This window comes from Nocardia sp. NPDC051030 (assembly GCF_040683015.1).
GTDB lineage: Bacteria > Actinomycetota > Actinomycetes > Mycobacteriales > Mycobacteriaceae > Nocardia.
In genome coordinates this window covers 443524-535484 of the sequence record NZ_JBFBCD010000007.1, presented here as the reverse complement: position 1 = coordinate 535484, position 91961 = coordinate 443524, and the positions used below count along the sequence as shown (strand labels likewise).

Below are 91961 nucleotides of genomic sequence, written 5' to 3'. Positions count from 1 at the left end.
GCCGAGATCAAAGACGCGCAGGGCAGCACACCAGGACCCGTCGAGATCCCCGATGAGTACCGTGGGCTCGTCGAAACGGCGACTCTCGAGTGCCCATCCGGAGCGATCACCACCTCGCCATAAGGACATGGCCGCTGTCCGAGACTGCCCGGAGTCAGTGCAGCAGTACCAGCACCTGGAGTGCGCCGACGATGAAACCGAGCACGGCCCCGACCATCACGATCTTCCGTTCGTCTTGCTTGAAGGCCGGGCGGCGCCGCAGTGTGTACTCCGCCGGCAGATTGTGCCGCCTCGCGGCCGAGCTCGCCGTACCCCCGAAGGCACTCGACTCAGGTGCAGCATCGATAGACGAATAGGGTGGCGGGCAGGTCGGGCGCGGGCACCTGATCACTCACGAAACACTCCGATCGGAAGCTGTGGACAGCCCGTAGCAGAGACTTCGAGGGACTGACTAGTGCGACTCGATGACTCCGTTGCAGACCGTCGTTGCGCTGCTGCCCAAGGAAGGCATTCCGGTGATCTGGAACGGTGTGCCGCCTTCGGGAAGCTCGCCGAGGAATACTTCGGTCACGGCGAAGTTGTCGGGGGTGTTGATCGGACGGTCGATGTGGAGAGAGGGTGCGCTGAAAGTCATCGACGAGTAGGGCGTGTTCGCGTATTGCGAAATATTGAGGGTGGTCGGAACCCCATGCTCGGCTTGTAGATTCGCGGTGTCGCAATATCCCTGGTGAGTAATTTCCAGGCGCAGTACCTGAATATCCTCGGCATTGGCGACAAACGCGTTCACCCCGGCACTCGACAGACCCGCCATGACAAGTGCACATCCGAACCGGCGAAGCAAGGCAGAACTCATATTCACCCTCCTTGGACTCGACCATTACCGGGGCAAGCGACCACACACCGTAAGCTACACATCAACCGAGATCAATCGATCAGCGACACACCCCGGCGAGCTCGAACCAAAACCCTAGTGCCATATCCAAGAAGGGTGATGCGGTATTTGTTACTCGCCGCCCCGGTATAGGAACCGATAGCGGCATGGCTGGCAGCTCGAGGGGCTCTGGCGCTGCCTGTCACTCCGTAACCGAAACGAGTTTCGATGATGCTCCGGCCCCGGCCGGAACTGAAATGGTCTGAAGCCCAGGAAAGGATGAACTGGTATGACGAGTTCGGCGTATTCGGCGGTCACGGCGGGACTGACTGTGGCGGTGGCGGTGGCCGCGATTGCCGGTGGTACCGCGACGGCCGCCGCGGTGCCACCGCCGCCCCCTGGAACCTCGCTGGGATTGGGTGCGGAGGTGGAATCGGCCCTACCGAACGGCCCGGATCAGGATCCCCCGAACCAGGATTGCCCGAATCAGGATCCCCCGAACCAGAATTGCGCGTCTGCACCGCCCCCGCCGCCACCCGATAACATCGGTGTCGCGCTCGCGGTGGGTGCGGCTGCCGTCGGCCTCGCCCTGGTCGGAACGGCCGCGGCGGTCACCTTGACGGGATCGGGTCTCGTCGCGGTCGGGGGCTCGGCGATCGGGAGCGGGGTGATCACCGGTGATCCCGCGAGCGCCACGGCAGGTATCGCCAGCGCGGGCGCGGGCGCGGCGAGTGTCGAAGCGGCGGACGCCGCAACGGGTCCCTGGTGGTGGTGGTACTGAACCACAGCGGGCACGGGCCGACGTCACCGCCGAAGCCGGACCGACTCCGACGGTGACGATTCCGGCCCGGACGCTGCGAATAAGCGCTCTCAGTCGGTCAATTCGAGTCCCTTGGCCAGGACCGACCACGACTTGTGCAGGGCGTCCTGCCAGTATCCCCACGAGTGCGTTCCGGCCCCGGGGAAGTTGAAAGTGGCCGGGATGTCGAGAGTTTCGAGCCGGTCCTGCATATTGTGCGTGCACCAGTCCGTCGCCGATTCGATGATCCCGCCCACGGCGACCTGATTGGCCAGCGCGCCCAGGTTCGACAAGACGAACGGGCTGTCCACCGTGTCGTGTTTGCCGGGCAGGCCGGTTCCGCTGGAGATGAACAATTCCAGTCCGCGCAATTTGTTCGCGTTGACGTAGGGGTCGTTCTCGACCCACATGGGGTCGCCTTTGGGGCCGTACATATTGACGGTGTCGCCGCCGCCCCATTCGTGCACGGCGAGGTTGACGAAGTTGTATCCGGCTGGATCGCTGATCTGCGCGCAGCCGCTGTAGGCCGCGACCGCGCGATACAGGCCGGGTTTAGCGATGGGCAGCGCCAGCACCGAGGTGCCCGAGGTCGACAGGCCGGCGATCGCGTTGATTCCATTGGCGCCCAGTGCGGTATCGATCAGCGGCGGCAGTTCTTCGGTGAAGAAGGTCTTCCACTTGTTGACGCCGAGGACCGGATCCGGTGCGCGCCAATCGGTGTAGTAGCTCCAGGCCCCGCCGATCACCTGAATCACGTTGACATTCTTGGTCGCCAGGAATTCCAGTGCGTCGGTGTTTTTCTTCCAGGTCGCGGTGTCCTCACCGCCGCCGGCGCCGTTGAGCAGATACAGCACCGGCCGCGGCGCCGACGGGTCGGCGGGCCGTTTCGCGATGACGGTGATGTCCTTGTCCATCGCCGCCGAGTGCACGGCCATCACGATAGTCCGGTTGTCGTCGAGCAGGTCCGCTGAGACGATGGTGGACCCGTCCGGCGCCGTGGCATGGCCCAGCAGATTCCCCGCCGCGACAATGGGATCCGTTTCCGCGTGTGCCGGTGCTATTTCCGGTCCGATGAATATAGCCGCGATCCCGAGAGAAAACACAGTGGCAAGCGCTCGTCGGACTTGTGTGATCATGTGAAATAATTCCTCCGCTCGGCTCCGTCTTTACGAAAAACCGGATCACGATATCCCCGCCGAGTACGGGAAGCAGGGTGACTCGCCCTACGGAACGGCAACGCAGTCACCGATTTTCGCGAGAATCTGGAGACGATTCCGAGATCGGTGCGGGGGTCTCCGCCGGAGTCCCCGCCGAGCTGACCATCACCCAACCGCGAGAGATCGCGCTAAACGCTAGGTCGGTAATTCGGAACGAGCGTCCAACCTCGCCGTACTCTTTAACCCATGTCAGCTACTTGCTGGCGAATGAGCTGAGGTGTTGCCCCCGAGGAGGACTTAATGGTCGGCAGTTCCAGGTTGCGGTGGGATCGGGTACTCGTGGCGTTGGCGGGATCGGCGGTGCTGGTGATGACGTTCGCAGCGTGTTCCTCGGATTCCTCGTCGGGCACCTCCACTTCGTCGGGCGAGACGAACCAGGATGCGGCAGTGAACGCCTACGTGTACACCTATCCGCTGGTCGCGGTAGAAGTGACCCGGCGGCAAGCGACGAACTACCCCGCCCCGGACCCATCCATCGGCGCCGCCCCGATGAACCAGCTGGCCTCGTTGAACTTCCTGCCCGACGCCCAGTTCACCGCGGTCGTGCGCCCCAACGTCGACACCCTGTACACCTCGATGTTCTTCGACGTGTCCACCGAACCGCTGGTGGTCAGCGTGCCGGACATGGGCGGGCGCTACCACCTGTTCCCGATCTTGGACATGTGGACCAACGTCGATGCTTCCCCCGGGTCTCGCACGCTCGGTGACGTGCACGGCTACGAGTTCGCGATCGTCGGCCCGAATTGGCAGGGCACCGTACCCGAAGGCGTGCTCGAGTACCGGCTGCCGACCGATGCGGGGTGGATGCTCGGCCGTATCCAGGTCAACGGCCCCGACGATGTCCCGAACGTGGTTGCCATCCAGGACAAGGTGCGCGCGGTCCCGCTCAGCGCCCGCGGCACCGACTATGTCGCCCCGACCAACACCGATCTGCATCCGGACTGGCCCAAGGGTCAGGCAGTCGCGGCCTACATCCACAACCTCACCCCGCAGCAGTACTGGGACCTGTACTACTCGAGCCTCTCTCACAATCAGACCCGCCCCGGCGACAAGTCCTTCCTCGCTGCCGAGTTGGCTGCGGCCGGTTGGACTCCGGACAAGAAACTCGACCTGAGCGCGTTGCCCGAATCCGAGCGTGCGACCTGGGAGCAAGCGTGGCCGAAGGCGCTGTCCACGATCGAAGCCAACTCGGGCAACAAGAAGATCAACGGGTGGAAAGTCACCCGCAGCGATGTCGGTGACTACGGAACCAACTACGCCGCGCGTGCGAGCGTGGCCCACGGCGGTCTGGGCGCGAACCTGCCCCAGGACGCGATCTACCCGTCCACCCGCGTCGATGCGAGCAACAGCGCCTTGGCGCCGGACCACAACTATGTACTCCACTTCGACGCCGACAAGATTCCGCCGGTCAAGGGATTCTGGTCGCTGACCGTCTACAACGAGCAAGGCTTCTTCGTCGACAACCCGATCAACCGCTACGCGGTCCGCGGTGAACGCCTCGCCAAGAACCCCGACGGGTCGGTCGACATCTACATCCAGCGCGAAACCCCCGGCCCGGAAAAGGAATCCAACTGGCTGCCGACTCCGGCCTCGGGTGATTTCAACCTGATGTTGCGCACGTATTGGCCCGACAACACGATCATCGACGGCACCTGGAACCCACCCGCGGTGCAGAAGACCAACTGACGTTCCCGGGGCGTCTCCGGCGCGGGTTCCGCATTCCGAAGGCCACGTTCGGCTACTGTCCAGCTATTCGAAAGGGTTCTCGTAGAACACCTTTGTGGAACTCAGCGGACCGCCGACCCAGGTGCGCAGGGCGGCAACACAATCCGAAGCAGGGCTGATCATTCGGGCAGGCACGATCAGCGAAAGGAGCAGCTCTCGATGCCGGTAACAAGAAGGTCGGTGTTGACCGGTGCGGCGGCCGCAGCGGCAGGGATCGTCGCGGGGTGTTCGAGCCGATCGGGACCGGCTGGTGAGGCGGGCAAACCGAATATCCTGGTGCTGATCGTGGACGAAATGCGTGTGCCGATGTGGTTTCCGGCGCAGCAGGACTTGGACCGAATGCTGCCCAATATCGCCAAGATTCGCCGGGGCGCGGTCTCGTTCGAGCAGCACTACACGGCCGCCGTCGATTGCACGGCTGCTCGCGGAACGATGCTCACCGGGTTGTATGCGCATCAGACCGGCTGCATGCTGGTGTCGCAATCGACGTTGTCGCCATTGTTTCCCACCTGGGGTTCGATCCTGCGGGAACAGGGCTACGACGCTTGGTACTGGGGCAAATGGCATCTCGGCAGAAAGCCGGATACCACTCCGGGCGCGCTCGAGCAGTACGGGTTCGGAGGCGGTACCTATCCGTCACCCAACGGCGGGCAGGGCGAAGGATTGGTGGCTGACTCCGAAACCGCCGACCAGTTCATCAACTGGCTGCACGGATACAGCGGTCGGGGCCCGTGGTGCACCACCGTGTCGTTGCTGAACCCGCATGACATCGAAATGTGGCCGAAATGGCCTGCGGCGATTCCCCCGATACCCCGGACTCTCACCGACCTTCCGCCGAATTACGAAACCCTCGAACAGATTTCGAAGAAGCCCGGACTCCAGGCGGCGCACATCGAAGAATCGGCGTTGGCGTTCGGCAAGGCCGAGTACGGGACGGACAAGGCGCGCAATGCGTGGATCGAGATGCGAAATCTGTACCTGTATCTACAGCAACAGGTCGATATCCAGATCGGCCGCGTGCTCGACGCACTCGACGCCCACCCGGAGGTCGCGGCGAACACGGTCATCGTTTTCACTTCCGATCACGGGGATTACGCCGGATCCCACGGCCTGCACGGCAAGGGCGGCGCGGCCTACGACGAAACGATCCGGGTGCCGCTGTATGTGCACGACCCGCGGGGTCTGCTCAGCCCGAAGGACACGACGGCCACCCGACAGCAGCTCACCTCCAGCGTGGATCTCACGCCGTTGCTCATGACCATCGCCGCCGGTGGCGACAGCTGGCGTCGCGACGCTCGATACGAGCATTTGGCCGGGCGGCTCGACCTGGTCGCCCTCTGCCGTGACGCCTCCGCGCCGGGCAGGCCGTGGATCGCCCACACCACCGACGAATCCGGCGTCGAGGAGGTCGCGAAACTGTTCAATGCCGACGCGCCGTCGCATGTCGCTGCGGTGCGGACCGCCGGCGCGAAATACGTGTCGTACTCCCACTTCCTCGACGGAAAAATACAGATCGACCCGTCGCAACCGCAGGAATACGAACTGTACGACTACGGCACCCGCGACGGAAGCCTGGAACTCGACAACATCGCGGCGAACGACAGTCCACTGCGCACCTCGATGGCCGCGGCGCATGCCCAAGCTCTCGCCGAGATCAACCAACCCCTACCCGCTCGGCTGAAGGCCGCCCAGGAGCAGGGCTGGGCGGACTATTTCAGCCTCGCCGACAATTTGGAGTCGCTGCAGCAATCCCGCGCCGCTCTCGGTGACCCCCTCCCCTCGACGCCGCCCACGAACCCCTACCCCGAACTCGGCGCAGGGTAGCCGCCGGCCGGAGAACGTGACGAGTCCCGGCCGCCGCGAAGGCATCGAGGTGCGGGTCAGTGCGGGAGGGGGCCGACGGTGCGGAAGCCGCAGTTGCCTGCCGAGGAGTCGGGCGTGTTCGCGGAGCGGGCCGCGACTCGGTATCGATAGCAGTACGAACGGTGGCACAGGTAGGAGCCGCCGCGCATCACCCGGCGGTCGCCGGAGTCCGGGCCGGGCGGGTCGAGTCGGGGTGAATCACGGTAGTACGACGGCGAAAACCAGTCGTGGCACCATTCCCATACGTTGCCGACTGTCTGGTAGAGGCCGAATGGGTTGGGCTGGTAGGTGCGGACCTGCGTCGTCGCCGGCCGCCCCGCAGTGTGCTGCATCGGGAATTGTCCATCCCAGATGTTGCACCGGCGCTGCCCGTTCGGCGAGAGGTCGTCGCCCCATGGGAACCGGCGGTCCGCCAGTCCGCCTCGGGCGGCGTATTCCCATTCTGCTTCGGTGGGGAGCCGGCGGCCTGCCCAGTCGGCGTAGGCGGCGGCATCGCGCCACGAGACGTGGGTCACCGGGTGGTCGGCGAGTTCGGTTGTGTCGCTGAGGGGGCCGTGTGGGTGACGCCAGTCCGCCCGGCGGATCTCGTACCACCAGGGTGCGGCGGGGGATTGGCCGAGAACGTCGGCGCGTCGGGCGGCGACCAGCAGATGGAACACCGCCGAGGAGCCGTAGCGCTCGGCATCGGTGACCCAGCCGGTCGCATCGACGAACGCGGCGAATTGAGCGACGGTGACAGCGGCGACATCGATCCGGAACGGCGATATCTCAACGGTGTGCACGGGAGTTTCCCCGTCTGCCGGATATCCATCACCGTGGGTGTCGCCCATCGCGAATTCGCCTCCGGGGAGCGGGACCTCGTTGTGGACGACGGGTTCCGCATTGCCGGACACAGCCGTTCGCGTGCTCACGGCCGAATCAACCTCACGGGTAGGTGCGCAGCAGTTCGGTCGCGCGGTGCCCGATGCCGTCATGCTGTCGGGGTGAGTTCGTCGGCGATGGCTTTCAATTGGGTTCGGGTGAGCCCCAGGAATGGGGTGGCGGCCATGTCGATGAGTGACATCGAGCCCATGACTTCGGTGATCTGCGGGCTGACCACCTGGGGGGCGTGCGTACGCAATACCTCGACCACTGCGGGATTGTCGAGCAGGTCGTTGACCGGAGTGCTCAATTGGGTTGCGGCGTGGGGGAAATCGGCTGCGGTCAACGCGGGCTCGGATCCGCTTTCGACTTGCGGCCATTGTGTGCGCACGACCAAGTGCTCGGAGGTGACCGGCCCGTCGGCGGGCAGCCCGAGCCGTTCGTATTGCTCGGCAGGGGCGTCGGTTTCTTTCATGAGCTCGACCATGCGCGTGGCCAGCCGCAGCTCGACGGAGTCATCGATGATCGGATTCTGCTGTAGCGGATCGCTTTCCAGGTCGTACAGCAGTGACCCGAACCGCCACGGGTTCATGAACGACAGGCCGGGGATGCGCAGGGTGGGTGTGTTCTTGGTGAAACCGATCGGCGGGGCGAGGGTGGCCTGGGACAGGGACCAGACGGAGAAGAAGGACTGCATGGCGCAGGGCATCTGGGTGTATTCGAACAGCGGCTGGTTGGTGTCGTCGATGCAGGACCGCATGTAGACATAGCGGCCGTCGGTGATGCAGACGTGGCCGCCGAAGATGCCGAACAACCCGGCGTCGCGGATCGCCGCGTCGGTGGCGACGGCCTCGCGCAGGGGCCTGCCCTGCATGTCCTCGGTGCGGTCGACGCCGAAGAATTCGAGCAACGTGGGGCCGAAATCGATGGTCTGCACCAGGCTCTGACGATGCTCGTTGCGCGCGCCACTACGCGGATCCCATACGAACAGTGGAGTGTTGATGGTTTCGTTCCAGAACGGCTGGACCATTTTGCCCAGCCAGTTGTGCTCGCCCAGCAGGAAACCGTGGTCGGTGCACACGATCAGCATGGTGTCGTCCCACATGCCGTACTCGTCCATCATGTCGAGCACGCGGCCCAGGGAGGCGTCGCACATGGTCAGCAGGGCTGCGTATTCGTAGCGCAGGTGCTGTAGCTCGTCGGGTGTCTCGGTGACTTGTTTGTAGTCGGGCCAGTCGAAGTGTGGGCCGCTGTAGTCATGGGGATAGAACTTCTTGAAGTCGTCATAGGTGAAGTACGGCTCATGCGGGTCGAAGGTCTCGATCTGCAGGAACCAGCGGTCCTGTGCGCGGTTGGTGCGAATGAACTCGAGTCCTGCGTCGAAGACCCTGGTTTGTGGATGATCGGCGACGTCGGTGAGGTAGCTGCGGTTGACCCAGTCCTGGCGCCATACCTCGCCGCGCGCGTGGCGCAGATCGTCGGGGGTCTCCGGGTCGGCCACCTGCCCTTTCCACTCGTCGCCCTCTTGGCCGCGGAAGAATTCATGGGTGGAATACCGGGGGTGGTAGGTGGCACCCCCATCCTGCCAATAGTGATGGTGATCGGTTGCCAGGTGTGTGTACACACCATGGCTTTTGAGGATTTGCGGCACGGAGTCGTCGAATGGCTCCAGCGGCCCCCAGCCGCGATGCAGGAAGTTGTAGCGGCCCGTATGCATCTCACGTCGTGCCGGGATACAGGGCATACTGCCGCCATAGCAGTTGTCGAAGGCGACTGTGCGTTCGGCGAGGCGCTCGAAGTTCGGTGCGTGCACCCAGTCGTTTCCGTAGGGCGGCAACATCCGCCGACACAGGGTGTCGTACATGACCATGATGGTCCGCATGAGAAATCAACATAGCAGTTAGCTATCACATGGCAAACATGTGAAGGGTACGGCGTGCGGGCACGACATCATTGCGCTTGACCAGCCCTGGTTCGAGGGCTACCGTCTGCCGCATGAACCCCTACAGTCAGCCTGTGGGTGGAGAAAATGGGGCGAAGTCCCTGATGGCGCACCACAAGGAAGCCCTTGACCAGACAATACCGGTCAAGGGCTTCTTTCGTTCCATCTGGTGGAGCGGTCGAATCAGCTGGGGATCAGGCCGAGTTGGCGGAGCAGGCCGACATCGTCGAGGCGGCCCCAGCGTTCGACGATCTTGTCGCCGCTGATTCGGAACACCTGAATGCCGGTGAGCACGACGGGGTTTCCGGTGGGTGCGACGCCCATAAGCTCGCCGCGGTGGGTACCGCGGGCGGTGAATCGTTCGACGACCAGGTCGTCCTCGGCGATGAGTTGGTCGATGTCGCTGTGCCAGTCCGGGAGCGCGCCGCGGAACATCGCGGCCGCGAGCCGCAGTCCCTCCGCTCCGGCCGGCGCTCCCGGAAACGGATCGTCGTGATTGACGAAATCCGGGCCGAGGTAGCGGTCGACGGCGTCGAGATTGCCCTTGGTGAACAGTTCCTGGATGAATGTCTCGACGAGTTGCTTGTTCTGTGTGGTGCTGTTGATTGTCATGATCCGATCGTCGAACCGACCCGGGCGTCGCACCATCCCAGTTAGTTGGGGGTTCCGAACTCGAAGCGGCTGAGGATACTGGGTATGTGTCGAGAAATACCGACACGGCACGCGCCGTGCACGATCTGATCCGCCATTGCCATGACGGGCTGGATGTGCCCGCGCTGCACGCTCAGTTGCTGCGATCGGTGCGACGGCTCATGCCGGTGGACGCGGCGTTCTTCGCCACCGCCGACCCCGAGACCCTGTTGTTCACCGGAGCGTATGCCGACGAACCGCTGAACGCGGCGACGCCGCTGTTCATGGCCAACGAATTCGGTGGCACGGACGTGAACAGGTTTGCGGCCCTTGCCATCTCGGATGACCATGTCGCTTCGCTGGACACCGCCACCCATTCCGACCGCTGGTCCAGCGGGCGGTATCGCGAGATCATGCGACCACTGGGCCTCGGCGACGAACTGCGTGCGGCGCTGGTCGTGGGCTCACAATGCTGGGGCTACCTGTGCCTGCATCGCGAGGACGATCCGCTCGGCTTCACGGACTCCGAGGCCGCACTGATCTCGAGCGTCGGCCCGCACCTGGCCCATGCGCTCCGCCAAGCCGTACTTCTGCACGGTTCCCGGCCGAACGGCGCCACCGGGGAACCGGGCGTCGTGCTGCTCGCCGAGGACCTCAGCGTCGTGGCAATCACGCCGGAAGCCGCGCACCTGCTGTCTCTGGTCGAGGAGAGCCGGTCGATCGAACTCCCCCTTCCGCTCGCCATCTACACCGTTGCCATGGCACTCCGTGCGATCGAGCAGGGCACGGCGTCGTCGAAAACACTCCCCACCAGCCGAGTTCGCACCGTCGACGGACCGTGGCTCACCGTGTACGCCTCCCGTCTACGGGGACAGCCCAGCGAGCAACGCATCAGCGTCGTGATCAAAACCGCCGAGACCACCGCCACCATTCCACTGCTGCTGTCGGCCCATGGACTCAGTCCGCGCGAAGCGGAGGTTGCCCGGCTGGTGTTGCGCGGCAACTCCACCCGACTCATCTCCGACACCCTGCACATCTCCCCGCACACGGTCCAGGACCACCTCAAAGCCGTCTTCGACAAAGTCGGCGTGCGCAGCCGCCGCGACCTCATCGGCCGACTACTTCAGCCGCCCGGAAGCGGTGCGGGGTGACCTGTCGGGGGACGGTTGTGGTGTTCGGACCGGTCCAGCGCGAGGGCAGTGTCGATTGGCCTGCCGAGGTTCGATGCGTGTTCAGCGGTGGGCTCGCGGCTCCACGACCGTTGTGCCGCGGTGTCATCGGGGTGGGGTGGGTAGCCGTTCGTGCAGGGTCAGCAGGATGTGATCGAACGCGGCCACGGTTTCCGGTGACGCCGGGGGGACTGACGGTAGCTCGGAGATCAGCTGCTCGGCCAGGTCCCGCAATTTGACGTTGGTCTCCTGCGACCGCCACACCAGCACCTTGAACGCCTGCTCCGCGTTGATCCGGTACATGCGCATGAGCACGCCCTTGGCCTGCTCGATCACCGCGCGCGCGTCCACCACCTGGGAAAGTTGCTGGGAAAGAGCTTCACGCTCGACGTCGGCGAGGGTGGCCGACAGGTCGATGTAGAACCCTGTCGTACCGACCGGGACCCCATCGTGGCCGTCGATTCGATCGGCCACCACCATCACCTGATGCTCGGCGTCATGGATATCGATGAACCGGTGCCGGCTCGAGAACGGCACGCCCTGGGTGATCGAGCGGGCAATGGCCGCGGCCACGTGTTCGCGGTCCTCTGGATGCTTGTGCGCCAGCAGCAGTTCCGTCGTCGGCTCGACCTGTCCGGGTTCGTAGCCGTGCATCCGGTATACCTCGGGCGACCAGTCCCAGCGCTGGGTGGCGAACCAGAACCGGAAGCTGCCTGTCGCGGGCCCGGCGTGCGGGGCCTCGGCCAATGCAGCCAAATCCTCTGGCTGGTCGGTTGGTGTATTCACCGACTGATTATCCCCACCGATGGCCGATCCGCGTCGCACAACCCGGCGCTCCGACGCGAGCTATCAGCCGACCGGCGGCCGTAGCTGATCTCATCCAGCGGCGATTTTAAGTAGACGAGGTAAGGATCCGTTCCTATGGTGGACCGATGACGTCGGTAAGGAAGGTCCAAGTCACCTTCGACTGCGCGGAACCTGAGCGTGTTGCTCGTTTCTGGGCTGAGGTTTTGGGCTACGACTATCAGGGGTCGTCATGTGTCGATCCCTCAGGTGTGGGGCCACGCTTGTACTTCCAGCGCGTGCCCGAGGGCAAGGTCGTCAAGAACCGGCTCCATCTGGACGTGCGGGTCGGCACCGGGCTGGTCGGTGACGAGCGCGTCGCGGCACTCGAGGCCGAATGCGCACGACTTATCCCACTCGGCGCGGCCCGCGTGGAACTACTGCGCGCCGATGGCGTCAACGAGTCGTGCCTCGTAATGCAGGACATCGAGGGCAACGAGTTCTGTCTCGACTGAGCGGCCGTCAACGTTCACCGGTTGGCGGCCAGCACGGCCGCGAGGCCTTCTTGCAGGTCCCTGACGAAATAGTCGGGAACCTCCAAAGAGGGGAAATGGCCGCCGGTTTCGGGTGAGTTCCATCGGACGATTTGTCGGTACCGCTGTTGTGCCCAGGGGCGCGGGCACTTCTCGATGTCGTGGGGATACACGGTGAGTGCGGACGGGACGTCGACCCGGAGTTCGGGGTCGAACGAGTTGACACCGCCGTGGCTTTCGTAATAGATGCGGGCCGATGAGGCGCCGGTCCGCGTCAACCAGTACAGGGTGACGTTGTCGAGAATGCGGTCTCTGGAAATCGTCTCGAACGGGCTGTCCTCGGTGTCCGTCCACTCGGCGAACTTGTCGAGGACCCAGGCGAGCAGCCCGACCGGTGAGTCGACGAGCGAGTATCCGATGGTTTGCGGACGCGCGGCCTGCTGCTTCGCGAACGCCACACGGGGGCCGCCCCAGAAATCGCGGGTTTCCTCGGCCCAGGTGCGCTCGGCCGCCGTCAGGCCGTCGGTTGTCAACCCGGGCGGTGGCTGCGGGGTCAGCGTGTGGATGCCGAGAACGTGCTCCGGGAACCTGCCGCCGAGGACCGTGGTGATCACACCTCCCCAGTCGCCGCCGTGGGCCACGAACTTGCTGTAGCCGAGCCTTTCCATCAGTTCCACCCAGGCGGCCGCGATCTTTCCGATTCCCCACCCGGTGGCGGCCGGTTTGTCGCTGTAGCCGAAGCCCGGTAGTGACGGAGCCACGACGTGGAACGCCGGTGCGTCCGCATCTTTCGGATCCGCCAGTTCGTCCACTACATCGATGAATTCGGCAATGCTGCCCGGCCAGCCGTGCGTCACGATCAGGGGAGTGGCATCCGCGCGCGCGGATCGGCGGTGCAGGAAATGGATTCCCAGACCATCAATGGTGGTGCGGAACTGGCCGATCCGATCGAGGCGCTCTTCGAACGACCGCCAGTCGTACCCGGTGCGCCAGTAGTTCACGACCTCGACGAGGTCGGCGAGAGGAACGCCTTGTTCCCATCGGCGAGGGTCGGGCGCGGCGCGATAGACCGTCTCGGCCTCCGGCAGCCGCGCCGCGGCCAATCGCGCGCGCAGATCGTCGAGGTCGCCGTCGGTTGCGCGGGCTTCGAACGCATGCACGTCGAGGTGGCCGGGTGCGGGCATAAGACCTCCTGATTCGTCACGGAACCGGCTGCGCCTCTTCGTGAACCGGCTGAGACCCATTGCCTCGACGCTAAACATTCACCCGACGTGAACGCAAAGAGGTGAGGTCAACCGGAATTCCTTGCGCCGAGTTGGGCGAAGACGGCCAGGTTCATGGCGTTGGGGAGGTCTACGCGGCGGGCTATGTCGAGTTTGCGGTAGGTGCGGGTCAGGTGTTGTTCCACGGTGCTGACCGTGATGAAGAGTTCCTTGGCGATCTCGCGGTTGGTGTAACCCGTGGCGGCCAGGCTGGCCACACGCTGTTCGGCGTCGCTGAGTACGTTGTGGGTTACCGGCGACGAATCGGTTGTGGCCGTGGCGTCGCCGCGGCCGACCAGCGTGCTGATCAATCCCTGGGCGTGGCATTCCTCGGCCACCGATAAGGCCATGCGGGCGATCAGGGCGGCTCGGCGGCGGTCCCCGAGCATGTGGCAGGTGGCGGTGAGATCGACGAGGGAACGGGCGAACTCGTACCGGTCGCCGCTGTCGCGCAGGATTTCGGTGGCACGGCGCAGCAGCGGAGGGCGCTGGCGGGTCTCGCTGGCCAGGGCGCGGGCGCGCAACGCGATTCCCCGCTCACGCGACACACCCGGTGCGCACAGGGCCAGGTGCTCCTCGATCAGCTCGAGGGCCCGTTGTGGCCGTCCCAGCTCCACGCAGGCCTCGGCGGCATCGATACGCCACGGCAGGAAGCCCGGGTTGTCCAGCTTCCAATCGATGAGGTATTCGCCGCATGAGGTGAAATCCCGGTAGGCCGCACCGGGGTTGGCGTTCGCCAGGCTGAATCTGCCACGGGCATAGAGATATTGAGGGCCGTAGCGGGTGTCGAACATCGAAGGGGGAACCGGTAGGTTCAGCAATTCCTTTGCGTCGCTGAGCTTTCCCATCGCCACCAGCGCCCGCACCAGGGTGGCCAGCGGCGCGCCGATCGCATGACCCCAGCTCGAGGTCGGCAATGCCGCCAGCGCTTGCCGGCCGAAACGCTCGGCGGCGGCAAGATCTCCCTGCCGCAACGCGACCTCGGCTCGGACCGCCGCCATGCGCGTGGCCCGGCCGGGTACCGAGCGCACACTCGCGGCCGCACACAGCAGCTCGCAGTGCCGCGCGGCCGCGGCGGGGCGGCCGCCGTAGGTCAGCGCCAGCAGCGCCGTCTCCATCGTTTCTATCGTCGTATCGTCCGGGCGAATCAACCGCAAACCGCTGTCGAGCTCGTCCAATGCTCGGTCGGGCAGCGCATCCGACAGCAGACCGGACAGGGCCCAATGGGATTCGAGACGGAAACCGGCATTGATCGAGATCCCGGTCCGGGTGTTCTCCAGCTCCGGCCAGGCCGGTTGCGGTAGCTGCGCGGCGAAGCGCGGATACGTGCAGGTGATCCAGGGCAGCGTGATCGCCAATTCGACGAACAGCTCGCCCTCGGCCGCGAAATCCGGTTCACACAGCCGGGTCAGCACCCCGTGCGCGCGCTCGAACTGGCCGCCCCACAACAGGATTCGCACCACGGTCAGGGCATCGGCACCCGAGACCAGGCATTGGTCGATCAACTCGATGAGCTCGTCGACGTAGCGCACCGCCGATTCCGGGTTGAGCTGAAACTGGGCTCGCGCCACCATGCTCAGGATCGCGGCCGCGCGCCGCGAGTCGTGGCAGTGTGCCCTGGCCGGTAGCAGAAAGTGCAATGCCTCGGCCACCCGGCCCGCGCCCATCGAGATTCCGGCGGCCTCCTGTAGCACCGGCGCCATCCACGGTTCGGTGAACTGCTCGGCCAGCACCAGATGCTCGGCGACGACGGTCGCCGGGGCACCGGATTCATGCTCGAGCGCGGCCGCGCGGCCGCGCAGCTCGCCCGCCCCGACCGCACTCAGGTCGGCGAGAATCGCGGACGCCGCTGCGGGACTGCGGAATTCCGAGCCGGACAGCACACCGGTCGCGGTCAACACCCGCAACGACCGCTGTACCGCCGACTCGGACAATGCGAGCATCGTGGCGAGCCCGTTCGCCCGGCCCAGCACCGCCAGACCGCGGGCGATATGCAATTCCTGCGGATGCCCGCGATGCAGGCAATCCACTACCGCGCGGCCGTAATGCTCGCCGCCGCATACCGTTTCAGGTGCTTCTGCCGCGTGCGTAGAGGTCAGATAGTCGGTGAGCGCGGCGCGCAGCAGGATCGGATTTCCGCCGCTCAGCGCGAACCATTCGCTGCCGAGCCGATCGGCGGTCGGCGCATCCACCCGCTCGGCCACCATCGCGCCGACCGCGGATGTGCTCAACGGCTCCACCCACAGGGTGGCGCAATGTGGCTGGCGGTCCACTTCGGTGGAGAAATGGGATTGGAAGAACCCTTCGTCCGGAGCACCGACCTGCGACCAGGTCAGCGCCACCAGAACCTTCGAAAACCGCAGTCGCCGACAGAAATACGCCAGGAATTTCAGGGTCATCCAGTCGGAATAGTGCACGTCGTCGATGGCGATCACCAGCGGCCGGTCCGCCGCCAGGTCCAGCAGGGCACCGGACAGGAAATTCGCTTCGCGGGCCTCGTCCCTGTCGAGGATCTCCGTCCCGTCCGGCGGCGTGTACGGTTGCCGGTCGACGAAACCCAGTGCGCGAGAGCGCACCTCATCGGCCAGCGGGGCCGAGCGGATGAGCTGGTCGACAATGCCCAGCGGCACATCGCGTTCCATCCACGAACCGGTGGCCGTCAACACCAGCGCGTTCTGCGGCACCACGGATTCGACGAACGAGGCCAGCAGATCGGATTTGCCGATGGCCGGAGCGCCACCGATCAGAACTACACGCCCCCGGTTGTCCAGGGCATTGGCGAACAAGTTTTCCAGAACTTGTGTGACGTCGGGTCGTTCCAAGTACTCCATAACCACGATTCCTACAAAGCGCAATGCAGCCGTCAGCAGGACATCGCTGTCCGCGTCGTCTGCAACCCCCGATCGATTTCCGTTGTGGACCGGATTCGCGACAGCTGCCGCGCAACCTCCTCCGGAGTCGTAGTGATCTCGGTCCACGCTGGAATCAGTGTCCGACATTCCGGATACCGGGAAATCCCCCACGTTGACGGACTACACGCGGACGGCGGTACCTCCGGCGCGGGTGAAGCCGGTCGGAGTGAGCACATCGATCGGCGAGAGGTCATGGATCGAGCTGTGGCCCAGCCCCAGCAGCGTGGAATCGATGCCGTCCCGCAGAATGTCGAGCACATTCTCGACACCGGGCTGTCCGGACGCGGCCAGGCCCCACAGGTAGGCGCGGCCGATCATGACCGCACGGGCCCCGAACGCGAGTGCCTTCACCACATCGGCGCCGCGGCGAATACCACCGTCCAGCAACACTTCCAGTTGGTCGCCCACGGCATCGGCGACCGCGGGCAGCATCCGGATCGTGGCCGGGGTGCCGTCGATATTGTTGCCGCCGTGATTGGACACCGAAATGGCGGTGGCTCCGATATCGACCGCGCGGCGGGCGTCATCGACCCGGCAGATGCCCTTCACGAGCACCGGGCCGTCCCACTGCTCCCGGAGCCAGCGCAGATCCTCCCACGAGGGCGGGGGTGTACCCATCCATTGGCCGTAGGCGCCGAAGAATGTCAGTGGCGCCTCGCCCGGGTCGGTCATATTGGGTACGCCCAGATCGGGCAGCCGGCCGGTCCGCAGATAGCGGGCCGTCCAGCGCGGGCGGCGCATGCCTTCCGGGGCGAAACGCGCGAGCTCCTTCAGCGTCAACCGATCCGGGATATGAGGAGAGCCCCAGTCGCGGCGGTGCACGAAGGACCAATCGAGGGTGACGATCAGGCCGGTCGCGCCCGCCGAGCGCGCGCGGGCGAGGCGGCCCAGAATATCGTCGCGGGTGCCGATCCAATAGATCTGGAACAGCGTCTTCGGATTGGCCGCCACCACCTCTTCGATGGGCTTGCTGGCGAAGGAGCTCAGCCCCATCACGGTGCCGCGCGCGGCGGCCGCACGAGCCACCGCCACCTCGCCCTCCGGGTGTACCGCTTGCACGCCCGTGGGGGAGATGATGACCGGCAGTGAAATCTCGTGTCCGAGAACGGTGGTGGCCTGATCGCGTTTGGCCGACAGACCGGCCGGATGCGGGGCGAAGCCGAGCTCGTCGAAGGCGGCGACATTATCGGCCAGGGTGATGCCCTTCTCCGTACCGGCACGCAAGGCCGAATGGACCGACGGCGGCAGGCGTTTGCGGGCCCGCCGCTCGGCTTCGGCGACGGTTTCGAACCAGGATGCAGCCATGATGACCTCTCAAATGACAACGGGGCGAACAGGAACAGTGGTCCGGGCACGCACACTGCCGCTCCACACGCCCAATCCGTAGGCGAGGTCGTCAGCCAGGCGGGCCAGGGTGAATGTCAGTGGATCGACGCCGGGGTCGCGCAGCAGATCGCGCAGGATCGGGCCCAGCACCAGTGCGGCGGCCGCGAGCCGTGCCGTCCGGCGGGAGGCGCCGAGTGCGACCGGTACGGGGGTGAGGAACAGGATCGGCACGGCGGGGCCCGCGAACCGGGTGACGTACCGGCCCAAGCCATACCAGCTGTTCAGCAGGGCGGCCGCGGCCATGCGCCGGGCGATGGGGGGTGCGATCCCGGCGCGGCGGGCATGCCGGAAGGCGGTGATCAGCTGGGCCGTCGCCGCGATGGCGGTGAGGCCGGGGAACCCGGACAGCAACGCGGCCGCGCCCACCAGGGTCCAGCGCGGGAGCACCGCCGGTGGCACCGCCCCCGGATGTCGTTGGGCCAGTGGACCGGCCGAGGTGCCGTAGCGGTAGCGCCGGGCCAGCAGCCGCCAGCCGCTCGGCTCCTGGTGTGCGACGGAAACCTCTGGGGCATAACGGATCCGCCATCCCGCCCGGTGCAGCCGCCAGATCAGATCGACATCCTCGCCCACCCGCATGGCGGGATCGAAGACCGTGCCGTCGGCGGCGGCCAACTCCCGCAGGGCCGTTCGGCGCACCAAGAGGGCGGCAGTCGGCACATACGCCACCGATCGGCCGGGGGCGACCGAGGCCGGATGCGGGCCCAGATCCAGTGCGCTGTGTGCGCGGGTATAGCGCCCGGCGGGGGTATCCGGCGCGCTCGGGGTGATCCGTGGGGCGACCGCCGCGACCAGCGGGTCGGCGAAATGTGGTGCCAGCCGGTCGATCCAGTCCGCGGGCGGCTGGCAATCGCTGTCCAGGAACGCGATCAACTCGGTGTCGGCCGAGGCCAGACCGGTCTCCCGGGCGGCCCCCGGCCCGCCGTTCACCGGTCGATGCACGATGTGCGCGCCGTACGCGGCGGCAATCTCGGCCACCGCGCGCCGATCGTGGGAAGCGTCGTCCACCACCAGCGTCGGATAGCGGTTGCCGACCGCGGCCAGACAGGCCGCCAGCAGTGCCGTTCGGTCCCGGACCGGGATGACGATCGTCACCTCGGGGCGATCCACGGCGGGGGAGGGGGGAACGGGGTGGGCGATACCGGCATCGGTCAGTGCCCGCGCCAGTGCACCGGTGGCACGGGAGTCCACGGGGCCGCCCCGCCAGCGCTGCCAGAGTGCCCGGCCCTGCGCACTCGCCCGCAGTACCCGCTTCGGTGTGCCGCCGAGCCAGACGGAATCGCCCAAGGAGATTGTGGCGGAATCGAATTCGATGCCGAAGCCGATCGGCAAGGGCGTGTTCATACCGACAGTCCTCCGTCCACCGGCACCGCCGCGCCGGTGACGGCGGCCCCGCCCGGCCCGGCGAGGAACGCGAGGACGGCGGCGATCTCCGGCGGGTCCAGCAGGCGGCCCACGGGCTGCTGCGCGGCGAAGTCATGGTGGTCGGGCAGCCCGTAGAGGCGGGCACTCTCGCGAAGAATCAGTGTGTCGGTCGAACCGGGAGACACGGCGGCGGCGGTGATACCGGTACCGGCCAGTTCTCGGGCCAGGGCCCGGATCAGGCCCTCCACACCGGCTTTGGCGGCGCAGTAGGCGGCCAGCAGGGGCAGGCCACGCACCGCCGCGGTGGAGGAGACGGCCAGAAAACGGCCCCGGCGCGGGTGTGGGCGGCGCAGCAGCGCCGGGACGGCGGCGCGGGCCAGATTGATCACCCCACCCAGATCGATATCGAGTACCGCACGTTCCTGTGCTCGGGGCACCTCCCACAGCGGTGCGCCGCCCGCGATGACACCGGCGGCCGCGATCGCGATATCCACACCGCCCCACAAGTGTTCGGCGTTGTGTACCGCCTCGGCCAGCGCGTCGGCATCGCGGACATCGGCGTGGAAGGCGCGCACTCGACCGGGTGCGGCCGCCTCGACCAACGCGTGCAGGTCCGGTGCGGTGCCCAGGGCGTAGGGCAGGTCCGGATCGTCGGCGGCCAGGTCGACCGCCAGCACCGACCAGCCCTGCGCCGCCAGCGCGAGGACGGTGGCCGCGCCGATACCGCGCGCGGCCCCGGTGACGACGGCCACGCGGTGCGGTGGTTCGGGGGTGCGGGACCCCGCCGGTGTCAGCGGCCCGGACACCACTGATCCACCTCGCCGATCAGCGCCGCGGTCAAATCATCCAGCAGCGCTGCGCCTTCCGCGGCGGTAGCGCCGGTCGGATCGCCGAGGACACCCGATTCGCTGACCGCGCGCACTCCGCCGGAACGCAATGCGGGCATCAGGTCGGACAGCGGGCGCACGGTCCCCGCGACCGCACGCTCCAGCCGTACGGTCTGCGGGTGCAGGGCCAGCTGCATGGCGGTTTCGGGTCGACCGGCATGCGGGTCACCGGACCAGTGGGGAGTGAACACGTGCACGTCGCGGTCTTCGGAGCGCAGGGTGCGGACCGCGCGATGCACCGGGCCCGCATTGCCGCCGTGCGCGGAAACGAACAAGATGTGCTCGAAAGTGCCGGTGGCCGAACGAGCCAGCTCTACCAGCAGTAATTCGGTCGCGTGCTGGCCGATGGACAGGGTGCCGGGGAAGCCCTCGTGCTCGCCACTGGAACCGTAGGCGATCGCGGGCGCCACCAGCACCTGGGCGCGGGCCGCGGCCAGCCGCTCGCACAGCGCGACGGCCAGGTCGGTGTCGGTCGACAAGGGGAGATGCGGCCCGTGCTGTTCGGTGGCACCGACCGGCACGGCCAGGACGGTGCGCCGGTCGGTCACCGTGCGCACCTGCGTCCAGGTCAAGGCCGCGAGCTCGGTCATCGCGGGGTGAAACCGGCGAGTGGGTTTTCGTCGCAGGCCCGGTCGGGGCGGCGAGTGGTGAGGGTGAGCGCGACCGGACCGCGCCGGGAATGATCGCCCGAGGGGGTGGGGATCGTCATCGAATCCCGTACGGACAGAGCGGTTTCGCCGTGCCCGCGCACACAGTCCGGATCCGGTCCGTCCAACGGCAGACCGGTGAAGAATTTCGCGGCCATACAGCCGCCTCGGCAGCTGTCGAAGGCCGAGCAGCTCTCGCACGCGCCACCCGACTGCGGGCCGCGCAAGCGCGCGAACAGTTCCGAGTCGCGCCACACCTCGGTGAAACCGCCCGCGCCGCGGATATTTCCGGCGAGGAATTCGTCGTGGATGGCGAACGGGCAGGCGTAGACATCACCGACCGGATCGATCAGGCACACCACACGGCCCGCGCCGCACATGTTCAATCCGGGCAGCGCCTGGCCGTACCCGGCGAGATGGAAGAACGAATCCCCGGTCAGCACGTTCTCGCCGTGGTCGAGCAGCCAGTCGTAGAGGGTGCGCTGCTGAGTCGCCGTCGGCCGCAGGTCCTGCCATACCGCCGCGCCACGACCGGACGGGCGCAATCGGGTCAGGCGCAGTTGCGCGTCGAATCGTGCCGCGAGCGCGGCGAATTCGTCGAGCTGGCCGATATTGTGCCGGGTGGTCACGACCGAGATCTTGAATCCGGAGAATCCGGCCGCGGCCAGATTCTCCATGGCGCGCACCGCGGTCCGATACGAACCCGCGCCGCGGACCGCGTCATTGACCGCCTCGGTAGCGCCGTCGAGCGAAATCTGGACGTCCACATAATCATTGGCGGCCAGCCGCTTCCCGATATCCGGGGTGATTCGAATTCCATTGGTGGAGAACTTGACTCCGACATGGTGTGCGGTGGCGTAGTCGAGTAGCTCCCAGAAATCCGGCCGGATCGTGGGTTCGCCGCCGCCTATATTGACGTAGAACACCTGCAGGCGTTCCAGCTCGTCGATCACCGCCTGGCATTCCGCGGTACTCAGTTCCCGCGGATCGCGCCGCCCCGAACTGGACAGGCAGTGCACACACGCCAGATTGCAGGCATAGGTGAGCTCCCAGGTCAGGCAGATCGGTGCGGCCAGACCGGACTGGAACTGCTCGACCAGTGACGCCGTCATGATGATGTCCATTCGTAGATGGCCTCCGACGCGGCGAGCGTCGCCAAAGCCCTGCAGTAGCTGTCGAATTCACCCTTGTCGACGCCGGCCCGCGCGCACGCCACCCGCGCCGATGGCGCTTCGGTCAGCTCGCGCAGTACCGCGAACAGCTTGGGGCTCTTCACGAACGACAGCCGGCGGTTGCCGAAGTGATACAGCAGCGCGCCGAAGCGTTCCGGCCGCACCGACACCTGCGGGTGCAGCCGCCAGCTCAGGTCCGGGTCGAAACCCCTTGGGGTGCCGACATTGTCAGTAGACGCCACACATTCCATCGATCGAGACCTCCTCCACCAGGACCGCGGAGACAATTTCCTGATCTTCTTCATCCACGTGTCCAACCATCGCAATCACACGGTGCCGCGGACACCCCTAACCGCCCCCGCATCGACCACTACTCGCGTCCGATCCCGGGGCCGGTAGGGGCCGCTACGGGTTCCCGGAGCCGGTCGGCTTCGGAAACCCTTGTCGTGAATCCCGCTTCGTCCCGGAAGGTTCACGACATGGAGTCCCACGACACGGAGTCCACCGCCGACGCGCGGACCGGCACCGCGGTCCTGTTTCCCGGCATGGGGCCGGGTGATTTCGCCACGGTGGCCAAATTCATGCTGATCAACCCGATCGCCCGGCAGCTGACCAAGGAGGCGAGCGAGGTACTCGGGTACGACCTGGTCGTGCGGTATCGCGACGCCGAGGGTGATTACGCCGAGGCCGCGCAGGTCGCGTTCTTCGTCAACTGCATCGCGCTGGCGCGGTGGGCGCAGGCGGAACTGGGCATGACGCCGAGCGTGTGCGCCGGTGTGAGTTTCGGCGGTAAGGGCGCCGCCGTATTCTCCGGCGCACTGGATTTCGCCGACGGCGTGCGGCTGACCGCGGACCTGGTGCGGTACGAATCCGAATACTTCGCCCGCGAGCACACCGATGTGGTGACCCAATCGATCGCCCGGCTACCGCAGGAGAAGCTGGAACTGCTGCTCGCCGAGCTCGCCGAGCGCGGCGAATGGCATGAGGTGAGCTGCCACGTCGACCAGGACTTCCATATGGTGTCGGTGCGGCGCGGCGCGCTGGACTGGCTGCAGGCCCGGCTGCGCGCGCAGCGGTCGGTACCGATGTATGTGATGGATCCCCCGCTGCACTGCGGGATATTCGCCGGACTGCGCGCCACCGTCGAATCGGAGTTGTTCTCCCGCTTGCGATTCACCGATCCGGCCATTCCCGTCGTCGCCGATCAGGACGGCACCGTGCGTACCACCGCCGAGGGGGTGCGCACGACCCTGCTGGACGGGATCGTCGCGACCGTGCGCTGGCCGCTGGTGGTGGACACCCTGCGGCAGCGGGGGATCGGCACACTGTATGTGGCCGGGCCGGATCGGCTGTTCGGCCGGGTGCGTTGCACCACAAGCAATTTCGAGACCATCGCGCTCGATCCGCGGCGTGCGATGCAGCCGCGCAAGCGCGCACCGCGGGTCGCGTGAGGAGATCACCGTGGCGAATCAAGAATCCGATCACGCGCTGTACCAGCGTTTCCTGCGCAGTGTGCGGAGCGTGCCGGAGCGGCATGCGGTCCGCGACGGCGACCGCGCCTGCACCTACGCCGAGCTGCACGAGCGGGCACTGAACCGGGCGGGCGCGGTGCTGGCCGCCGCGGACCGGCCGAAGGTGGTTGGGGTGCTGGCGGATCGGTCCATCGAGACCTACGCGGGCCTGCTGGCCGCGCTGTACGCCGGTGCGACGGTGGTGCCGCTGCATCCGGATTTCCCGGCGCAGCGGACCGAGCGGATGCTGACCGATGCCTCCGTGGAGCTTGTCCTGGCCGATGAGCGTGGGCGGAAGGTGTTGTCCGACATCGGATCACCGGATGTGAAGGTGATCGAGCTGGAGGACGCCGGTGGACCCGGGCTGAGCGAACCGCGGCCGGTGCGGGCCTCCGACGTGGCGTACATGCTATTCACCTCCGGCTCGACCGGCCGACCCAAGGGCGTGCCGATCACCCATGCCAACGCCCGGCACTATTTCGAATTGATGGACGCGCGTTACGATTTCACGCCCGAGGACGTGTTCTCGCAGACGTTCGACCTGAACTTCGACTGCGCCATGTTCGACCTGTTCTGTGCTTGGGGTGCGGGCGCGACGGTGCAGACGGTGCCGCCCGCGGCCTATCGGGATCTGCCCCGATTCGTGGCCGAGCGGGGGATGACCGTCTGGTTCGCCACGCCCAGCAGTATCGTGCTGGCCCGCAAGCGGGGTGGGTTGACCCCGGGGGCGCTGCCCACGCTGCGCTGGAGCCTGTTCGCCGGGGAAGCGCTGCGGGCCGCCGATGTCACCGACTGGCAGGCCGCGGCACCCGGATCGACCATCGAGAACATCTATGGCCCCACCGAATTGACCATTACGATCACCGGTCATCGGTGGCGATCGGACGCCTCGCCCGGACTGTGTGTGAACGGTTTGGTTCCGATCGGCGCGGTGCATGCCGGGCACGACTGGATTCTGCGCACCGAATCCGGCGACACCGTCGGTGACGAAGGCGAGCTGTGCATCAGCGGACCGCAGATGACCGCGGGCTACCTCGACCCCACCGACGATATCGGCCGCTTCCTCGACCACGACGGGCGGCGTTGGTACCGCACCGGTGACCGGGTCCGGGTGCTCGGCAATGGGGAGCTGATCTACCTCGGTCGGCTGGATTCCCAAGTGCAGGTGCAGGGTTGGCGCGTGGAACTCGCCGAAGTGGAGCATGCGCTGCGCTCCTGCCCGACCGTGGACGACGCCGTCGTGGTGACTCGGTCGGTGGCCGGGGTCACGGAACTGGTTGTGTTCCACACGGGTTCACCCACGGAGGCGTCCACGCTGTACGGGAGTCTGCGCCGAGTGCTGCCCGCCGGGATGCTGCCGCGTGAGTTCCGGTATCTGGAGGAGTTCCCGCTCAACGGAAATCGCAAGATCGACCGCGGGCGGCTGGCCCGCGAGGCGGCGCAGGAGTGAAGGACGACAGTTGGCCGGGATCTCACGAGGAAGTGAGATCCCGGCCAAAGGCATGCCGGGATGACGAAGGGATCAGACCGGTAAACCGGCCAGTGCTCGTCGATCGACCTTGCCGTTCGGGTTCAACGGCAGCTCGGCGACCGCGACGATGCGCTGCGGGGCCATGTATTCCGGCAGCGACGCCCGGCAGAACGCGGTCAATTCGGCGGCATCCAGTGTGGAGCCGGGGGCGAGCACGGCGAAGACCGTCAGGGCGGGCTCCTGTCCGGCGACCGGCAATACCACCGCCGCGGCATTGGCGATACTCGGAAAATCTCGGATGCGCCGCTCCACTTCGCCGAGTTCCACTCGATTTCCGCGGATCTTGACCTGGCTGTCGGCCCGGCCGTGGAAATACATTTCGCCGGATTCGCCGAGGCTGCCGAGATCGCCGGTTCGATATACCTTCAGTCCGGAACGGGGATTGAGCGGATCGGGTACCAGCGCCCGTGCCGTGGCCTCCGGATCATCCCAATAACAGGTGAACAGCGCGGCACTGCGCAAATAGATTTCCCCGATATTTTCCGGGGTATTCACCGGTGTCCCGTCGTCGCCGATCAACAGCATATCCGCGCCTTCGTGGGCGAAGCCGATGGACAGTTTGCCGATCTCGGCGGGCAGCGGATTGGGGACGTCGGAGAACGAGCTGGCGATTGATTCGGTGCTGCCGAAACAATTCACGATCCGGATATCGGGAACCAGGTCCTGCAGTTGCCGTAGCTCGGGTAGCGGGAAATTCTCGCCGGAATACAGGACCCCGCGCAGCCGGTCCAGAGCGGCGATCGACTTCGCTTCGTGCCGGAGGGCGGGCCGCCAGACCGACGGGACTCCGTTCAGCTGGGTGATTTCCGCGTCCCGCAGGAAACGGACGAAACGGCGTGGCCAGCGCAGTAGCCCGCGCGGTACCGGTACCAGCGTGGCACCGCTGCCGAGCGCGAGAGCGATATCGAGCAGCGAGAAATCGAACTGGAAGGGCGCGGTCGAGCCGACCCGGTCGCCGGGGCCGACAATGCCGCGGGCGAGCAGGCCACGGAAGAAGGTGAGCGCGCCACGATGGCTCATGACAACGCCTTTGGGGCGGCCGGTGCTGCCGGAGGTGAACACGATGTAGGCCGGGTCGGTGGGAATGGGGGTGCGCCACCGCGCTCGCCGGGTCCGGGGCGGGCCGGAGATCGTGAGGGTGTCACGGTCGAATCGCCCGGCGTTCACTCCGGCGGGCAATTCGATCTCGGGCCGGTTCGCGGCGTGCAGATACAGCGCCGGCTCAGCGGATTCCATAATCCCGTACTGCCGGTCGAGCGGTGTTTCGCTGCTCACCGGAATATAGGTCAGGCCCAGGGCCGAGCAGGCCAGCAGCATGGCGATACCGTCGGCGGAGGTGTCCGATTCCAGAATCACCCGATCACCTACGTCCAGGCCGGCCTCGTCCAGTGCCGCGGCATATTCGGTGACCTGTCGGCGCAACCGCCGATAGCTGATCGATTCGAATCCGCCGCTGCCGTCGTAGTGGAGCACCGCGGTACTGTCCGGAGTTATTTCCGCCCAGTGCAGCAGAAATGTATGGAGCAGTTCGCCTGCCGGTGCGTTGATTGACGTGTTTTCTTCCACCGGAATCACCTTGAATTACTTAACACGCGCGCTGTCGGCTCGGCAACCGGGCATCGCCGCAGCAGTCGCTTGTGGGCCCGGTTTAGGGGTATTTAGGGGTTAGTCAACGTGTGTAGTGCTCCATAGCCTGATGGTTAATCAACATGAGTAGTGCGGCCCGCCGAATTGATAGTCAACTCGGCTACGGCGACTACCAACGTGGTGAGGGATCGCAGATGATGTGCCGGGGTGCGCATCACGAACGTGGAGCGTGTGTCGAATGACCGAGTCGGGAATAGTCGAAGCGAACTGGGCCGGACTGCCGGACGGAGGCGCCGCCCTCGCGGAACGGCTGCAGGGCAAACCGGTCCCCGAACAACAACGCCTGCTGAGCGAATTGGTGTGCGCCCTGACCACGGCGGTGCTGCGGGCGGCGCGCCCGGACGATACGACCGTGGTGCGGGCGCGCTTGCCGTTCCGGGAACTCGGAGTCGATTCGCTGGGCCTGGTCGAGGTGCAGACCCGGCTCAACGCCGTCACCGGTCTCGCCCTGCCGGTGACGGTCGCCTTCGATCACCCCACCCCGGCCCAGCTGGCCGAGCGTTTGCACACCGAGCTGATCGGCGGGGGCACGGCCGAGGACGACGACGTCCCGGCCCGCCTCGACACCGACGAACCGATCGCCGTGGTCGGCATCGGATGCCGCCTGCCCGGCGGAGTGCGGTCACCGCAACAGCTGTGGCAGCTGCTCGCCGACGGCGCGCACGTGATCGGCGACTTCCCCGACGACCGCGGCTGGGACCTGGACCGCCTGTTCGACCCGGATCCGAATCAGCCCGGCACCACCTATCTGCGCCACGGCGGATTCCTCTCCGACGCAACCCTTTTCGATGCCGACTTCTTCGGCATCAGCCCCCGTGAGGCGACCGCGATGGAGCCGCAGCAGCGGCTCGTGCTCGAAACCGTCTGGGAGGCACTCGAACGCGGCGGCATCGACCCGACCGCGCTGGCGGGCAGCCGGGCCGGGGTGTACGTCGGCGTCGAACCGCAGGAATACGGCCCGCGACTGCACGAAGCGCCCGACGGCTTGGACGGCTACCTGCTGACCGGCAATGCGACCAGCGTCGTCGCCGGGCGCGTCGCCTACACGCTGGGCCTGCTCGGTCCGGCGCTGGCCGTCGACACCGCCTGCTCGGGATCCCTCGTCGCGATCCACCTGGCGGCCCAGGCGCTGCGGCGCGGCGAATGCGGACTGGCGCTGGCCGGTGGCGTCGCGGTGCTGAGCAGCCCCGGCACCTTCACCGCGTTCAGCCGCCAGCGCGGGCTGGCCCCGGACGGGGTGTGCAAGGCCTTCGCCGACGCCGCCGACGGCACCGGGTTCGCCGAGGGCGCGGCCATGCTTGTGCTGGAACGACTTTCGGACGCGCAGCGCAATGGACGCCAGGTGCTGGCGGTGATCCGCGGGTCGGCGGTGAACCAGGACGGCGCGTCGAACGGGCTGACCGCGCCCAGCGGGCGCGCGCAGCAGGCGGTCATCCGGCAGGCCCTGGCCGATGCCGGACTGCGCGCCGCCGACGTGGACGCGGTCGAGGCGCACGGCACCGGCACCCGGCTCGGCGACCCCATCGAAGCGCAGGCCATCCTGGCCACCTACGGTCAGGGCCGCGACGCGGACCGGCCGCTGCGGCTCGGTTCGGTGAAATCGAATATCGGCCACACCCAGGCCGCGGCCGGCGCGGTCGGTCTGATCAAGATGGCGCTGGCACTGCGGCACGGCGTGCTGCCGCGCACCCTGCACGTGGACCGGCCCTCCTCGGCGATCGACTGGACCGCCGGGCGGGTCGAACTGCTCACCGACGATATGGCCTGGCCCGCAGGCGAACAGCCGCGCCGGGCCGGTATCTCCGCCTTCGGCGTGAGCGGCACCAACGCGCACGTGATCATCGAGGAAGCGCCACTCGAGATCGCCTCCGATACCCCCCGCACGCCCCCCGCGGTGACGCCGATCCTGGTGTCCGCCAAGGGTGATGCCGCGCTGCGGGCCCAAGCGTCCCAGATCCTGCGGCTGCTCGACAACGGCGTCGAGCAGGACAACGTCGTCTCGCCCGTGGATCTGGGTCACTCTCTGCTCACCACCCGTGCCGCACTTCCCGAGCGAGCGGTCGTCGTCGCCGAGAGCGGCGACGACTGCGCTCGTGGACTGCGTGCGCTCGCCGACGGTGCGACCAGCCCACTGGTGGTGCGCGGCAACGTCACCGAGGGCGGGCTGGCGCTGCTGTTCACCGGACAGGGCAGCCAGCGTCCCGGCATGGGACGCGGTCTATACCGGGCGTTCCCGGTGTTCGCGGCGGCCCTGGAGGACGCCATCGGCTACCTGGATCTGCAGCTGGAGCGGTCGCTGTGGGATGTGCTGTTCGCCGAGCCGGGCAGCGCCGACGGTGAACTGCTGCACCAGACCGGATATGCCCAGACCGCGCTGTTCGCGCTGCAGGTCGCGCAGTATCGGCTGCTCGAATCCTGGGGTGTGCGACCGGATTTCGTGGCCGGGCATTCGATCGGTGAACTGGCCGCCGCGCATGTGGCCGGGGTGATGTCGCTCGAGGACGCGGCCACCCTGGTCGGCGCGCGTGGCCGGTTGATGCAGGAGCTGCCCACCGGCGGAGCCATGCTCGCGGTGCGAGCCACCGCCGACGCCGTGCGGCCGCTGCTCACCGCCGGAATCGATATCGCCGCGATCAACGGTCCCGAATCGGTGGTCGTCTCCGGCGCCGAGGCCGAGATCGAGGCCCTGCGGGCCCGGTGTGCCGACGCCGACTGGCGCACCAAGCGGCTGCGGGTCAGCCATGCCTTCCACTCGCCGCTGATGGAGCCCATGCTCGACGAATTCGGCCGGGTGGCAAGCATTCTCAGCTACCATCCGCCGACGCTGCCGATCGTGTCGAACGTGACCGGCCAGCTGGCCACCGACGAGCTGTACACCGCCGAATACTGGGTGCGGCATGTGCGCGAGGCGGTGCGGTTCGGCGACGGGCTGGCCCGGTTCGACGAGCGCGGTGTCGACACCTATCTGGAACTCGGGCCGGACGGCGTGCTGAGCGGCATGGGGCGCGACTGCCTGGCCGGATCGGCGCACGACCCCGTATTCGCGCCGCTGCTGCGCGGTGATCGGGACGAGGCGACCACGCTGGTCGGCGCCGTCGCCACCGCGGTCACCCGGGGCGCGTCCATCGACGACTACTTCACCGGCAGCGGTGCGCGTCGAATCGAGCTGCCCACCTACGCTTTTCAGAGCCGTCACTTCTGGCTGTCCGCACCCGAGGCCGTCGACGCCGCGGTGCTGGGCCAGGAACCGGTGGATCATCCGCTGCTCGGCGCCGGGCTGCCCGCCGCGGGCGAGGATCGGCTCACCCTCACCGGCCGCCTGTCTCGTCGCACCCAGCCGTGGCTGGCCGACCATGTCATCTCCGGCACCGCGCTGCTGCCCGGCACCGCCTTCGTCGAACTGGCATTGCAGGCCGGTCGCCGCGTCGACTGCGCGCAGGTGGAGGAGCTGACGCTGCGCACGCCGCTGGCGGTTGCCGCCCAGGGCGGGGTCGCGGTGCAGCTCACCGTGGGCGAACCCGACGACAATGGCCGTCGGGCCCTGGACATCTACTCCCGCGCCGATGGCGACCTCGACGGTGTCTGGGTGCATCACGCGTCCGGTACGGTCGCGCCGTCGACCGATACGCCGACGTTCGACCTGGGCGAATGGCCGCCGCGCGAGGCGGAACCGATCGATGTGTCCGGACTCTACGGTGAGCTCGCGCAGCAAGGCTACGGCTACGGGCCCGCCTTCCAAGGCGTGCGCGCGGTCTGGCGGGGCGACGGCGTGGCCTACGCGGAAGTCGCACTACCGGAAGGGATTCGCGCCGACGACTACGGTATGCACCCGGCGCTGTTGGATGCCGTGCTGCAGGTGAGTGACTTCGCCGTCGACGACACCACCGGGGTGCGGCTGCCGTTCGCCTTCGGCGACGTGAGCCTGCACGCCGTCGACGCTCGCGCGGTGCGGGTGCGGGTGCGTGCCCTCGGCGCGGACTCGGTGGCGGTCGATATCGCCGACACCACCGGTGCGCCGGTGCTGTCGATCGGTTCCTTCGTGTGGCGGGCGGTGTCGGCGGACTCCGAGCTGGCCGCCCGCAAGCCGCTGTACCAAGTGCGCTGGACCGGTGTGCAAGCCGGTGCCACCACCGCCGAATTCACTCGCCTGGATGTCACCGGGATCGCCGAAGGCGGTGTCCCGCAGGCTGTTCGAACGGTCACCGGCGGCGTGCTGGAGCAGCTACAGCAGTGGGTTCGGGAGCGGACCGACGGTGTGCTGGCCGTGGTGACCCGGGGTGGCGTCACGGTCGCGGGGGAGGACCTCGACCTGGCCGTCGCACCGACCTGGGGTCTGGTGCGCTCCGCGACCGCCGAATGGCCGGGCCGGTTCGTGCTGGTGGACACCGACGGATCGGCGGCCTCCGAACAGGCCCTGGCGGCGGCGGTGGCACTGGGTGAACCGGAGGCCGCCCTCCGGGACGGCCGGATCTTCCTGCCTAGGCTGGCCCGCCTCGACGCCGAGGAGCGCGAGGGCGGATTCGGTTCCGGCACAGTGCTGGTGACCGGCGGCACCGGCGGCGTAGGGGCCGTGGTGGCCCGGCATCTGATCGCGGCGCACGGGGTTCGGGATCTGCTGCTGGTGAGCCGACGTGGCGCGTCGGCGGACGGCGCCGAGGAGTTGCGGCGGGAGCTGACCGCGGCGGGCGCGCGGGTGCGCATCGCGGCCTGTGATGTGTCCGATCGGGATGCGCTGGCGCAGCTGGTGTCCGGTGTCGATATCTCCGGAATCGTGCATGCGGCCGGTGTTCTCGACGACGGCGTGGTGGAATCGCTGACGCCGCGACGGTTCGACCGGGTGTTCGCACCCAAGGTCGACGCGGCCTGGCATTTGCACGAACTGACCCGCGACCGCGAGCTCGCCGCGTTCATCCTGTTCTCCTCGACCGCCACGCTGCTCGACGCGCCCGGCCAGGGCAACTACGCGGCGGCCAATATGTTCCTGGATGCCCTCGCGGCGCACCGGCATTCGCTGGGGCTGCCCGCCACCTCGCTGGCGTGGGGGCTGTGGACCGCGGGCATGGGCGCCGGGCTGGACGAGGCCGCGCTGGCCCGGATCGCCCGCTCCGGACTGACCCCGCTGACCATCGCCGACAATCTCGCCCTGCTCGACAGCGCGGTGCGGACCACGGCGGCCACCGCCGTCCCGGTCCGCATCGACCGGGCCGCCGTGCAGGCCCGCCCGGACGGCATCCCGCCGCTGCTGCGCGGTCTGGTGCACCCGCGCGCCCGTCGCGCCGCCACATCCGGCCCGGCGGCCGCCGCCGGGCGGTGGGCCGGACTGTCCGGCACGGCCCTGCTGGACGTGCTGCTGGACCTGGTGCGCACCGAGGTCGCGCTGGTGCTCGGCCATGAGCGGGCCGCCGACATCAACCCCGCGCGGGCCTTCGACGAACTCGGCTTCGACTCCCTCGCGGCGATCGAACTGCGCAACCGGCTCGGCACCGCCGCCGGGATGAAACTGAGCGCCACCCTCGTATTCGACTATCCGACTCCGGCCGCGCTGGCCGCGCACCTCGCCGAAAAACTCGGTGCGACAACAGCATCCACACCCGAACCGGTGGCCGCGCCGATCGCCGCCGACGAGCCGATCGCCATCGTCGGCATGGCCTGCCGCTACCCGGGCGGAGTGCGCTCCCCGGAGGAACTGTGGGAGCTGGTCGACACCGGCCGCGACGCGGTGTCGCTGTTCCCGACCGACCGCGGCTGGCCCGCCGACCTGTACGATCCGGCCTCGCTGCGGCCCGCCACCAGCTACACCCGGGAGGGCGGATTCCTCTACGACGCCGCCGATTTCGACGCCGACTTCTTCGGCATCAGCCCGCGCGAGGCGCAGGCCATGGATCCACAGCAGCGGCTGCTGCTCGAACTGTCGTGGGAGGCGCTGGAACGCTCCGGAATCGACCCGAAATCGGTGCGCGGCAGCCGAACCGGCGTGTACGCGGGCGTCATGTACCACGACTGGGGGCTGCGGCTGGGCCCGCTGCCGGAAGAGCTCGCCGCCTATCACGGCAACGGCAGCCTGGCCAGCGTGGCCAGCGGCCGCGTCGCCTATACCCTGGGCCTGGAGGGCCCGGCGATGACGGTGGACACCGCGTGTTCCTCGTCGCTGGTCGCCATCCATCTGGCCGCCGCCGCACTGCGCACCGGGGAGTGCGAGCTCGCGCTGGCCGGTGGCGTCACCGTCATGTCGACCCCCGACACCTTCGTGGATATGAGTCGCCAGCGCGGCCTGGCCGCCGACGGCCGCTGCAAATCGTTCGGGGCCGGCGCCGACGGCGTGGGCTGGAGTGAAGGCATCGGAATCCTGGTGCTCGAGCGACTCTCGCAGGCACAGGCCCGCGGGCATCGGGTGCTGGCGGTGGTGCGCGGATCGGCGGTCAACCAGGACGGTGCCAGCAACGGGCTGACCGCCCCCAACGGGCCCGCCCAGCAGCGGGTGATCCGGCAGGCGCTGGCCACGGCCGGGCTGGCCGCCACGGAAGTGGATGTGGTGGAAGCGCACGGCACCGGCACCACCCTCGGCGACCCGATCGAAGCGCAGGCCATCCTGGCCACCTACGGCCGCGACCGCGCCGCCGACCGGCCGGTGCGGCTGGGCTCGATCAAATCGAATATCGGCCATACCCAGGCCGCGGCCGGTGTGGCCGGGGTGATCAAGATGGTCGAGGCCATGCGGAACGGGCGCATTCCGCGGTCGCTGCATGCGGAAACACCCTCGCCGCAGGTTGATTGGACGGACGGCGAGGTGCGGTTGCTGACCGCGGCCGAGGACTGGCCGGATCGAGCACAGCCGCGCCGGGCCGGGGTAAGCTCGTTCGGAATCAGCGGCACCAATGCCCACGTGATCATCGAGCAGGCGCCCGCCCAGCAGCCGATCCCGACGCCGCCCACGCCGGCGATCGTGCCGCTGGTGGTGTCCGGCCGGACCGCGCCCGCGCTGCGCGAGCAGGCGCGAAACCTGATGCGCTACCTCGAATCCCGTCCGGACCTGGGCGCGGTCGGGCACGCGCTGGCCACCACCCGCGCCGCCCTGGAGCAACGGGCCGTGGTGCAGGGTGCCGACCACGCCGAACTCATCGCGGGATTGCTCGCGCTCGCCGACAGCGATCGTGCCGGTGCCGGGATCGTCGACGGCAAGACCGCCCTGTTGTTCACCGGGCAGGGCAGCCAGCGCATCGGCATGGGAGCACAGCTGCACCGGGCGTTCCCGGCATTCGCCGCCGCCTTCGACGCGGCTGTCGCGGAACTGGATTCGCATCTGGAACGGCCGCTGCGCGAGGTGATCTGGGGTGCCGATCAGGATCTGTTGAACCGGACGGACTTCGCCCAGCCCGCGCTGTTCGCCTTCGAGGTCGCGCTGTACCGGTTGCTCGAATCCTGGGGTGTGCGTGCCGATTACCTGGCGGGACATTCCATCGGAGAGCTGGCGGCCGCCCATGTGGCCGGGGTGCTGACCCTGTCGGACGCGGCCCGATTGGTCACCGCGCGTGGACGTTTGATGTACGCACTGCCGAGCGGTGGTGCGATGGTGGCGATCGCGGCCACCGAGGACGAGGTCGCGCCGCTGCTCACCGAATCGGTGTCGATCGCGGCGGTGAACGCGCCGGGTTCGGTGGTGATCTCCGGTGCCGCGGACGCGGTGCTCGCGGTCGCGGAATCGTTTGCGGCGCAGGGTCGTAAGACGAATCGTCTGCGGGTGTCGCACGCCTTCCACTCGCCGTTGATGGAACCGATGCTGGCCGAGTTCGAAGCCGTGGCCGCGCAGCTGTCATTCGCCCCACCGGCGATTCCGATCATCTCCACCCTCACGGGTGCGGAAGTGAGCGCGGCGGAGCTGTGCTCGCCGCAGTACTGGGTGCGACATGTGCGCGAGGCGGTGCGCTTCGCTGCGGCGGTCGAGCAGCTCGCCGATCGCCAGGTCACGACCTTCCTCGAGGTCGGGCCCGACGCCGTGCTCGCGTCGATGGGCCGCGAATGCCTCGCAGGCTCGGACACCGCGGAATTCCTGCCCACCACACGACGCGATCGCGACGAGGTACGGGAGCTGGTCACCGCGCTGGGCAGGCTGCACACCCGCGGTGTGACGATCGACTGGCGGGCCTGGTTCGGCGGTGCCGCACCGCATGTGGACCTGCCCACCTATGCCTTCCAGCGGCAGCGGTTCTGGCTGGACGGGCGCGAATACGGTGCCGGTGACGTCGGTGCGGCCGGATTGGATCGAGTGACCCATCCGCTGCTGTCGGCGGCCGTCGAATCACCCGAGTCGGGTGCGCTGGTGCTGAGCGGGCGGATTGCCCCGCAGAGCCACCCGTGGCTGGCCGAGCACCGCATCTCCGGCACCGTCCTGATGCCCGGCACCGGACTGCTCGAACTGGCCCTGTACGCCGGAGATCAGGTCGGCTGCCGCCGCGTCGAGGAACTGACCCTGGAGGCGCCGCTGCCATTGCCCGACGACCGGGCGGTGGTGCTGCGGGTGGTCGCCGGGGCGCCGGGCAGCGACGGAATGCGCGCGGTGCAGGTGTATTCGCGCGTCGACGGATCGGCGGAACTGTCCTGGACCCGGCATGCCTCCGGTGTGCTGGCCCCGGCAGCCGGACCGGCGGCACCGGCGGCCCCGTGGCCGCCGCAGGGCGCCCAGCCGGTGGATGTGTCGGGACTGTATGCCGAACTGGCACAACAGGGTTACCAGTACGGTCCCTCGTTCCAAGGGGTGCGGGCCGCCTGGCGGCGCGGTGCCGAAGTGTTCGCCGAAGTGGCGCTGCCCGATACGGTGCGCGCGGGCGACTACGGCATGCATCCCGCGCTCCTGGACGCGGTCTTGCAGTCCACCGATGCCGGTGCGGCCCAGCCGAGCGACGCGGACGGGGTGCGATTGCCGTTCGTGTTCGGCGCGGTGACCTTGCACGCCACCGCGGCCACCGCGGTCCGGGTGCACGTGCGACCGGCCGGACCGGAATCGGTGTCGATCGATATCGCCGATGGTGCCGGTGCGCCGGTGCTGACCCTCGGCGCCTACCGGTGGCGCACCGGCACGGTCGACGCGGCCGCCGGGGATCGGCTGTACCGAATCGACTGGAACCGCATCGAGACCACCGGTGCCGCAATGGAATTCGACACGGTGGTGATCACGCCACCGGCCGGTGACATACCGGCCGCGACCCGGGCCGCGACCACACAGGCGCTCGACGCGGTGCAGCAGTGGGCGCGGACCGACGCCGGTGTGCTGGCGGTGGTGACCCGCGGTGGCGTATCGGTGGCGGGCGAGGATGTCGACCCGGCGATGGCCGCGGTGTGGGGTCTGGTGCGGGCGGCGACGGCCGAATGGCCGGGCCGGTTCGTGCTGGTGGACTCCGACGGCGAGGCCGCCTCCGAGACGGTGCTGACCGCCGCGATGGCGCTCGGCGAACCGGAACTGGCGATCCGCGCCGGTCGGGTGCACGTGCCCCGCGTGGGCCGCACCGAACCGGCCGCGCACGACAGCGGATTCGGTTCCGGCACCGTCCTGGTGACCGGCGGTACCGGCGGCCTCGGCGCGGTGCTGGCGCGGCATCTGGTTGCCGCGCACGGGGTTCGGTCGCTGCTGCTGGTCGGACGTCGCGGCCCGGAAGCCCCGGGTGCGGCCGAACTCGAGCGGGAACTGGTCGAGGCCGGTGCCGTGGTGCGGGTGGCCGCCTGTGACGTGAGTGATCGGGAAGCCTTGGCCGCCTTGCTGTCCGAGGTCGAGCTCTCGGCCGTGGTGCATGCCGCGGGCGTACTCGACGACGGCCTCGTCGAGGCACTGACGCCCGAGCGGATCGATACGGTATTGCGGGCCAAGGCGGATGCCGCCTGGCACCTGCACGAACTGACCCGCGACCGGGAGCTGGCCGCCTTCGTGCTGTTCTCCTCTACCGCAGGCGTGCTGGCCGCATCCGGTCAGGGCAACTATGCCGCCGCGAACGCCTTCCTGGACGGCCTCGCCGTGCACCGGCATTCGCTGGGGCTCCCGGCGCTGTCGCTGCCCTGGCATCTGTGGCTGGGCGCCGGTATGGCCGAGGGGCTGGACGAGCGCGATATCGCTCGTATTGTGCGCCAGGGGATCACGCCCTTGACCACTGAGCGCGGGCTGGCACTGTTCGATGCGGCGCTGCGCGGCACCGAAGCCGTACAACTGCCGATCGAATTGGACCGCAACGCATTACGTGCGAGAACCGACGAACTGCCCGCTCCGCTACGCGGTTACGCCGGTCGGCGCACCGCCGCGGCGGCCACCGTCGACGGCACCCTCGCCGCCGATCTGGCCGGGCGCACCCCGGCCGAGCGGGACCGCATCCTGCTCGAGCTGGTCCGTCGCGAGGTGGCCACGGTACTCGGCCACACCGGACCGGACTCCATCGAACCCGACCGCGCCTTCACCGACCTCGGCTTCGATTCGCTGGCCGCGGTGGAACTGCGGGGCCTGATCACCGCCGCGAGCGGGGTGCGGGTGTCGTCCACCCTGGTCTTCGACCACCCGACCGCCCGGGCGGTGGCCGCGCACCTGGCCGAACGGCTCACCGGAACCGCCGCGCCCGCCGCGGTGACCGCGCCCGCCGCCGCCGCCGACGAACCCCTTGCGATCGTGGCCATGGCCTGCCGCTTCCCCGGCGGCGTGCGGACCCCGGAACAGCTGTGGCAACTGGTCGCCGACGGCATCGACACCGTCGGTGAATTCCCCACCGACCGCGGCTGGTCCGAGTCGGTCTACGACCCGCGGCCCGGCACGCCCGGAAAGACCTATGTCCGGCACGGCGGATTCCTCTACGACGCCGCCGAATTCGATCCCGAATTCTTCGGCATCATGCCCCGCGAAGCGTTCGCCATGGACCCGCAGCAGCGCCTGCTCTTGCAGACCGCGTGGGAGGCGTTCGAACGGGCCGGAATCGACCCGAAGACCATGCGCGGCAGCCGAACCGGCGTCTACGCCGGTGTCATGTACCACGAGTACGGCAGCCGATTGCGTACGGTGCCCGAGGAACTGGCCGGATATCTGGGCAATGGCAGCGCCGCCAGCGTCGTCTCCGGCCGCGTCGCCTACACCCTCGGGCTGGAAGGCCCGGCGGTGACGGTGGACACCGCGTGCTCGTCCTCGCTGGTCGCCCTGCATATGGCCGGGCAGGCGCTGCGTAGCGGCGAGATCGAGATGGCTCTCGCCGGTGGTGTCACCGTGATGCCGACACCGGAGGTGTTCGTCGACTTCTGCCGCCAGCGTGGGCTAGCCCCCGACGGCCGGATCAAATCCTTCGCGGCCGCCGCCGACGGCACCGGCTGGGGCGAGGGCGCGGGACTGCTGCTGGTGGAACGGTTGTCACGAGCCAAGGAGCTCGGACATCCGGTGCTGGCGGTGCTCCGCGGCTCGGCCATCAACCAGGACGGCGCCAGCAACGGACTGACCGCGCCGAGCGGACCGGCACAGCAGCGGGTGATCGGGCAGGCGCTGGCCGCGGCCGGACTGACGGCCGCCGATGTGGACGTCGTCGAAGGACACGGCACCGGCACCACGCTCGGCGACCCGCTCGAAGTGCAGGCGCTACAGGCGGCCTACGGTGCGGGTCGGTCGGCGGATCGGCCACTGTGGCTGGGTTCGCTGAAGTCGAATATCGGCCACACCCAGGCCGCGGCCGGTGTGGCGGGCGTGATCAAGATGGTGATGGCGCTGCGCGCCGAAGCGATTCCACCGACCCTGCACGTGGATGAGCCCACACCGCAGGCGGAGTGGGATGAGGGTGGCGTCCGGCTGGTCACCGAGACGGTGACCTGGCCACGCCGCGAACAGCCGCGCCGCGCCGGGGTGAGCTCGTTCGGGATCAGCGGCACCAATGCCCATGTGATCATCGAGGAGCCCCCGCTGACCGCACCCGCGACGGTGCCTACGGCGCGCGAGCTGCCGGTGGTGCCGCTGGTGGTATCCGGAATCGGGGACACGGCACTGCGGGCGCAGGCTGCCCGCCTGCTGACCCGGATCGCCGGGGAAACCTTGTCGCGCAACGGCGTTACGGCACAGGCCGAGGGCGGCACATCGCTGCTCGACCTCGGCTACAGCCTGGCGACCGGGCGCACCGCGCACCCGCACCGCGCCGTGGTGCTGGCGGCCGATCACGCGGCAGCGGTGCGCGGGCTGACCGCGCTCGCCAACGGCACCAGCGCGGCCGAACTGGTCACCGCGACCGCGGCGACCACCGGCCGGATGGCCGTGCTGTTCGCCGGTCAAGGCGCGCAACGGCTCGGTATGGGCGCCCAGCTGCACGCCGAATTCCCGGTGTTCGCAGCCGCTTTCGACGCCGTCACCACCGAGCTGAACCGGTATCTGGCGCAACCGCTGACCAAGGTGCTGTGGGGCGCCGACCCCGACGCGGTGAACCAGACCCTGCACGCGCAGACCGGGCTGTTCGCCTTCGAGGTGGCGCTGTTCCGATTGTTCGAATCCTGGGGTATGCGACCGGATTTCGTGGCCGGACATTCCATCGGCGAGCTGGCCGCCGCGCATGTCGCCGGAGTGCTCACCCTCCCCGATGCCGCCGCGCTGGTGGCCGCGCGGGCCACGCTCATGCAGGCCCTGCCCACCGGTGGCGCGATGCTGGCCATCGCCGCCACCGAGGAGGAGATCACGCCGCTGCTCACCGACCGGGTCGGCATCGCCGCCCTGAACAGCCCCGGCACCACGGTGATCTCCGGCGACGAGGACGAAACTGCTTCGATCGCGGCGCATTTCGAGGCGGCCGGGCGCAAGGTGCGGCGGCTGCGGGTGTCGCACGCGTTCCACTCCCCGCTGATGGAGCCGATGCTGGAACAGTTCCGGGCGGTGGCGGGAGCGCTCACCTACGCCGAACCGCGGATCCCGATCGTCTCGACCGTGACCGGCGCGGTGGCCGGGCCCGAGCTGGCGACCGCCGACTACTGGGTCGACCAGATCCGTCGCCCGGTGCGTTTCGCCGATGCCGTGAATACGCTTGTCGAACAGAATGTTTCACGACTGCTGGAGCTCGGTCCGGACGGAGTACTGACCGGTCTGGCCCAGCAGAGCGACCGGATCGGCGGCGTGACCTGCCTGGCGGCCGGACGCAAGGACCGGCCCGAGGCCGAGACCGTGTTCGCGGCACTGGGCGCACTGCACATCGACGGCGTCGAAGTGGACTGGGCCGGTGTGTACGGCGGCCGTGGCGCGCGCCGGATCGACCTGCCCACCTACGCCTTCGAAGGGCGGCACTTCTGGCTCGACGAGCCGGTTACGCCCACCACCGTCACCGACGTCACCGACTTCGGGCTCGACGCGACCGGGCATCCACTGCTGGCGGCGAGCATCGTCACCCCCGACGACCGGGTTATGGCGACCGGACGGCTGTCGCTGCGCACCCAGCCGTGGCTGGCCGATCATCGGGTGCACGGGCGAATCCTGCTGCCCGGCACCGGCCTCGTGGAGCTCGCGACTCGTGCCGGACGCGCGGTCGGCTGCGACACCCTGGCCGATCTGGTGCTGGAGGCCCCGCTGCTGGTGCCGGATCGGGGTGGGCTGGCCCTACAGGTGAGTGTGGGCACACCCGACGCCGCCGGGAACCGCACCGTCGAGATCCACACCCGCGCCGACGACGTCCCACAGTGGACCCGGCACGCCTCGGGCACCCTGGCCATCGCGATGGAACCTGATTTCCACACCCCGCCATGGGATTTCGACGCCACCGTGTGGCCACCGGCCGAGGCGGTCGAGATCGCGCTCGGTACCGGCTACGACCAGCTGGCCGACCGCGGCTACCACTACGGTCCGGCCTTCCGCGGGCTGCGCAAGGCGTGGCGGCGCGGCGACGAGGTCTATGCCGAAGTAACGCTGCCCGAATCGGAATCCGTGCTCGGATTCGGGCTGCACCCGGCGCTTTTCGATGCCGCCATGCATGCCGACCTGCTCGACGAGTCGGACCCGGGCGGTGGTGTCACCGTTATCCCGTTCGCCTGGAAGGGATTCGCTATGCACAATGGGAACGCTCCGGTGCGGAAACTGCGAGTGCGGATCGTGCGATTGCGCGGCGACGAGCTGTCCACCATGGCGCTCGCCGACCACAATGGCCGCCCCGTAGCCACCGTCGCCGAACTCGCGACGCGCCAGGTGAGCGCGGACACGCTGGGCGGCGGCGATCCGGACCGGGATTCGCTGTTCCGCGTGCAATGGCAGGATCTGCCCCTGGCGGGCACCGGTTTCGGTGCCGTACCCGTGTCGATCGGCAGCGATCCGGCCGGTCTGCGGACGCTGCTCGACGCCGCGGCCACCGTACCGGAAACCGTTGTCTACCACTGTGCCCCGGAATCCGACGCCGATGTGCCCGGCCGGGTGCATGCGGTGACCGGTGAGGTGCTGAGCCTGCTACGGCAGTGGCTGGCCGACGAGCGTTGCACCGCATCGCGATTGGTGCTGCTGACCCGTACGGGTGGTGTGAGCGAGCTGGTGCACGCACCGGTGTGGGGCCTGATCCGGGCCGCGCAGCAGGAGCATCCCGGCAGGTTCGTGCTGGTCACCACGGACGGCACCCCGGCCTCGGCCGCGGCGCTGGCCCCGGCGCTGCGCACCGGTGAACCGGAACTGGCGCTGCGCCACGGCATCGCCCGCATACCGCGGCTGACGCCGACCACCGCCGCGGCCGGGGACCAGCCCTGGGATCCGGACGGCACGGTGCTGATCACCGGTGGCACCAGCGGATTGGGTGCGCACCTGGCCCGGCATCTGGTCACCGCCCGCGGCATTCGGCATCTGCTGCTGACCAGCCGACGCGGCGGCGACAGCGCGGGGGCCCGGGAACTGGTGCACGAGCTCACCGAGCTCGGTGCGACGGTGACCGTGGCGGCCTGCGACGTCGCGGACCGCGCCGCCCTGGCCGGACTGCTGGCGGACATACCCGCCGACCGTCCCCTGCGCGGCGTGGTGCATGCCGCCGGTGTCATGGACAACGCGCTGATCGAAGCCGTGACCCCGGAACAGCTCGCGGCCGTGCTGCGGCCCAAGGTGGACGGCGCGTGGAACCTGCACGAACTCACCGCCGATCTCACGGTGTTCCTGCTGTTCTCGTCCTTCGCCGGTCTGCTGATCGGCGCGGGGCAGGGCAACTACGCCGCGGCCAACCGGTTCCTCGACGCCCTCGCCGAACACCGCACCGCGGCCGGACTGCCCGCCCAATCGCTGGCATTCCCGTTGTGGGCCACCGAAACCGGCCTGGGCGGCGGCGCGGTCGACGGCGACGGCGAGGAACGACGGATGGCGGCGCTGGGCATGCCCGCGCTGGCCACCGAGGACGGCCTCGCGCTCATCGACGCCGCCCTCGCCCGGCCCGAACCGATGCTGGTTCCGCTGCGGCTCGACCGCTCCGCACTGACCACCGCCCCGTCCGTGGCACCGCTGCTGACCGGATTCCTGCCCGCCACAACGAAACTCGACAGCACGCCGCAAGAGCCGACCGAGACGCTGGAACAACGACTGGCCGCGGCACCGGCCGCCGAGCGGAGACAGCTGCTGCTCGATGCCGTCCGCGCCGAAGTGGCCGCCGTGCGGCACGCCGACCCGGACGACATCGAGGTCGATCGCGGGTTCACCGAACTGGGCCTGGACTCACTGGCCGCCGTCGAACTCCGCAACCGGCTCGGCGCGGCAACGGGGCTGCGCCTGCCCGCGACCCTGATGTTCGACTACCCCAATGCCGCCGAACTGGCCGGATACCTGGCAGAGGAACTGCTCACCGACGAGCCCGAAACACCGACGGTAGTCACCCGAACGGCAAGCACACGAATGGAAATCACCCAGTCGACGGCGGACCCGGCCCTCGCGGACACCACGGTGTCGATCGCCGATATGGCAATCGACGACCTGGTTCGCGCTGCCCTGGTCGACCTGGAATGACGCGGAGGGAGCAGAGAAATGGATGTTTCAGTCGAGAAGATCGTGGACGCCCTGCGGAAGGCCATGCAGGACAACGAGAAACTGCGCGAGCACAATGCGGAACTGACCGCGGCGGCCGCGGATCCGATCGCCATCGTGGGTATGGCCTGCCGCTACCCCGGCGGTGTGACCACCCCGGAGGGGCTGTTCGACCTGGCCGCCTCCGGTAGCGACGGAGTGTCGCCGTTCCCCGCCGACCGGGGCTGGAATCTGGCGGACCTGTACGACCCGGAACCCGGCAAACCCGGGCACAGCATCGCCCAGGAAGGCGGATTCCTCTACGACGCGGCCGATTTCGATGCCGAGTTCTTCGGGATCTCACCCCGCGAGGCGGTGACCTTGGACCCGCAGCAGCGGCTGCTGCTGGAGGTGTCCTGGGAGGCCCTGGAACGGGCCGGTATCGCGCCGACCTCGCTGAAGGGGTCCGCCACCGGCGTCTACGCCGGAGTCATGTACCACGACTACGGATTCGGCACCAGCGGCGGCAGCGATGTCACCGGGCGGGTGAACTTCACCCTCGGCCTGCAGGGCCCGGCGGTGACGGTGGACACCGCGTGTTCCTCGTCGCTGGTCGCGATGCATCTCGCGGCGCAGGCGCTGCGCACGGGGGAGTGCACGCTCGCCCTGGCCGGCGGAGTGACCGTGATGGCGAACCCGGAGATGTTCATGTTCTTCAATGCCGCGCGGGGTCTGGCCCGCGACGGCCGGTGCAAATCGTTCTCCGCGGCGGCCGACGGCACCGGCTGCTCGGAGGGCGTGGGCGTGCTGGTGCTGGAGAAGCTGTCGCAGGCGCGCCGCCATGGGCATCCGGTGCTGGCGGTGGTGTCCGGGTCGGCGATCAACTCCGACGGCGCGTCCAGCGGGATGACCACGCCGAACGGCCCGGCCCAGCAGCGCGTGATCCGGCAGGCCCTGGCCGCGGCCGGGCTGAGCGCCGCCGAGGTGGACGTGGTGGAGGCGCACGGCACCGGCACCACGCTGGGGGATCCCATCGAGGCGCAGGCGCTGCTGGCCGTCTACGGCCGCGAGCGCGCCGCCGACAATCCGCTGCTGCTGAGCTCGATCAAGTCGAATATCGGCCACACCCAGGCCGCCGCCGGGGTCGCCGGGGTGATCAAGATGGTGCAGGCGCTGCGGTCCGGCGTGGTGCCGGGGATCCTGCATCTGGACGAGCTCACCCCGCATGTGGACTGGTCGGCGGGTGCGGTCCGGCCGTTGCGTGAAACCTGCTCCTGGCCAACGGGTTCCGTGGCCCGCTATGCGGGGGTGTCGTCGTTCGGAATGAGCGGCACCAACGCACACGTGATCATCGGGGCCGCGCCGGTCGAGGCGGAACCACCGCGCACCCCGCTGTCGGCATCGCCGGTGCTGGTGTCCGGCCGCAGCCGCTCCGGGCTGCGCGGGCAGGCCGAGTCCTGGCGTGAGAGTCTCTCCGCCGCAACCGATGTCGAGCCGTTCGAGGTGGCCGCCGCGGCGAGCACCCGGGCCGCGCACGAGCATCGCGCGGTGGTCGTCGCGCAGGACCGTGAGGAACTGCTCGCCGGGCTGGGCGCGCTGTCCGCCGGTGCGAACCGCGCGAACGTGTGGAGCGGGACGCCGCGGCCGGGCCGCACCGCGTTCCTGTTCACCGGTCAGGGCGCGCAGCGGTTGGGCATGGGACGGGAACTGGCCCAAGAGTTCCCGGTGTTCGACGCGGCCCTGCACGAGGTGGCGGCGGCCTTCGAGAACCGGCTGCCGCGTCCGCTGCTCGAGGTGATGTGGGGCGAGGACGCGGACACGCTGGAGCGCACCGAATTCACCCAACCGGCATTGTTCGCGCTGGAGGTGGCGCTGTTCCGGCTGCTGGAATCGGTCGGCGTCACCCCCGATGTGCTGGCCGGTCATTCGATCGGCGAGCTGGCCGCCGCACACGTGTCCGGCATGATCGGCCTCGACGACGCGGCCGAACTGGTGGCGGCGCGCGGTGCGCTCATGCAGGCATTACCGGCGGGCGGATCGATGATCGCGATCGCGGCGGACGAGGCGGAGGTGACGCCGCTGCTGACCGACCGGGTCGGGATCGCCGCGGTGAACGGGCCGCGGGCGGTGGTGATCTCCGGCGCGTCCGAGGACGCCGACCGCATCGCCGACCGTTTCACCGAGGCGGGAGTGCGGGTGCGCCGGTTACGGGTTTCGCACGCCTTCCACTCGCCGCTGATGACACCGATGCTCGACGGGTATCGGGCGGTGGCCGAACGGATTTCGATGTCCGAGCCGCGGATTCCGATCGTCTCCACGGTGACCGGGAAACCGCTCACGCAGGCCCCGGACGCCGACTACTGGGTCCGGCACGCCCGCCACGCGGTGCGCTTCGGAGAGGCGATCGACCATCTCACGCAGTCGCGGGTGCGGTGTTTCGTCGAGATCGGTCCCGATGCGGTGCTGAGCCCGCTGGCCGGGGCCCGATTCGAGCCCGGCGAGGCGGAGACGGTGGCACTGCTGGGGCGCGACCAGTCCGAGGTCCGGGCGTTCGTGTCCGCGCTGGGCCGGATGCACAATGCCGGGCTGCCGGTGCGGTGGCCCGCGGTGTACGAGGGGCGGGGCGCGCGGCCCGTGAATCTGCCTGTGACAGTGTTCGATCGCCGCAGGTTCTGGTCCACCGAACAGGTGGGCGGCCTGGCCGCCGCCACCGGTCCGCGCACCCTCACGCATGCGCTGCTGACCGGTGCGACCACCGTGCCCGGCAGCGGCGAGCTGCTGCTGAGCGCCCGGTTGAGTCCGGATACCCAGTCCTGGCTACCCGATCACGCCATCTTCGGTTCGATCCTGTTCCCCGGTGCGGGATTGGTCGAATGTGCCTTGGCCGCAGGCGATCTGGTGGATTGCCCGGTGCTGGAGGAGCTGACGCTGCAGGAGCCGCTGGTGCTCTCGGCCGACGTGCCGCTCGAACTGCGGGTGGTGCTCGGCGCGGCCGACGACACCGGCCGCCGCCCGGTGGGTGTGTACACCCGCCTGGAAGGTGCTGCACTGCAAGCGATGTGGACCCGGCACGCGTCCGGGGTGCTGTCCGCCGCGGCGGAGGTCACCGCGGACGAGCTGACCGAATGGCCGCCCGCGAACGCGAGCGAACTGGATCCGGACCAGGCCTACCACCGTCTGGCCGACCGCGGCTACGACTATGGCCCCGCTTTCCAGGGCCTGCGCCGGGCCTGGCGTGACGGCGACGACTGGTACGCCGAGGTGGAACTGCCCGATCAGGTCGAGTCCACCGGTTACGGGATCCACCCCGCGCTGCTGGACGCCAGCATGCACGTGGACCTGCTGGACGAGAACTCCAGCGGCGCGACCCTGCTGCCGTTCGCCTGGACGGGGGTGCGCCTGCACGCGACCGGCGCGACGGCGGTGCGGGTCCGCATCCGCCGCCTGGCCGGTGAGGAAACCACCAGCATGCTGGTCACCGACCGGACCGGTCGGCCGGTGCTGACGGTGGACGCGCTGGTGTCCCGCCCGATAGCGCCGGAGGCGTTGCGCGGCACCGCCGATATTCGCGACAGCCTGCTGCGGGTCACCTGGTCGGAGGCGGCGGTCGCCGCGAACGAGCAGCTGTCCGTCCGCATCATCGACCTCGCCGGGGCGGACGATCCGCTCGCCATTGCCGAGGCGGACGTGATCGTCCTGCGCTGCTACGACACCGCCGCCGACGGCGACACCGACCCGGCGGCACTGCGCCCGATCCTCTTCCGAGCGCTTGCCGCCGTCCAATCCTGGCTCGAGGACGAACGATTCGCCGAGTCCCGCCTGATCCTGCTGACCCGCCGCGCGATGACCGTGCACGGGGAGGTCGTGGACCTGACCCAGGCTCCGATCTGGGGACTCGGGCGGGCGGCCGCCGCGGAGAATCAGGGCCGCATCGGACTGCTCGACGTGGACTCCGGCACCGGCGATGCGCGGGTACTCGACGTGGCGGCCGCCGGACTGGCGGAGGCGGCGATCCGGGAGAGCAAGGTGCTGGTGCCGCATCTGGCGGCGGTGCCCGGCGACCCGATCGCCGGACCCGACCTGAGCACCGGCACCGTGCTGATCACCGGCGGCACCGGTGGCTTGGGCGCGGTCCTGGCCCGGCATCTGGTCACCGACTACGGCGTGCGGGCGCTGCTGCTGGCCGGGCGGCGCGGACCGCGGGCGCCCGGCGCCCTGGAATTGGTCGCCGAACTGCGCGAACTCGGCGCCGAAGTGGACCTCGCGGCCTGCGATGTGAGCGACCGGGCCGCGCTGGCGGAGCTGCTGGACCGGATACCCGCCGACCGCCCGCTGATCGGTGTGGTTCACGCGGCCGGGATCGCGGAAAACGGTGTGGTGCGGTCGCTGACCGCTACCGATCTGGAGGCGTCGCTGCGCGGCAAGGCCGACGGGGCCTGGCACCTGCACGAGTTGACCGCCGCGCGGGAGCTGCGGCTGTTCGCGCTGCTGTCCTCGGCGGGCGGGCAGGTGCTGGCGGCCGGGCAGGCCGGTTACGCGGCGGCGAACCTGTTCCTGGACGCGCTGGCCGAATACCGCCGCGCCCACGGGCAGGCCGCGGTGTCGCTGGCCTACGGCCTCTGGGATGTCGAGACCGGGTTGAGCTCGGGCCTCGGCGACGCCGACCGGCTGCGCATGCGCCGACGTGGGCTGCCGCCGCTCTCGGCGGCCGACGGCCTGGCCCTGTTCGACGCCGCGCTGCGGACTCCGGCCGCGACGGTGGTGCCGCTGCGGGTGGACCCGTCCATGCTCGACGACGAGTGTGCGCCGCTGCTGCGCGGGCTGCGCCCGGTGCGGGCGCGAAAGGCCAAGGCGCAGGCCGAGGATCCGGCCGCGGCGCTGACCGCGCGGCTGGCCGGATGCTCGGCCGCCGACGGGCATCGGATCCTGCTGGATCTGGTGCGCGGCGAGGCGGCCGCGGTGCTGGGCCACGAACGGCACACCGCGATCGTGGCCGACAGCGGCTTCCTCGAGCAGGGCTTCGATTCGCTGACCGCACTGGAACTTCGGGATCGGCTGACCGTTGCCGCCGGGCTGCGGCTGCCCCCGACGCTGATCTTCGACTACCCATCCCCGGTGGCGCTGGCAGACCATCTGGCCGAGCGGCGCGGGCTCACGGTCGAACCGGAGGCGGCGGAGATCGATCTGGGGTCGGCGTCCGCGGATGAACTGTTCGCCATTCTCGACGCCGCGGCAGCGGCATCGAACTAGAAGCGACGTTCCGATGGGAAACCGAGAAGATCTGCTGGCCGGGGCGCGCGCGGCAATCCTGCGGCGCGGCCTCGCCAAGACCACCGCTCGCGATATCGCCGGGGCGGCCGGGGTCAGCCTGGCCGCCATCGGCTACCACTTCGGCTCCAAGGACCGCTTGATCACCGAGGCCATCGCCGATGCCCTGGGCAGCGGGGTGGGTGACGAGCTGGAGGCGGCCATCAGGCACACCGGCTCGGACACCACCCTGTGGCAGGCGCTGGCGTCCATCTGGGACGCCATGTGCGAGGTGCGGCATCGCCACAGCGAAACGATGCTGCTGAGTGCGGAGAACGCGCTGCTGGTCGCGCGGTCCCCGGACTCGCAGGAATTCATGGGGGAGTCCACCCGGACGGCCATCCACGATCTCCGGAAAGCCTTGGCCGAACAGCATTCCGGGCTGTCCGAGGAGCAGGCGATCGCGGTGGCGAAATTATTCTTCCTCACATTTCAGGGTTTCGCCATGTTGTCCATCATCGCCCCCGATGCGGTCGATGTGACCGGCGCGGATATCGCGCTGGCCGTGCAGACGCTGCACGAAATGTGAGAAGTGAAACAAGTGAACAGGTAGAAACAGATGACTATTTCTTCGACGGATTTCCGGGTGCTGGTCAGCGGTGGTGGAACCGCGGGCAATGCGGTGGCCGTGCAATTGGCCCGGGCCGGTCTCGCCACCACGGTGGTCGAGCGATTCCCGGCGCGCCGCAGTGGCGGCCAGGTGGTCGACCTCCGCGGCCCGGGCCGGCGGGCGGCCGAGTTGATGGGCCTGTCGCGGGCGCTGCGGCCGCATCTCCTGCCCGGCGGTGGCATCACCTACCTGCGGCCGGACGGCCGGGTGGCGGCACGGATCCCGGCCGCTCGGCGGCCGCGGGCCGACTCGACCGAATTGCCCCGCGGCGATCTCAACAATGTGCTGCTGACCGAGGTCGAACGGCTGGACCGGATAGATTATCGCTACGGCGACAGTATTTCCGGGATCGTGCAGGACGATGCCGGGGTCGATGTGTATTTCGATTCCGGCGGCGCCGAACGATTCAGCATCGTCATCGGCGCCGAGGGCGTGTATTCACCGCTGCGCCGCATGGTATTCGGACCGCACGAACAATTCACCACATTTCTCGACGGCTATATGTCGTTCTTCACGATGGCGACACCGGAGCATTGCCCGGCCGTGCGGAACGAGGTGGTGCGTTGTCTCCTGCCGAGCGCGGCCCATATCGATATCCGGGTGGAAACCGCGCCCGGGGAATCCATGGTGACGGTCGGGCTGCGCCAGCCGCACGATCCGGCGCTGCGCGGCAACCCTCCGGCGCAGCGGCGGCTGGTGTCGCAGCGGCTGGCCGCCGGTGGCCGGCCGGCGCGCGCCATTGTCGCGGGAATGTCCCTGGACCCCGGCTTCTACCTGGACCAGCTGGTGCGCGTCGACCTACCGCGCTGGTCCCGCGGGCGGGTGGTGCTGCTGGGCGATGCCGCCTGTTGCGGATCCCCGCTGACCGGTCAGGGCACGGCGCAGGCGATGGTCGGCGCGTATGTGCTGGCCGGTGAGATCGCCGCGACGCCGGACGATGTGGCGGGTGCGTTCGATCGCTACGAGCGAGTGTTGCGCCCGCACAGCACGACCGCGCAGCAGATTGCCCGCGGGCAGTGGCGCGCGCTCACGCCCGGATCGGAACTGGGGCGGCGGGCCGGGCTCTGGCGTCAGCTGCGCCGGGCGGGATCGGCGGTACCGGCGGACGGGTATCTGGTGCCGGAATATCCGCGCGAACCGGCGCTGGCCGCCCGAAATATCTATACACCCGCTTAAGACGCTTGTCTGGAACATGCGTTAGAATGCGGGCATGGGACATCGCGAAGACCTGCTCGAGGGCGCCAAGAAGTGCCTGCGGGAAAAGGGCTACGCGCGGGTCACCGCGCGTGACATCGTGGCCGCGTCGCACACGAATTTGGCTTCCATTGGCTATCACTTCGATTCCAAGGAAGCATTACTCAACGCGGCGCTGATCGATGCCCTGCGGGAGTGGGGCGAAGGTGTCGAGAAGACACTGGCGGGTGCGGGCCGGCTGGCCGATGCCGCGGAACGCTACGAAGCGGTCTGGACCGATCTGATCCGATTGTTCGCCACCGATCGGGAATTGTGCATGGCCAATATCGAAGTGCTGGCACAAATCGACCATGTACCGTCCGTGCGCGAAAGTCTGGCCGATGCCCTGGAACACGGCCGGGGCGGTCTGTCCCAATTGTTCGGGGCCACCGATCAGCAATACGACGAGCCGACCGCCCGGGCCGTCGGCTCCTTTTATCAGGCTCTGGTCACGGGGGTGATGGTGCAGTGGATGATCGATCCCGCCCATGCCCCGACCGGCCCCGACATGACCCGCGCGCTACAGGCCATCGTCGCGGGAACGGCACGGGCGTGAACATGCCGGGGCCCGGACACATTTCGCGTGCCCGGGCCCCGGCTTTGCTGTCGGTGGTGATCAATCTTCGTCGTCGGTGTTCTCCAGCATTTCCGCGTGCTCGGCGGGAATGGTGACGTGCGAGGTGTCGTGCACCTGCGGCAGATGCCGCTGCCGGGCCCGCTCGATCGACTCGGCAAGGCGGGCGGCCTTGGCCGCGTCCTGAGCCGGCCGACGCTCGGCGAATTCCGGCATCACCTCCTTGGCGAACAATTCCAGCGATTCGCAGATGTGCTCGTGCTTGGTGTTCCCGATCTGCACCTGGAAGATCATTTGGTCGAGGCCGACCTCCTCGTAGGAGCGGGCCAGCTGGCGCAGCTGTTCCGGGGTGCCGATGGCCTTGCGCAGATTGTCCACGCGGGCCAGCAGCAGCGGGTCCATCTGTTCACGGGTCTCGGGTGAGAGATACCGGCTGAAACCGAACGCGTCGCGCAGTTCCGCGAAATCCTTGGCGATATCGGTCTCGCCGGGCTTGTGCAGGCCGTGCATCCAGTAGTGCAGGAACGAGAAGGCGAAGAAATGCGCGCCGTGCACGCCGCGATCCAGTGCCGTCTCCTCGTCCTCGTGGCACAGGAACGGCATGGTGAGCGCGAAATTCGGGTTCACGTCGTAGCCGAGCGGCACGCATTCGTCGGAGCTGATGAGCTGGTAGTAGGTCTCCACCCGCTCCTTGGCTTCCTCGGGACTGACGAACGCGAACGACAGTGCGCCCATGCCCTGGCGTGCGGCGTGTTCGATGGTTTCCGGGGAACTACACGCCACCCACAGCGGCGGATGCGGTTTCTGCTTGGGCTTGGGCACCAGATTGCGCACCGGCATGTCGACCCAGGTGCCCTGGTGGCCGCCGAACGGGGATTCGACGAACAGCCGGGTGATGACGTCGAGCGCCTCCTTCCACTGGTCGAGCTTGTGTTCGCGCTGCAGGTTGAAGCCGCCGACCTCGAGCTGGGTGCTGCCCTGGCCGGTGCCGAATTCGACGCGGCCGCCGGAGATCAGGTCCAGCGTCGCGATTCGTTCGGCGACGCGGGCGGGGTGGCTCAGGGCCGGCGGGATCGAGACGATGCCGTGCCCGATGCGGATGTTCTTGGTGCGGGCCGCTGCCGCCGCGAGGAATACCTCGGGGGCCGAGGAGTGCGAGTACTCCTCCATGAAGTGGTGCTCGGTTTCCCAGACGCAGTCGAAACCGAGTTTGTCGGCGAGTTCGATCTGCTCGAGGGATTCCTTGAGCAGCCGTTCCTCGCTGCCCTCCGTCCACGGCTTGGGGAGCTGGTGATGGTAGAAAAGGCCGAATCGCATGGGTTTGTCTCTCCTGCTTCGTTATTGGATGGTCACCACACGCCGCGCTTCAGCAGCGCCCCGCCGTCGATCTTGAGCTGCACGCCGGTGACGTAGCGCGATTCGTCGGAGGCCAGGAAGGTGATGGCGTGCGAGACGTCGACCGGCTCCACCCACGGGATCGGGATGCCCTGCAACCCGGTAAAGGCCGATACGGCGTCCTCGCGGCCCGGCTCGTCCAGGTCGGGACGGAACAGCCGGTAGATGGCGTCGTTCTGGATCATGTCGGTGTCGACGCTGGTCGGCACCACGATATTGACGCGCTGGTTGTGCGGGGCCAGTAGCACGGCCAGGGTGTTGCCGTATTCGATCAGGGTGGATTTGGCCATGCTGTAGCCCAGGCCGCCGGGGCCCATCGGGCCGGGTTCGCCGCGGTCGGGGATCATGCCGACCATCGAGCCGATCAGGATGATCGAGGCGCCCGCGCCCAGGTGCGGCAGGGCGGCGTGCACGGTGTTGAAGACGCCGCCCAGGTTGATGTCGACGGTGTCGGCGAAGGCGGTGACGGGGCGGTCGGCGCCGAGCACGCTGATTCCGGCGTTGGGGATGACGACGTCGAGTCGGCCCAGCTCGGCGACGCCTTCGGCGAAGGCGGCCTGCAGGCCAGGCCGGTCGCGCACGTCGACCTGCTTGGTGAACACCTTGCGGCCGGTCTTCTCGACCAGTTGGGCGGTCTCGGCCAGGTCCTCGGGCGTGGCCATCGGGTATTCGGCGAGGTCGATATCGGTGCAGGCGTCCAGGGCGATGATGTCGGCGCCCTCTTCGGCGAGCCGGACGGCGTGGCTGCGGCCCTGACCGCGTCCTGCTCCGGTGATCGCCACAACTTTGCCTTCTACGCGGCCCATGTGAGCCCTCCTCAGTGGTGCGTATTGCGGGGGTAAACCCTTCTACCTGGACTTTTGTATCCCGGTTGCGCGGGTGGGCACAGCGCCTACGGACCCCTGACCAACCCCTACTTCGATCCGTTGTGGCATCGGGGTTATTGCCATAACCGCTGGTAGAGCCGATAAAATTATCAAACAAGCGTATAGGACAGAAGTTCTATACAAACGTCTCACACGGATGTATGGTTTTCCACATGACGATGACAAGCCCTACCGGCAGCCGCAAGCAATGGTTGGCGCTCGTGACCCTCGTGATCCCAGCGCTGCTGGTGGCGATGGACATCACGGTGCTGTACTTCGCCATTCCCTCCATCGACGCAGATCTGAAACCAACTAGCGCACAACAGCTTTGGATGGTCGACATCTACGGCTTCATCCTGGCCGGGGTACTGCTCTCGGCCGGCAGCATCGCCGACAGCATCGGCCACAAGAAAATCCTCATGATCGGCTGCGCGATCTTCGCCGGCGCCTCGCTCAGCGCGGCCCTGGCGACGAATCCGGAGATGCTGATCGCCTCCCGGGCGATCCAGGGCTTCGGTGGCGCCGCCCTGATGCCCGCGTCGATGGGCATCATCGCGGAACTGTTCCGCGACGATAAGCAGCGTCGTACCGCCCTGACCGTGTTCTCGCTGGCCGTATCCGCCGGCGCGGGCTTCGGTCCGGTGCTGTCGGGTGCGCTGCTGCACTTCTTCTGGTGGGGCTCGATCTTCATGATCAACACCCCGATCGTCGTGGTCGGGCTGGTCGTGATGGCGTTCCTGCTGCCGGCCGACCAGGCCAACCGCACCCGGACCCGCTTCTTCGACCCGATCAGCGCCGTCCTGTCGCTGGCCGCGGTGCTCGGAGTCATCTGGGGCGTCAAGGAATTGGCGCTCAACGGCTGGAATGTGACGCCGCTGGCGGTCGGCCTGGGCGGTCTGCTGCTCGGTGCGCTGTTCGTGCTGCGGCAGCGCCGCCTCACTCATCCGATGATCGATCTGCGACTGTTCGGCGTGCGCGGTTTCATGCCCGCCATGACGGTCTCGGCCACCGGGTTCTTCCTGGTGATCGGATTCGGTCTGTTCACCACCAGCTTCCTGATGGAGGTGCTGCACTACTCGCCGCTCATCGCGGGCCTGTGGGGTATGGCCCCGCCGCTGGTCGCCTCGAGCATTGTGCCCGCGGCGATGGGCATGGTCGGCAAGGTCAAGCCCGGCTACCTGATGGCCTCCGGATTCGTCTTCGCCGCAATCGGTTTCGCGGCGCTGACCACCGTCACGGTGGAGAGCGACACCTGGCTGATCGTGTTCGGCATGGTCGGGGTCGGCGTCGGCACCGCGCTGCTGTACGCGCTGCTGTCGGACATGGTGATCGCCATCGCGCCGCAGGATCAGACCGCGTCGGTGTCCGCACTGTCCAAGACCTTCCAGGAGTTCGGCGGGGCGCTCGGACTGGCCATCTTCGGCACCATCGGCGCCACCATCTACCGCCACGATCTGGACAAGGCCACGCTGGACAATGTGCCCGCGGGTGCGCTGCGGGCCGCCCGGGAGAACATCGGCACCGCGGACGGGGTGGCGGCCACGCTGCCCAAGGACGCCGCGGACGCGCTGCAGTCGGTCGCCCAGGATGCGTTCGCGCACTCGGTGGGGCTCACCGCCATCCTCGGCGTGGTGGTGGCCGTGGCCTCGGCCGCGCTGCTGGTGTTCCGCCTCGGCCAGGTCAACTACACCAAGGAAGGCCATGAGGGCCCGGTGCTCGCCGAGCCCATCGAGATTCCGACTCCGGTCGTAGAGAAGTCCGCGAGGTCCTGAGGGCTATCGCGGTGTCCATAGGCGACAGGATCTCGGCCCCTCCGGCTCGTTGCCGGAGGGGCCGAGGTGCATGCCGCCGATCCATCATCACAACAGGGGGCGAGATGTTCGCGCGCAGATTACTTTCACCTTATGAGATCGGCCATTTCACCAGTGACGCCCAAATGGCCGGGCTCCATCTCGGCAATATGGCGTTGTTCACCGGATCCACCGTGGTGGGTGAACTCGACCTCACCGCACTGGAACTCGCCTTGCGCGAGTTGGTGGCGGGACACGCGTTGCTGCGCAGCCGCGTGGTCACCGAGGACGATGGCACGCAGTGGTTCCATCGCGACGACGCGTGGCGGCCCGCGCTGCGGGTCGCCGCCGGGGGGACCGCCGCATACCTGAAACTACTGAATACGCCGGTGGATTGGGACGGCGGTCTGATCCAGGCGCATGTGCTGCGCGACGGCGAGTCGAGCCGGGTGGTTCTGGTCAGTCACCACGGAATGTCCGACGGTCGGGCACTTTTCGCCGTTCTCGGTGAGTTGTGGCAGCGCTATACCGCTCGGGTCGAGGGACGTCCGATGCCGATCGCGGACGACGATCGGGAGTTGCCCGACCCGATCGATACCCGGTTGCGGCGCCTCATCGACGACGACGAGACGCAGGAACTGATCGACGAGATCGGGACCTATGTCGCGGCGACGCCCGCCGAGATGATCCCGTATCCGCTGCCGTCCGATGGCGCCGAAGGGGATCCGCTGGGCCGGTATGCGGTGGGCTCCCTTGCCTGGGATGCCGACGATACCGCGGCGATCGCGCGGGTGGCTCGCACCGAGAACGTGAGCGTCACCGGCCTGCTGGCCGGGGCCAGCCTGGTCGCCGCCCGACCCCTCATCGCGCCCGCCGAGGGCGAGTTGCCGCTGCTCTGCGGTCACGCCATCGACCTGCGGTCCATGGTCCCGGGACTGTCGGAGCGGATCATGTTCAGCGGCTCCGCCGGTGCGGGCACGCCCGCGCTGGTCGGCACCGACACCGCGGTGGCCGAGGTGGGACGGGTAATCCAGCAGAGTCTCGCGGCCGCGGTCGAGGACCGGTTCCCGGCTCGGCTCCTGCTCGCCACCCTGCGGGTGCACGACGAGGAGACCCTCGCCATACTGCGGTCGCAGACGCCGACGGTGCTGTTCTCCAATATCGGTCGCGTGCCCGCGCATTCGGTGCCGGAGGGACTGCGGATCGTGGGGGACACGATCGACAGCCCGGTTCCGGGGATGCCGCCGAAGCTGAGCTGCTTCACCATCGGTGGCCGGCTGACCGTTGCCTTCAAGTACGACACCACCACGCACAGCCGGGCACTTGTGGAGGAACTGCGTCAGTCCTTCGCCGAGAGCATGGCCAAGGCAGTCGCGGCGGCCGGTGAACAGTTGCGCAGCAACGGTATCGATCTCGCCTGACCACACACCGCGGGGCGTTTCGCCGGTAGGGGTGTCCCGGCGAAACGCCCCGCGGCGTGTCTGGTTATCGAGCGAGGACGGCCGTGGCGACGGCGGCCCGAAGGGTCTCGGTGACTTCGTCGGCGAACCGGTGCACGGTGTCGGCGTCGAACTGGGCGGTGCGGTAGCCGAGGTGGCCGCGGATTTCCGGGCCGTCCTCGACCATGTGCACCTCGAGGTCCCAGTGGGTGAAACGGCGTGTGCCGTGGAAGATCTCGATCTCCGCTCCCACGATGTCGATGACGCCACCCTGGAACATCTTGATATCGGCATGACCCGCTTCGCTGGCGCGGAGCGGGGTGTTGATCAGCTGGATGGCCATGCGCAGGGGCGCGAACTCCTGTCCGGGTGGCAGCTGCTGGAACAGGAACGGGATGAGGGCCCCGAACGGCAGGTCCTGGTGGTCCTGTGCGCCGAGCGTGGTTTCCTTGACGCGGCGAAGCAATTCGCGGAAGGTCGGGTCACCGGAGGCGTCGGTGCGCAGCAGCTGGAAATTGGCGAAAGGCCCTATCGCGTCCTCTATTTCGGTTCTGGTGCGGCCCGCGATGGGCGCACCGACCGCGATGTCCTTGCGCTGGGAGTATTTCGAGAGCACCGAGACGAATGCGGTCAGCAAGGTCTGGTAGACGGTCGCCTGCTCGGTGCGTGCGAGTGCGCGCACGTCCCGCACCAGGTCACCGGTCACCTGCCAGCGCAGTGAGCCGCAGTCGCTCGACGGCGGGCCTTGCGGCGCGCGGTCGTAGGGAAGTTCCAGGTCCCCGTAGTAGCCGTGCAGGCGTACCTGCCAATACTGCTGCTGTGCTTGCAGATTCAGACGATCGGATTGCCACACCGCGAAATCGGCGTATTGCACCGGCAGCGGCGGCCAGGTCGGTGTCCGGCCCGCGGCGAATGCCGCGTAGGCGGTGGACAATTCGTCGCCGAGTACGCCGAGTGACCACACGTCGGTGGCCATGCGATGGGTGGTCACCAGGACGATGTGGTCGGCGGCGGAATGGCGTAGAACGGTGGCGCGCAACAGCGGTCCCGTGCCGAGGTCGAAGGGGGCCTCGGCGTCCTCGGTCGCCAGCTGCCGCGCGGTGTCCAGGCCGTCCACCTCGGAGACGGTGACCTCACCCTGCCAGGCCGGCAGGATCTCGGGGACGACGACCGCGCCGTCGTGCCGGTAGACGGTGCGCAGCGATTCGTGTCGTGCGACCACGGCGCGCACGGCGGCCCGCCAGGTGTCGATCTCGAAGCGGCCGCGAACTCGCACCGCCAGTTGCGCGTTCACCGCGGGATTGCCCGGGTCGTGCTGTTCGAGCTCCCAGACCGCCTGCTGCCCCAGGGAGAGCGGCAGCACGCCGACGCGGGGAACGGGCACGATCGGGTCGACCGTGGTCACCGTCCCGGTGCGCAGGGCCTGGGTGATGCGGGCGGCGAGCAGGCGCGCGGTGCGGAGTTCGAACAGGTCTCGGAAGGTCGCCACCCTGCCGAAGGCCGCCTCGATCCGGGAGATCGCCTTGGTCGCGGTGAGGGAATGCCCGCCGAGCAGGAAGAAATCGTCGTCGATGCCGAGCAGGTCGGTATCGAGGACTTCGGCGAAGACCCCGCATACGAGGTCTTCCTCGGTGGTGCGTGGCGGCTCGTAGGGGGTGGTGAGCATGGCGCGCACGCTCGGATCGGGTAGCGCCCGATGGTCGACTTTTCCGTTGTCCGACAACGGTAGTCGCCCGAGCGGCACCACCGCGGCGGGAACCATGTAGTCGGGTAGCCGGAGGGCGGTGAATTCCCGGAGGGTGCGGGCGAGGTCGGCGAGGTGGTCCGCGGCGGTCTCGGGCGTCGTGGGGACCACGTAGGCGATCAGCCGTTTGTCGCCGGTCCGGTCGGTGCGTGGCCGCACGACGGCGTGCGCCACCGCCGGATGCGTCGCGAGTACCGCCTCGATTTCGGCCGGTTCGATGCGGAATCCGCGCAGTTTCACCTGATCGTCCGCGCGACCGAGGAATTCGAGGTGTCCGTCCGCCGACCAGCGGGCGATATCGCCGGTGCGGTACATGCGTTCCCCGGGCTCGAACGGATCCTCGGTGAACCGTTCGGCGGACAGGTCCGGTCGGCCCAGATAGCCCAGCGCCACTCCAGTTCCCGCGACATACAGCTCACCGGGCGTACCGGCGGGCACCTGGGTGCCGGTGTCGTCGAGCAGGTGGATCCGGGTGCCGTCCAAGGGCCGACCGATCGGGATCGGATCGGGAACCGTTGCGGCGTCGTCCATTCGATGGCAGGTGGCGAAGGTCGTGGTTTCGGTCGGCCCGTATCCGTCGACCACCACCAGGCCGGGGCAGGCGGCGAGCACCCGGCGCACGGCGTCGGCGGGGACGACGTCGCCGCCGGTCCACACTTCCCGTGTGCCCGTGAAGGTTTCGGGCTGGTCGTGCGCGATCATGCGGAAGAGCCCGGCGGTCAACCACAGTGCGGTGATCCCGTATTCGGCGATCAGGCCGCGCAGTGTGGCCGCGTCCGGCGGTCCGGGCGGGGCGATGACGACGGTGCCGCCGCGCAGCAGCGGCACCCACAGTTCGTAGGTGGACGCGTCGAACGCGTGCGCGGAGTGGAACAGCACGCGCTCGTGATTTCCATTGTCCCAGAGGTGGTCTCGGGCCAGCGCGAGCACATTGCGGTGACTCACCACCACGCCTTTCGGCGTGCCGGTGGAGCCGGAGGTGTACATGACGTACGCCGCCGCATCGGCCATGGCGAGGATGGTCGGGGCGGTGGCCGGTGTCCCGGCCCCCGCGTCGCTCGGATCCAGTCCTGGGATCTCGGTGCCGTCGACCAGGGCCGCGCGCAGTTCGGGGTCGTCGGCCAGTACCGCGAATGCCGCCGCACTGCCGATGATTTCGCGATTGCGGGCGATCGGCGTGCGTGGGTCGAGCGGGAGGTAGCAGGCTCCGGCCTTCAGGGTCGCGAGGATCGCGATCACCAGGCGCTCGGACCGGGGCATGGCCAGCGCGACCACGCGGCCGTCCAGCGATCCGCGGCGTTCGAGCAGGTGCCGCGCCAGCCGGTTGGCGTGCGCGTCGAGTTCGGCATAGGTGAGCGTGCCGAAGTCGCCGCGCAGCGCGACCGCCTCGGGTGTGGCCGCGACCTGCCGGGCGAACCGGCCGGTGAGGCCGAGCTCCGGTGCGTGATCAATCGTTGGCATGGATCGTCTCTTTCGACTCGAGCAGACCGGACAGTTCCGGGAATTGTGCGAGGGCCTCGGCCGCCGAGAGCGGGGCTCGGCGCGGGCCGCGCAAGACGGCCAGCAGGACCTCGGGGCGCAGCAGCCGGTATTCCGGCGCGCTGAAGGTGTGCACATCGAACAGCGCCCGCGCGAGCACCGGGCTCACCGCGGCGGTGCGGGCGAAGCGGTTCGCGAACCGGAACTGTCCGGCCTTGCCGTCGCCGACGGTGCTGCGTACCTCGGGGAACCACAGGTCGGTGCCGAGTGCGGCGTTCCAGGCGCTATTGGCCTCCTTGGCCGCACCGGCCTGCGCCAGTCTGCCGAGTCCATCGGTTATTCCCCTGCGTGCCAGGTGGTTTCGCAGCACGACGGCCTGCCGGGCGGCCACCGACATTCCGGCCCCGTAGTTCGGGTTCAGTGCGGTCACGGCGTCCCCGATGGCGAGGAATCCCTCGGGCAGGCGCACGCGTTCGAAGTGCCTGCGGCGGTTCAGGGTGCCGCGATAGGACAGGATCGGCCCGGCCGGACGCGCCCGGTCGAGCAGGTCCGAGACGACGGAATGCCGTAGCCTCCTGGCGAATTCGGTGTATCCGTCCGGGTCCGTGGGTGGCACGCCGCCTCGGGTGCCGATCATGGTGACGATCCATTGTCCGCCCTCGATGGGGAAGATCGCCGCACCCATGCCCGGCTCTCCGGTGCCCGGGCGGGGCTGGATCATGACGGCGGGCAGTCGCACCGAGGGCGCGTCGTAGCGCCGGGTGACGTAGACGAGCCCGGGATCGACCACGGCCTCGTGCACCGGCGGCACACCGAGTTCGGCCAGCCATTGCGGGGCCCGCGAGCCGCGACCGGTCGCGTCGATCACCAGATCGGCGCTCAGCGTGCCGCTGTCGGTGCGCACCCCGGTGACTCGCGCGCCATCCCCGATCAGCCCGGCCGCCTTGGTGCCCGTCCGGATCCGAATATCGTGTGCGGCAACAAGACTCCGGTACACCGCGTGGTCGATGACCGGTCGGCTGCAGGCCAGCACATAGGCGGAGCCGGGGTGGCGCCGGTACCAGCCCTCCGCGGAGCAGGTCAGTACATCGGCCGGGAGGTCCAGCCGCCGCGCGCCGAGTTCGGTGAGCCGGTTCGTGGTGCCGGGCAGCAGATGCTCGATGGCCCGCGCTCCGCCGCACATGAGCGTATGGCTGTGCCTGCCCTGGGGGATTCCCTTGCGCGGCAAGGGTTGTGCGTTCATCTCGTCGCTCTCGACGAGCGTGACTTCGGTCGCGTAGGGGGCCACCGCCGCGGCCGCGAGCAGACCGGCGAGTCCGCCGCCGAGTATTACCGCTTTCGTCATGGTCGCCTCTCAAATATTCAGATGTGCAGTGCCGGAATCGGTTACCAGGTGACCGGCAGGTCACCGGCCACGCCGTGCACGAGCGTGCCGCTCTTGAACTCGATGGCCGAGCGTGGCACCGCGAGCCGGAGATCCGGGATCCGGCGGAACAATGTGTCGAATACGATCTCGAGTTCGGCGCGCGCCAGGTTCGCGCCGGGGCACAGGTGCGGGCCGTGACCGAATGCGGTGTGGCCGCGCGCATCCCGGTGGATGTCGAACACATCCGGATGCTCGAAGGCTTCGGGATCCCGGCAGGCCGCGGCGGTGAGCGCGATGACGCCGTCCCCCCGGGGAATTCGCACGCCGCCGAGGTCGAGGTCGGCGGGCACCACGCGGGCCGGATTCGAGTCGGCGATGGCGAGGTAGCGGATCATCTCCTCGATCGCGCCGGGCAGCAGTGCCGGATCGGCGCGGAGTTCGGCGAGCTGTGCCGGATGTTCGAGCAGCAGCAGCACCCCGAGCGCGATCATGTTCGAGGTGGTGTCGAAGCCGCCGAACAGCAGGAATTTGGCGAGGCTGATGATTTCGGCGCGGTCGAGCCGGCCGTCGGCATTGTTCCGGGCGATGATGCGGCTGAGCATGTCGTCGCGCGGATCGGCCTCCTTCGCGGTGATCAGCTCATCGAGGTAGCGGTCCATCTCGGCGGTCGCGGCCATGATCCGATTCGGGTCCGCGTCGGTCTTGACGTTCAATTCCGCGAAGTCGCGCAGGAATTCGCTGTCGGCCATCGGCACACCGGTCAGCTCGCAGAACACCAGTGCGGGGACGGTCCGGGCCAGCGACCCCATCAGGTCGACCGGGCCACCGGCGTCGAGCATGGCGTCGAGCCGCCGGTCGACGATCCGCTGGATCCGCGGGCACAGGGCTTCGACCTGTTTGGCCGTCAATTCGGGCACCAGCAAGCGCCGCCGCAGTCCGTGCTCCGGCGCGTCGAGCGCGCCGATCGGCAGGTCCATGGTCTGAATGACCTCGTCGGGCACCGGAACCTGCATCGGATAGTTCGGCTTCTTCCACGAGGAGCTCATGGTGGCGTCTCCGAGCACTCGCTTGACATGCTCGTGCTTGGTCAGCACCCAGACTTTCTTGCCGGACCAGCGCAGCCGGACCTCGGCGACCGGGTTGTGCTCGCGCATTTCCCGGTAGTCGTCCGGCGGGCTGAAGGGACAGCTCCCGCGCAGCATGGGAAATGCGGGGAATTCCGGATCATGGTGTGTCACAATGGCTGCCACTTTTCTCTGGGAGGCGCTGGGCTGCGCGGTGCTGGGCTTCGCATTCCAGTGCCGTGAATGTGCGCTGCATATCGCGGCGCATTCCTTTGGACCAGAAGAAATTGAATATCGGTGCGAACCAGCCGGTTACCTCGACGCGGCGGGTTACCCGGATGCGGCCGTCGCCGAGATCGTCATAACTGGTGGCGACGGTCATTATTCCGCCGGGCATGGGATCCTCGGTCCGATAACCGTGCGGCGGGTCGACTTCGACCAGCGTGAACGGACCTCCCGGGCCGCCGTGCGGTTTCGTCCAGCCTTGACGGCCCGGTGCGAATGGCCCGTCGAAGCGGACCTTTACGACGTGTGGATCCCAGTCCGGCCACGTGCGTGGATCGGAAGCGGTTTTCCAAATCCACGTGATGTCGCCGGAAATGATCCGGGACTCCGCGAAGGTCACTTTTCTCACTTGCGATCCCGCCAGCGGGTCAGTTGTTCGGCAATGAGCCCCAGCACCGCGGGGACGTGCTGGTCGAGATAGAAATGGCCGCCGGGGAAGGTGTGCAGCTGGAATTCGCCGGCGGTGTGGGCGGCCCAGCCCTGTGCTTCCGCGGCGCTGACCATCGGGTCCTGATCGCCGGTGAGTGTCACGATCGGGCAGCGCAGCGGGGCTCGGTCGCGGCATCGGTAGGTTTCGGCGGCGTGGTAGTCGGCCCGCAGGGCGGGCAGCACGCTCTGCAGGAATTCCGCGTCGCCGAGCAGGCGGGGGTCGGTGCCGGACAGCTCTTTCATATTGGCGATCAATGCGGAGTCGGGCAGGGTGTGCACGGACTCGTCGCGGTAGCGATCGGGTGCGCGCCGGCCCGAGGCGAAGACGCCCAGCAGTTCGTGGCCGTCGTTCTCCAGCCGGCGAGCCACCTCGAATTCGACCATGGCACCGAGACTGTGGCCGAACAGTGCCACCGGGCGATCCAGCGCCGGGCGCAGTGCCGTCGCGATGTGGTCGGCCAGTTGCTCGACGTCGCCGATCGGGGTTTCGGTGCGCCGATCCTGGCGGCCCGGGTATTGCACCGCCTGTACCTCGATGCCCGGGGTGAGGGCGCGGGAAACCGGAAAGAAGTAGCTGGCCGAGCCACCGGCGTGCGGGAAGCAGATCAGGCGCACCGGGGCCTGCGGTGCGGGGTGGAAGCGGCGTAGCCATAGCGTCGGGTCGATCACGGTCGAAGTCATAGTGCTCGACTTTCTCTGGTGGGAACAAACGACATTCGTATCCGACCATTTTGTCTCGCATGGTGAATTCTTCGCCGCAGATAATGGCCGTTGGATGACCCTTGAAGAATCGGAGGGAGACCCCTATCGGCGCGGTATCCGAGATAGGGGTCCGGCCTTATGGTGGTCGGCATCGGAGCCGGATTCAATGAGTTCAACAGTCACGACCGCGACCGGCGGTGTGTGTTCGCGAGCTTATGAGGAACAACGACCATGGTGACTTTTGCGGAATCGGGAACCATCACCGGAGATATCGAATGGATCTGGCGCACCGCGTCCGATCCGGCGGCGTGGGCCAGTTGGGACCCGCACCTCGAGGAGATTCGCTTCGAAGGGCCGTTCGCGCCCGGTAGCACGGGCTGGAGCAAGCCCAAAGGCGGTCCGGGCGGGCCGTTCACGGTGGTGGCCACCGCCGCGCGGTCCAGCTACTCCACCGAATCACCGGTGCCCGGCGGACTGATGAAGATCACCAACACCTACACCGAGCTCGGCGACGGGCAGGTGCGCATCACCCGCGACGTCGAGGTCACCGGATGGTTCGGGAAGGTGTTCAACCTGTTCTGGGCCAAGGGCCAGCGGCGCGATATGCACAACACGTTCCGGGCGCTGGAGCAGGAAGCTCAGCGGCGCGCGGCGACGAGCGTCGCGGACATCTGAGGCTGATATGAGTCACGCGATCATCATCGGCGGTGGCCTGGCGGGCATGCTGGCCGCCGCCGCCGTGGCCCGGCACATCGACCGGGTCACCATTGTCGAAAGCGACGTATTCCCCGGCGAACCCGCCACCCGCCGCGGGCTGCCGCAGGGGGCGATCAATCACATGCTGTTCAGCGGTGGCGCGGACGTCATCGACGAACTGCTGCCGCACACCACCGACCTGCTGCAGAAGCGTGGCGCGCACAAGCTTCCGTTCGGTGAGCAGGTGGTCAGCCACACCCCGCAGGGGTGGAGCCTGCGCTGCGACGGCGATCCCTACGTCATCACCTGCTCCCGGCCGCTGCTCGACCACGTGGTGCGCGCCCAGGTGCTCAGCTACCACCGCATCACCGTGCTGGAGTCGGCGAAGGTGACCGGGCTGGTCGGCGGTACCGCCCGGGTCACCGGCGTGCGGCTCACCCGCCGGGGCGGGGTGAGCGAAATCCTGGAGGGCGACCTGATCATCGATGCGGCCGGGCGGCGCTCGGACGCACCGGCCTGGCTCGCCGAACTCGGCCTGCCGCAGGTTCGGGAAGACCACCTCGACGCCGGATGTGCCTACGCCGCACGCACTTTCGCCGCGAACGCACCGGCGGACTTCCCGGCGGTCCTGGTCCAGGCCGACAACAGCACCGGACAGCCGGGCCGGGCCGCGGCCCTGCTGCCCATCGAGGACGGCCGCTGGGTGTGCGCGCTGCTCGGTACTCGCGGCGCGCATCCGCCCACCGACGACGAGGGCTGGTTCGACTTCGCCCGCGCCCTGCCGACCTCGATCATCGCCGATCTGCTCGCCACGGCGGAGCCGATCGGGGGCGTGCGGCCCTACCGCGATACCGCCAACCGGCGCAAGCACTTTCAGGAGATCGTGCCCGAAGGGTTCGTGGTGGTCGGCGATTCGACGATGCATCTCAACCCCACCTATGCCAGCGGCATGTCGCTCGCGGCGTTCGGGGCCAAGGCCTTGCGCGAGGAATTGCACGACGGCGGGCTTACCCCCGGTTTCGCGCGGCGGGCCCAGCGGCGCATCGGCAAAGCGGGCGCGCCCTGGTGGGGCATGGTGATCGGACAGGACCGCTGGTACCCCGGCGTGCAGACCTCGCTGACCCTGGGCGGCGGTGCCGGCCAATTGAAGATGGCCGCCCGCTGGGGGCGGCTGATCACCGAGAACGCCGACGCCGCGCGCGCCACCTACAAGGTCGCCGCGCTCACCCTCGTCCCCAATCGGATGATGACGCCGCGGCTGATGTTCGCCCTGCTGCGCGGGGCGAAGCAGCCATCACGCACCACGGAAGCGGCCATCGCGCAATACCCCGGACTGACCGGACTACTGAATCAACCCGCGGTGACGGAAATCGGTGCATAGACCATGAATCGGCTGTTGTTTGGAGATGAATCCCATGGGTAACGAGGAGAAGCTGCTCGAATACCTCCGGCGGGCGACAGCCGATTTACAGGAAGCTCGCAAGAAACTCGCCGAGCGCCCGGCGATCGACGACGAACCGATCGCCATCGTTTCCATGGCCTGCCGATACCCGCACGGGGTCGGCGCGCCCGAGGACCTGTGGCAGCTGGTGGTCGACGAAGTGGATGCGGCCGCCGGCTTCCCGGCCGATCGCGGCTGGCCGGGCGGCCTCTACGACCCGGAACCCGGCGCGTCCGGCAAAAGCTACACCCGCACCGGCAGTTTCCTTTATGACGCCGGTGATTTCGATGCCGGCTTCTTCGGCATCTCGCCGCGTGAAGCCCTCGCCATGGATCCACAGCAGCGGCTGCTGCTGGAGACCACGTGGGAGGTCTTCGAGCGGGCCCGGATCGTCCCGGCCACCTTGGCGGGCAGTGCCACCGGCGTCTTCACCGGGATGATGTACCACGACTACGCCGATGCGCAGGGCACCGGATCGGTGGCCTCCGGGCGCGTGTCCTACGTCTTCGGTCTCGAGGGTCCGTGCGTCACGGTGGACACCGCGTGCTCGTCCTCGCTGATCGCGATACACCTTGCGGCGCAATCGCTTCGGGCCGGAGAGAGCACCCTCGCCGTCGCGGGCGGGGTGTGCGTGATGGCGAGCCCGGACACCTTCGTGGAATTCAGCAAGCAGCGAGCGCTCTCGCCGGACGGGCGGTGCCGGTCCTATGCGGCCGCCGCCGACGGCACCGGCTGGGGCGAGGGCTGCGGCGTGGTGCTGCTGGAGCGGCTCGCCGACGCGCGCCGCAATGGTCACCCGGTGCTGGCGGTGCTGCGAGCCACCGCGACCAACCAGGACGGGGCCAGCAGTGGCCTGACCGCACCCAATGGTCCCGCGCAGCAGCGGTTGATCCGGCAGACGCTGCGGCAGGCCGGGCTGACCACCGCCGATATCGATCTGGTGGAGGGCCACGGCACCGGGACCCGGCTCGGGGATCCCATCGAGGCGCAGGCGATCATCGCCACCTATGGGCAGGAGCGGGACCGGCCGCTGTGGCTGGGATCGCTGAAATCCAATCTGGGACATACCCAATCGGCCGCCGGTGTGGCCGGGGTGATCAAGCTGGTCGAGGCCGTCCGGCACGGGGTGATGCCCAAGACCTTGCACGTGGACGCGCCCACGCCGAATGTGGACTGGACCGCAGGGGAGGTGCGGTTGCTCACCGAGGCCATGCCCTGGCCGGAGACCGATCGGCCGCGCCGTGCCGCGGTGTCGTCCTTCGGGGTGAGCGGGACCAATGCCCATGTGATCGTGGAGCAGGTCGCCGAGGCGGAGCAGGCGGTTGCTCCGGAGGTGAGTTCCGGTGGGGCGGGTGTTGTTCCGTGGGTGGTGTCGGCGCGGAGCGCGGAAGCGTTGCGGGGGCAGGCATCTCGGTTGCTGGAGCGGCTCGAGGGTGATGTGGAGCTGGGTGCGTGGGAGGTGGGTCATGCGCTGGCGGTGACGCGGAGTCGGTTCGAGCAGCGGGCGGTGGTGCTGGGTGCGGATCGCACAGCGCTGACCGCTGGGCTGACGGCGTTGGCCGAGGGGCGTGAGGACGCGTCGGTGGTGACTGGTCGTGCCTCTGGTGTGCGGCGGCCCGTTTTCGTATTCCCTGGCCAGGGTTCGCAGTGGGTGGGCATGGGTGTGGAGCTGATGGATGCTTCGCCCGTGTTCGCGGCGCGGATGGGTGAGTGTGCGGAGGCGTTGTCGGAGTTCATCGATTGGGATCTGCTGGCGGTGCTGCGTAGCGAAAGCGGCGCGCCCGCAATGGATCGCGTCGATGTGGTGCAGCCCGTGCTGTGGGCGATGATGGTGTCGCTCGCTGCGATGTGGCGGGCCAATGGCGTGAAACCCGAAGCAGTGGTCGGGCATTCGCAGGGTGAGATTGCGGCCGCTGTGGTGGCCGGGGTGCTGTCGCTGCAAGACGGTGCGCGCGTTGTTGCGTTGCGCAGTGCGCTTATTGCCGTAGAGCTCGCGGGGCAGGGCGGCATGATGTCGGTCCCATTGACCGCGAGCGAGGCGACGGCGCGGATCCAGCGTTGGGACGGACGGCTGTGTTTGGCCGCGGTGAACGGTCCCGGGTCGGTGGTGGTGTGCGGCGAGGACGCCGCTCTGGACGAGTTGCACGCCGAGCTGATAGCGGAAGGGCTGTCGCCCAAGAAGATTCCGGTCGACTATGCCTCGCACTCGCATTATGTGGAGGCGATCGAGGAGCAGGTTCTCACGCAACTGGCACCGGTGCAGGCGCGTTCGGGTGAGATTGCGCTGTATTCCGCGGTGACTGGTGACGTGCTCGACACCCGCGAGATGACGGCCCAGTACTGGTACACCAACCTGCGCAAGACGGTCCGGTTCGAGGATGCGACGCGGGCGCTATTGCGTGATGGCTTCGACCTCTGGGTGGAGTGCAGTCCGCACCCGGTATTGCGAGTCGGGGTGGAAGCGACCCTGGAAGATGCCGGGGTGGACGCGCCGGTACTCGGCAGCCTGCGCCGCAATGCCGGTGCCCTACAAGACTTTCTGACTTCACTGGCGCTGGCGCATGTGCGCGGCGCCGTCGTGGACTGGACCGCCGGTCGGCCGGTTCCCGCGCTGATCGATCTGCCCACCTATGCCTTTACCCGGCAACGGTATTGGCAGCTCCCGCAGGTCGCCGCGACCGGGGGCGGGCTGGACCATCCGCTGCTCGACACCGCGGTCACGGTCGCCGACACCGGTGCCGAGCTGTTCACCGGCACCGTGTCCCTGCACACCCATCCGTGGCTTGCCGACCACGCCGCCTTGGACTCGATACTGTTGCCCGGCAGCGGATTCGTGGAGCTGGCACTCGCCGCGGGACAGCAGGTCGGTTGCCCCGAACTCGATGAACTCACGCTGCGAGCCCCGTTGGTCTTGAGTGAGATCGACTCGGTCCAGCTCCAGGTTCTCGTCGGTGCCGCCGATGCGGCGGGGGAGCGCCCTGTCGACATCCATTCCCGCGCCGACGAGACGGACCCGTGGGTCTGCCACGCGTCCGGTCGGCTGCGTGATATGCCTGCGGCGGTGGCGGTTTCGGCCGATCTTTCGGCGTGGCCGCCCGCCGGTGCGACGGCGCTCCCGATGGACGACGGGTACGACCGGCTGTTCGATCGCGGCTACGCCTATGGGCCGGTATTCCAGGGACTGCGTGCGGCCTGGCGATCCGGTGACGATCTGTACGCCGAGGTCGTGCTGCCCGACACCGCGCACGCCGATGCGGCCCGGTTCACGCTGCATCCCGCCGCACTGGATGCGGCACTGCACGCCGCCGCGCTCTTCTGGGACGACTCTGGGGAGACGGTGCTGCCGTTCGCCTGGAACAACATCACCTTGCACGCGGTCGGGGCGACCGCCTTGCGGGTGCGATTGACCCAGTCCGGCGACTCGATGCGGGTCGAGGTGGCCGACGCCACCGGGCAGGCGGTGCTGACCGCGGCCGGTGTGGTCGGCCGGGCGGTATCCGCCGAACAGCTCGGCGGCACCCAGCGTGCCTTGTCTCCGCTGCGGATGAGCTGGCGGCCCGCCCCGACCGGCGGGACCACCGAAGTCACGAGCGTCTACCGCTGCCCGGCGGCCACGACCACCGACGTGCCCGCCGCGGTGCGGGACCTGTCCGGCCGGGTGCTTACCGCCATGCGGGAGTGGCTCGCGGACGAGCGGGCCGCCACCGGCACCTTCGCGATCGTCACCTGCAATGCGGTGGCAGCCGAGGGTAATTCGATCGACGTCGTGCAGGCACCGGTCTGGGGATTGGTGCGGGCCGCGCAGGCCGAGAACCCCGGGGTGTTCGTGCTGGTCGACGTCGAGGACGCGGACATCGACGACGAGCGGATCGCGGCGGCGGTGGCGACCGGGGAGCCGGAATCGGCCGTGCGCGGCGACGCCGTGCTGGTGCCGCGGCTGGTCGACACCCGGTCGACCGCGAGCGATCCGGCCGATTCTGCAGCGGCCGACCATATTTCGATGAATCCGGCGGGCACCGTGCTGATCACCGGTGGCACCGGTGGGCTCGGTGGTCAGCTGGCGCGGCACCTGGTGGTGCGGCACGGGATTCGGCATCTGGTGCTCGCCGGACGGCGCGGGCCGGATGCGCCCGGCGCGGCGGAGCTGTGCGCCGAGTTGGCGGCGTGCGGCGCGACGGTGTCGGCGGTCGCCTGCGATGTGTCCGATCGGAATGCGCTGGCCGCCCTACTGGCCGACATTCCGCAGGCGCATCCGCTGACGGGCGTCGTGCACACCGCCGGTGTGCTGGCCGACGGCACCCTCGCCGTGCTGAACGACGCCGATTTCGACACCGTCCTGCGCCCCAAGGCCGATGCCGCCTGGCATCTGCACGAGCTGACACGGTCGCACGACCTGGACATGTTCGTGCTGTTCTCCTCTGTCGCAGGGACTCTCGGTGCGGCCGGGCAGGCCAACTACGCGTCGGCCAATGCCTTCTTGGACGGGCTCGCCGAGCACCGGCGCGCCGCCGGACTCCCCGCGACCTCGCTGGCCTGGGGTTTGTGGGCGGGCACCGGTATGGGAGAAGCCCTCGCGGACAGTCAGATTCGGCGTCTGGGCCGAGATGGCCTGCCGCCGTTGACCATTGCGGAGGGACTCGCGCTATTCGATGCCGCGCTGGGCCTCGGCGAGGGCTATAGCGCGCTGCTGCGCCTGGACCCCGCCGGGCTGCGGGCACAGGCCGGTGCGGGCACGCTGCCCACGGTGCTCGGCGATCTGGTGCGCGCGCCATTGCGCCGGGCCGAGTCCGGTGCGGTCACCGGTGTCGGCGGCGGCACCGACCGGCTGGCCGGACTGCCCGCCGACGAGCGCGCGGCGGCGCTGCTCGAGCTGGTGCGCGGCGTGGTGGCCGGGGTGCTGGGCCATGACTCGGTCACGGCCATCGAACCGGATCGCGCCTTCAAGGAACTCGGTTTCGACTCGCTGACCGCGCTGGAGATGCGCAATCGGGTCAATGCGCAGACCGGGCTGCGGCTGCCGGTCACCCTCGTCTTCGACTACCCGACCGCCCGCGCGGTGGCACAGCGGATCGGCGAGATCCTGGTTCCCGCCGACGTATCCGAGCCGACGACGGTCCACGCCGAGCCGGCCGACGAGCCGATCGCGATCGTGGCCATGGCGTGCCGGTACCCGGGCGGGGTGGCCTCGCCGGAGGAACTCTGGCACCTGGTTGCCGAGGGTGTGGACGCGATCTCGGAATTCCCGGACAACCGCGGCTGGGCCCTGGATGAGCTCTACGACCCGGAACCCGGTGTGCCGGGCAAGGTGTACACCACCTCCGGCGGATTCCTGCACGACGGCACCGCCTTCGACGCCCAGTTCTTCGGCATCAGCCCGAACGAGGCGCTCGGCATGGATCCGCAGCAGCGGCTGCTGCTGGAAACCGCTTGGGAGACCTTCGAACGCGCCGGGATCGACCCGAAGACATTGCGCGGCAGCCGAACCGGAGTATTCGCGGGCCTGATGTACCACGACTACGCGGCGAGCAGCGCCGCGGGCGCGGTGGCGACCGGGCGCATCTCCTATGTGTTCGGCTTCGAAGGCCCCGCGCTGACGGTGGACACCGCCTGCTCGTCCTCACTGGTGGCCATGCATCTGGCCGCGCGGGCACTGCGGGCCGGTGAATGCACGCTGGCCCTGGCGGGCGGCGTGGCCGTGATGTCCACCCCGGAGACGCTGGTCGACTTCGCGCAACAGCGTGGGCTGTCCCCGTCCGGCCGGTGCCGGGCCTTCGGTGCGGATGCGGACGGCACCGCCCTCGGGGAGGGCGCCGGACTGCTGCTGCTGGAGCGGCTTTCGGACGCGCGGCGCAATGGCCATCCGGTGCTCGCGGTGCTGCGCGGGTCGGCGGTCAATCAGGACGGTGCGTCCAATGGCCTGACCGCGCCGAACGGTCCGGCGCAGGAGCGGGTGATCCGGCAGGCCCTGGCCGACGCCGGATTGACCACGGCCGATATCGATGTCGTGGAAGCGCACGGCACCGGAACGGCGCTGGGCGATCCGATCGAGGCGCAGGCACTGCTGGCCACCTACGGCCAGGACCGCCCGGCGGGGCAGCCGCTGTGGCTGGGTTCGCTGAAATCCAATATCGGTCACGCGCAGGCCGCCGCCGGGGTCGGCGGGGTGATCAAAACCGTGATGGCCCTGCGCAATAAGAGCATGCCGCGCACGCTGCACGCGGACACCACGTCACCGCACGTGGATTGGTCGGCCGGTGAGGTGCGGCTGCTCACCGAGGCGCGCGAGTGGCCGGTCGACGGTCACCCCCGCCGCGCGGGTGTGTCCTCGTTCGGGATCAGCGGCACCAACTCGCATGTGATCATCGAGGAAGCGCCGGTGGAAGCCGATGTGCCCGAGACCGTTCCGACTCCGCCCGCGGTGACGGCCTGGGTACTGTCCGGCGTTTCGGCGGCCGGGCTGGCCGGTCAGGCCGAACGGCTACTGGCACAGGCGGATTCGCTGGATCCGGTGGATGTTGGCTACTCCCTGGTGAGCTCCCGGGCCGTGTTCGAGCACCGTGCGGTGGTCGTCGGCACCGGCCGGGACGAGCTGCTCGAGGGTGTGCGCGCCGTCGCGCAGGAACGTCCCGCAGCGAATGTGGCGACCGGAATCGCGCGCGGTCACGGCCGGACCGGATTCGTATTCACCGGTCAGGGCAGTCAGCGCCTCGGAATGGGGCGTGAGCTGCACGCGGACTTCCCGGCCTTCGCCGCGGCGTTCGACGCGGTGGTCGCGGAGCTGGACCGGCATCTGGATCAGCCGTTGTCGACGGTCGTGTGGGGCGCGGACGCGGATCTGCTGAACCGGACCGGCTACGCGCAGCCCGCCTTGTTCGCGATCGAGGTCGCCCTGGTCCGACTGTTCGAATCGTGGGGTGTGCGACCGGATTTCGTGGCCGGGCATTCCATCGGTGAGCTGGCCGCCGCGCATGTGGCGGGTGTGCTGACGCTGCCGGATGCGGCCCGGTTGGTCGCCGCGCGTGGACGTTTGATGCAGGCGCTGCCGAGCGGTGGTGCCATGGTGGCGATCGCGGCCACCGAGGACGAGATCGCACCGCTGCTCACCGAATCGGTATCGATCGCGGCGGTGAACGCGCCGGGTTCGGTGGTCGTCTCCGGCGTGGAGGATGCGGTCCTCGCATTATCTGAATCATTTGCGGCACAGGGTCATAAGACGAACCGGCTGCGGGTGTCACATGCCTTCCACTCGCCGCTGATGGAGCCGATGCTGACCGAGTTCGCCGAGATCGCGAACCAGATTTCGTTCGCGGCACCGTCGATTCCGATGGTGTCGACCGTGACCGGGGAGTTGGCCGACGAGCGGATCCTGTCCCCGAGGTATTGGGTCGACCAGGTCCGCGCGACCGTCCGCTTCGGTGCCGCGGCGACAACGTTGAGCGCGGCCGGGGTGACTCGCTTCGTCGAGATCGGCCCGGATGCCGTGCTCGGCGCCATGGCCGCCCAATCGGTCGACGCCGACACCGCCGCCTTCATTCCCGTGCTCCGGCGAGACCGCGCCGAATCCACCACCGCGATCGCCGCCCTCGGACGGTTGTACGCCGTCGGTGGCGAGGTCGATTGGCCGGTGCTCTATACCGGAGCTCGCCGAATCGACCTGCCCACCTATGCCTTCCAGCGCACGCATTACTGGATCGACTCGACCGGCCGCCCACTGGGCGGCATGTGGACCGATCGACCGGCGATCGAGGCCGACTCCGGTGCCGGACTGCGCGCCGAGCTGGCCGAGCTGTCCGCCGCAGACCGGTCCCGCGAGGTGCTGGAACTGGTCCGGTTGCACACCGCCGCGGCACTCGGGCACGCGGATCCGCATGCGGTGCAGGACGATCGGGCGCTGGCCGAACTCGGCATGGACTCGCTGGGCGCGATCGAACTCCGCAAACGCCTGGACGCGGTCACCGGATTGTCGCTGCCCGCGACCCTGGTCTTCGACTATCCGACCTGCGCCGCCATCGCCGCCTATGTGGACGCCGAATTCGATTCCGGCACCGCGTATCTGCCGCTGCTGCGGACGCTCCAGGCGCTCGAGACCTCCCTGGCCGAGCATGCGGCGGCCGACGGCGAATCCGACCGGGTGACGGCTCGGCTGGAAGCAATGCTGCGCCGCTGGCGCGACGGCCACGACAGCGGGCCCGACGGCCCGCGCGACTTCAGCTCGGCCACAGATGACGAACTGTTCCAGGCGCTCGACAACGAGCTCGGGGTTTAGAGCGAGATCGGCGGTATCGACCATGAGCAATGACGACAAGCTGCGGGACTACCTGAGGAAGGCCACGACCGACCTCACCCGCACCAAACAGCTACTGCGCGAGGCCACCGAACGTGACCGGGAGCCGATCGCGATCGTGGCGATGAGCTGCCGGTATCCCGGCGGCGTGGATTCGCCCGAGGCACTGTGGGAACTGGTGCGCTCCGGTGGCGACGCCATCTCCGGATTCCCCGTCAACCGCGGCTGGCCGGGCGGGATCCATCACCCCGAACCCGGCACGCCCGGTAAGTCCTACACCGATCGCGGCGGATTCCTGCACGACGCGGACCAATTCGACGCCGACTTCTTCCGGATCGGCCCGCGCGAAGCCCGCGAGACCGATCCGCAGCAGCGGTTGCTGCTGGAGACGGCGTGGGAAGTGATCGAGCGGGCCGGAATCGATGTGCGCACCCTGCGCGGCAGCCGCACCGGCGTTTTCACCGGCATCGTCTACCACGATTACGCACCCGGCGGCGGGGCCGGCGGGCTGGCCAGCGTGGCCTCCGGGCGCATCGCCTACACCTTCGGATTCGAAGGCCCGGCGGTTACCGTCGACACCGCCTGCTCGTCCTCGCTGGTCGCCCTGCACTGGGCGATCAAGGCGCTGCGGGCGGGGGAGTGCACCCTCGCCCTGGTCGGCGGGGCGACGGTCATGGCCGGACCGGATTCGTTCATCGGCTTCAGCCAGGAGGGCGGGCTCGCCGCCGACGGCCGCTGCAAATCCTTCGCCGGTGCCGCGGACGGGACCGCGTGGGGTGAGGGCGCCGGACTGATTCTGGTGGAACGACTTTCCGACGCGCGCCGCCACGGGCACCCGGTGCTCGCGGTGGTGCGGGGCAGCGCGGTCAATGCCGACGGGGCCAGCAATGGGCTCACCGCGCCCAATGGCCGGGCGCAGCAGCGGCTGATCGAACAGGCCCTCGACGATGCCCGACTGAGCGCGGACGAGGTGGACGCGGTCGAAGGGCACGGCACCGGAACGACTTTGGGCGATCCCATCGAGGCCACCGCCCTGCTGGCCGCCTACGGTCGCGGGCGTCCGGCGGAGCGGCCGCTGTGGCTGGGTTCGCTGAAATCGAATATCGCGCACACCCAGGCGGCGGCCGGGGTGGGCGGCGTGATCAAGATGGTGATGGCGCTGCGCAACGAATTGCTGCCCCGCACCTTGCATGTGGACGAGCCGTCACCGATGGTGCAGTGGGCGTCGGGCGACGTGCGATTGCTGGCCGAGCAAGTGGAATGGCCTGTGGGGGAACGGGTTCGACGGGCGGGTATCTCCTCGTTCGGTCTCAGTGGCGCGAACGCGCACGTGATCGTGGAGGAAGCGCCCGCGCTCGCACCGGAGGGCGGCGAGGCCGAGCTGCCCGAGCGGGCGGTGGTCCCGGTGCTGGTGTCCGGGCGCAACCGCACCGCGCTGCGGGCGCAGGCCGCGAACCTGCTGGCCCATCTGGATGCGAATCCCACCGTGGCACTGCGTGATATCGGTTTCACCTCGGCGGTCGCGCGGTCCGCGCTGGATGCGCGGGCGGTGCTGGCGGCGGTCGATCTCGCGGGACTGCGCAAGGGCCTTGCCGCGCTCGCCGACGACACCACCGCTCCGGGCGTCGTGTCCGGCACGGCGAATGGGGCTGGAACCTTGTCGAAACCGAGCGTGGCATTCCTGTGCACCGGTCAGGGTGCGCAGCGCCTGGGCATGGGACGGGAACTGCACGCCGCGTTCCCGGTCTTCGCCGCCGCCTTCGATACCGCTGTCGCCGAACTGGACCGGCACCTGGATCGGCCCCTGGGCGAGGTGCTGTGGGGCACCGACGACGCGTTGATCCAGCAGACGGTCTACGCGCAGGCCGGATTGTTCGCCATCGAGGTCGCCTTGGCGGCTCTGCTCGAATCCTGGGGTGTGCGGCCGGACTTCGTGGCCGGGCATTCGATCGGTGAACTGGCCGCCGCGCATATCGCGGGAGTGTTCTCGCTGGCCGACGCGGCGCGGCTGGTGGCCGCGCGTGGCGCGCTGATGCAGGCGCTGCCCGCCGGTGGCGCGATGCTCGCGGTGCAGGCCTCGGAGGCGGAAACCGCGGCACTCCTGGATGATCGGATCGACCTGGCGGCGATCAACGGGCCGAACGCGGTCGTGCTGTCCGGGGAGGAATCCGCCATCGACGAGATGGCCGAACATTTCACCACGCAAGGCCGAAAGGTCAAGCGACTGCGGGTGTCCCACGCCTTCCACTCGTCGCTCATCGCACCGATGCTCGACGATCTGCGGGAGGTCGCCGCCGGTGTGACCTATCACCGGCCCCGGCTGCCGCTGGTGTCCACCGTCACCGGCGCGCCGGTCGGCGCGGACGAGTTGGCAGACCCGGAGTACTGGGTGCGCAATGCCCGTCGGACGGTCCAGTTCGATGCCGCGGTGCGCCGGTTATCCGAGAGTGGCGCAACCGTTTTCGTCGAACTCGGACCGGATGCCGCGCTGACCCCCATGGCCGCCGATGTACTGCGCGAAAGCGCCGGTGCGACAGTGGAATCCGACGAAGCATGGACCACGGTGCCGCTGCTGCGCCGAGATCGCGGTGAAGTCCGCGAGATCACTCTGGCGCTGGGTGCGCTGCACGCCCGGAATGTGGCCGTCGACTGGTCCGCCTACTTCGCCGGTACCGGTGCCCGCCGCATCGACCTGCCCACCTACGCATTCCAGCGCAGATCCTTCTGGCGCGAGGCCGCACCGGTGCTGCCGAACGCCGCCGCGGCCGTGTCCGAGCCGGGTGACGACGCCCTGTGGTCGGTGCTGGGCACCGCCGATATACCGGTCCTGGCCGGGGATCTCGGCGTGGACGCCGCGGCGCTCGGGACCGTCCTGCCCGCCTTGACCGCGTGGCGGGACCGTGCGAATCTGCACACCCGGGCCGATGCGCTGCGCCACCGCATCGAATGGCATCCCGTCGCGCCGGGCGTCCCCACCGCCACCGGGCCGTGGCTGGCGGTCGTCCCGCGCGGCGACGAGACGGCTGCCGCGATCGTGACCGGCCTGAGCGCACGCGGGGTGATCCTCGATTCGATCGAATCCGGTACCGACCGCGCGGAGCTTGCCGATCGCCTCCGGATTCTCGGCGACATGCCGTGGGCCGGTGTGCTTTCCCTGCTGGCACTCGATGATCGCCCGCACCCCGACCACCCGGCGCTCACCGCTGGAACGGCCGACTCGGTGTCCCTCGTACAAGCCCTGGGCGATGCCGCCTGGACCGCGCCGCTGTGGTGCGTGACCAGCGGCGGCGTGAGCACCTCGGCCACCGAGAGCGCCGATCCGCGGCAGGCGGCGATCTGGGGGCTCGGTATCGGTGTCGCCCTGGACTGCCCCGACCGGTGGGGCGGGGTGATCGATCTGCCCGGTGACATCTCCTCGGCCGCACTGGATCCGCTGGCGCGGGCGCTGAGCGGACCCGGTGGTGAGGACCAGCTCGCGGTGCGCGGCACCGGGCTGCTGGCCCGCCGCCTGGTCGCGGCGGAACGCCCGGCCGCGCCGTCCTGGCAGCCGCGCGGCACCGTGCTGATCACCGGCGGCACCGGCGGACTCGGCGCGCAGGTGGCGCGCTGGCTGGCCGCGAACGGCGCCGAGCACCTGGTGCTCACCAGCCGCAGCGGCGAATCCGCGCCGGGCGCAGCTGAACTCGCCACGGAACTGACCGCGCTGGGCGCGACGGTGCGGATCGCCGCCTGCGATGCCGCCGACCGCGACGCGGTGCGCGAACTCCTGGCCGCGCTGCCCGCCGAACCCCCGCTGCGCGCCGTCGTGCACGCGGCCGGTGTGTTCCAGCCGATCACCGCGATCGGCGAGCTGACTCTGGAGGAATTCGACCGCGTCGCGGCAGCGAAGGTGGCCGGAGCACGGCACCTCGACGAACTGCTCGCCGACCACCCGCTGGACGCCTTCGTCCTGTTCTCCTCCGGTGCGGGCATCTGGGGCAGTGGCGGCCAAACCGCCTACGCCGCCGCCAATGCGAGCCTGGACGCGCTCGCGGCGGCCCGCCGGGCCCGCGGCCGCGTCGCGACCGCGGTGGCCTGGGGCGCCTGGGACGGCGGCATGGTCGATGCCGAGTTGGCAACCATGTTGCGGCGCATCGGAACTCCCGCCATGGCACCCGAGGTCGCGGTCGCGGCCCTGGCCCGCACGGTCGGCGCGGACGAGACCGCGATCGTGGTCGCCGACTTCGACCTCCCGCGTTTCCTGCCCACCTACACCCTGGCCCGGCCGCGGCCCCTGTTCGATGTGCTCGCCGAGACCATCGGCACGGCAATCGAATCCGATCAGGAACCCGCGGACGGCCCGAACCCGCTCCTGGCCGGGCTGGCCGAAGCGAGCCCCGCCGAACAGTCGCGCACCCTGCACACCCTGGTGTGTGGCGCGGTGGCCGCCGTCCTCGGTCACGAGGAAGCCGCCGCCGTCGAATCCACCCGCACCTTCGAGGATCTCGGTTTCGACTCGGTCGCCGCGGTGGAATTGCGCCGCGAGCTGTCCACCGCGATCGGGCGCAACCTGCCCAGCACCTTGGTCTTCGACTACACCACACCGCGGGCCCTGGCCGAGCACCTGCGCGAAACCCTCTGCACCACAGCCGAACCGACCGCCGACGAACTGCTGACCGATCTGGACCGGCTGGCCACCGCCACGGTCACCCTGCACCCCGAGGACCGGGTCCGCATCGCCGAGCGACTGCGCACTCTGCTCGCGGGCCTGACCGCGCCCACTGTCGCACCGGGTGAACCCACCGTCGCCGACCGCCTCGAAGCGGCCTCGGCGGACGATCTGTTCGCCTTCATCGACGCCGAACTGGATATCGACAAGGAATTCGACCGATGAGCGAAGACGAGAAGCTGCTCGGCTACCTGCGCAAGGTGACCGCCGACCTGCACCAGACCCGGAATCGGTTGCGCGAGCTGGAGAATCAGACCGCCGAGCCGATCGCCATTGTCGCCATGAGCTGCCGCTATCCGGGTGAGGTCGCGACACCGGAACAGCTGTGGGATCTGGTCGCCGCCGGCGGCGACGCGGTCGGGCCGTTCCCGACCGACCGCGGCTGGGATCTGGACACGCTGTTCCGTGACGGGCAGCCCGGCAGCAGTTACGTCCGCGAGGGCGGATTCCTGCGCGGTGCGGCCGAATTCGATCCCGGGTTCTTCGGTATCGCGCCGCGTGAGGCACTCGCCATGGACCCGCAGCAGCGCCTGGTGCTCGAGGTGGCGTGGGAGGCGTTCGAACGCGCCGGCATCGACCCGGACGTCATGCGCGGGGAACGGGTCGGTGTGTTCGTCGGTTCCGGCGCGCAGGACTATTCGGCCCTGGTCGACGCCGCACCCGAGGTCGGCGAGGCCTATCTGGGCACCGCCACCAGCGCCGCCGTGATCTCCGGGCGGGTGTCCTATGTGCTCGGGCTGGAAGGCCCCACCGCCACCGTCGACACCGCCTGCTCCTCGTCCATGGTCGCCGTGCATCTGGCGGTACAGGCCCTGCGGCGCAAGGAATGCGGCCTCGCTCTGGCCGGTGGCGTCATGCTGATGACGACACCGGTCGTGTTCGTCGGCATGAGCAAACAAGGTGGGCTGGCACCCGACGGCCGGTGTAAACCGTTCTCCGACAGTGCCGATGGCACCGGTTGGGCCGAGGGCGCGGGCCTGCTGCTGCTGGAGCGGCTCAGTGACGCGCGGCGCAATGGTCATCGGGTGCTCGCGGTGGTGCGCGGTTCGGCGATGAACTCCGATGGCGCCAGCAATGGGCTGACCGCGCCGAACGGACCGTCCCAGCAGCGGGTCATCCGCGCCGCGCTGGCCGATGCCGGACTGTCCGCCGGCGAGATCGACGCGGTCGAAGCACACGGCACCGGAACGACTTTGGGCGATCCGATCGAAGCCCAGGCGCTGCTGGCCACCTATGGCCGCAGCCATTCCGCCGAGCAGCCGCTGTGGCTGGGCTCGCTGAAATCCAATATCGGGCACGCCCAGGGCGCGGCCGGTGTCGGTGGCCTCATCAAGATGGTGATGGCCATGCGGCACGAAACCTTGCCACGCACACTGCATGTCACCGAACCGTCCACCCATGTCGACTGGACCGCCGGACATGTCCGGCTGCTCACCGAGGACCGGCCGTGGCCCGCCGCCGCGGATCGGCCCCGGCGTGCGGGTGTGTCGGCCTTCGGTATCAGCGGCACCAATGTGCACGTCATCTTGGAGCAGGCTGACGCCGCGCAGGTTGCCGTAGCTGATGTGGAGCCGGAATCCATTGGGGCGGCCGTTGTTCCGTGGGTGGTGTCGGGGCGGAGTGCGGAAGCGCTGCGGGGGCAGGCATCTCGGTTGCTGGAGCGGCTGGAGGGTGAGCCGGAGCTGGATGCATGGGAGGTCGGGTATGCGCTGGCGGTGACGCGGAGTCGGTTCGAGCAGCGGGCGGTGGTGCTCGGCGCGGATCGGGCGGCATTGACCGCTGGGCTGACGGCGTTGGCCGACGGGCGTGAGGACGCGTCGGTGGTTACCGGTCGTGCCTCTGGTGTGCGTCGGCCCGTGTTCGTGTTCCCCGGTCAGGGTTCGCAGTGGGTGCGTATGGGCGTGGAGCTGATCGAGGCTTCGCCCGTGTTCGCCGCGCGAATGGCCGAGTGCGCGGAGGCGTTGTCGGAGTTCGTCGAGTGGGACTTGTTCGAGGTTCTCTCCGACGAGACTGCCTTGTCCCGGGTCGATGTGGTGCAGCCGGTCCTGTGGGCGATGATGGTGTCGCTGGCCGAAATGTGGCGGGCCAATGGCGTGAAACCCGAAGCGGTAGTTGGGCATTCGCAGGGTGAGATCGCGGCCGCTGTGGTGGCCGGGGTGTTGTCGCTGCAAGACGGTGCGCGCGTTGTTGCGTTGCGCAGTGCGCTTATTGCCGTGGAGTTGGCGGGCCAGGGCGGGATGATGTCGGTGCCGCTGGCCGCGAGCGAGGCGGCCGTGCGCATCGAGCGTTGGGACGGACGGCTGTGTTTGGCCGCGGTGAACGGTCCCGGGTCGGTGGTGGTGTGCGGCGACGACGGCGCGCTGGATGAACTGCATGCCGAGCTGATAGCGGAAGGGCTGTCGCCCAAGAAGATTCCCGTGGACTATGCCTCGCACTCGCATTATGTGGAGGCGATCGAAGAGCAGGTGCTCACGCAACTGGCACCCGTACAGGCGCGTTCGGGTGAGATCGCGCTGTATTCCGCGGTCACCGGCGACGTGCTCGATACCCGTGAGATGGGCGCGCGCTATTGGTACACCAATCTGCGCACGACGGTCCGGTTCGAGGAGGCGACCCGCGCCCTGCTGCGTGACGGTTTCGATCTGTGGGTCGAGTGCAGTCCGCACCCGGTATTGCGAGTTCCGGTGGAAGCCACCCTCGAAGATGCCGGGGTCGACGCACCGGTACTCGGCAGCCTGCGCCGCCACGAGGGCGGACTCACCGATTTCCTGACCTCGCTGGCGCGAGCGCATGTGCGCGGTGCCACCGTGGACTGGACCGCGGGCCGACCCGTTCCCGCACCGATCGATCTGCCCACCTATGCCTTTACCCGGCAACGGTATTGGGTCGACGCGAATCCGGTGGCCGATGTCGCCGCCGCCGGTCTGGACGCCGCCGATCATCCGCTGCTGGGCGCGGTCGTGCAGCTGCCCGACTCCGGGGAGCTGGTGTTCACCGGCCGCCTGTCCACCGGCGCGCAGCCCTGGCTGAACGACCACCGGGTCAATGGCGCCGTCGTGCTGCCCGGAACGGCCTATGTCGAACTGGCGATCCGTGCCGGAGATCAACTCGGCTATGCGGTGCTGGAGGACCTGACCCTGCACACACCGCTGATCCTGTCCGACGCGGAGGCCGCGCGGCGCGGGGTGCGATTGCAGGTGGTGGTCGGTGCCCCGACGGCCGATGCTGCCCGCCCGGTCGCGATCTACTCCCGCGACCCGGAACTGCCCGCCGACGTGCCGTGGACCAAACACGCCGACGGCCTGCTGAATACCGGTGCCCCGGCACCTGAGACCTTCCCCGAGTCGTGGCCACCGGCCGGGGCCGAGCGGGTCGAACTCGGTGAGCTGTACGCCGAATTGGCTGCCGCCGGACTGGAATACGGGCCAGCATTTCAAGGCCTGCGCGCGGTGTGGCGTGCGGGGGGCGAGGTGTTCGCCGAGGTCGAACTCGGTACCGCGCCCGCCGGTTTCGGCATCCACCCCGCTCTGCTGGACGCCTGCCTGCATGCGGCCGCCTTCAGTGGCTTGTTCGACGAACAGGCCGTGCTGCCCTTCGCCTGGTCCCAGGTCGGCCTGCATGCCACCGGCGCGACACAGGTCCGAGTGCGGCTGTCGCCGGTCGGCGCGGGATCGGTGACGCTGTCGATCGCCGACCCGGCCGGTCAGCCGGTGCTGTCGGCCGAATCCCTGGCGCTGCGGCCGGTTTCGGAGGAGTTGCGGGCCTCCCGGCAGCAGCCGGGCGGCGATTCGCTGTACCGGGTGGACTGGGTTCCGGTCCCCGCCGGATCCGCGACGGACACCGATTTCGTTGTATTGCAGGTGAATCCGGGCATCACGGCGGAGTCCGTGCACGCCGCCGCGGCGCACGCGCTGTCCGAGCTGCACGCCCGGCTCGCCGACGAGGAATCCACCGCGACGCTGGTGGCCGTCACCCGTGGCGCGATCGCCCGTCCCGGCGCGGATGTGACCGACTTCGCCGGTGCCGCGGTGTGGGGGCTGCTGCGCTCGGCGCAATCGGAGCATCCGGGCCGAATCGTGGTGGTGGACACCGATGATTCGGTCGATCTGGCGACCGTGGTCGACACCGGCGAACCGCAGGTCATGGTCCGTGGCGGTGTCGTGCACGCCGCCCGGCTGGCGCGCGTGCAGGTGACCGGCCCGGCCGTGGAATTCGCCGCAGACGGCGATGTCCTGATCACCGGCGGCACCGGCGCGCTGGGCCGCCTGTTCGCCCGGCATCTGGTGGTGCGGTACGGGGTGCGCCGTCTCGTTCTGACCAGTCGGCGCGGCCCGGACGCACCGGGCGCGACGGCACTGGTCGATGAGCTGGCCGAACTGGGCGCGCAGGCCCGCGTGGTCGCCTGTGACACCGCCGACCGCGACCAGCTGACCGCGCTGCTGGCCGAACTCGACCTCACCGCGGTCGTGCACCTGGCCGGTGTGCTGGACGACGGCCTGGTCACGGACCTGACCGGCGAACGACTGCGAAAGGTGCTGCGCCCCAAGGTGGATGCGGCCCTGCTGCTGCACGAGCTGACCCGGGATCGGGAACTGTCGGCCTTCGTGCTGTTCTCCTCCTCCGCGGGTGTGCTCGGTTCGCCCGGTCAGGCCAACTACGCCGCCGCCAACGCCTTCCTCGACGCCCTGGCCACCCACCGTGCCGCGCACGGCCTGACCGCGCAGTCCCTCGCGTGGGGGCTGTGGGCGGAGGTGGAAAGCACCGACCTGGCCGGTCTGGCCGGGACCTTGCGCACCGCCGACGTCGCCCGGATCGCGGGCAACGGCCTGCGCGCGCTGACCGCCGAGACCGGGCTCGCCGCGTTCGATGCCGCACTGGCCACGTCCGAACCGGCATTGACGCCCATGGCATTGGACTTCCCCGTGCTGCGTGCGCAAGCCGACCAGCTGCCGCACCTGTTCCGTGGCTTGCTGCCCGCGGTGCGCCGCCGCAGCGCCGGCAGCCGCGCCGCCGACGGCGGGCTCGCCGACCGCCTGGCCGCGCTGCCCGAAGCCGAACGGCAGACGCTGGTGCTGGCGATGGTGCTCGAGCGGGTGGCGCGGGTGCTCGGATTCGGATCGGGCGAGTCGATCGAACCGGATAGGGCGTTCAACGAACTGGGCTTCGACTCGCTGTCCGCCGTCGAGTTCCGCAATGGTCTCAGCGGCGAAACCGGGCTGCGACTGCCCGCGTCGCTGGTGTTCGACTATCCGACCCCGGTGCTGCTGGCCGATCATGTGACCCGGCAGCTGGCCGGGACCGGCCGGGCGATCGAGGTCCGGCGCGCCGTCGCGGGCGCCGACGAACCCATCGCCATCGTGGGTATGGCGTGCCGCTATCCCGGCGGGGTCAGCTCGCCGGAAGAACTGTGGCAGCTGGTCGCCGACGAGGTGGACGCGATCTCGGAATTCCCGGCCGACCGTGGCTGGGATCTGGACGCCCTGTTCGACCCCACCGGGGCCCGCCCGGCCACGAGTTACGTCAATACCGGCGGATTCCTGTACGACGCGGACACTTTCGACGCCGCGTTCTTCGGGATCGCGCCGAACGAAGCGCTCATCATGGACCCGCAGCAGCGACTGCTGCTGGAAACCACCTGGGAGGCCTTCGAACGCGCCGGAATCGATCCGGCGTCATTGCGCGGCAGCCGGACCGGTGTGTTCGCGGGCATGATGTACCACGACTACGCGGCCAGTGCCAGCACGGGAGCCATTGCCTCGGGCCGGATTTCGTATGTGTTCGGCCTCGAGGGCCCGGCCGTCACCGTCGACACCGCGTGCTCGTCCTCGCTGGTGGCCCTGCATCTGGCCGGTCAGGCGCTGCGGTCGGGGGAGTGCACGCTCGCCCTGGCCGGTGGCGTCGCGGTCATGGCGACACCCGAGGGGTTCGTGGAATTCTCGCGGCAGCGCGGCCTGTCGCCGGACGGCCGGGCACGGTCCTTCGCCGGTGCCGCCGACGGTACGGCGTGGGCCGAAGGCTGCGGCGTGCTGGTGCTGGAGCGACTGTCGGATGCCCGGCGCAACGGGCATCCGGTGCTGGCGGTGGTGCGTGGTTCGGCTGTCAACCAGGACGGTGCGTCGAATGGTTTGACCGCGCCGAACGGCCCGTCGCAGGAGCGCGTGATCCGGCAGGCCCTGGCCAATGCCGGATTGTCCACCGCCGAGGTCGATATCGTCGAAGCCCACGGCACCGGAACGACATTGGGTGACCCGATCGAAGCGCAGGCCGTGCTGGCCACCTACGGTCAGGACCGCCCCGCCGGGCAACCGCTGTGGCTGGGTTCGCTGAAGTCCAACTTCGGGCACGCGCAGGCCGCGGCGGGTGTGGCCGGTGTGATCAAGATGGTGATGGCGCTGCGGCACGACGTCATGCCGCGCACCCTGCATGTGGATGAGCCGACCCCGCACGTGGATTGGTCGGCGGGCGAGGTGCGGCTGCTCACCGAGGCACGGGAGTGGCCGGTCAATGGTCACCCCCGCCGGGCGGGTGTGTCCTCGTTCGGGATCAGCGGCACCAATACGCATGTGATCATCGAGGAAGCCCCGGCGCAGCCGCCCACCGTCCCGGATCGCGGCGCGGAGCCGCCCGTCACGATGTGGGCGCTCTCCGCCAAATCCGATGCGGCCCTGGCCGATCAGGCCCGGCGACTGCTGGCGCGGGTGGCCGCGGATCCGGAGTGCCGGACGGCCGATATCGGGCTGTCGCTGGTGCGCTCCCGCGCGGTATTCGAGCGGCGGGCCGTCATTGTCGGCGCCGATCGCGACGCGCTGATCGACGGACTCGAGGCCCTCGCGGATGAGCGCACCGCGGCGAACGTGGTGCGCGGGACGGCTCGCGGCACCGGACGGCTCGGGTTCCTGTTCACCGGCCAGGGCAGTCAGCGGCTGGGCATGGGGCGTGAGCTGTATCAGGGGTACCCGGCGTTCGCGGCGGCGTTCGACACTGTTGTCGCGGAACTGGATTCGCATCTGGAGCGGTCCTTGCGCGAGATCGTGTGGGGTGAGGACGAAGACCTGTTGAACCGGACGGACTTCGCTCAGCCCGCATTGTTCGCGGTCGAGGTGGCGCTGTACCGGTTGCTCGAAACCTGGGGAGTGCGAGCTGATTTCGTGACCGGGCATTCGATCGGCGAATTCGCTGCCGCGCATGTATCGGGTGTGCTGACCCTGTCGGATGCCGCCCGGCTGGTCTGTGCGCGTGGTCGTTTGATGTACGCGCTGCCGACCGGTGGGGCGATGGTGGCGATCCAAGCCACCGAGGACGAGGTCGCGCCGCTGCTGACCGAGTCGGTGTCGATCGCGGCGGTGAACGCGCCGGGTTCGATCGTGGTCTCCGGCGCGGAGGACGCGGTCCTCGCCGTGGCGGAATCGTTTGCGGCGCTAGGTCGTAAGACGAATCGTCTGCGGGTGTCGCATGCGTTCCATTCGCCGTTGATGGAGCCGATGCTGGCCGAGTTCGCCGAGATCGCTCGAGAGATTTCTTTTGCGGCACCGTCGATTCCGATGGTGTCGACCGTGACCGGTGTACTGGCCGACGAGCAGATCCTGACCCCGGAGTACTGGGTGAACCAGGTCCGCGCCACGGTCCGCTTCGCCGACGCCGTCCAGGCCTTGACCGACGCCGGTGTCACCACCTGTCTGGAACTGGGCCCGGACGCGGTATTGACCGGAATGGCCGCAGACCGGAGCGAATCGGTGGCGTTCACCGCCACGCTCCGCCGCGACCGCGCCGAGGCGGCGCAACTGGCGACCGCGCTGGGCACCTGCCATGCGCGCGGTCACCGGGTCGACTGGGCCGCCTGGTTCGCCGGGGCCGCCATTGTCGACCTGCCCACCTATGCCTTCCAGGGCGAACGTTTCTGGCTCGATTCACTCGACTATTGGCGGCAGGCCTGGGCGGGCGCCTCGACCGGGCTCGGCGATGTGTCCGCGGCCGGACTGGAAACGGCCGGGCACCCGCTGCTCGGTGCGGTGATCGCGGCCCCGGATACCGACAGCGTGGTACTCACCGGGCGGTTGTCGGCGCGCACCCAGGCGTGGCTGGCCGACCATCGCGTGCTCGGCGACATCGTGTTCCCCGGTGCGGGTTTCGTCGAACTGGCGATCCGCGCGGGCGATCAGGTCGGCGGCGCGATGCTGGACGAGCTGATTCTGCGCGAACCACTGGTACTCCCCGAATCCGGTGGTGTCGCGATCCGGGTATCCGTGACGGCCTCGGACGAATCCGGCCGTCGGACGGTCGCCGTGCACGCGCGTGGCGACGATCCGACGCTGCCGTGGGTGTGCCATGCCGCCGGTGTGCTCCGCGACGCCGCATCCGCCCCCGAGGAGAGCCTGCTCGACTGGCCGCCCGCCGGTGCGACCGCCCTCGACCTCGACCGGACCTATTCGGACCTGGCCGAGATCGGCCTGGACTACGGTCCGGTGTTCCGCGGCCTGCGCGCCGCGTGGCGGCGCGACGGCGAGGTATTCGCGGAAGTGGCGCTGCCGGACGCGATTCGAGACGACGCCGCCGAGTACGGCCTGCACCCGGCACTGCTCGACGCCTGCCTGCACGCCATCGGCCTGACCGATGTCGTGGACGACGCGGTGGCCCTGCCATTCTCGTGGTCGCAGGTGGCGCTGCACGCCGCCGGCGCGGCGGCGACCCGCGTACGGGTGACCCCGCTCGGCGCGGGCACGGTGCGACTCACCATCGCCGACGCGGACGGTGCGCCGGTCGCCACCGTGGAAGCACTGACCCTGCGCGAGATTTCGGCCGACCAGCTCGCCGCCTCGCGCACCGAACCGCTGTACGAGCTGACCTGGACGCCGATCGGCGCCGTCACCGACACCGCATCGGACGCGGAACCGGTTGTCCTGCAGACCGTTTCCGGTATCGACCCGGCCAGTGTGCGGGCCGCGACCGAGCAGGCGCTGGCCGCTCTGCACCAGTGGACCGACACCGACACGACCTATGTGATCCGCACCAGCGGCGCGGTGGCACTGCCCGGTGAGACACTCACCGATTTGGCCGGAGCCGCGGTATGGGGCCTGGGCCGCACCGCGCAATCGGAGTACGACGCCCGAATCGTGCTGGTGGACACCGATGGTTCGATTCCGCTGGCGGAGGTGCTGACCGGCGGCGAACCACAGCTCGTGGTGCGCGAGGGCGTCCGGTACGCGGCGCGGCTGACCCCGCTGCCGCAGGAGGCGCAGCTCCCGGAACAGGACGCGCCCACCGGCTTCGGCGACGGTGCCGTGCTGCTGACCGGCGGCACCGGCGGCCTCGGCGCACTCCTGGCCCGGCATCTGGTGACGCGCCACGAGGTGCGCAGGCTGATCCTGACCAGCCGCACCGGCATCGACGCGCCGGGCGCACAGGCGCTGCGGGCGGAACTGACCGACCTCGGCGCGCACGTCGACATCGCCGCCTGTGATGTGGCCGACCGCGCCGCCGTGGCGGAACTGCTGGCGGCACACGAGATCTCCGCCATCGTGCACCTGGCCGGAGTCCTGGACGACGGCACCATCGACGCACTGACCCCCCAGCGGCTGGACCGTGTCTTCCGCCCGAAGGTCGACGCCGCCTGGCATCTGCACGAACTCACCCGCACCCTGGACCTGTCCGCCTTCGTGCTGTTCTCCTCGGCCGCAGGAATTTTCGGCACGCCGGGCCAAGGGAACTACGCCGCAGCCAATGCGTACCTGGACGCCCTCGCCCAGTACCGGCACGCGAACGGCCTTGTCGCCCAATCCCTGCCGTGGGGTCTGTGGGATACCGCCGACGGTATGGGCGCCGGGCTCACCGACGCCGAACGGCAGCGCATCAACCGTGGCGGCATCCCCGCGCTGACCGCGGAACAGGCCCTCGAGCGGTTCGACGCCGCCCGCGCCACCACTGCCGTGGTGCCGGTGCCGGTGCGGCTGGACACCGCGGTACTGGCCCACGCCACCGCGGTGCCCGCCGTCCTGAACCATCTCGTGCGCCGCATCCGGCGTCGCAGCGCCACCACCGGATCCGCGTCCGCCGGGCAGTTCGCTCGGCAGCTGGCCGCGCTGCCGGCCGCCGACCGGCTCGCGGTGGTGCTGCAACTGGTCCGGACCCAAGCCGCAACAGTATTGGGGCACAACGGAATCGATGCCATCGAACCGGACCGCTCCTTCGGCGACCTCGGATTCGACTCGCTATCGGCGGTGGACTTCCGCACCGCGCTCGCCGCGGACATCGGCATCCGCCTGCCCGCCTCGCTCATCTTCGACTATCCGACCCCGATCGTGCTGTCCGAATTCCTCGTCGCCACCGCGACCGGCGCGGCTGAAACCTCTGCCGCACCGATCCGCGCCACCGCCGCACTCGACGAGCCCATCGCCATCGTGGGTATGGCCTGCCGTTACCCCGGCGGGGTCAGCTCGCCGGAGGAACTGTGGCAGCTGGTCGCCGACGGGGTGGACGCCATCTCGGAATTCCCGGTCGACCGTGGCTGGGATCTGGACTCGGTCTTCGACCCCACCGGGCAACGGCCACAGTCCAGCTACGTCAATACCGGCGGATTCCTGCACAACGCGGCACAATTCGACCCCGGCTTCTTCGGTATCTCCCCGAACGAGGCGCTGGTGATGGACCCGCAGCAGCGCCTGCTGCTCGAATCCACCTGGGAGGCCCTCGAACGCGCCGGAATCGATCCGAGTTCGTTGCGCGGCAGCCGGACCGGCGTGTTCGCGGGCATGATGTACCACGACTACGAGGCCAATGCGAACACCGGATCCATTGCCTCCGGTCGCATCTCGTATGTGTTCGGCCTGGAAGGCCCGGCCATGACGGTCGATACGGCCTGCTCCTCCTCGCTGGTGGCGCTGCATCTGGCACAGCAGGCGCTGCGGTCGGGCGAATGCTCCCTGGCCTTGGTTTCCGGTGTGGCGGTCATGGCGAGCCCCGATGCGTTCGTGGAATTCTCGCGACAGCGCGGGCTGTCCGCGGACGGCCGCTGCCGGTCCTTCGCCGGTAGTGCCGACGGCACAGCCTGGGCCGAGGGCTGCGGTGTGCTGGTGGTCGAGCGTTTGTCGGATGCGCGCCGTAATGGGCATCCGGTGCTGGCTGTGGTGGCTGGTTCCGCGGTGAATCAGGACGGTGCGTCCAATGGTTTGACCGCGCCGAATGGTCCTTCGCAGGAGCGGGTGATCCGGCAGGCGCTGGCCAATGCCGGGTTGTCGGGTGCGGAAGTGGATGTGATCGAAGGTCACGGCACCGGAACGACACTGGGCGATCCGATCGAGGCGCAAGCACTGCTGGCGACCTATGGTCAGGACAGGCCGGAGGGGCAGCCGTTGTGGCTGGGTTCGCTGAAGTCGAACTTCGGTCACGCTCAGGCCGCGGCGGGTGTCGGCGGCATCATCAAGATGGTCATGGCGCTGCGGCACGAAGTGATGCCGCGCACCCTGCATGTGGATGAGCCCTCACCGCATGTGGATTGGTCGGCGGGCGAGGTGCAACTGCTCACGGAGGAACGTGAGTGGCCGGTCAATGGCCATCCCCGTCGGGCGGGTGTGTCCTCGTTCGGTATCAGTGGCACCAACGCTCACGTCATCATCGAAGAAGCACCGGTCGATCCGTATCAGACCGCCACCGCGCCCATCGATGTACCGAAACTGCCAGTGCCGGTCGTGATCTCGGCGCGCTCAGCCGCCGCGCTCGCCGCACAGGCGGCGAAACTACAAGCACTACTGTCCGATTCGGCCGATCTGCGACCGGTCGACCTCGGAATCTCCGCGGCCGCACGCCCGGCCCACGCGCACCGCGCGGTGGTGGTCGGCACCGGAATCGACGAGCTGATCGACGGTCTGACCGCAGTCGCCGAGGATCGCACGCACGGCGCGGTGCTGCGCGGGCAGGCCCGGACCTCCGGCGGCCTGGGCTTCCTGTTCACCGGGCAGGGCAGTCAGCGTATCGGGATGGGGCGTGAGCTCTACCAGGGGTACCCGGCGTTCGCGGCGGCCTTCGACGCGGTTGTCGCGGAACTGGATTCGCATCTGGATCGGCCGCTGCGCGAAGTCGTGTGGGGCGCCGATCAGGAGCTGTTGAATCAGACCGGTTTCGCTCAGCCCGCCCTGTTCGCGCTCGAGGTGGCGTTGTACCGGTTGTTCGAATCCTGGGGTGTGCGACCGGATTACGTGGCCGGGCATTCGATCGGTGAACTGTCCGCCGCGCATGTGGCGGGTGTGTTGACGCTGTCGGATGCGGCTCGCTTGGTGGTGGCGCGTGGTCGTTTGATGCAGGCGTTGCCGACCGGTGGTGCGATGGTGGCGATTGCGGCCACCGAGGATGAAGTCGCGCCTCTGCTCACCGATTCGGTGTCCATCGCGGCGCTGAACGCGCCGGGTTCGGTCGTAGTCTCAGGCGTAGAGGAAGCGGTCCTCGCCTTGGCGGAATCGTTTGCGGTACAAGGCCGTAAGACGAACCGTCTGCGGGTGTCGCATGCGTTCCATTCGCTGTTGATGGAGCCGATGCTGGCCGAGTTCGCCGAGATCGCCGACCAGGTCACCTTCGCGGCACCGTCGATTCCGATGGTGTCGACAGTGACCGGAGCACCGGCCGACGAGCAGATCCAGACCCCGGAATACTGGGTGAACCAGGTGCGTGCCACCGTCCGATTCGCCGATGCGGCACGGACATTGAGTGCGGCCGGGGTGACTCGCTTCGTCGAGATCGGCCCCGACGCCGCACTGACCCCGATGACCGTCCAGTGCCTGGACACCGCCGAGGCGACCGTCGTCGCCACCCTTCGCAAGGACCGTGACGAGCCGACCGGTGTCGTCACCGCCCTGGCGCACCTGTCCGCACTCGGTGTCACCGTGGACTGGCCCGCCTTCTACCGCGACAGCGGCGCGACCCGAATCGACCTGCCCACCTACGCCTTCCAGCGCGAATACTTCTGGCTGTTGGACGAGGCGGCGGCGGCCGACGCTGCCGCGATGGGCCTGGACTCCATCGATCATCCGCTGCTCGGCGCGGTGGTGGCCACACCTGAGCACGACACCGTCGTGCTCACCGGTCGCCTCTCGCTGCACGCCCAGCCGTGGCTGGCCGACCACCGCGTCTTCGACACCATCCTGGTGCCCGGAACCGCCCTGGTGGAGTTGGTCATTCAGGCCGGCGACCAGGTCGGCTACCAGGCCGTCGAGGAGTTGATCCTGCGCGCACCGCTGGTGGTGCCCGCGGAGCGCGGCCGCCGGCTGCGCATTACCGTGGGCGCGGCCGACAATGGCCGCCGTGCGGTGGTCGTGCTTTCCCGCGCCGAAGCGGGCGACGACTGGCTGGTCCACGCCGAGGGCACCCTCACCGAATCCGCGCTGGACACCGAACCCCTGCTCGACTGGCCGCCCACCGGCGCGCAACCGATCCCCTTGGATGACGCGTACGCGCGGCTCGCCGAGCAGGGCTACCACTACGGACCGACCTTCCAGGGACTGCACGCGGCCTGGCAGCACGGGGACAGCATCTTCGCCGAGGTACTGCTGCCGCAGCAGGCGCACGCCGACGCCGCCCGCTTCGCCCTGCATCCCGCGCTGCTGGACGCGGCCTTGCATGCCTTGCGTTTCGGCGATACCGGCGATGACCGCACCCTGCTGCCGTTCTCCTGGTCCGGCATCAGCCTGGCCGCCCTCGGCGCCACCGCGCTGCGGGTCGCCGCGGTGCCGTCGGGACCGAATGCGGTGGCGCTCACCATCGCCGATGCGCAGGGCGCGCCGGTGGCCACGGTGCGGGCGCTGAACTCGCGCCCGGTCACCCCGGAGCAGTTGGGCGCACCCGCCGAGCAGCGGGACAGCGGCCTGTACGGCGTCGAATGGCAGACCCTTCCGGAGCGGCCCGCCGCGCCGGTCAGCCACG

42 protein-coding genes (1 of these 42 running past the window's edge) are annotated in these 91961 nt (G+C 68.9%); 19 read left to right on the top strand and 23 right to left on the bottom strand.

Features of this window, described 5'->3' with window-relative positions; all coding sequences use genetic code 11:
• Positions 1 to 451: 451 nt before the first annotated feature.
• Positions 452 to 853 carry a hypothetical protein gene (locus tag AB0N05_RS25680; protein WP_364698388.1) on the bottom strand — a complete coding sequence of 134 codons (402 nt, stop codon included), beginning with the start codon at positions 851 to 853 and terminating at the stop codon, positions 452 to 454.
• 307 nt (positions 854 to 1160) lie between these two features.
• On the opposite strand from AB0N05_RS25680, the gene AB0N05_RS25675 reads away from it, so the two are divergent.
• A complete protein-coding gene (locus AB0N05_RS25675; protein WP_364698387.1) occupies positions 1161 to 1652 on the top strand; it encodes a hypothetical protein in 492 nt (163 codons plus the stop codon).
• 89 nt (positions 1653 to 1741) lie between these two features.
• On the opposite strand, the gene AB0N05_RS25670 is transcribed toward AB0N05_RS25675, so the two are convergent.
• Positions 1742 to 2806 (bottom strand): alpha/beta hydrolase family protein, encoded by a 1065-nt coding sequence (locus AB0N05_RS25670; protein ID WP_364698386.1) that lies wholly within the window; start codon positions 2804 to 2806, stop codon positions 1742 to 1744.
• Positions 2807 to 3127: 321 nt separating this feature from the next.
• On the opposite strand from AB0N05_RS25670, the gene AB0N05_RS25665 reads away from it, so the two are divergent.
• Complete coding sequence (locus tag AB0N05_RS25665) at positions 3128 to 4573, top strand: DUF1254 domain-containing protein (RefSeq protein WP_364698385.1); 1446 nt, start codon at positions 3128 to 3130, stop codon at positions 4571 to 4573.
• Between the two features lie 198 nt (positions 4574 to 4771).
• Positions 4772 to 6436: a sulfatase-like hydrolase/transferase gene (locus tag AB0N05_RS25660; RefSeq protein ID WP_364698384.1), complete on the top strand. Its 1665-nt coding sequence runs from the start codon at positions 4772 to 4774 to the stop codon at positions 6434 to 6436.
• Positions 6437 to 6492: 56 nt separating this feature from the next.
• On the opposite strand, the gene AB0N05_RS25655 is transcribed toward AB0N05_RS25660, so the two are convergent.
• The 3 genes from AB0N05_RS25655 to AB0N05_RS25645 all read right to left on the bottom strand — a co-directional run bounded on the left by AB0N05_RS25655 (position 6493) and on the right by AB0N05_RS25645 (position 9890).
• On the bottom strand, positions 6493 to 7386 hold the full coding sequence (locus AB0N05_RS25655; RefSeq protein WP_364698383.1) for a formylglycine-generating enzyme family protein: 894 nt from the start codon (positions 7384 to 7386) through the stop codon (positions 6493 to 6495).
• A gap of 59 nt (positions 7387 to 7445) precedes the next feature.
• The gene (locus AB0N05_RS25650; RefSeq protein WP_364698382.1) at positions 7446 to 9218 is read right to left on the bottom strand and encodes a sulfatase; all 1773 of its coding nucleotides are present in this window, start codon (positions 9216 to 9218) and stop codon (positions 7446 to 7448) included.
• Between the two features lie 243 nt (positions 9219 to 9461).
• Complete coding sequence (locus AB0N05_RS25645) at positions 9462 to 9890, bottom strand: ester cyclase (RefSeq protein WP_364698381.1); 429 nt, start codon at positions 9888 to 9890, stop codon at positions 9462 to 9464.
• 86 nt (positions 9891 to 9976) lie between these two features.
• Here AB0N05_RS25645 and AB0N05_RS25640 point away from each other — a divergent pair, with 86 nt between their 5' ends.
• Positions 9977 to 11059 (top strand): LuxR C-terminal-related transcriptional regulator, encoded by a 1083-nt coding sequence (locus AB0N05_RS25640; RefSeq protein ID WP_364698380.1) that lies wholly within the window; start codon positions 9977 to 9979, stop codon positions 11057 to 11059.
• Positions 11060 to 11182: 123 nt separating this feature from the next.
• Here AB0N05_RS25640 and AB0N05_RS25635 read toward each other — a convergent pair whose 3' ends face one another.
• Entirely contained in the window at positions 11183 to 11863 is a 681-nt protein-coding gene (locus AB0N05_RS25635; RefSeq protein ID WP_364698379.1) for a PAS and ANTAR domain-containing protein, read from the bottom strand.
• Positions 11864 to 12009: 146 nt separating this feature from the next.
• Here AB0N05_RS25635 and AB0N05_RS25630 point away from each other — a divergent pair, with 146 nt between their 5' ends.
• Positions 12010 to 12375, top strand: a complete 366-nt coding sequence (locus AB0N05_RS25630; RefSeq protein ID WP_364698378.1) for a VOC family protein — start codon at positions 12010 to 12012, stop codon at positions 12373 to 12375.
• 14 nt (positions 12376 to 12389) lie between these two features.
• Here AB0N05_RS25630 and AB0N05_RS25625 read toward each other — a convergent pair whose 3' ends face one another.
• The 9 genes from AB0N05_RS25625 to mftA all read right to left on the bottom strand — a co-directional run bounded on the left by AB0N05_RS25625 (position 12390) and on the right by mftA (position 22342).
• Complete coding sequence (locus tag AB0N05_RS25625) at positions 12390 to 13577, bottom strand: epoxide hydrolase (protein WP_364698377.1); 1188 nt, start codon at positions 13575 to 13577, stop codon at positions 12390 to 12392.
• Between the two features lie 107 nt (positions 13578 to 13684).
• Entirely contained in the window at positions 13685 to 16486 is a 2802-nt protein-coding gene (locus AB0N05_RS25620) for an AAA family ATPase (RefSeq protein WP_364698376.1), read from the bottom strand.
• Positions 16487 to 16687: 201 nt separating this feature from the next.
• Entirely contained in the window at positions 16688 to 17872 is a 1185-nt protein-coding gene (gene mftD / locus AB0N05_RS25615) for a pre-mycofactocin synthase MftD (RefSeq protein WP_364698375.1), read from the bottom strand.
• Positions 17873 to 17881: 9 nt separating this feature from the next.
• Positions 17882 to 19294, bottom strand: a complete 1413-nt coding sequence (gene mftF / locus AB0N05_RS25610; protein ID WP_364698374.1) for a mycofactocin biosynthesis glycosyltransferase MftF — start codon at positions 19292 to 19294, stop codon at positions 17882 to 17884.
• Entirely contained in the window at positions 19291 to 20121 is an 831-nt protein-coding gene (locus tag AB0N05_RS25605; protein ID WP_364698373.1) for a mycofactocin-coupled SDR family oxidoreductase, read from the bottom strand. The genes mftF and AB0N05_RS25605 overlap by 4 nt, the downstream gene beginning before the upstream one ends.
• Positions 20106 to 20792, bottom strand: a complete 687-nt coding sequence (mftE, locus tag AB0N05_RS25600; protein ID WP_364698372.1) for a mycofactocin biosynthesis peptidyl-dipeptidase MftE — start codon at positions 20790 to 20792, stop codon at positions 20106 to 20108. Before mftE ends, AB0N05_RS25605 begins: the two co-directional genes overlap by 16 nt.
• A complete protein-coding gene (gene mftC / locus AB0N05_RS25595) occupies positions 20789 to 21961 on the bottom strand; it encodes a mycofactocin radical SAM maturase (RefSeq protein WP_364698371.1) in 1173 nt (390 codons plus the stop codon). The genes mftE and mftC overlap by 4 nt, the downstream gene beginning before the upstream one ends.
• A complete protein-coding gene (gene mftB, locus AB0N05_RS25590; protein WP_364698370.1) occupies positions 21958 to 22272 on the bottom strand; it encodes a mycofactocin biosynthesis chaperone MftB in 315 nt (104 codons plus the stop codon). The genes mftC and mftB overlap by 4 nt, the downstream gene beginning before the upstream one ends.
• Positions 22250 to 22342, bottom strand: a complete 93-nt coding sequence (gene mftA, locus AB0N05_RS25585; protein WP_364698369.1) for a mycofactocin precursor MftA — start codon at positions 22340 to 22342, stop codon at positions 22250 to 22252. The genes mftB and mftA overlap by 23 nt, the downstream gene beginning before the upstream one ends.
• 158 nt (positions 22343 to 22500) lie before the next feature.
• Between mftA and AB0N05_RS25580 the strand changes: the two genes are divergently transcribed.
• Positions 22501 to 23472 carry an ACP S-malonyltransferase gene (locus AB0N05_RS25580; protein WP_364698368.1) on the top strand — a complete coding sequence of 324 codons (972 nt, stop codon included), beginning with the start codon at positions 22501 to 22503 and terminating at the stop codon, positions 23470 to 23472.
• 10 nt (positions 23473 to 23482) lie between these two features.
• Complete coding sequence (locus AB0N05_RS25575) at positions 23483 to 24982, top strand: amino acid adenylation domain-containing protein (RefSeq protein WP_364698367.1); 1500 nt, start codon at positions 23483 to 23485, stop codon at positions 24980 to 24982.
• A gap of 72 nt (positions 24983 to 25054) precedes the next feature.
• Here the strand turns inward: AB0N05_RS25575 and AB0N05_RS25570 are convergent, their stop codons facing one another.
• Entirely contained in the window at positions 25055 to 26629 is a 1575-nt protein-coding gene (locus AB0N05_RS25570; protein WP_364698366.1) for an AMP-binding protein, read from the bottom strand.
• A gap of 259 nt (positions 26630 to 26888) precedes the next feature.
• Between AB0N05_RS25570 and AB0N05_RS25565 the strand changes: the two genes are divergently transcribed.
• Genes AB0N05_RS25565 through AB0N05_RS25545 form a run of 5 tightly spaced genes read left to right on the top strand, consistent with a single transcriptional unit; the run spans position 26889 to position 50350 of the window.
• Positions 26889 to 42647: a type I polyketide synthase gene (locus AB0N05_RS25565; protein ID WP_364698365.1), complete on the top strand. Its 15759-nt coding sequence runs from the start codon at positions 26889 to 26891 to the stop codon at positions 42645 to 42647.
• An 18-nt stretch (positions 42648 to 42665) separates the two neighbouring features.
• Positions 42666 to 47894, top strand: a complete 5229-nt coding sequence (locus AB0N05_RS25560) for a type I polyketide synthase (protein ID WP_364698364.1) — start codon at positions 42666 to 42668, stop codon at positions 47892 to 47894.
• A gap of 13 nt (positions 47895 to 47907) precedes the next feature.
• On the top strand, positions 47908 to 48480 hold the full coding sequence (locus AB0N05_RS25555; protein WP_364698363.1) for a TetR/AcrR family transcriptional regulator: 573 nt from the start codon (positions 47908 to 47910) through the stop codon (positions 48478 to 48480).
• 30 nt (positions 48481 to 48510) lie between these two features.
• Positions 48511 to 49737 (top strand): FAD-dependent monooxygenase, encoded by a 1227-nt coding sequence (locus AB0N05_RS25550; protein WP_364698362.1) that lies wholly within the window; start codon positions 48511 to 48513, stop codon positions 49735 to 49737.
• Between the two features lie 34 nt (positions 49738 to 49771).
• Positions 49772 to 50350 (top strand): helix-turn-helix domain-containing protein, encoded by a 579-nt coding sequence (locus AB0N05_RS25545; RefSeq protein WP_364698361.1) that lies wholly within the window; start codon positions 49772 to 49774, stop codon positions 50348 to 50350.
• 60 nt (positions 50351 to 50410) lie between these two features.
• Here the strand turns inward: AB0N05_RS25545 and AB0N05_RS25540 are convergent, their stop codons facing one another.
• Together AB0N05_RS25540 and AB0N05_RS25535 are read right to left on the bottom strand one after the other, a co-directional pair.
• Positions 50411 to 51685, bottom strand: coding sequence for an LLM class flavin-dependent oxidoreductase (locus AB0N05_RS25540; RefSeq protein ID WP_364698360.1), 1275 nt, complete (start codon positions 51683 to 51685; stop codon positions 50411 to 50413).
• Positions 51686 to 51717: 32 nt separating this feature from the next.
• Complete coding sequence (locus tag AB0N05_RS25535; RefSeq protein ID WP_364698359.1) at positions 51718 to 52569, bottom strand: mycofactocin-coupled SDR family oxidoreductase; 852 nt, start codon at positions 52567 to 52569, stop codon at positions 51718 to 51720.
• A gap of 233 nt (positions 52570 to 52802) precedes the next feature.
• Between AB0N05_RS25535 and AB0N05_RS25530 the strand changes: the two genes are divergently transcribed.
• Both AB0N05_RS25530 and AB0N05_RS25525 read left to right on the top strand, forming a co-directional pair.
• On the top strand, positions 52803 to 54401 hold the full coding sequence (locus AB0N05_RS25530) for an MFS transporter (RefSeq protein ID WP_364698358.1): 1599 nt from the start codon (positions 52803 to 52805) through the stop codon (positions 54399 to 54401).
• Between the two features lie 164 nt (positions 54402 to 54565).
• Positions 54566 to 55840 carry a hypothetical protein gene (locus AB0N05_RS25525; RefSeq protein ID WP_364698357.1) on the top strand — a complete coding sequence of 425 codons (1275 nt, stop codon included), beginning with the start codon at positions 54566 to 54568 and terminating at the stop codon, positions 55838 to 55840.
• A gap of 64 nt (positions 55841 to 55904) precedes the next feature.
• On the opposite strand, the gene AB0N05_RS25520 is transcribed toward AB0N05_RS25525, so the two are convergent.
• The 5 genes from AB0N05_RS25520 to AB0N05_RS25500 are packed head-to-tail and all read right to left on the bottom strand — an operon-like array spanning position 55905 to position 62906.
• On the bottom strand, positions 55905 to 59063 hold the full coding sequence (locus tag AB0N05_RS25520) for an amino acid adenylation domain-containing protein (RefSeq protein WP_364698356.1): 3159 nt from the start codon (positions 59061 to 59063) through the stop codon (positions 55905 to 55907).
• Complete coding sequence (locus AB0N05_RS25515; RefSeq protein ID WP_364698355.1) at positions 59050 to 60426, bottom strand: FAD-dependent monooxygenase; 1377 nt, start codon at positions 60424 to 60426, stop codon at positions 59050 to 59052. Before AB0N05_RS25515 ends, AB0N05_RS25520 begins: the two co-directional genes overlap by 14 nt.
• A gap of 41 nt (positions 60427 to 60467) precedes the next feature.
• Positions 60468 to 61685 carry a cytochrome P450 gene (locus tag AB0N05_RS25510; RefSeq protein WP_364698354.1) on the bottom strand — a complete coding sequence of 406 codons (1218 nt, stop codon included), beginning with the start codon at positions 61683 to 61685 and terminating at the stop codon, positions 60468 to 60470.
• Positions 61672 to 62136 (bottom strand): SRPBCC family protein, encoded by a 465-nt coding sequence (locus AB0N05_RS25505; protein WP_364698353.1) that lies wholly within the window; start codon positions 62134 to 62136, stop codon positions 61672 to 61674. The genes AB0N05_RS25510 and AB0N05_RS25505 overlap by 14 nt, the downstream gene beginning before the upstream one ends.
• Before the next feature lie 5 nt (positions 62137 to 62141).
• Positions 62142 to 62906 (bottom strand): alpha/beta fold hydrolase, encoded by a 765-nt coding sequence (locus tag AB0N05_RS25500; RefSeq protein ID WP_364698352.1) that lies wholly within the window; start codon positions 62904 to 62906, stop codon positions 62142 to 62144.
• Between the two features lie 252 nt (positions 62907 to 63158).
• Here AB0N05_RS25500 and AB0N05_RS25495 point away from each other — a divergent pair, with 252 nt between their 5' ends.
• The 5 genes in view from AB0N05_RS25495 to AB0N05_RS25475 are tightly spaced (at most 25 nt apart) and all read left to right on the top strand, a layout consistent with a single transcriptional unit that may run on beyond the window.
• On the top strand, positions 63159 to 63602 hold the full coding sequence (locus AB0N05_RS25495) for an SRPBCC family protein (protein ID WP_364698351.1): 444 nt from the start codon (positions 63159 to 63161) through the stop codon (positions 63600 to 63602).
• A gap of 7 nt (positions 63603 to 63609) precedes the next feature.
• The gene (locus tag AB0N05_RS25490; protein WP_364698350.1) at positions 63610 to 65004 is read left to right on the top strand and encodes an FAD-dependent oxidoreductase; all 1395 of its coding nucleotides are present in this window, start codon (positions 63610 to 63612) and stop codon (positions 65002 to 65004) included.
• Positions 65005 to 65029: 25 nt separating this feature from the next.
• Positions 65030 to 73330: a type I polyketide synthase gene (locus tag AB0N05_RS25485; protein WP_364698349.1), complete on the top strand. Its 8301-nt coding sequence runs from the start codon at positions 65030 to 65032 to the stop codon at positions 73328 to 73330.
• A 22-nt stretch (positions 73331 to 73352) separates the two neighbouring features.
• Positions 73353 to 78221 carry a type I polyketide synthase gene (locus tag AB0N05_RS25480; RefSeq protein ID WP_364698348.1) on the top strand — a complete coding sequence of 1623 codons (4869 nt, stop codon included), beginning with the start codon at positions 73353 to 73355 and terminating at the stop codon, positions 78219 to 78221.
• A protein-coding gene (locus AB0N05_RS25475) for a type I polyketide synthase (RefSeq protein WP_364698347.1) crosses the window boundary here: on the top strand, positions 78218 to 91961 show its 5' portion. Its footprint extends 6854 nt past the window's final position; only the first 13744 of its 20598 coding nucleotides appear in the window; its start codon is at positions 78218 to 78220; its stop codon lies off the right edge, out of view. Before AB0N05_RS25480 ends, AB0N05_RS25475 begins: the two co-directional genes overlap by 4 nt.

Coding starts and splice junctions, on each gene's coding strand:
- AB0N05_RS25680 (WP_364698388.1), bottom strand. CDS start 853: ATGAGTTCTGCCTTGCTTCGCCGGTTCGGATGTGCACTTGTCATGGCG.
- AB0N05_RS25675 (WP_364698387.1), top strand. CDS start 1,161: ATGACGAGTTCGGCGTATTCGGCGGTCACGGCGGGACTGACTGTGGCG.
- AB0N05_RS25670 (WP_364698386.1), bottom strand. CDS start 2,806: ATGATCACACAAGTCCGACGAGCGCTTGCCACTGTGTTTTCTCTCGGG.
- AB0N05_RS25665 (WP_364698385.1), top strand. CDS start 3,128: ATGGTCGGCAGTTCCAGGTTGCGGTGGGATCGGGTACTCGTGGCGTTG.
- AB0N05_RS25660 (WP_364698384.1), top strand. CDS start 4,772: ATGCCGGTAACAAGAAGGTCGGTGTTGACCGGTGCGGCGGCCGCAGCG.
- AB0N05_RS25650 (WP_364698382.1), bottom strand. CDS start 9,218: ATGCGGACCATCATGGTCATGTACGACACCCTGTGTCGGCGGATGTTG.
- AB0N05_RS25645 (WP_364698381.1), bottom strand. CDS start 9,890: ATGACAATCAACAGCACCACACAGAACAAGCAACTCGTCGAGACATTC.
- AB0N05_RS25630 (WP_364698378.1), top strand. CDS start 12,010: ATGACGTCGGTAAGGAAGGTCCAAGTCACCTTCGACTGCGCGGAACCT.
- AB0N05_RS25625 (WP_364698377.1), bottom strand. CDS start 13,577: ATGCCCGCACCCGGCCACCTCGACGTGCATGCGTTCGAAGCCCGCGCA.
- AB0N05_RS25620 (WP_364698376.1), bottom strand. CDS start 16,486: ATGGAGTACTTGGAACGACCCGACGTCACACAAGTTCTGGAAAACTTG.
- mftD (WP_364698375.1), bottom strand. CDS start 17,872: ATGGCTGCATCCTGGTTCGAAACCGTCGCCGAAGCCGAGCGGCGGGCC.
- mftF (WP_364698374.1), bottom strand. CDS start 19,294: ATGAACACGCCCTTGCCGATCGGCTTCGGCATCGAATTCGATTCCGCC.
- mftE (WP_364698372.1), bottom strand. CDS start 20,792: ATGACCGAGCTCGCGGCCTTGACCTGGACGCAGGTGCGCACGGTGACC.
- mftC (WP_364698371.1), bottom strand. CDS start 21,961: ATGACGGCGTCACTGGTCGAGCAGTTCCAGTCCGGTCTGGCCGCACCG.
- mftB (WP_364698370.1), bottom strand. CDS start 22,272: ATGGAATGTGTGGCGTCTACTGACAATGTCGGCACCCCAAGGGGTTTC.
- mftA (WP_364698369.1), bottom strand. CDS start 22,342: ATGGTTGGACACGTGGATGAAGAAGATCAGGAAATTGTCTCCGCGGTC.
- AB0N05_RS25580 (WP_364698368.1), top strand. CDS start 22,501: ATGGAGTCCCACGACACGGAGTCCACCGCCGACGCGCGGACCGGCACC.
- AB0N05_RS25565 (WP_364698365.1), top strand. CDS start 26,889: ATGACCGAGTCGGGAATAGTCGAAGCGAACTGGGCCGGACTGCCGGAC.
- AB0N05_RS25560 (WP_364698364.1), top strand. CDS start 42,666: ATGGATGTTTCAGTCGAGAAGATCGTGGACGCCCTGCGGAAGGCCATG.
- AB0N05_RS25555 (WP_364698363.1), top strand. CDS start 47,908: ATGGGAAACCGAGAAGATCTGCTGGCCGGGGCGCGCGCGGCAATCCTG.
- AB0N05_RS25550 (WP_364698362.1), top strand. CDS start 48,511: ATGACTATTTCTTCGACGGATTTCCGGGTGCTGGTCAGCGGTGGTGGA.
- AB0N05_RS25545 (WP_364698361.1), top strand. CDS start 49,772: ATGGGACATCGCGAAGACCTGCTCGAGGGCGCCAAGAAGTGCCTGCGG.
- AB0N05_RS25540 (WP_364698360.1), bottom strand. CDS start 51,685: ATGCGATTCGGCCTTTTCTACCATCACCAGCTCCCCAAGCCGTGGACG.
- AB0N05_RS25535 (WP_364698359.1), bottom strand. CDS start 52,569: ATGGGCCGCGTAGAAGGCAAAGTTGTGGCGATCACCGGAGCAGGACGC.
- AB0N05_RS25530 (WP_364698358.1), top strand. CDS start 52,803: ATGACGATGACAAGCCCTACCGGCAGCCGCAAGCAATGGTTGGCGCTC.
- AB0N05_RS25525 (WP_364698357.1), top strand. CDS start 54,566: ATGGCCGGGCTCCATCTCGGCAATATGGCGTTGTTCACCGGATCCACC.
- AB0N05_RS25520 (WP_364698356.1), bottom strand. CDS start 59,063: ATGCCAACGATTGATCACGCACCGGAGCTCGGCCTCACCGGCCGGTTC.
- AB0N05_RS25515 (WP_364698355.1), bottom strand. CDS start 60,426: ATGACGAAAGCGGTAATACTCGGCGGCGGACTCGCCGGTCTGCTCGCG.
- AB0N05_RS25500 (WP_364698352.1), bottom strand. CDS start 62,906: ATGACTTCGACCGTGATCGACCCGACGCTATGGCTACGCCGCTTCCAC.
- AB0N05_RS25495 (WP_364698351.1), top strand. CDS start 63,159: ATGGTGACTTTTGCGGAATCGGGAACCATCACCGGAGATATCGAATGG.
- AB0N05_RS25490 (WP_364698350.1), top strand. CDS start 63,610: ATGAGTCACGCGATCATCATCGGCGGTGGCCTGGCGGGCATGCTGGCC.
- AB0N05_RS25485 (WP_364698349.1), top strand. CDS start 65,030: ATGAATCCCATGGGTAACGAGGAGAAGCTGCTCGAATACCTCCGGCGG.
- AB0N05_RS25480 (WP_364698348.1), top strand. CDS start 73,353: ATGAGCAATGACGACAAGCTGCGGGACTACCTGAGGAAGGCCACGACC.